Source organism: Providencia sp. PROV209, assembly GCF_028479485.1.
In the GTDB taxonomy this organism is placed as follows: domain Bacteria; phylum Pseudomonadota; class Gammaproteobacteria; order Enterobacterales; family Enterobacteriaceae; genus Providencia; species Providencia alcalifaciens.
In genome coordinates this window covers 345,116-460,458 of the sequence record NZ_JAMPNR010000001.1, presented here as the reverse complement: position 1 = coordinate 460,458, position 115,343 = coordinate 345,116, and the positions used below count along the sequence as shown (strand labels likewise).

Here is a 115,343-nt window from a genome sequence, read left to right as displayed (position 1 = left end):
GCTTGTTGATTCATACCATGGATAGTCGTAAAGCACCCATCACCAAAGGCGATAGCGCGATCGGTAATATCAATTTGCTGACAAGAAATGCCGTTAACCCAATAAGTCATGATTGTTTCTTATAATAAAGGCTGATAAATCAGACAGTAACATAGTGTTAATATCATAAACCAAAGCAAGGAGTACTGCAAAAAGAAGGCAAAAATAAAGCCCCAGTACCAAAGATACTGGAGCTTAGGAACTCAACGAATAATTGATTATTCTGCGTGATAGCGGCGGAAAATCAATGAACCGTTAGTACCACCGAAGCCAAATGAGTTACACAGAGCATATTCCATGTTCTCGACTTTACGTGCTTCGCCCGGTACGAAATCAAGATTACAACCTTCATCAGGATTGTCTAAGTTGATCGTTGGTGGAATGATCTGATCACATAAAGACAGAATAGTGAAGATAGATTCAACCGCGCCAGCAGCACCTAACAGGTGACCCGTCATCGATTTTGTCGAACTCACTAACACTTTAGTATCTTCACCAAAGACAGACATAACCGCTTGTGCTTCGGCTAAGTCTCCTGCAGGTGTTGATGTACCATGAGCATTAATATAACCAATATCAGTTGGTTCTATGCCTGCATCGTTTAGCGCATTTTTCATCGCTAATGCAGCGCCTTCACCATTTTCTGGTGGTGACGTCATATGGTAAGCATCGCTGCTCATACCAAAGCCTGCGATTTCCGCGTAAATTTTCGCGCCGCGTGCTTTAGCGTGCTCGTATTCTTCGAGAATAATGATGCCCGCACCATCACCCAGAACAAAACCATCACGGTCTTTATCCCAAGGACGACTTGCAGCTTGTGGGTTATCATTACGCGTTGACAATGCGCGCGCTGCACCAAAACCAGCCACACCTAATGGTGTCGTTGCTTTTTCAGTACCACCCGCTAGCATAACATCCGCATCACCATAGGCTATCATCCGTGCTGCATGTCCAATATTATGAACGCCTGATGTACAAGCTGTCGCAATTGAAATGCTTGGACCACGGAGACCATACATGATGCTTAAGTGACCAGCAGCCATGTTGATGATTGTTGATGGTACGAAGAATGGGCTAACTTTACGAGGACCACCGTGCATCATAGATTCACAGTTATCTTGAATTAATCCCAACCCGCCAATACCAGAACCAATCGCTAAACCGATACGAGTAGCATTGGCTTCTGTTACTTCCAATCCAGAATCTTTGATGGCTTGATAGCCAGCTGCGATACCATACTGAATAAATGGGTCCATCTTCTTCGCATCTTTGCGAGAGATGTCAAAATCTTCGTAATTGAAATCTTTTACTAAGCCTGCAAATTTAGTTGCGTGGTTAGTAGTATCAAAATGATCAATTAGGCTGATACCACTCTGTCCGCCACAAACAGCTTTCCATGATGAATCAACTGTATTGCCGACAGGAGATAACATGCCAAGTCCGGTTACGACTACACGACGCTTAGACACGTATGTCCTCCAAGGAGGGAATTAGTTACATAAGAAACATAGGCGATCGAATGATCGCCTAGATAAGTTTTACTGCTATTACTCAGATGCTTTGACGTAGTCAATTGCAGCCTGTACTGTAGTGATCTTTTCAGCTTCTTCGTCAGGGATTTCGCAATCGAACTCTTCTTCCAGAGCCATAACCAGTTCTACTGTGTCAAGAGAATCAGCGCCCAAGTCATCAACAAATGAAGCTGTATTTACAACTTCTTCCTCTTTAACACCCAGTTGTTCAACGATGATTTTCTTAACGCGTTCTTCGATAGTGCTCATACTATTAAAATTCCTATCAAAACTCGCTTTCGCGATGGTTTTCGTAGTTTATGAAATACAGGAAAAGATACAACCCAATCCCGGCTGTTGAAACCATTATTTTGCATTATTTTGCATTAGATAACACAAAAAAATGCAAATGGTTCCCTCATTTCTTTAGATCATGTACATGCCACCATTGACATGCAATGTTTCACCTGTGATGTAAGCAGCTTCGTCAGAAGCTAAAAATGCTACAGCACTGGCAATTTCTTGTGCATCACCCAGTCTATCCGCAGGAACCTGAGATAAAATGCCTGCACGTTGTTCGTCTGTCAATGCCTTAGTCATATCAGTTTCGATAAAACCAGGCGCTACAACGTTAACAGTGATACCACGAGAAGCGACTTCACGAGCTAATGATTTACTAAAACCGATCAGCCCAGCTTTCGCTGCCGCGTAGTTTGTTTGTCCCGCATTTCCCATCACACCCACAACAGATGCAATAGAAATAATACGCCCACAACGTTTTTTCATCATGGCACGCAAAACGGATTTAGACAAACGGTAAACGGATGAAAGATTAGTGTCAATAATATCTTGCCACTCATCATCTTTCATGCGCATCAATAAGTTATCACGCGTAATACCAGCATTATTAACTAAAATATCGATTTCGCCAAATTCCGCACGGATCTGGGTCAATGTTTCTTCAATTGATGCTGGATCTGTCACATTTAACGCTAAGCCTTTACCTTTACCTTCTAAATAGGCAGTAATCGCTTCCGCGCCTTTTTCGCTGGTTGCAGTACCGATAACAGTCGCGCCGCGTGACGCTAAGGTTAAAGCAATCGCTTTACCGATTCCACGGCTAGCACCAGTGACTAGTGCAATTTTTCCTTCAAAGCTCATTGTCGTCCTCAGATAGTTTCTAAAGCCGAGTCTAATGATACAGGATCATTGACTGCAACGGCAGTTAAATTAGAGACAATTCGCTTGGTTAGACCAGTCAGAACTTTGCCTGGACCCATTTCAACCAATTGCTCAATGCCTTGTTCTGCCATGAATTCGACTGTTTCAGTCCAGCGCACCGGATTATACAATTGGCGCACTAATGCATCACGGATATTTTTTGCAGACGTCTCCATTTTAACATCAACGTTATTAATAACTGGATAGGTCGGCTCACAAAATTCAATTTTGTCTAATGCATCAGCTAATTTATCTGCGGCTGGCTTCATTAATGCACAATGAGAAGGTACGCTAACAGATAATGGTAACGCACGTTTGGCACCCGCTTCTTTACATGCTGCACCCGCACGTTCAACAGCCGCTTTCTCACCCGCAATAACCACTTGTCCAGGAGAGTTAAAGTTGACAGGGGATACAACCTGCCCTTGCGCTGCGTCTTGGCATGCCTTCTCGATAGATTCGTTATCTAAACCGATAATTGCATACATTGCGCCAGTCCCTTCTGGAACAGCTTCTTGCATCAATCGACCACGCAGCTCTACCAATTTGATAGCCTGTTTGAAATCAATCACGCCAGCGCACACTAATGCAGAATATTCACCGAGGCTATGACCAGCCATTAAAGCGGGCATTTTGCCATTTTTTTCTTGCCAAACACGGAAGATAGCAACAGACGCTGCTAATAATGCAGGCTGAGTCTGCCATGTTTTATTTAATTCTTCTTCTGGTCCATTTTGGACTAATGCCCAGAGATCGTAACCCAATGCTTCAGAGGCTTCAGCAAATGTCTCTTTAACCAGCTTATTTTGTTCAGCTAAGCCAGCTAACATTCCTAAAGACTGGGAACCCTGTCCCGGGAATACCATAGCAAATTGTGTCATGTCTGTTTTCTCAGTAAATTAAAAACGAACGAGTGCAGAGCCCCAAGTAAAACCGCCGCCAAATGCTTCTAATAGCACTAATTGACCACGTTGGATGCGACCATCGCGCACCGCTTCATCTAATGCGGTAGGGACTGATGCTGCAGAAGTATTTCCGTGACGATCCAGCGTAACAACCACTTTATCCATGGTCATATCCAATTTTTTCGCTGTCGCAGAAATAATTCTTAAATTTGCTTGATGTGGCACTAACCAATCAAGTTCTTCTTTTGCAATGTCGTTATTTGCCAATGTTTCATCAACAATGTGGGCTAATTCACGCACTGCAACTTTGAATACTTCGTTACCTGTCATGGACAAGTATGCTTGATCATCTGAACAGCGACTGCGATTTGGTAAAGAGAGCAAATCACCATAACGACCGTCTGCATGTAAATGCGTAGAAATAATACCTGGCTCTTCAGATGCACCAATCACCACAGCACCCGCTGCATCACCAAACAGAATAATCGTCCCGCGATCATTCGGGTCTAAGGTTTTTGATAACGCATCAGCGCCAATCACCAGTGCTTTTTTGGTCATGCCCGTTTTAATAAACTGATCAGCAATACTAATAGCATAGGTGAAACCAGCACACGCTGCTGCAACGTCAAATGCCGCACAGTCATTAATTCCCAACATTTGCTGAATCTGGCAAGCCGCACTTGGAAATGCGTGTGTCGCGGAAGTGGTTGCAACGATAATTAAACCAATTTCACTGCTGTCGACTTGTGCCATTTCCAATGCATTTTTTGCAGCTTGGAAACCCATTGTAGACACATTCTCATCGTCAGCTGAAATTCGTCTCTCTTTAATACCAGTACGCGTTACAATCCATTCATCAGAAGTATCAACCATTTTTTCCAGATCAGCATTGGTACGAACTTGCGATGGCAAATAGCTGCCTGTTCCTAATATTTTACTGTACATAGGTTATTGATCACTCCTGGGTAAAACAATATTAAGTCGAGCTGTTATTCTTTCAGGAACTTGTCGCTCAATAGCCTGCACGGCACGATCAATTGCGGCTTTAAACGCGCTTTCATTCGCTGCACCATGACTTTTGATGACAATGCCTTTTAATCCTAACAGAGTCGCGCCGTTATACTGGTCGGGGTTCATATCCCCAAAACGCTTCATTAGCCGTTTTTTTAACCATTTCTTAGCGAGTTGCATAAACCAACTGCTTTTTTTGTTCTCTTCACCGGCTGATTTCAACAATGAAAGAATGACTCGAATAACACCTTCCATTGTTTTTAGTGAGACATTACCTGCGAAGCCGTCACACACTAATACATCCGTTTTTCCTGTCAGCAATTCATTGCCTTCAACATAACCAATGTAATTAATTGATGCCGTTTCTTTCAACAAAGCGGCGGCTTCGCGGATATTGTCCAGCCCTTTACTCTCTTCTTCGCCAATATTGAGTAAAGCGACTTTAGGTTGACTGATGTTGGCAACTTCTTCTGCCATCACTGAGCCCATTACTGCAAATTGCACAAGCATTTCACTACTGCAATTTACGTTAGCCCCTAAATCGAGGACAACGGTTTTACCTTTCTTTTGGTTTGGCAGAATAGTCATTAACGCAGGGCGTTCAATGCCTTCAATTGATTTTAACATCAATTTAGCCAATCCCATCAGCGCACCCGTATTACCTGCGCTCACGCAAGCTTGAGCTTGACCTGTCTTGACTAACTCCAACGCCACTCGCATTGACGTCCCTTTACTTTGGCGAATTGCGTGAGATGGCTTAGCATCGCTTGCAATAACGTTTTCAGCTGGGATGATTTCGATACGCGAAAGTTGCTCCGCACTTTGTTGTGCAAGCAAAGGATGAATGGCTTCGGGTTGACCGACAAGCAGTAATTTTAATGCTGGATTAGATGCCAGTGCCTGCAATGCAGCAGGCACCGTGACGCGGGGACCAACATCCCCGCCCATGGCATCTAACGCGATGGTTAGACTAGCCAAAGTATCAACAATTACTTGCTGATAACCTTACGGCCACGGTAGTAACCATCTGCAGTCACATGGTGACGCAGGTGAGTTTCACCGGAAGTTTTATCTACAGAAACTAGGGTAGCAGTCAGTGCATCATGTGAACGACGCATACCGCGTTTTGAACGAGTTGGTTTATTCTGTTGTACGGCCATTGACCTTACTCCTTAAGTACTTTTCTTTAAACTGGCTAATACGGCAAATGGATTTGGTTTCTCTACCTCAGGAGGTAGTTCACCATACACCATGTCCGCTTCGGACACTTCACAGTGTTCAGAATCATGAACCGGAACCACTGGTAGGGATAGAATTATTTCATCTTCTAACATTCCCAGCAAATTTATTTCACCAAATTCATCTACATAAACTGGTTCATACTGTTCCGGTAATGCTTCGGCCTTTTCGTCATTGACGACAGGACTAAAACAATACGATACGTAGACATGATGTTTGAAATTTTTTCCGCAACGTTGGCATTGTAGGGTGACATCCACTTCAGAATGTCCCTCTATGACCGTCAAGCGCTGATTATCAATTTTAAATGATAATTTGCTTTCAACATCACTATCTACACTGACTACTGATTCGGCAATTCGTGCTACTTGCTCAGGTGTATAACTCCCGACATAGTCGAGGTTTTTCTGAGCTGCACGCTGCGCATCGATAGTCAGGGGTAATTTTACCTTTTGCATAAGGCGCGCATATTAACTTTGTAATGAACTATAGTCAAAGAAAAAGGCGGGATAAACTCGCCTTTTCACCAAAAAATCGCCGGTTAAGCGGATATAGTTTAAAATGAGTTAACCCTTTTGGCTACGAGTTTCGAGAAAAATCATGAAATCGATTATTTTGGCATCAACCTCTGAATACCGACAAGCGTTGCTGAAAAAGCTAGGCATCCCTTTTCTAGCGGCGGCGCCCAATATTGATGAAACCCCTATACTACAGGAATCGGCTCAAGCTTTAGTGATACGTTTATCTCACGAAAAAGCCAAGGCGTTGTCTCAACAATACCCTCAACACCTGATTATCGGCTCTGACCAAGTTTGTGTCATTGACGATAAGATCGTCGGAAAACCGCACAATTTTGAGAATGCGTTTAAGCAGCTCAAAGCTGCGTCAGGTCATCGAGTCACTTTTTATACTGGGCTTTGCTTATTAGATAGCACAACGGGTACATTTAATGTTCAGTGTGAGCCCTTCGATGTCTATTTTAGACAGTTAACGGATGAAGAAATCACCCAGTATTTACATAAAGATGAACCGTACCAATGTGCAGGTAGTTTTAAATCGGAAGGGTTGGGTATTAGCCTATTTGATAAGTTATCAGGACGAGATCCAAACACATTAATTGGCTTGCCCACAATTTTATTGCTGGAAATGTTACGCCAGCATGATGTGAATCCACTCCTAGACTAGATGACAAGGTTAGCTGACATGTTGATGTCAGCTAACGCTTACACACCATTATTGTGCTTTTTTAGCTCTCAACACTTTGAGACACTGATTTAAATCATTATGCAGTGGCGCAACAACGCGCATTTCTTCCCCAGATTTTGGGTGAGTAAATTTTAGGGCATACGCATGCAGGAATAGACGTTTTAACCCTGTATCGGCAAGTTGACTATCAAACTGTTTATCACCATAACGATCATCAAAAGCAATTGGATGCCCCGCATGTAACGTATGGACACGAATTTGATGAGTACGACCAGTCACTGGACTCGCTTTTACCAACGTCGCGTTTTCAAAACGCTCTTCAACTTTAAAACGCGTTTCAGAAGGTTTACCTTCACTGCTTACACGAACAATACGCTCACCACTTTGCAAAATATTTTTTAATAATGGTGCTTGAACAACTTTCGTGTGAGACTGCCAGTTACCACGAACTAACGCTAAATAATCTTTCTGCATCTGTTTTAAACGCAGCTGCTCATGAAGTGCGCGTAATGCCGAGCGCTTTTTAGCCACCAATAAAATGCCTGATGTATCTCGGTCTAAGCGATGCACTAACTCCAGAAAACGTGCTTCTGGGCGCAACGCTCGCAATCCTTCAATAACACCAAAGCTTAATCCGCTGCCGCCATGCACTGCGGTTCCGGATGGCTTATTGATCACTAAAATGGATTCGTCTTCATAAAGAATACAATCAGCTAACGCCGCCACTTTATCTAATTTTGCTGAAACTGGTGCTGTTTCACGCTCAGCGACACGCACAGGCGGGACACGAACTTGATCCCCTTCCAGTAATTTGTATTCTGGCTTAATTCGCCCTTTGTTGACACGCACTTCACCTTTACGGATGATGCGATAAATCATGCTCTTAGGAACACCTTTTAACTTGCTCAGCAAGAAATTATCAATGCGCTGCCCTGCTTCGTCATCGCTAATATCAATAAATTGGACTCGGTTTTCTGTTTTCATTCGGGAATGCGTTAACTCTAATTGATGAATAAATAGTCTCACTTACGTGGGTATATCATACCGACTCCACGAATTTTTTTATGTTTTTTTTTAAATTGGTCAATTTCTAGATGATCGGCTCAATTTCTTAATAAAATTTCCATATAACTTACGTTGCGCTTGCTATAATGCACTTGGCAATGGAATAATAAGCGCTGCCAAGATGTTTAAAAACGAAAATTGGCTTTGCTATGTTAGCTTTAGGTGTTTTTGCACTTTCAGCTATAATTATTTTTAGCTAGTAGAATACAAGTTAGACGTAATACTGTAGGAATTTATTATTTGATGGCGTAACGATGCTGCAATGGCGTAAGACATCTAACAAGATCAAGTAAATTAGCGAGCAACGAATTTTAGCTTATTGGGTTGGGAGTCTCCGTTTTCTAAGAAATTTACGGCATCCTGATTAAGAACGCTGAATTTTTAATCTAAAAATCAGGTTCACCGAATACTGCGCGTCTCTATACGAACGACTGCCGAGAGGTAGACGGCTTTGTAAAAATCATGAGGCCATCGGTTTACAGTAGCTCTTTCTTTCGCTGCTCTTTATTATTTAAAAAATAATGAGTAAGTAACAACATGAAAAGAATGCTAATCAACGCAACTCAACAGGAAGAGTTGCGTGTTGCCCTTGTTGACGGGCAACGACTCTACGATTTGGATATTGAAAGCCCAGGTCATGAGCAAAAAAAAGCCAACATTTACAAAGGTAAAATTACCCGTATTGAACCAAGCCTTGAAGCTGCTTTTGTTGATTATGGCGCTGAAAGACACGGTTTCCTGCCTATCAAAGAGATCGCTCGCGAATACTTCCCAAGCAATTATCACTCTCAAGGTCGTCCGAACATCAAAGATGTTCTGAAAGAAGGCCAAGAAGTTATTGTTCAAGTTGATAAAGAAGAACGTGGTAACAAAGGTGCTGCCTTAACCACATTTATCAGCTTAGCGGGAAGTTATTTAGTTCTCATGCCTAATAACCCTCGTGCAGGTGGTATTTCCCGCCGCATCGAAGGTGAAGACCGCACAGAATTAAAAGAAGCACTATCTTGCTTAGAAATCCCAGATGGTATGGGATTAATCGTTCGTACCGCGGGCGTTGGCAAATCAGCAGAATCACTACAACAAGATTTACTGTATCGCTTACGCCATTGGGAAGCGATTCAAAAAGCAGCAGAAAACCGCCCTGCTCCATTCTTAATCCACCAAGAAAGCAACGTTATCGTTCGTGCTTTCCGCGATTACTTACGTCCTGATATCGGTGAAATTCTGATCGACAACCCGAAAGTGGTTGAAATGGCGCGTAACCATATCGAAGCAATTGGTCGTGGCGATTTTGCAAGTAAAATTAAACATTATAGCGGCGATGTTCCACTGTTTAGCCACTATCAAATTGAATCTCAAATCGAGTCAGCGTTCCAACGTGAAGTCCGTTTACCTTCAGGTGGTGCGTTAGTTATCGATACAACGGAAGCCTTAACGGCTATCGATATCAACTCCTCACGTTCAACCCGTGGTGGCGATATCGAAGAAACCGCATTCAATACTAACCTTGAAGCCGCTGATGAGATTGCACGTCAATTACGCTTACGTGACTTAGGTGGTCTAATTGTTATCGACTTTATCGATATGACCCCAGTTCGCCATCAGCGTGAAGTTGAAAACCGTCTACGCGAAGCAGTTCGTCAAGACCGTGCGCGTATTCAAATTGCTCGTATTTCACGTTTTGGTCTGTTAGAGATGTCTCGCCAGCGTCTTAGCCCATCTTTGGGTGAATCTAGCCATCACGTCTGCCCACGCTGTTCGGGTACCGGAACTATCCGTGATAATGAATCGCTGTCGCTGTCTGTACTGCGTTTAATTGAAGAAGAAGCACTGAAAGAAAATACCCATGAAGTGCATGCGATTGTTCCCGTACAAATCGCGTCGTATCTGTTAAACGAAAAACGCCAAGCTGTCACTGAGATTGAACGGCGCCAGCGCAACGTTCGTGTTGTGATAGTCCCTAACGATCAGATGCAAACACCGCATTTCCATGTCATCCGTATTCGTAAAGGTGAAGAAGTTCAGACTCTGAGCTACAACTTAGCGCAATACCATGAAACGGAAACGCTGAATCAAGGCGAAGAGCCAACAAGCGAGCGTAAAGCCCCTGAGCAACCTGCTATTTCAGCATTTGCACTACAAGAACCTGTTGAAGTGCCTGCACTGAAACAAAAAGAGCCTCCATCTAAAGCGCCAGCCCGTCCAAAAACAGACGAGCAACCTAACGTTGGTTTATTCAGTAAAATCGCAGCTTTCTTTAAAGGTCTATTTGCCGAAGAAGAAAAAGTGGTTGAACAACCAGCGCAAAAAGCGCGCCCAAACAATAATGATCGTCGCCGTAATAATGACCGTCGCCGTAATAACGATCGCCGTAATAACAATCGCCGTGACCGCGATGATAATTACGAAAATCGTGATAACCGCGAAAATCGTGATAACCGAGACAATCGTAATAATCGTAATGCGCAGTCTGAAGATGCAGCAAATCGCAATAAGGGTCGTAATAACAAAAATACGAACCAAGTTGATGAGCAAACGACAGACACTGCAAACCGCGATAATCAACAACGCCGTGAGCAACGTGCAGAACGTCGTCGCCGTCAAGATGAGAAACGCCAACAACAAACAGCGAAAACTCAACAAGATAGCCAACAAGCTGCTGTTGACAATACCGTTGTAGAAAAAGATGAAGAAGAGCAGCGTCCAGTAGCACCTCGTCGTCAACGCCGTCAGTTAACACAAAAAATCCGTGTGACTGATAATGAGCAAACGACAGAGACTGCAATTGTTGCAGAGATGCCAGCTACGCCAATGGCGGCACTTCCTTCAACCGTTAATGTTGAGAAAAAACACGATAATGTCACGTTGAACGCAGATGACAATTTGGCGGTTAACTCAGAGCAACAGGATGATGATGAGAAACAAGACACCATTATCCCACGTCGTTCTCGTCGTTCACCACGCCATCTGCGTGTGAGTGGTCAGCGTCGTCGTCGTTACCGTGATGAGCGTCATCTGAATAAATCACCAATGCCTTTAGCGGCGGCTGTAGCCTCCCCTGAATTAGCGTCTGGTAAAGTATTTATTCGTTACCCTGTTGTTCAGCCTCAACAAGAAAGCATGGCTATCATGACCAATGAAGAAATGCTAGAACAACAAAACACGGTTCAGGCTCCAGCTGCAATTCAAGCGCCGGTGGAACAGGTTGAAGTGAAATCAGAACACATTGAGACCCCAGTCGTTACTGAAACTGTCGTTGAGACACCAAAAGTAGAAACTGAGACTCATGTTGTCGCTGAATCTATTGAGACCATTGCCGTAGAAAGCAATACTGTCCTGGAAAGCGTCATTGCTGACGTTACTGAAACAGAAAAAACTGATGTCGTTCAAACGGTTGTTGATACAATTGTTGAAACACCTGTCGTTGAAGAAATCAAAGAGATTTCTGAACCTGCGGTGGCGGATGTCGTCGTTGAAACGAAGGTTGCTACGGCAACAGTAGTTGAAACAACAGTGGTCGATGCTGTTTCAACATCAAACGCGCTTAGCTTACACAAATGTCATGCATACTCACCAATGACGAAAGCCCCAGCCCCTGCGGTGATGGCTTCCGACTTTGAAATTAAAGAGTATCAACGTGAGCCATCAACCTTTGAATCTAAAGGTGCAGGTGGTCATGTGGCAGCGAATGTTGCCACATCAGAAATGGCAAAACCCGCTAGTGTCTAATGAGTTAGACATATAATAAATAGCCTCGATAGTATATCGGGGCTTTTTTTTGCCTCATATTCTTCAATGCGCGTTATAAGAATAAAAAAATGCCCCGCTGGGTTTAAAACATCACAACGAGGCATCTTAAAACTGAATTTTTTAGGGTTTATTTCACATCAATACGTGGTAAATCACCCATCTCTTTAAGCTTCTTAGAGATTTCACGGCGTTCTTTAGAAAGCTCCGCATTTTTAATGATGTAATCGTCTACGCGGTCATCATAGTCGCTACGCATATTGGCAATAATGGCTTGGATATCTTCAATAGACATGCCCGGCTTAATATATTCACTAAGGTTATCTAACAGCAAAACACGTTTTTGGTTATCACGAATTTTTTTTTCATTATCCGTGATTTCGCGACGAATTTTATTTTTACGACGAAACATACGCACAAATTCCAGCACATTTTGGAAAGTTGGTTTGTTAGCGTTTTCCATGTTTAAAATCCTCTATTCAATAATCAAAATGTATTGTCTATTAACACAATACCTTCTTCCATAGTCACCTTACAAGTTACATTCACAATTTTATTAATTTGAATTTAATGATTTGCATTACCAATGCGTCTTTAGCCCTTAATTTGCGAGCATACTCAGGGAAGACTGAATTTTATCATCATGAAGATGCTATTGAAGCGTGAATCGGTATCGCACAGTCATCACGCTGACGACGAGAAACGCGCTATCACACTCTATCCCTTGGGATCCAACGTTAAAAACGTGCCGCAGTATGATTCATGCAATAGGAATATCATTTTCTTCACGAGTAACTTCCACATAAGTTTAGATTTTCTGCCAGATGGTTTACCATAGCCTTCAAACGGTTATACGCTTGCATTACTCACCTAAATCGACGATGGACCTCATTTTGAAAAATAATCATAACCAGCCAACCTTCTTTATTCATGACTATGAAACATTTGGTAAGAATCCGGTTCTCGATCGCCCTGCTCAATTTGCTGGTGTGCGAACAGACTTAGATTTCAACATCATCGGTGAACCTGAAGTATTTTACTGTAAACCTACGGATGATTATCTTCCTCAGCCGGAAGCTGTAATGATAACGGGGATTACCCCGCAAACCGCTATGGCAAATGGTGTAAATGAAGCCGAGTTTGCCAAACGTATTCATCAGGCATTTAGCGTGCCGAACACCTGCATTATGGGCTACAACAACATTCGCTTTGATGATGAAGTCACTCGAAATATTTTTTACCGTAATTTTTATGACCCGTATGCCTATAGCTGGCAACAAGGTAATTCTCGCTGGGATTTATTGGATGCATTACGTGCGTGTTTCGCATTGCGCCCTGAAGGAATTAACTGGCCAGAAAACGATGATGGGTTACCTAGCTTACGTTTAGAGCATCTCACCAAAGCCAATGGCGTTTCCCATGAAAATGCTCATGATGCGATGTCCGACGTTTTAGCCACCATCAATATGGCAAAATTGTTGAAACAGGCACAGCCACGCATGTTTGACTATTTCTATCAGCTAAGAAATAAAAATAAAGTTAACCAGCTGATTGATATTGTGGATATGACCCCATTAGTGCATGTGTCGGGGATGTTTGGTGCCTTACGTTCATACGTAAGCTTAGTGACTCCACTAGCATGGCATCCTGAGAATAAAAATGCGGTGATTATGTGTGACCTCTCTGGCGATATGTCACCACTGCTAACATTAAGTGCTGATGAACTTCGTGAACGCTTGTACACCCCTAAAGCTGAACTCGGGGATGACCTGCCAGTTCCAATCAAATTAGTGCATATCAATAAGTGCCCAATCCTTGCGCCAATCAACACATTACGTACCGTTGATGCTGAACGTACTGGGCTGGATCGGGATCTGTGCATGCGTAATTTAGAACTGCTGCGCAAAAATCCGGATGTCCGAAATAAACTGATTGAACTATTTAGCGTAGGTCAACAATTTGAAGAATCAAATGACGTGGATAGCCAAATCTATAATGGCTTTTTCAGTCCTTCAGATCGCTCCACAATGGATATTATTCGCGAAACAGCACCGCAAAATTTACCTGCGTTAGATCTTAGTTTTGAAGATAAACGTATGAAAGAGTTATTCTTCCGCTATAAAGCACGAAACTACCCGTCCACGTTATCCTATGATGAGCAGCAACGTTGGTTGCAGCATCGCCGTGACTATTTTACCGAAGCGCGTTTAACCGACTATTTACAACAGATTCAATTGCTTATGGACGTGCATCATGAAGATGAGAAACGCTGCCAGCAATTAAAAGCATTAGTAAACTATGCCTATGAATTAGCAAGTTAATAACCAGCGATAAAAATAAAAATGGGCAGAAAACCTGCCCATTAAATTGCAATTATTTGATTAGTGGTCGCAACCACAATCCCCTTCCCAATGTTTGCGCTTGGTTGTCTTGCCCAACCCTGGATTCATGGTGTTCGTCGGGTCTGACTCTTTGTAGAACGATTTTAGTTGTTCTGGTGCCTTATACAGATGTCCAACATTGTGTTCTGCTGGATACTGAGCGCCACGCGCATCCAGTAATTCCAACATTTTTTGTTTTAACTCTTTTGGATCGACACCTTTTTTCAAGACATAGTCTTGGTGCATTACGTGGCACATAAAGTGTCCGCAATATAGCTTATGCACAATGAGGTTTTCTATCTCTGGCGGTAACTTTTCAAACCAATCACGGTCATTACGTCTCAATGCAATATCTAACGGTAAGACGTCTTCAACATCTTTATTATGTACAGCATGATAGCGTACCGCTGACCCCGCTGCGGCAAATCGATGCAAGAATGCTTTTGCGCCCTCTTCTGGCGTGCATTCAAAATAACCACCATCCGCGGTTGCAAAGAATGATTTCAGCCAAACTTTTGCTTCATCAATCCCATCGCCTGCCATTTTAAGCATCAAATGGTGCTCATATTTATCTCGGAATTGTTTCATTCTAGGCGGTAAATGAGAAGGCCAAAGCTTGCTTAACAGCTGCATAGTTCGGTCAATTAAGTTTGATGGGAGCAATGGAACTTTATTCAGCACAGCGTCCATACGTCCTTTAATTGTGAAGAACGTAGGCATTTTATCTGTGCCAAACTTATCTATCATTAAGAACGTATCTTTGCCGTATATTTCCGCAATATCAAAACAACCGCGATGCATGTATTCACCTGCAACAGGTAAATTTTCAAATTCACTGAGAATATGGCGACGGATATCTTCAAGCACATCGGGATTGTTCGAGCCAATATAGAAAACTTGTGTTGCTTTATCCGCAGGGAACGTGTCTAAACGTACGGCAAACACAGCTAATTTACCGGCGCAACCTGACGCTTCAAATAGTCGGCGCTCATCCGCATTAAAACGAGAAGGTGTATCGGCATCCACATCACGTACCCGCGTTGCGTATTCATGGTCAGATGCTAATTTTTCACTGTTTTCCACATCTTCGCTACTGTAGCGACGATTTTGTAAGTTGGTCAGGATCTCTTCTGGTGTATCACCCAATGCGATCCCTAAATGGTTGACCAATTCAACAGTACCATCTTCATTCACTCGCCCGTATAACGCAAGCTCAGTATAGGCGGGTCCTCGGCGTACTAATGAACCGCCTGAACTGTTGCAAATACCACCAACAACAGAGGCGCCAATGCAAGAAGAACCAATTAATGAATGGGGTTCACGACCCAGCGGTTTGAGAATTTTTTCGAGGTCATAGAGGGTACTACCTGGCATCGCAACCACTTGGTTAAATTCAGGCAGGACTTGTATTTGGTTCAAACGCAATGTGCTAATAATCACGATATCACGATCATAATCATAACCACTTGGCGTTGAACCTTCAGTTAACCCTGTATTTGCCGCTTGCATAATGACGACTTTATCGGCTTCGACACAGGCTTTAAACACATACCATTGCTCTAATAACGTGGTTGGAAAAACAACAGCAATGGCATCCCCTACACCGGAGCGAAAGCCTTTACGATAACGTTCTGTTTTATGGGGTTCGGTAAGGATATTTTTTTTGCCAACAATGTTCCTGAGTGTGAGTAATAGTCGTTGGTTCTCAGGATTTTTTACATCATTCATCTCATGCCTTCCTGTCAGGGTATTGCCATTAATATCCTTTCACAATATCACATAAGATTAATATGTTAAGAAATTATTAATCCCCTTCAGAAACAAAAACAGCACCCAATGGTGCTGTTTTTATTAGTCTTCAATTTCAGTTCGTAGTTTGCCGTTTGCCGTTTGCCGTTTGCCGTTTGCCGTTTGCCGTTTGCCGTTTGCCGTTAAATTATTTTGATACTTACATGCATTCAAAATAATTCGTGTTGTAGCTAGGCGGCAAGCAAGCTAGCCCCTAGGAGCATACATAAGTATGTGACTAGGGCTAGCGCGTGCAGCCAACAACGCTACAGCGCGAAGTATGAAGAATATATCTAAACGTCGCTCATCTGCGGCATAGGCCTACGGAACATCCGAGTCAACACCGCCATATACACCAAACCAACCGCCGTCCAAATCAAACCATAAACCATTGAATCTTCTTCGATATTCAACCACAGCACACAGACTGTGAGGGTACCGATGATCGGTAATATCAAATAGTTCATGATGTTCTTAAAGCCTTTAATACGGCGTTCACGAATAAAGAACTGGCTGATCACTGAGATGTTCACGAAAGTAAATGCAATCAGTGCACCAAAGTTAATTAACGCGGTGGCGAAATCCATCTCAAACCAGATAGCGCCGAGAGCTAAGAAACCAACTAACAGAACGTTATACGCTGGTGTACGCCATGTTGGGCTCACGTAACCAAAGATTTTCTCTGGGAATACGCCATCACGCCCCATAACATACATCAAACGCGCACTCCCCGCATGGGCAGCCATGCCCGATGCTAATACAGTAACGCAGGAGAACACGAGAATAATCGCTTGGAAGAACGATCCTGCGACAAACCGCATGATGTCTGGCTGTGTTTCGTTAATATTCGCAAAACGTGAAACATCTGGGAAAAATTGTTGTAAGAAGAATGAAACAGTAATAAAGATCACACCACCAATCAGCGCTGTTAGGAAAATAGCACGAGGGATGACTTTACCTGCGTTTGGCGTTTCTTCTGACAGTGAACTTAACCCATCAAAGCCTAAGAATGAGAAACAGAGTATCGTCGCCCCTGCAATCAGTGGGATCAATTCCGTTTTTTCATTCGCAAATGGATTAAATGTCCAGATCTCCCCTGAACCTTCACCATTTGAAACGCCGTGGATCACTAAACCAGTAAAGACGGCCATTACCCCTATTTGGATAATCGCAATAACCGTACTTAGGTTTGCAATTACGTTGATACCCCGTAAGTTAGCAGCCGTCATTAAAATAACTAAGCCAATCACAAAGAACGCAGGTTCAACATTCGGGAAAATATCTTGTAAATAGATTTTCGCCAATAAAATGTTAATCATTGGCATGAAAATGTAGGACAGCAAAGATGTCCAACCCACAAGGAAACCAATATGTGGACTCATTGATTTCTGGGCATAAGTATACGCTGAACCAGCGGATGGGAAGCGTTTTACCAGCTTACCGTAGCTCAGTGCAGTAAACAGTATCGCAGCCAGTGCAATAATGTATGAAGTCGGGACGTGACCACCAGTCTTATCTGATACCATTCCGAAAGTATCAAAAATAGTCATTGGCTGAATATACGCAATACCGATCATGACGACTTGCACAAGTGTTAATGTTTTCGCAAGTTGAACTCGGTTATTGGCGCCAGTTTGGTTGTGGCCGATATCTAAAGGTACGGAATTATTTTGCATGATAAAGCCCTCCCATAACTTTCGATTGAGTACTTCGACTCAATCGACAGTTACTGGGAAGACTTTGCATCTGTCTATAAGCAGAGAAGAACGATGAGAAGTGAAAAAGCGTCTGTGCGAAGCCGGTGTTTGCTCCGTAGTCATCAATGCGGCAACGACGACCGCTCGGCCCTGCTGCCAGTGCAAAAAAGTAAGCCATAAAAGCATTCCTCAAAGCTGTAGCATGAAATATTCGCTACACGTAAATATTTATTTATCTATCCGGCCTGATATCCGGCCCCGTTAAAATGAAAGAACCCTAAAAAGCAAAAAAACCGATGCCGGTTTTTATCAGGCATCAGTCATTTTTTAGTCCGCGCATTTTGCACGTCATACCTGTAAATAGCAAGCCAATTTGTTAACAAAGTGCCCTCTTTTTTATGAGAAATTTTGATAATTTTGGACTTTTTGTTCCACTAACTAATATGACAAGTTTTTATGGGGATTATCGCAATTTAAACCTCTCGGTTAGCCCATACAAAATACTAAACCGGTCTATCTAATTTTGCTGCACTCTTTTCCAAAAGCATATCTAAGCTTGAATGCAATAATTTACTTTTTACCGCCTTCGTTTCAGATTGAAGCTCGCTACCCACTTTATTGTCCATAGTATAAACAGTGACTTTGCCTTCTTGATGGTTATAAATCAGTAAACCATCCACGCCATAATCATACTGATCCTTAAAATTACCTAATACAAGCTGCATACTGTTTCTCGCAGCAACATCACCATTTACCGCTTTACGTAACGTTTCAATCGATAGCCCGACAGGAACCGAATAGACATACAACACTTCCACATCAGAATCACCATCATCACTGCCATTACACATAAAACAGGCTTCTCGCTGCACTGATGAGAGTCGTTCCATTTTGCGTAATTCGATTAATAACTTTTGACCATCTTGATACGGTGATTGTGATATATCGAGGAACACTAATCGGTATGGTCCGGGATCCCCTGCAAGCGCGTAAGAAACGCTACTAATGAATAATAAAACACTCAAACAGCAAGCACTAAAATAGCGGGTAAGTTTGGGCATAATCTGTTCCTACTAGACTCCATAACAGTATGGTAGATTCACTCTATTACGCTCGAATGACTATATCTTTATTTCTGAATTACTGATTTTCTTTTTGAATAATAGTACAAAAAAGCCCTTTGGCGACAAACCAAAGGGCTTACATTGATAAAAAATTAATTATCTAATTAGAAGTTGTAGTTGATACCGATATTATAACGACGACCTTCTAATTCAGCACCATATGTCCCTTTATCGACACGACGATCCAATACGTTATAAACACCACCAACTATATTGGCATTTTTACTCAATTTATAACTCGTACCAAGGTCAAACAGGGCATAAGATGGTGTACCTTTAGTCATTTGCTGGCCACGACCTTGATAGTCTGAAGTTTCACTACGGAAATTCATACGACCCCACGTTTGTAAATCTTCTGTTGTATCCCAAGTCAAGGTGGTATTTACCATGTGTTTAGGCTGTTTACTCAACGGTTTACCTTTATTCACCCCACTTTTTTGTTCTGTGTGGGTATAGGTATAGTTCGCTGCAAACTCGAGGTTATCAAGAATTCCCCAGTTGAAGGTCACTTCAACACCTTGCATTCTTGCTTTGTCGACGTTGGCTTTATCGCTAACAAAACGGTAAGGTTTGCCTGGAGTATCCCCTTCACCATCCGCTAAAGTACAATCTCTAATCGTGTCAATGCTGTTATCACAACGTCTGATTTCCGTAATCTTATCTTTGAAATCAGTATTATAAATAGTAACTCCAGCAGTTAGGTTATCTTGGTTATTCCAGATAACGCCAATTTCTTCTGTAATACTTTTTTCTGGTTTTAAGTCAGGATTACCATAAATAATCGCATTCCCTTTATTGCCACCAGTTGCTTGTCCCCAATTTGCAGATGATTCACGTAAGCTTGGTGCTTTATAGCCAGTAGAGACACCACCTTTAATTGTCCACTGCTCATCTGCATGCCAAACACCATATAAACGAGGAGTCCAATGCGCACCGTAGTTTTCATCATTATCCATTCGCAGACCACCAGTTAATGCAAAATCATTTGTCATTAACCATTCATCTTCTGCAAATAATGCCCAGCTGTATCTATCTAGCTCACTATTTCCCGGTAGTTTGTTACTCTGATCTTTTAGCTTTTCTTTACGGTACTGGCCACCAATACTGACACTGTGATCACCCAGTAAAAAAACACTTTGATTACGGAAGACTAAATCTTCTGCCGTCATTTTACGACCTGGGTTTTTCGCTTCATCGTACTGAACATACGTGTCCGTCGATGCAATATCATAAGTACCAGTGTGGGTTAAAGCCATATGAGTCATATCATACTTGCTAAATCCGCTACCATCACCACGAGCTGCGGTATAACCTTCACGATAGTCACGATGCTGATTATCTTTTTTAAAGTCTAAATCAAACGCATTTTGCTCATTTGGAGTCAGTGATAATGTACCGCCACCACTTGTCATAATTTGGCGACCAAATCCATCGATAATTTTATCTTCACTACGGTGTGAATATTGACCTTGTAACTTTACTCCCAATAAACCATCAACTAATGGTCCGGATGTATAGAAGCTACCTTGCCCGGTATTACCCGAATTTTTGCGCTCTGTAATTGTGGTATCGGCACGTAAACTCGTTGTCCACTCTTGTTGAACACGACGAGTAATAATATTGATAACCCCACCCATAGCATCAGAACCATACAGTGAGGACATAGGACCACGTACGACTTCAATACGCTCAATAGCAGGTAATGGTGGTAACCAGCCTTGTTCGATACCTGCACCATCACTATTTGGTCGAATGCTACGTGTATCCACACGTTTTCCATCGATAAGGATCATGGTGTACTTCGCATCCATCCCGCGGATACTAATATCGGAACTACTACCCCCTCCTGTGACTAATACACCTGGAACATCTTTCAGCGCATCCGTGACATCGCGGTAAGCTTTAGTCTCTAATTGCTCGCGCGTTACCACTGAAATTGATGCTGGGGCATCTTCAATTTTTTGCTGGTAACCTGATGCAGTCGTTACAAAAATTTTGTCGCTGCTATCATCCGCAAACGCAGGTACTGTAGTCATAGCCGCAATAATGCTAACTGCGATTTTTCTTTTAGTAAAAACAACCATTCCCGACTCTCCAAGAGATTTCTTTTCTTAACAATGAATTTTTATGCTCAGCACTAGGGTTATGCGCCCTATAGGATTATTATTTTTGTCATGATACTTTCTGAGGTTTACCACTTTTGAAGCAAAATCAAATAAGTAATTAGCTCTCATTCGCAGGCGGTAACAATAATGCAAATGGTAATACTTATCAATAGCATCATTAAATAATTAATGAGTTCCAATGACCGATTGTGTGACTTGATTCAAAACTTGAATCTTTTGAAGGGGAATTGGTGGATGTTCAAGCATCTGTAGATAAAAAAAAGGGTAATGCTGTCAGCGAATTAACTGACTCACATTACCCTATGACGATACTGTTCTTTTAATTATCTTTAGCGCAAAAATTACTTCTCTAAGTTTTCTCTATAAGACGGAAAACTCATCTCTTTATAACGCACAATCGACGTTTTTCTCACTATCTTGTACCCAAACCAGATAGCTAAAAACAGTGGAATACCGATATAGGTCGCAGTCACACCTACCCAGTCAATCTTATCTTCTAAGAAAGCTTGGTAGTTCTGTCCTAACGTGATGACTAAGCACAGAATAAAGGCAAAAATCGGTCCTACTGGGAAGAAGCCTGAACGATATGGCAGGTCATTTAAATCTTTACCTTGGGCGATATAGCCTCTTCTGAAACGATAATGGCTAATAGCGATCCCTAACCACGCAATGAAACCTGTCATCCCCGATGTATTTAATAACCACAGATAAACGGTTTGATTACCAAACATTGAGCTTAAGAAACATAAGCCAGCAATAACGGTTGTCGCTAATAATGCATAGCGCGGTACGCCACCTTTAGACAGCTGAGCAAAAATCTTCGGGGCTTTACCTTCGCGGGCTAAGGTATACAGCATACGGGTTGACGCATACATACCCGAGTTACCCGCCGAAAGTACTGCGGTTAAAATAACAGCGTTCATCACAGCAGCTGCTGATAATAACCCTGCGTTCTCAAACACTAGGGTAAATGGGCTTACGCTAATATCTTTGACATCATTACGTAATAAGCTGGGGTCAGTATAAGGAATGATCAGGCTAATAATTAAAATCGCGAAGATATAGAATAAGAGGATACGCCAGAATACTTTACGTACAGCACGAGGAATATTTTTCGCAGGATCTTTTGATTCACCTGCAGCAATACCAATTAGCTCAGTACCTTGGAATGAGAACCCAACAATCATTGCCACACCAATCATTGCAGAGAAACCACCTGCAAATGGCGCATCACCAATTTCCCAGTTATGCCAACCCGCATTTTCCGCCCCGTTCATGATGCCAAAAATCATCAATACGCCGACGATAATAAAAATAACCACCGTGGTGACTTTAATCAGGGAGAACCAGTATTCTGCTTCACCAAATCCTTTAACGGAGATGTAATTCAGTAAGAAAATGATCGCTAAGAAGATAGCACTCCAGATCCAGCCTGGGGTATCTGGGAACCAGTAAGTCATAACCAGTTGTGCCGCGACAAGGTCGACAGCAATAGTCACTGCCCAGTTGTACCAGTAGTTCCAACCTAATGCGAAACCAAAGCCTTCATCGACATACTTTGCACCGTAGGTTGCAAAAGAGCCGGAGACTGGCATATAAGCTGCCAATTCACCTAAACTGGTCATTAAGAAATACACCATTAATCCAATAATGGCATAAGAGAGGAGAGCTCCACCTGGTCCGGCTTGTGCTACCGTGGCACCGGATGCCACAAATAAACCTGTTCCGATGGAGCCGCCAATTGCGATCATTGCGAGGTGACGGGCTTTTAGCTCACGACGTAATTTTTGTCCGCCGCCCATAGATGTCGTGGTATGTTGTTCTGCCATCTGTTCCCTGTATTTTATTTTCAGTCAATAACGCGGGGATTCTAACAAACTCAAACGGCAGAACTAAGCAACTCTTTGCTGTTATAAGATACCTTCATAATCCAACGATAATTATTAGCAAAACACGTTATGATGGTTTCATTTAGTTACAGTAAGCCAGCAAATTAGTAATCGCATTAGAAAGATGCTTCTGACGGTGATAAATCAGATATAACGTACGCTCAAGTTGCAGTTCTTCAACTTCAAGCTCCACCAGCGTGCCATTTTCTAATTGTTCTGCAATCACTCGTCGAGATAAACAGCTAATCCCCATCCCAAAACGTACTGCGTGTTTGATCGCTTCTGAATTGCCAAGCTCCATTAAAATCTGGAAACCAGGAAGATGAGCAAATAGCAGTTGATCCAAGACATCTCGCGTACCCGAACCGCGTTCACGTAAAATCCATGGCGCGTCTTTCAGATCTCTCACGGTGACTTTTTTCTTCGCTAATGGGTTACTTGGCGCTGAAAACACCACTAATTCATCTTTTAACCACGGTTTTGATATTAATTCAGGGCTATGACATACCCCTTCAATCAATCCCACATCGGCTCTAAACTCCATGACGCCTTTAATGACTTCTTCAGTATTACCAATAAATAATTCCAGTGGAATTTCAGGATTATCATGGCGATATCCAGCTAAAATCTCTGGCAACATATAGTTCCCAATGGTAGTACTCGCCGCCAAGCGAACGGCGCCCATCTCTTTTTTAAACAGTTGCTCAACTTCAAACGCCTGTTCTAATAGCGCTAATGCTTTTGGATAAAGAAGACGCCCATGTTCATTCGTAACAAGCCGTTTACCTACTCGGTCAAAAAGTTGTACTCCTAATTGCCCTTCCAAATCAGTGAGTGATGCACTCACTGCGGACTGAGATAACGCCAATAATTGCGATGCTTGCGTCGTGGAGCCACTTTTTAATACTTCCGTGAAAACCTCAAGTTGCCTCAGTGTAATACGCATACAGAAAGCTCCAGCTTGATTATCTAGTTGTAATAATATTGTTAATATTAATCATTTATTAGCAATATACCAGAAGAAACTGTTAACCTGTTTATTAGATAAATAATACAAAAACAATCAATTTAGATTATTACATTTTTTGTTATATGCTTATTCCAACTTAATCTAAGTCGTCATTAAAGAGTGTAGTCATGGATAAAACAGGAACCAAAGCAATAACACAAAATCATTCGTTTCCTATTCTCAAACTTATCCCAGGGATCATTTTAGCGGGAATTTTAACTGCCGTTGCAATCTACCTTGGTGAACAGTCTTGGTTTATGGATATCGGATTAGGTGCACTCACCCTCGCTATCCTTCTTGGTATTTGCGTGGGCAATACCATTTACCCTGCGATCAGCACAAGTAGTGATGCTGGGATCAAATTCGCAAAACACTATTTTCTCCGTGCCGGTATTATCCTGTATGGGTTCCGTTTAACATTTCAGCAAATTACTGATGTAGGTGCCACAGGGCTAATTATTGATGCACTCACCTTAATCACCACTTTTTTATTGGCTTACTGGTTAGGTAAAAAAGTGTTTAAACTTGATGATGAAACAACAATGTTAATTGGTGCTGGTAGCAGCATTTGTGGTGCTGCCGCGGTCATGGCAACAGAACCTGTCGTGAAAGCATCCGCAAGTAAAGTCGCTGTGGCAGTATCAACGGTTGTTATCTTCGGTACCATTGGTATTTTCGTCTATCCGTGGTTATATCAGCTAAATGCTCACTTCGGATGGATCCCTGCGACTCAAGAAAGCTTTGGGATTTATATTGGTTCAACCGTTCATGAAGTCGCACAAGTGGTTGCCGCAGGGCACACAATTGGTCCCGATGCTGAAAATGCGTCAGTGATTGCAAAAATGTTACGTGTCATGATGTTAGCACCATTTTTAATCATTTTGTCTGCATTTATTAGCCGTAAAAGTGCTGCAAATACCCAAGATGGTGCACAAAAAAGTAAAATCACCATTCCTTGGTTTGCTGTGATTTTTATTCTGGTAGCTGCATTTAACTCATTCAATTTACTACCAGAGCAGCTGGTTAAACACATTATTACCTTAGATACCATTTTATTAGCGATGGCAATGGTGGCTTTAGGGTTAACGACCCACGTTAGTGCTATTCGCCAAGCCGGTATCAAACCATTGCTGATGGCCGCTATTTTGTTTGCTTGGTTAATTTTTGGTGGCATTGTGATTAACGTCGCTATTCAGTCTCTATTTTAACCCGCATTTTTTACTGGCTAAGTTTAGCGCCTTTGAGCACCTCCGATTGCCGCTTTTATGAGCGGCTTGAGGTTGCTGACAAAGAGGGATAAAACAGGGTTTTTCCCTCTTTGTGTTATCGGGCGAAAATCAATAAATTGATTTTCCTTGTCAATTTTACAACTCAAAAGCACCATTTTCAGGACCCTAGGGTTGAAAATGGTCTATTGCCGCTTTTATAAGCGGCTTTTTTATTGGTTTCATTTCTTTAGTTATTAATGGCATACTCCTGAAAAAAGGAGTCAATCATGAAATATGTTGGAGCACACGTCAGCGCCTCTGGCGGCGTTGACCAAGCAGTTATTCGCGCCCATGAAATTGGTGCCACCGCATTTGCTTTATTTACGAAAAATCAACGTCAATGGAAAGCCGCCCCACTTAGCGACGAAATGATCAAAAGCTTCAAGCAAAATTGCGTTAAGTATGGCTATGGTAAACACCAAATTTTGCCCCATGATAGCTACCTCATTAATTTAGGGCACCCAGAATTTGAAGCTTTGGAGAAATCCCGTACCGCTTTCATTGATGAAATGCAGCGCTGTATGCAATTAGGTATTGACTTGCTCAACTTTCACCCAGGTAGTCATCTCAAGCAAATTGAGGTGGATGACTGTTTAGCCCGTATTGCTGAATCTATTAATATCGCCTTAGCCGAAACCGAAGGTGTGATTGCTGTGATTGAAAATACCGCAGGTCAAGGCACTAATCTGGGCTTTGATTTTACGCATTTAGCCAAAATCATTGAACGCGTTAAAGACCAAAGCCGTGTCGGCGTATGTATTGATACTTGCCATGCTTTTGCTGCAGGCTATGATCTACGTACAGAAGAAGATTGCGAGAAAACCTTCCAGCAATTTTCCGATATCGTCGGCTTTGAGTTTTTGAAAGGTATGCATCTTAATGATGCAAAAAGTGAATTTGCTAGTCGTGTTGACCGCCACCATAGCTTAGGAGAAGGTAATATTGGTTACGCGCCTTTTCGCTATATCATGAAAGATGCACGCTTTGATGGTATTCCCCTGATTTTAGAAACGATTAACCCCGATATTTGGCCACAAGAAATTGCATGGTTAAAATCGCAACAAAATAGTTAACTGAGTGACGCAACAAAAAGGCAGCCTTCTCTGAGCTGCCTTTTTATGGAATACCTGCAATATTAATTCAATAATTACAGTGATTTCATCTCAATTTTCGCCATCATATCCGCCAGTTTATTTCGGTTTTTCAAGCCTACATCAGGCTGCGAAACAGACAATGCAGAAATTGCCGTTGCCATACGTAATGTATGTTCGCTAGTTTCACCATTCAATAAACCATAAGCGAGCCCAGCAACCATCGAGTCTCCAGCACCAACGGTGCTGACCACTTCACATTGAGGCGGTTTTGCTAACCAAGAACCTGATGCATTTACCCAAAGCGCCCCTTCTTCTCCAAGGGAAATCACCACGTGGGAAATGCCTTTATCACGCAGTTCATGAGCCGCCGCAATCACCTCTTTTAAGTCTGGTAATTTACGTCCGACCCATGTTTCTAACTCTTGGCGATTCGGTTTAACTAACCATGGGGATGCTTTAAGCCCTGCTTTTAAAGCTTCACGGCTACTGTCAAAGATAATGCAAGGACATAATTGGCGCAGACGGGTCATCCAACGAGTAAATTCTTCTGGCTCAATCCCGTTAGGTAGGCTGCCGCTTACCACGACCATGTCGAAATGACCTAACCAATTTAGAGATTCCGTTGAAAAACGGTTCCAATCTTCTTTGCTGACATCAAAACCGGAGAAATTGAAGTCTGTAGACTCACCGTTATTCTCTGTAAGTTTAACATTAATGCGCGTTCGACCAGGCACCATACTAAAACGGTTAGCCATGCCATTTTCGCTAAAGAAGTGTTGGAACTCTTCTTGGTTATCTTTACCCATAAAACCACTAACGGTGATATCAATACCAAGGTCACGCAGGACTTTTCCTACGTTGACGCCTTTGCCTCCGGCATTAAGACTAGCGGTCTTAACTAAATTGACTTCACCGACTTCGATTGAAGGGCATAACCCCACAAGGTCATAAGCAGGATTTAATGTAATTGTAGCAACCCGGCGAGTCATAACCACTTATCTCCCTTATCATTATTGTCTTATCACACGATTTTCAGGGCATAGTTATAACATTAATAACGCTTGATTTCAGTGATATTTGTATTTTTTGCTGATTGTAATTTAAACCCAACGTGGCAAAATTCTTTCCCATAAAAAGACAAGAAGAAGGAAAAATAATGTCGAATCCTCAATATGTTGTTGTTGGTGTCGGGGTGCTTATCACTAACAGGCAAGGACAAATCCTAGTCGGTAAACGTAGCAGCAAACATGCGCCTTATTGGTCCATTTTTGGTGGTCATGTTGATCCAGGGGAATCTTTTGAAGCTTGTGCAATCCGCGAAATAAAAGAAGAAATTGGGATCGATATCACATCCCCTACTGTATTTGGTATCAGTAATAACGTTGAAACTTTCCGACAAGAAGGCAAACACACCGTATCTATCTGTATGCATGTGGAATATAACGGAACTGTTGCACCGCAAATTATGGAAACCGATAAATGTGAAAACCTGTTATGGATTTCCCCTACAGACCCCTTACCTGAGCCCCATTTTGAAGCTAGCCGTAATGCAATTGACCTCTGGCTAACTCAACGCTTTTATCACCAACCTATATAAATCACGCCATATGCACAAATATCACCCCATTTGTGCATATAACAATCACATCAGATTATTTTTTATTTTATTATCTTTTATATGTTTACATTATTTCACGCCTAATGTATCGTTCAGCTAGTACAGTGAAACAATCATTCAGGAGTCATCATGGAAGCTGATGTTATAAAACCACCAAAACGCCCCTCTATTTTAGGCGGCTCAATGATCATCGCAGGTACCGCTGTTGGTGCCGGTATGTTTTCTATTCCAATGGTGACTTCAGGTGTGTGGTTTTCCGGCTCAGTCGTGTTATTAATCTACACATTTATCTGTATGTTATTGTCAGGATTAATGATTCTAGAAGCAAATATGAATTATCCGGCAGGTGCCAGTTTTCATACGATGGTCAAAGATCTATTAGGCTCAAGCTGGAATACCATTAACTCTTTATCTATTACCTTTGTTTTGTATATTTTAACGTATGCATACATTTCAGCAGGTAGCTCTATCATTACTGAAAACGTGTCGAAATATGCTCAAGTTCCACAAGCAATTTCAGGTCTCGTTTTTGCCTTAGTGATTGCATTTGTTGTTTGGTTATCAACTCGAGCGGTTGATAGGCTAAGCACCATTCTCATTGGTGGGATGGTTATCACATTTGTGATGTCAATTGGTGGAATGGTGACAACAGCATCACCGATGGTTCTCTTCGACCAATACGACAATAATAACAGTGAATATTTACCATATGCATTAGCGGCTCTCCCTTACTTACTCACCTCTTTTGGTTACCACGGTAACGTACCTGGGTTAGTGAAGTACTATAATAAAGACAGCCGCAGTGTCATGCTGAGTTTGGTATATGGCGCAGGGATCACTGTCACTATCTATATATTATGGCAGTATGCTATCCAAGGTAATATTCCTCGTTCATCCTTTATTGAAATCAGAGAAAACGGTAACAATATTGGTGCACTACTGAACCAAATGAATATTTCCGCCCAGAGCAGCTTTATTTCACAATTTTTAACACTGTTCTCGTATATGGCGCTAGCAAGTTCGTTTTTGGGTGTTTCCCTTGGCTTATTTGATTTTATTGCTGACTTCTTTAAGTTTAATGATAGCCATCAAGGGCGTTTCAAATCCGTTATTATCACCTTTTTACCACCCACAATTTTAGGTTTGGTGTTCCCTAACGGCTTTATTTATGCCATTGGATTTGCGGGTCTCGCAGCAACCATTTGGGCGGTGATTATTCCGGCCTTGATGGCAAGAGCAAGCCGTAAACGTTTTCCAAATAATAGCTATCGAACACCGGGTGGAAGCTTTGTCATTGGATTTGTGATCTTATTTGGTTTGATTAACGCAACCGCACATATTCTCTCTCTGTTAGGGCTTCTCCCCGTCTACTAAGTTACCCGCAAGCTAACATTGATTAAAAAGAGATCCCTAGTGTGAAAACTAGGGATTTTTTTGATGTTAACATCTTGCCTAATCCCTTATCTGCGAGTAATTTTGTCGAACTCTTTTTGACAATAACAAAGAAGGTTATTTATGGCCAAGGCCAACGAAATCAAACGTGGTTTTGCAATAAACTACAATGGGAAATTACTGCTGGTTAAAGACATTGATATCCAATCGCCAAGCGCTCGTGGAGCAAGCACACTCTACAAAATGCGTTTTACCGATGTCAAAACTGGCCAAAAAGTTGAAGAACGCTTTAAAGGCGACGATATTTTAGACACTATCTCATTAACACGTCGTGCGGTAAGTTTCTCTTATATCGATGGTGATGAGTATGTGTTCATGGATAATGAAGACTATACGCCTTATATCTTTAAAAAATCAGATATTGAAGAAGAATTGTTATTTATTCCTGAAGAAGGTTTACCAGGAATGCAGGTGTTAACAATGGATGGGCAAGTTCTTGCTCTCGAGTTACCGCAAACTGTTGATATGGTCATTGTTGAAACCACTCCTGCGATTAAGGGGGCTTCTGCAAGCGCACGAACCAAACCAGCAACAATGCCGACTGGATTAACAGTTCAAGTTCCTGAATATTTAACGACAGGCGAAAAAATCCGTATTCATATTCCAGAACGTCGTTATATGGGTCGTTGCGATTAATTATCCTGCACTATTTTCTTGTCTTGAAAATAAGCTTACATTACCTATGGGCACTTCGCCCATAGGCGTCATTATAAATAAACATTACTAATTCATCCTAGAAAAGCATTCCATTTAACATTCAAAAATTAATATAAAAATGACAATTTAGTTATTAATCATAGATAACCGTGTAAACCCCTATTTTATTTTCCTTATTAATCCATTTAAATGTTTGAGTTCCTTTGTGATTTGGAAGCACAGTCCCTTTTTCAGTCAATTTATTAAACTTTACTGACGTCGTGTTAACGGCTCCATCATCATTCCAACATTTTGTATCAATATTCTGCTCAATACTCGTGATAACGCAAGGTGATGCGACAATTGCGCCGACAAAGTGGATAGTACCTGATGCAACGGGTTTTGCCTCGCTATGTGTAGAGGCTTTAGCATGCATACCGAATGTTAATGCCATTAAAGAAAACACTGCTAATGTTATTTTTTTTACTGAGTGATCCATAAGAATTTCTCCGCTTAAAATTAAAATATCGTCAATTATCAAAATTTATTTACATCTATTTGATGAGTTATTTAATAAATTTCGGCAGAGAGCTTAATTTGCGGGGAAAAATAGTTATTTCACTTATAGTCGCTATTTTTTATTTTCATCAATCAAAACATATTTTCTTCTATTAGCACTTGAGATTTAACTTAAAACCAATAACTTCCTTTGGATTTTATTTCATCTATATAACAAATTGCCGCTTATTTTATTCATTTTAGCCATTATGCCTATTGATGAGATTTCATCTTATTCATTAGGCTTGAAGAATCAAGTCAGCCTTTCAAACTCATTTCTCGTGTATTTTTTTAATATCAAACCAATCTACGTCATTCAACTAACGCATATTTAGAGTAATATGAATTGATTTATAATACGTACGGTTATTTCATTACATTCAATTACGCACCAATGTGTAAAAAATACACGATAGAGAGTTCGATGAATTCACAACATATTCCACTCAAATACACACTATTTGTTTTTACATACACGTGACAAACAATATAAATTTAAACTTCTTTACAAACCATGTTGAAATTTAAAAAATCACTGCTGTTTTTATAAAGATATTGGATAGTAAATGTGACCATGATCATGTTTTTTATGCAAACGGTCTCAGTAAAAGCGTGAAAACACTGGATTATTCGTATTCTGAAGGCAAGTTAATGATGGATCTCTCGTTTTATATAATGTTTTGTAAATTATGTCCCCATTAACTCGCCATTTCAGCTTTGTTTATGTATATTCTTTATGTTTGGTTAAAGAATCAATATTTATCAGCCAAATATATAAAATAAGTACGATTTTTAGCAGCTTCTGATTATCTATTTATAATCACAGGTGTTAGAGCACATGCGAGCTGCTAATTTAGAGCATATTTTGTTCGATACATAAACACTTTCTGCGAAAAATACACTCAGTCGGCATAATGCGTTTTTCACAGGGATCAGTTTAAGTGTGTTGTGTAGTTTCCGCACAGCAATAAATAAATGGCAAGGGATATTCTATTAATGTTAACTTCTGAAAAATTTAAGCGCTATATCTGGCGCATTGTTCCGGCAGTGGCAATTGCCGTAACACTTTCAGCATGTACGGCACCGAAAACGTCAAAAAATGGTCAAACTACCGCAAGATCCTCTGATGCTCGTATGTTAAATGCAACATCAAATGACTCCCTTGCAATGGCTTCTCAAGATGAATTCGAAGATTTAGTCAGAAGTGTTGATACAAAATCCAAGATTATGGACCAATACGCAAGCTGGAAAGGTGTTAGCTACCGTTTAGGTGGAACCACTAAAAGTGGTATTGATTGTTCTAGCTTCGTGCAACGTACTTTCCTCGAACAGTTCGGCGTTCAACTACCCCGTACTACCTCTGAACAAGAATCTTCAGGTAAAAGTGTAAAACGTAATAATTTAAGAGCGGGTGACTTAGTATTATTCAAAACTGGTCGCACGATGAAACATGTAGGGATTTATATCGGTGACAATAAATTTGTCCACGCCTCTACAAGTAATGGCGTTATTGTTTCTGAAATGACTAACGATTATTGGAGTAAGCGTTATTACGCAAGTCGCCGTGTCGTGAATGGTTCATAAAATCCAGAAACATTAATGCAGTAAGTTATATAGATACCTTGCCAATAAAAAAAGCTTCCAGGCTCTAAACTGGAAGCTTTTTTTATTGGTCACAAATAATATGCCGACCTTAAAATGATATGACTGTTTATTGAATGTTTGTTTGCTGCACGTTCGTCAAAAGAGTCGAGACGTTACCTAACTCAATAACACTCACTCTCTTTATTTCAAACTTTACGTTTTACCACAAACTTCAAAGACCATCGCGGCTATGCATTAATGGTACTACGCACAATAAAAGCCAGATGCCATTTCTGCTATCGCAACACCGGATGCCTTCAAACGACACATTGCCGTTAATTCATCACTTGCTCGAATAAATAAACACATCTCTTTTTGCCATTCCAAAATAGCATTGTCGATTTGCATTTCTGATAGCGACTCGGACAGCTGCTTCATTGCAATACAATCTGTTGCACAGTCATGGCTGAGTAATTTTAGCCCCACCAGCTTATCGCTATTCAGATCATTCATAGGGACTACCTCAACATCGGTACCTACTTTTCCTGATAACCAGCGGTAGCTTTGCGGTAGCCTGTGCACCACCGAAAGACCTAATTTTTCCACAAAAATTTCCTATTAAAACATGTCATCATTTTGCCAAGTAAACCGACTAGCGAGTTTGCTGTTCAATTTACATTTCACGCCATGAATATCGATTCTTTTAGATACTGAAACTCCCCAAGAGACACCGTCCCCTTCCTTGTATCTCTCTCTACATTAGAGAGTGAATAGAGCTACATATGCCTTAAAGAAATCCTCGTTCAAACCGAACTTTTAACACATTAAAAAAGTAACGTGATTGTTAAAAGTAAGAACTTAAATATAACATTAAAAAAGTAGCATGTCGTTAAATTTTTGTGACACACATCATTGCATACGAATTTTTTGACAAAAAAGTTAATTTTTAAACAAATTTTGAGATAAACACTCAAAATAAAGCGCAATAAACCCATTTATTTTTTACTTCATTGTTTAAATAAATTAACAATTACCGTTTTTTTAAGCTCACGTTCGCCAATAAAGAATAAATAACAGGATCATTCCAGCCAATTCACAAAACAGAAATTTAACAAACATTCCACTTAAGATAATTGATATGGATCATTTTTTGATAAGAACCTTAGTTTCACTCAGAAACAAATCGGTTTTAACGAACTTTATTGCAGGTTAGTCTATAGGTATTATGAATGATATATTCGAGGTATAAATTAGAATGGTATAAATAAAGGAGAGGAACTAATTAGCTAAACAGTTTCATCCTTGAAACTGATATAAAATATGTGATGTTATTTTGCTCTTTTCGCTAATAATACAAATAACATTGAAAGCGCAACACATCCCACCATCGACCCCACCATCGGCCATGCATTTTTTGCAGGGACCATCGACAATACTGTTCCGACCAATGCCCCAATAGAGAAACGAATAGTCCCAGCTAAAGAGGAAACAGTTCCAGCAATATGTGGATAGTTATCTAGGATAACCGCCATGGAATTTGATGTGATCATTGCTATCCCACTGACATAAATCGCAACCCCGATGACTAGTGTCCAGAAATCCATATTCAAGGCTGTCGTCGTTAATAACCAAATTCCCATCACGAACTGAACAATGATCCCAAAATACAACATCCGCTCGGCACCGAACTGCCTCACAAACTTGCCATTAATCGTCGTCATAATAAATAAGAAGACAATATTAATGCCAAAATAATAACCAAAATGTTGTGGCGATACACCGTTAAGGTCAATATAAACAAATGAGCCCGCATTCAAGAAAGAGAACATACCGGAAAACGAAAATGAACTGGCCAAAATATAGAACAACACTTGACGCGCTCTAAACAGCGTCGCAAATTGGCGCAATGTAGTGCCAATGTGAAATTTTTGGCGTTTCTCAACAGGCAACGTTTCGCGAATAAATAAGCTGACCAGCACCACGGCAATCACCGCAGCGAGAGCAATACTCCAAAAGATGGCATGCCATGAGAACCAACGCATCATTTCGCCGCCCATGATAGGAGCCATCAAAGGCGCAATCGTCATGACTAACACGACGAAAGACATACTTCTGGAAAACTCGTCTTTCGTAAACATATCTCGCATTAACGCATTGATCACCACACTGGCAGCCGCAGCAGCAAATCCATGTAGGAAGCGCAGCCAAATAAAGGTATCGATAGATTCCGCAACCGCACAAGCCGCGGAGGCTAATGCGAAGACAATCACCCCCCCCAAAATGACAGGTTTGCGCCCTAAACTATCCGCCATTGGACCATAAAATAATTGACCAATTGCAAAACCAAAAATGTAGCTGTTTAGGGTCATTTGAATGCGCCCTTCATCTACATTGAAGTACCCTGTCATTGCAGGGAAACTCGGTAAATACATATCAATCGCTAATGGCATTAGCATTGATAGCAAACCTAAAATTAAAATCAGCCCCAGATAGGATGAACGCTGTTGTTGCACTTATTTACTCCTGTTATGACATCATTTTCGGGGGACAGTGATACTCTTAATCTCTGCTTCAGTCAGTGGACGGTATTCCCCAGGTTCTAACTGTTCATCTAAGTGGATCTCCCCCACTCTCTCACGGTGCAGACCACACACATGATTCCCAACAGCCGCAAACATGCGTTTAACTTGGTGATAACGCCCTTCACTGATGGTCAACAACACTTCTCGCGGAGAAATAATCTCCAATTGAGCAGGTTTTGTTGGTGATTTTTCACCGTTTAACATGACACCTTGCTCAAATTGAATCGTGACATCATCAGCAATATCTTCACTGAGTTGAACACGATACGTTTTTTCACAGTGGTGTTTAGGTGATGTGATTCGATGAGACCATTGACCATCATCAGTTAAGAGAACTAACCCAGTCGTATCAATATCTAAACGACCCGCTGCATGTAAATTTTGTGCTATAGGTTCATCAATAAAATAGAGGATTGTCGGATGCGTTGGATCATCAGTAGAACAGACATAACCTTCCGGTTTATTAAGCATAAAATAGCGCGGTCCCGTAACTTGCACTAATACATTACCGTCATAGGCGACTTCATTATCGAGACCAACTTGCATTGAACCTGATTTCACTACTTCGTCGTCAACCGTGACATTACCGGCACGCAGCTCACGCGCCACCAAACTCCGGCTTATCCCTAGTTGCTGGGACAAAAATTTATCCAGTCGCATAGATTCTCTTAACTTGATGGAATGTCAGCGAGAGGTACAATAGATCACGCTGTCATGGGTAGAAAGATGGATTGCTGTGATTACTATCACATAATTTATTATATCAATAACCCCTTGCAAGTGATAGCGCGGCAAAGGTAACTCTTAAATTTAGACCTAGCCACGGAATTAACTTAAATTTAACATTAATAATCTGACTTTTTAGAAAAAACTAACTCATATGCCTGCTGCCTCACCAACATTTACACTGCGTCCTTATCAACAAGAAGCCGTTGACGCTACCATTGCGCACTTTCGTCGCCACACTGAACCGGCAGTCATTGTATTGCCTACAGGAGCGGGAAAAAGCTTAGTTATCGCAGAACTCGCAAGATTGGCAAGAGGACGCGTACTCGTTTTAGCGCACGTAAAAGAGTTAGTCGAACAAAATCATGCTAAGTATCTGACTTATGGATTAGAGGCAGACATTTTTGCAGCCGGATTAAATCGTAAAGAGTCGCACAGTAAAGTCGTTTTTGGGAGTGTTCAGTCAGTCGCACGTAACCTGAATCACTTTGATGACAAATTTTCGCTCGTGATTATCGATGAGTGTCATCGCATCAGCCTAAACGAAAAAAGTCAGTATCATCAAATTATTCAAAATTTACAGAAGCATAACGCGGCATTACGCATTCTCGGTTTAACTGCCACCCCTTACCGCCTAGGGCATGGCTGGATTTACCAATATCACTACCACGGAATGGTGAAAGGTGATGAACACTGTTTCTTCCGAGACTGTATCTATGAACTCCCCTTGCATTACATGATTAAACACCAGTTTCTGGTTCCTCCTCAACGGTTAGACATGCCTGTTTTACAGTATGACTTTAGCCAAATTTCAGTCAATCAATCGGGGATTTTTAGCGAACAAGAACTGAATTTATCACTGAAAAAACAGCAGCGAATTACGCCTAAAATCGTTAATCAGATCATTGAATACGCATCGCCACTCCAAGGATGCATGATATTTGCTGCCACGGTAGAACATGCCAAAGAAATTTTGAGTTATTTACCTAAAAACACGGCTGCATTAGTCACCGCAGAAACGCCATCCTCTGAGCGACAAGCGATTATTCAACAATTTAAAAGCAAACAATTACATTATCTTGTCAACGTTTCCGTACTCACTACTGGCTTCGATGCCCCCCATGTTGATCTGATTGCAATCTTACGCCCAACAGAGTCCGTCAGTTTATATCAACAAATCGTTGGACGAGGTTTGCGTTTGAGCGAGGGAAAAAAACAGTGCCTAATTTTAGATTATGCGGGTAACCCCCATGACCTTTTCCGTCCAGAAGTCGGCAGCAGCAAACCCAATTCCACCAGCGTTCCTGTCCAAGTCTTCTGTCCGCTATGTCAATTTGCAAATATTTTTTGGGGAAAATGCACCTCTGATGGGCAAATCATCGAGCATTATGGACGTCGTTGCCAAGGCTGGGAAGAAAATGAACAAGGGCATAAACAGCAATGTGAATTCAGATTTCGATTTAAACAGTGCCCCCACTGCGGAGCGGAAAATGACATTGCAGCACGACGATGCCATAAATGCCAAGAAGTGCTTACTGATCCTGATGATATGCTCAAGGCAGCCCTACGCCTTAAAGACGCATTAATTTTACGCTGTGGAGGAATGGAACTCACTTCAGGAGCCGATCAAAAAGGTGAGTGGATAAAAATAGCCTATTATGATGAAGATGGTACGTCGGTATCTGAACGTTTTCGCTTGACCACGGCAGCCCAAAAACGCGCTTTTGAATTTCGATTTTTACGAGAACACTACCGAGCACCCGGAGTTCCTTTTCATTGGAAGAATGCCAATGATATCATTTCGCAGAAAATGTTATTACGTTACCCGCAATTTATTGTCGCTCGTAAAAAAGAAAGTTATTGGGAAATCAGAGAGAAAATCTTTGATTATCAGGGACGCTTTCGTCTTGCTGCCCCTTTAGCTTAATATAAAAATAAATGGTTATTGGCGGATAAACCATGCCCAATCAGAAAGATAATGATCTTAATGATTGCCCACCCACCGTTTTTTCGTTAAAATGCTGCCCGCCTTTGTATGTCTCGCGATAGCGAAATGATGTTACGAGGCCAAATCTCGAACCTGCTGCTGGGTCGCCTGTAGCAGGATTTTTATTTTTTCTTTTATAGAGAAATTGTAATGTTAACTATTAATGCAATTGAACGTAAAGAGCAGGGTAAGGGTGCGAGCCGCCGCCTGCGCAGAGCTAACCAACTGCCAGCTATCGTTTACGGTGGCAACCAAGAAGCTATCTCTGTAACTCTGAACCACGATGAAATCATTAACCAAGAAAGCAAAGCAGAATTTTACGAAGTTCTGACTCTGGTTATCGATGGTAAAGAAACTAAAGTAAAAGTTCAGGCTGTTCAACGTCACCCATTTAAGCCAAAAGTGACGCACATTGACTTCCTGCGCGCTTAATTAAGCCCATAGCCGAGCTTTAAAGTTTTTTCGGGACGCCGAGTAAATAACGCCGCAATTGCGGCGTTATTTATATCTAACGTAAAATTTCTAACACACGATTTTTACTGAAATTTAGCGTTCACTATTTATTGCCACGACGTTGCAACTGGTCACGTAAATTTGGTGGAGTACCACGGATAGTTAATGTGTCCGTCACCGGATCCCAAAAAATACGCTCCCCCATTAACATCGCATCGAAACTAATGGTGATTCCACCACCACTTCCTGAAAATTTCGTTAATTGTTTCAACGTCCCGCGATCTGCTGGGAAGCTCTCTTCCAGTTGGTAATCATTTTGGCGCGTAAAATCTTCAAAACTTTGCTCCTCTACCATCGGTAGCTCTTTTGAAAGCGCTTTTAGTTCAATTTCCTCGCCTGATTGTAATTGCTCACTACAATAGCTATGAACTTGCTGACGATAAGCCTGACGTGTGTTTTTATCCATTTGTGCATTATCGCAAAAATCGTCTAATGCTTGGACCAACCCTTTATTTTGCACTTTCGCATTCAGACCTTCAGACGCTGCTAAAAAGTCCATAAAGAAATCAGAAACTTTGCGCCCTACTCGCCCTTTCAGGAAAGTCAGGTAACGTTTAGATTCCGGATTAGTTTCCCACTCAGTCAAATCAATGCGCGCCACGATATCTGCATGAGGAATATCTAAGTAATGTGTCGTTCCTAAGTCGAGAGATTCCGTAACAAACATGCTATCGCAACTATTCAGGACCGCAATGAGAAGATATTCCACCGCCAAATAGCGATATTGGCAAAAAAGGACAATACCCCCTTCTGCAAAAGGATACTTTGCAAGCTCATCCTTCAAGCGAACGGTCATTGCACGGCTAAAACCTAAAAACTCTTCTTCACCTTTACGGAGTAATGTCAATGCTTCGGCAAGCTCACTTTCTTCATTAAACTCACCGAATGCTTTACTTTTCGCACTGTATACACGATGTAATTCTGCCATCATGTCTTGCACAACATTGTCTGTCGCTAATAACGAATCACGTAACATGACTTCTAGGGTCTGTTCATCTCGTTTAATCAACTGGTGTAACGCTATCTGGGTAATTTCCAGACTCATTGTTGGCTCCTTTCACTAGCAGAAATAATGTCGCGTATTCAAACACTGTTAGTATTTGTCTGCAACTGAAACTATCGTTTGCCATTTTTTTGTGACTTTTATGGCGAACTATTATCCACTTCGGCGATCTAAATAAACATTATTATCAATTAAACGAAAATTTGTTTAAAGAAAGAAGAAAAGTCACCCACAATGGGCTATCATATGGAGCTTTCATTAATTTAGGATGTCACAATTTATGCCACAATCATCTCGCTATAGTGATGAAAAAGTTGAAGGTTTACTGTCTGACCTTGTTAGTGTGTTAGAAAAAAACCATACTCCAGTTGATTTATCATTAATGGTACTCGGTAATATGGTTACCAATCTGCTCAATACGTCTGTCCCTCCGGCGCAACGTAAAATGATTGCAGAATCCTTTGCCAATGCATTACTTTCTTCTGTAAAAGAAGATAAATCACACTAATTTGGTTGATAAATAAACAGCATGGTCACCCATCAGCGCTACCGTGATAAAGTCTCCAACATGATTGGTTGGGGGCACTGGTTTGCACTTTTTAATATACTACTTTGCCTTTTGCTAAGTAGTAGCTATCTGTTTATTTTTGACTGGCCAGATACCCTAGCTGGTCGCGTTTATGCGTTTGTCAGTTGGTTAGGTCATTTCAGCTTTGTGGTCTTTGCCACCTACTTGCTAATCATCTTTCCGCTGACCTTTATTGTCATGTCTCAGCGATTGCTGAGGGTCATTTGCGTTGCACTCGCGACTGCGGGTCTCACCTTATTACTCTTTGATATACGTGTTTTTAGCCAATTCGGTCTGCACCTTACGCCACAAGTATGGGATTTAGTCATAAACCCTGCGAAGGGAGAAATGACGCGTGAATGGCAATTGATGTTTATCAGTATTCCCATCATATTCCTTGTTGAAATGCTATTTGCAACATGGAGTTGGCAAAAATTACGTAGCCTAAGCCGCCAAACCTTTGGTCGACCACTGGCAGCGGTATTCATTGCGGCTTTCGTGATGACACACCTAATGTATGCATGGGCAGACGCGAACTTTTATCGCCCAATCACCATGCAACGTTACAATTATCCTTTATCTCAGCCACTAACCGCTCGTAAGTTGTTGGATAAATATGGTTTGCTTGATCTCACGGCGCACCAAAATCGCGTGTTCCAGCAAGGCAGCCCAACCGCACTGAAACTTCAATATCCATTGAAACCCCTCAGTTACCAAGACCAAGGTACCGGTTATAATTTACTCTTATTGGTTGTCGATGATTTAGGTGATGTATCTCAGCAAAGCCAAATGAGTTCGTTGAAAGAATTCAAAGACATCAGCACGCAGTTTACCAATCACTATACATCTGGGTTGCGTAATGATACCGCCCTATTTGGGTTGTTCTACGGGATCTCATCCAGTTACATTGATAATATTCTTAATGGGCGCCACCCTTCTGTGCTGGTCGAAGCGTTGCAGCATCAAGGTTACCAATTTGGTCTGTTCTCAACTGATGGATTTAGTTCACCACTTTTCCGCCAAGCTATTTTGTCTGATTATTCATTGCCGACAAAAGCAGCAGACAGTGATAAGCAGACTATAGAGCAATGGCATTTATGGCTGGATAATGTGAAGCACGGTTCTCCTTGGTTCTCTTTCTTGAATATCAAAGGAAGCCCAGGCAGTCGCCAAACAGACAACCAAATTAACCAAGTGATTGAAACGCTGAAGAGCCAAAATAAGCTTAACAATACCATTGTCGTTATCACGGCTAACTACAATAGTCAGGGTGCTCAAGATACTGATTGGATCAATAAAAAACACTTTAACCGCGATAACATGCAGGTGCCGTTATTTATCTACTGGCCAAATACGCCAGCACAACAAATTGATAAACTAACCAGTCATCAAGACGTGATGACCACCATCATGCAACGTGTACTACATGTCAATAATCAGCCTGATGATTACAGCCAAGGTGAAGACTTATTTAGTGCTCAACGAACCTACCCATGGATTATCACTGGCGATAAAAGCGATGTGGTGATTACCACCAACAATGCAACCATGTATATGGATCATAACGGACAATTTAATATCTATGATCTTCAAGGTCGTGAACAAACAGATGACAAGCCAGATCTTGCTGAACTGCTAAAAATATTTACTGAACTTAAACGCTTCAATGAAAATTAGTGTTTAAATTTCAATCAGTCATCAAGTGTGCCTCTTGATTTCATCTCTGTTTTAGGTAGTATATTTTTGGCATTTTTCCTTACAGTAACAGGAATGCATCAAATATATCGGCACGTAGCGCAGCTTGGTAGCGCACGGTCATGGGGTGTCCGGGGTCGGAGGTTCAAATCCTCTCGTGCCGACCAAATCCTCACAGAAACCAACCTATTATGGTTGGTTTTTTGTTCTATCAACCTCATGTTATTTAACCATTCTCTGATAGCCAAATTGTGTTTTTAACGAAATAATAACTGCCACTCTTTCATCTTTTGCTGAGATATATCATGCCTCTCTCTGTCACCATTGAACTCACTCGTCAAGAATTTATGGCTTATAGCCGCTATTGCTACAAAAATAATTACTTCTTCCCTGCAAGCCGCAACCTAATCACCTACATTCTGCTTTATCTGGTTTTTTTTATCCTCATGGCAGGTGCATTCACTCTACTTCAACAGTGGAATATTAACTTTAACCCTGAGCAGTTTGCCATCTCTCTCCTAATGGCTATATTGCTTTACGCGATCTTTGCAGTCCGTCTTTTTAAGAAATTGAGCAACGCAACTCCTGACACAGATAGTGCAACTTTCTGTGAGAAAACATTTATGGCTGATGAAAATGGATTACACATAAAAAGCGTTTATGGGGTAGTGCACTTTAATTGGAATTCGATGCGATTTATAAAACAAAATGGTGATGCTCATTATCTATTTATTGATAGAACCAGCGCCTTAATTTTCCCCAAACGCGCTTTTGATTCAAAAGAAAATTATCTGAATTTTATACAATACCTAGAACTGAAAATATAATTTTTAAATTTTTACGAAATAAATTTCAAGAAACAATATTAATTTAGGATAATTATCCATTATGCTTAAATTAAACTCTGAGCGTATTTATATTCAATACACACTTTTTTACACTTTATTTTTAGCTTTAATTAACAGTTTATATTAAAAAATAGAAATAACTCCATAAGTAGCATTTCATCTATATTACCCACCCACACCACTCCCTATATGTGTAGAAATATTAATATATTCTATTTTTCTTAATAATCATCCTTGTTTTCACCTACCAAATATTCATGTCCCCCTACCACCCACAACGATGGAAATATTTAACATCGTTGATTTTTAATGTTTTTTTATTATTTCAATAGAAAAAAACAAGTAAAAACACCTACCCAAAAATACAGAAACAAAAAACATCCATTAGAATCCTTGATCTATTACCAATAAGGTATATAAAATAGCGATCTGATTTAAGCCAAATTATCAAAAAACAATATTTTTCATTTACCAATAATTCGAATTTAAAGCGAGTAATACCACTAAAGGACCCCTAAAATGTCAGATAGCTTCCAAAATGAAGTGCCTAAGGCACGGGTTAATATCAAATTAGACTTGCACACGGGTGGTGCACAAAAAAAAGTGGAGTTGCCACTTAAGTTACTAGCCGTTGGTGATTACAGTAATGGACAAGACAACCGCGCATTATCTGAACGTGAAAAAGTGAATATCAATAAAAATAACTTTGATAGCGTCCTCAGTGAATTCACACCGACAATCAACTTAACCGTAAAAAATACCCTTGCTGGGGATGGAAGCGAAGAAAGTGTCAATCTCTCTTTCAAAAATATGAAGGATTTTGAACCTGAGCAAGTCGCCCGCCAAATCCCACAACTGCGCGCAATGTTAGCGATGCGTAATCTGCTGCGCGACCTGAAATCTAATCTCCTCGATAACGCAACGTTCCGCCGTGAATTGGAAAACATCCTTAAGGATCCAGAACTCAGTGATGAACTTCGCGAAGAGCTAGCTCAACTGGCACCGAAGAAAGATTAATTTGGATTACTAAAGGATTATGCTGATGTCTGTAAAAACTGAATCAACCCAAGGTGCAACCACTGTACTTGACGACACCTCTAATCACGGTGTTTATGCTTCATTATTTGAAAAAATCAATTTAACGCCAGTCGCATCAATCAGTGATATTAATGCGTTTCAAGATAACGCTGCGCTAGCGGATGCAACAGCTGATGAGCGTGTCACCGTCGCTGTTCAAGTCTTTTTAGACCGCTTAAAATCATCCGGTCAAAAAGTCGAGCGCTTAGACCGCAACCTGCTTGATCATCATATTGCTGAACTTGATAAGCAAATCAGCCAACAACTTGACGAAGTGATGCACCATCAAGACTTCCAAAAAGTCGAATCCACTTGGCGTGGTTTAAAATTCCTCGTTGATCGCACCGATTTTCGTCAAAACGTCAAAATTGAGTTACTTGATATCGCCAAAGATGATTTGCGACAAGATTTCGAAGATAGTCCTGAAATCATCCAAAGTGGTCTTTACCATCATACCTACATTGCGGAATATGACACCCCAGGCGGTGAACCTATTGCAGCGATGATCTCTAACTATGAATTTGACCGTAGCCCACAAGATATCGCCTTATTACGCAGTATCTCTAAAGTCTCTGCATCCGCTCATATGCCATTTATTGGCTCCGTGGGACCTAAATTCTTCGGCAAAGAAACCATGGAAGAAGTCGCGGCAATCAAAGATATTGGTAACTATTTTGACCGCGCTGAGTACATTAAGTGGAAATCTTTCCGTGACTCTGATGATGCGCGTTATATTGGCTTAACCATGCCTCGTGTGCTTGGTCGTCTGCCATACGGTCCAGATACAATCCCTGTTCGTAGCTTCAATTACGTTGAAGAAGTGAAAGGTCCAGATCACGAAAAATACCTGTGGACGAATGCCACATTTGCCTTTGCTGCCAACATGGTAAAAAGCTTTATCAACAATGGCTGGTGTGTCCAAATTCGCGGACCTCAAGCAGGTGGTGCCGTCAAGGATTTACCAATCCATTTATTCGATTTAGGGACTGGCAGTCAGGTGAAAATCCCATCTGAAGTCATGATCCCAGAAACACGTGAATTTGAATTCGCGAATCTTGGTTTTATCCCACTGTCTTACTACAAAAACCGCGATTATTCCTGTTTCTTCTCCGCTAACTCAGCGCAAAAGCCTGCGTTATATGACACAGCAGATGCAACGGCTAACAGCCGCATCAACGCCCGTTTGCCTTACATTTTCTTGCTGTCTCGCATCGCCCATTACTTGAAACTGATTCAACGCGAAAACATTGGTACCACCAAAGACAGACGCTTACTTGAATTAGAACTCAACAACTGGGTTCGTGGCTTAGTGACTGAAATGACCGATCCAGGTGATGATTTACAAGCCTCTCACCCACTTCGCGATGCAAAAGTGGTTGTTGAAGATATCGAAGATAACCCTGGCTTCTTCCGTGTGAAACTGTATGCCGTTCCACACTTCCAAGTCGAAGGTATGGATGTGGATTTATCGTTAGTTTCACAAATGCCTAAAGCCAAAGCCTAACGGTTAGTAAAGGTCATTCAGGATGAAAATCTACCGTCCCCTATGGACAGACGGGGCCTTTTTGGCCCCCCAACAATTTCAACAACAAGCCCGTTGGGATAGTCATGTTGCTGAAGTCGTTGCTCAAATGGGCATTGCCTCAACGTGGGGTGTGATTAGCACTGAGTTTGATGCCAGTGCTTTAACTCTCTCTCGAGTCAGCGCACAAAAAATGATTGTGCGCTTTCACGACGGCACACTTATTGACACGACGCTGGCTGATGCGCTTCCTCCGGTGCTATCCCTTAATGACTACGCAGATCGCCAGTCATTAGATATCGTTTTAGCACTACCTCTCATGTTAGCCAACGGCGGCAACTTGGTTCCTGAAACGGGAACCGATCGTCCACGTCGATTTAGCCAAGAGTGGGTCAAAGTGCAAGACTTACTCGGGCATGAGCAAACGGATATTGCGGTATTACGCCATGCTGCAACGCTACGTTTTGCCCACGATGAGAACGAAGCATTTATGACATGCCCGGTTGCGCGACTGATCCGCAATGCGCAAGGTGCATGGGAATTCGATAGCCGTTTTATTCCCCCTTTGCTCGCCTGTCAAGGCAGTCTGGAATTACGCTCTTTACTATCTGAATTCATGCATCGTTTAGTCGCTAAACGCCGTCGACTAATGGCTCTACGCCGCGAAAGTAATGAAAAAATGGCCGATTTTGTGGTTGCTGATGTTTCATTATTTTGGCTATTAAACTCACTTAATAGCGCGGAGCCTGTATTAAACGAGCTCAGTCAAGCATTGCATCGGCATCCTGAATTACTCTATCGGGAACTTGCTCGTTTAGCAGGGAGCTTATTAACCTTCTCTTTAGAAAGTAAACTGGAAGATATTCCGCTCTACAAACATGAGCTCCCTGAGCAGGTTTTCCCACCACTCTTTGCTTTACTAAATACGTTGCTTGAAGCCAGCTTACCTTCACGTGTTATCAGTATTGAATTAGCCAAAGAGGGTCCTTTCTGGAAAGGTCAGCTTCATGATGGTCGTTTACGTGAAGAAGCGGATTTCTATCTCTCCGTTCGCTCATCTTTGCCAGCACACTTGCTGATTGCTCAATTTCCTCTTCTATGTAAAGCGGGCAGTAGTGATGATGTTGCCGATGTGGTCAATGTGGCACTCAATGGTATTCCATTGAAACCGCTCAGCCATGTTCCAACCGCAGTCCCACTTCGCTTAGAAAATCAATATTTTGCGCTAGATATTGAAACACCTGCGGGTCAAGCCATGCTCTCTTCAGGGCAATGTGCCTTTTACGTCCCGAGTACATTAGGTGATATTCAATTAGAGCTGTTTGCGGTACTTCGCTCATGAACAATACAACGTCACACCACACGATTGACATGATTTTTGCTCAAACTTGGCTGATGGTTTGTCAACTTCATCAAGGTACAGCCATCACCCATGGTGAGAGTTTTTACCGCCGCGTTTGCCAGTTGATCGATGAAACACGCCAAAAACTCCTTGAGCATGGCTATCCAGAAGCCGCCATTGAACACATGCAATATGCCCAATGTGCGTTAATTGATGAAAGCGTCATGAATCGCCAGCATCAAGATGATGGATATAACACATGGATACAGTCACCTCTGCAAGCCCGCTACTTCAATACATTAGAAGCGGGAGATAAACTTTGGGATCGCCTACGCAGTATTTTAAATGAAACCGCTCCGAATCCTGATGTTTTACTCTGTTTCCACCGCGTTCTCACTCTCGGGTTTGTCGGAAAGTTTCGCCAGAAAGACGCGCCTGAACGTGAACGCATTGTGGCTCAGCTCAATGTTCAACTTCCTGATTATCTGATCTCGTCAGACTTACCTCTTGTCGTAAAACCTAAATTGCGTTTTAGCCGCCGTCGACTTTACTGGTTTGGTTGGATTGGTGGCGTTCTTCTATTGGCAGCAATGTGGTGGGGCTTCAGTGCATCATTAGAACACTTACTACAACAGTGGATGACTCAAGGATAGGCATGCAAAATCCAATCAAACAGTGTCTGACACTTTTTGCTACAGGTCTTTTTCTGTGGCTACTCTGGGGATTTTGGTCTCTAGGGCAGACTGTCACTATCTTTGTATCGGTCTTAGTGTTGACGCTCACTGGTGGGATGCTATTTTGGCAATATAAACAGCGCCGACAAACGCTTTCCACTGAGCATGATTATACGGGTGCATTGCCTGCCGATAACTATCAAGGTCCTGTTATTCTGGTTTGCGGTCAATCCCACGCACTGTTTCTCAATGACCAATTACACCGAGAAACAAATCAAGGTTGGTATATTCGTGTATCCGCGCCCACGGATCTCGTTAAACTGATTGCCGCATTGGTGGAATATGCCCCTTCGCTATCTGGGCACTTATCCTTACTTTACGTTGTATTGCCCGAGCAACTTACCCAGCAAGAAACCCTGACACAAGCACTACTCAATTGGCGTCGAGCTATTGGGGAAGGCCGTCAAAAAATCGGTGCTAAATTGCCATTTTGGGTAACGGTATACCTTTCTAAACCTCATCATGCTGATACTGCTATGCATGTTGATGATGAACATACCCCTTGGATGACGTTACTCAGCCACCAAACTGAATTTCAGGTAGAGCAAGAAGGCTCCATGTCAGCGCCCTATTCTGCTTGGCTGCCAGCACAGATTGGACAGTCAGAACAGAGCCTGCAATTTTCTCTGTGGCTAGATACCTTACAAAGCTGGCTAAACCAAGTTTTAGTGCCTCAATTCACAATGCCTCAAGCGGGAGCGCCAAAGCAAATCCCTTCAGCATGGGCCATTCAATGGATAGATATCACAAGCCAACCCAACAACTTATGGCAGCAATTTATCCAAGAAAAAACCACATTGCCATCACTCCCATCCATACAAACAGCCGACTTGCTGCCATTGCCGGATGTGATGTTACGTCGTTTACGTCATGATATTAGCTTAAGTCGTACAGAAAAACTCTTCGGCGCTATTGGTCTCATTTTTGGTGTATTCCTGATGGGCGCATTGGTCGGAAGCTACCACCATAATCAGCAACTAATTCGTCATATTGGCGAAGATGTCACCCGCTTCTTGCATCTCTCTGATACCCCGCTTACGCCAAAATTGACGGCATATCAGCAATTGCAAACTGATGCTTCTGAGCTGGCGCGCTGGGAACGAGAAGGCATTCCAACGTCTCATTCCTTAGCGTTATATCAGGGAAACAGAATTTTACCTTACTTGCACACGCTGCTCGGTAGCTGGGCACCACCGCAACCTGACGTCGCGCCTGAGGTTCCTGCACTTACTCCCGCAGCCCCTCAGATGGTCACGCTAGACAGCTTATCGCTATTCGACGTAGGTCAATACACACTCAAAGCAGGTGCAACGAAAGTATTAGTCGATGCCTTGCTCAACATTAAAGCTAAACCCGGCTGGTTAATTATGGTTTCTGGTTATACCGATAACACCGGAAATCCTGAATTAAATCAAACACTGTCTTTAAAACGCGCAGAGTCTGTCCGTGATTGGATGATCCAAACCAGTGATATCTCGCCAACCTGCTTTGCAGTGCAGGGATACGGGCAAAATAACCCCGTTGCCGACAACCACACCGCTGACGGACGCACTCGAAATCGGCGCGTAGAAATTCGTTTGATACCTCAAGCTGAAGCTTGTCAGGTCTCAGACGTCAACACCGTACCATCGATGGATGGTGGTACACATTCCACACAAAAGGAGAAGTAGTTATGGCTATTCCAGTTTATTTATGGCTGAAAGATGATGGCGGTGCTGAAATTAAAGGTTCTGTCGACGTACAAGACCGTGAAGGCAGCATCGAAGTGGTTGCTCAAGACCATAACCTGTACATCCCAACGGATAACAATACCGGTAAATTAACAGGTACTCGTATCCATACGCCATTCATTTTCGTTAAAGAAATTGATGCTTCAAGCCCTTATCTTTACAAGGCTGTGACCACGGGTCAAACCTTGAAAGAAGCGGAATTCAAATGGTATCGCATTGATGACGCAGGACAAGAAGTCGAATATTTCAACACCAAACTTGAAAACGTCAAAGTCGTGAAAGTGGCTCCAAAAATGCACGACATCAAAGATCCAGGTAAAGAGAAGCACAACCATCTCGAAGAGATTGAGCTGCGCTATGAAAAAATCACTTGGACATATAAAGACGGCAACATTATCCATTCCGATTCTTGGAATGAGCGTGCTACCGCTTAATTAAGATAAGCAGGCGTTTCGGCGTCTGCTTTTTTCTTGCGCCTCTTGCGCAATCTCACTCACACACAACACATTTTGCCATTAAACAAGCTATACGCGCTTTCAACTGCGCATTCCCATCGCGAATATCACCTTATGAACCTCGGTTAACGGTTAGGGGCGGTAGCGTGCCTAAACACATTGATATCCACCAGATTATCTAGGGAGAGAACATGGAAAATTCTTCAGTTATGTTATTGCGTCGCCTAAACCCTTTCTGTGCTAATGCACTAGAGGCAGCAGCTTCCTTGTGCCAAACACGCGCCCATGCTGAAGTCACCATCGAACATTGGTTACTCAAGCTACTTGAGCTAGGAGAGAGTGATATCACTGTGTTAGCGCGTCGCTATGAATGGGATATTTCTGCACTATGGCAAAGTCTGTTAACAGAAATCGACAACCTGCCCCGCTCTATCCATAGCCGCCCTTCGCTATCAAAATCACTCCTAAACTTAATTCAACACGCATGGGTGATAGCCTCATTGGATGAAGATATCGAGCATATCCGCAGTGTGCATATTCTTGCCGCGATGGTGAAGCAGCCCTCTTTAGTTCCGAACGATGCCCTTTGGCCATTAATGACCTTAGGCCTCACGCAATTACAACGCTTAAGACCGATGCTTGATGCGCAATCCGATGAGCGCCCTGAAGTTCAGCAACTTGCGGCGCATAATCAATCTTTACCGGCGGAAGCGCCGCTTGAAACGCAATCAACAAACGAAACCCCTGCACCGAATGTCATCGGTAACACACTGAATGATGCCTTATTGGCCGTGCTGAATAAATTTACGGTGGATGTGACCGAAAAAGCGCGCGAAGGTGCGATTGACCCCGTCTTTGGACGTGATGACGAAATCCGTCAAATGGTGGATATTCTGTCTCGTCGCCGCAAAAATAACCCCATTCTCGTGGGTGAACCGGGTGTCGGGAAAACGGCGTTAGTGGAAGGCTTAGCCCTGCGTATCGTTGAAGGTAACGTTCCTGTCAGTCTGCAAACCACATCATTAAGAACCTTAGATTTGGGGCTACTACAAGCGGGGGCTGGCGTCAAAGGCGAATTTGAGCAGCGCTTAAAAAACGTGATTGAAGCCGTACAACAATCTCCAACCCCTATTCTATTATTTATCGATGAAGCCCATACCATCATCGGCGCAGGCAACCAAACAGGTGGCGCGGATGCCGCTAACTTACTCAAACCCGCCCTTGCCCGTGGTGAATTACGCACGATTGCCGCAACCACTTGGTCTGAATATAAGCAATATTTCGAGCGTGATGCCGCCTTAGAGCGCCGCTTCCAAGTGGTCAAAGTGGATGAACCGGACGATGAAAAAGCCTGCTTGATGCTACGTGGACTAAAACCGCGCTACGCAAAATATCATGGCGTTCACATTACCGATGATGCAGTCAAAGCCGCCGTCACCTTATCTCGCCGTTACTTAACCGGTCGTCAGCTCCCCGATAAAGCCGTGGATTTGCTCGATACGGCCAGCGCCCGAATTCGCATGAGCCTCGATACGCTCCCTGAAGAACTGACTCGTTTAAAAGCCAAGCGCAATGCATTAGAACTTGAACAGCAAGCGATTCTTGATGACTTGGCGATTGGCAACACCACCAACCAATCCCTGCTGAGCGAATTAGTCACTCAAGATGCGCAATTAGCCCTACAAATGGCGGAACTGGAACAGCGTTTTGAGCAAGAAAAAAACCTTATCAGCGAGCTCTTAGAACAGCGACGTCAATCCCAAGATGTCAGCAATATCCAATCACAGTTAGAACTCGTTCAACAAAATGAGCCGCTGATCACCCCCGATGTGGATGTCAGAACCGTGGCTACTGTCATCGCCGACTGGACCGGTGTGCCATTATCCAGTCTATTAAAAGATGAACAAACCGAACTGCTGGAGTTAGAAGACTCGCTAGGTAAACGCGTAGTCGGTCAAGAAAGCCCATTACTGGGACTTGGACAACGGTTACGTGCTGCACGTACAGGTCTGGCGTCAGAAAACGGTCCTCAAGGGGTATTTTTATTAGTGGGACCAAGCGGAATCGGTAAAACTGAAACCGCTCTCGCCTTGGCTGATGTCCTGTTTGGTGGCGAAAAATCCTTAATCACCATCAACATGTCCGAATATCAAGAAGCCCACACCGTCAGCCAATTAAAAGGCTCCCCTCCAGGTTATGTGGGGTATGGTCAAGGCGGGATTTTGACGGAAGCCGTTCGCAAGCGCCCATACAGCGTCGTGTTACTCGATGAAGTGGAAAAAGCCCATCGCGATGTGCTCAACCTGTTTTATCAAGTTTTCGACCGTGGATTTATGCGCGATGGCGAAGGTCGTGAGATTGATTTTCGCAATACCGTGATCTTAATGACGGCAAACTTGGGCAGTCACTTGCTTATGCAGCAACTCGAGGAGTTCCCTGAGTCTACCGACGGCGAGCTGCAAGAACTGCTGCGCCCAACCTTGCGCGAACACTTCCAACCAGCCTTACTCGCACGTTTCCAAACCCTAATTTATCGCCCATTAGGTCCTGTCGCTCTGCGCCAAATTGTTGAAATGAAACTGGGTAGCGTCATTAAGCGTCTTTACACACACTACAAGCTTGAAGGCATTATAGAAGAAGCGCTGTATGACACTCTTGTGAGCGCCTGTTTATTACCCGACACTGGTGCCCGCAATATAGACAGCCTGCTGAACCAGCAGATTTTACCGGTACTGAGCCAGCAACTACTGATGCGCCAAGCTAATCACCAGCAAGCGCAAAGCCTGACGTTGGGGTATAGCGAAGAAGACGGGATCACCCTGAGTTTCAGTGATATTGAGGAGATAAATCCATGAGCCTACTCGATACAGCCAAAAATCTCCTTCAAGGTCAAAACCGCTATCGCTTAGAAGTGCAAGGCTGCTCAGATTTACTGGACGTTGAACATTTTACTGGGCGTGAGGCAGCTAGCGATACCTATCGCTACCAAATTACGTTTACCTGTTCCGCCCAAGATCTTTCTGCTCAACAATTATTACGCCGTAATGCCAGCCTGACCTTTTGTGCGCCGATAAGTAACTTAATGGGGCTTGCCACTCAGCCGAGCGTTGCCAAGCGCGTTCATGGCGTAGTGACGGATTTCCGTCGTCTCTCTGGCTCTGCGGATGAAGCTCGCTACCAGCTAGTTATCGAGCCTTTTTTTGCGCTACTCCGCCATCAAATTCGCAGCCACCGTTTCTTTATCAACCAATCCATCCCTGATGTGGTTGAACAAATTCTGCGTGAACATAATTTCAAAGGCTGGGAGTTCGAATTTCATCTCGACAAAGCGTACCCAAAGCGCGAACAAATCAACCAAATTAACGAAAGTGACCGCCAATTTATTGAGCGTTTACTCAGTGAAGTGGGTATTTTTTATCGCTTTGGTTTACAAGATGATACCCAAACCGAGGTACTCCACTTTACAGACAGCCAACGAGGCTATGTGTATGACAAAACGCTGCCACTCAATAGCCCGTCTGGGCTGAGCGATAACCATGTTGACAGTGTTTGGGGATTATCTTTACGTCATCAAGTGGTTGAAAGCACTGTTTTTGCCAAAGACTATAACCACCGACTGGCGGAAGATACGTTGATTTCCGCTGTCGCGGATATGACGCGCGGTGACGGCGAAAAAATCAACTACGGCGATGTTTATCACTATAAAGGTCGCCAGCTGACCCGCGGGGATAAAATTCGCCCTGAAACTGAAACCGCAAACTTTTGGGCAAGACTCGACCACGAACGCTTTTTAGCTCGACAAACTTTACTACGCGGAGAAAGTAGCGCAGCGGACCTGACGCCATTATTAGTATTAAGCATTCAAGATAACCCGCTCAGTTCGACGTTACCCAGCGTATTCAAATCGCCAATTCTAATTACTCGCCTACGCTTTACCGCCAGCCGAGATAAAGCGCTAACCGTCCGCTTTGACGCCGTACCTTACACTGAATCACTGTGCTGGCGCCCTGCTCTAAAACCACGCCCTGTCATTGCAGGAACATTAATGGCACGCGTCACCAGCGCAAAAGACCACGATATTTATGCCCACCAAAATGAACACGGCTTTTATTGGATCAAATTCGATGCGGATCGTGATGAAAAAACCAAGGGCTATGAAAGTATGCCCGTGCGTTTGGCAAAACCTTACGCCGGCGATACTTATGGGATGCACTTCCCGCTGATTCAAGGGACTGAAGTCGCTATCGCCTTCCATGAGGGTGACCCAGACCGACCGTACATCGCCCACGCACTGCATGATTCCCGCCACCCCGACCACGTGACGGATAAAAATAACACCCGCAATGTGATCCGCACGCCTGCGAATAACAAACTGCGCATGGAGGATAAACGCGGGCAAGAGCATATTAAGCTCAGCACCGAATATGGTGGAAAAACCCAGTTAAACCTGGGGCATTTAGTCAACGCGGAGCGCGAACAACGCGGTGACGGTTTTGAGCTACGTACTGACAGCTGGGGCGCGATTCGTGCAGGGAAAGGGTTGTTTATTACCACCGATAAGCAGGATAAAGCCGGTGGTGATGTGTTGGCGATGGAAGAAGCTGTTGCCCAGTTAAAACAAGCCCAGCAGTTAACCGAATCTCTCAAAGAAGCGGCTAATGTTGCAAAAGCTGAGCTGGCTGATTTACAAACTCAAAAAGATCTCCTCTCTGACACTCTTCACGAACTTAAACAATCTGCGTTGCTTGTTTCTTCTCCAGACGGTATCGCACATACCTCACCTAAAAGTATTCAACTTTCATCTGGTGAAAACATTATTGCAACCGCACAGAAAAGTACCGATTTTAGTATTGCAAAAAAATTCACGGTTGCGGCAGGTGAAATTATTAGCTTGTTCGCTCAAAAATTAGGCATAAAAATCTTTGCTAACCAAGGTAAAATTTCCATAGAAGCTCAGCACGACGAAATGTCATTAGATGCATTAAAAGATTTAAGCATCAGTAGTCATGATGGCAAAGTCATCATCAAGGCTAAAAAGGAAATTATCTTAACCAGTGGCGGTGGTTATATTCGTATTGCCGACGGTACGGTGGAATGTGCCGCACCGGATAAGATTATTGAACGCGGGGCTGTGTGGCAAAAATTTGGCGGGCAGAGTATCAATGAAGCGATGCAATCATGGGAAAGCTCTGAATTTGCAGTTAAGCCTCAATTGGTACATTTAGACGATTTGGGCAGTCCTCATCTACCAAAACCTGTTGGTATTTATGCCGAAGGCACAAAGAGTACCAGTGCGAGTGATGCCCAAGGAAATTTATCTGAACGTAAGGGCTTAGGGTTAGATCAGCTCGACATTAAACTTAACGATAAGTAGTGGCTATCTAACGGTCAGCGAATTCATTTTTAGGAGATTTTATGACAGATAAATCAGACAAGTCAGCAATAACTAGTGAATGCCAGCATATTTCGTATTACTTACCACAATGGGATAAAAACGGGAAATGCCGTTGGGTTGATATTCAACTTCAACATAAATCACTCAATGCAGATGCGAAATGTATTGTTCCGCCAACGAAGGTAATACCTATTATTTTTATCCCTGGGGTCATGGGAACAAATCTTAAAAGTAGTGTTGGTGAAGATTCTTGGAAAGCGGAATCGATTAAGGGGGCTGATACTCTTTGGTTTGTCCCTAAAGACGGTCATGAACGTAGAAAAACTTTAAACCCAGACACTACTACTGTTGAAAACAGGAAAACAAGTATTAGCTCTCGAGTTCATTCTCTCTTCCCTGATAATGGAAATCTACTCCCTACTAGACAGGAGCGGCATTGGGGTGAAGCGTTATATTTAAGTTATGGAAAATTTTTAGAATTTTTTCAATATGCTTTGTTGGATGATTGGCAGACTGATGTTTATCGTATGTATTCTGACGCTAAACTAAAACAATTCAAACGTTCAGGTGTATTAGCTAACTTAGTTAACCGAAAATTAGGGGATACTCATGACTCTCCGCTAACCGATCCTGAGCTAACGCACTTTAAACGCTTCCTCTTTTCTGTTCATGTTTTTGGCTATAATTGGCTGAAGGATAATGCTATATCCGCTGAAGAACTGACTAAATATATTGATGATGTTTTAGATATCTACAAAAATAAGCATGGGTATGGTTTAGCAGTAGAAAAAGTCATTTTAGTCACGCATTCTATGGGGGGATTAGTCGCTCGTTACGCAATGAATCCCCCTGAAGGGGTTGAATTTAAAGGTTGTCAAGATAAGGTTTTAGGCGTTGTTCACGGGGTTATCCCTGATTTAGGGTCTCCAGCAGCATATCGCCGAATGAAAACCGGAGCAGGTAAAGAAGATATTCCAGGGCAAGTTTTAGGAGGAAACGCAGAAAAATTAATGCCTGTTTTAGCTAGAGCGCCAGCGCCATTACAATTACTGCCGTATCCGTCATACCCATCAAGATGGTTAAAAATTGATGGTGAGAGTGAATATCCTAAAGTAGACCCTTTTGACGAAATTTACTTACGTAATGATGTGTGGTGGAAACTGTATCAATCCGACATTATTGATTCTGATAATGCGAAGGTTAGAAAAAATTGGACTGAATATACGGAATTGATGAAAGGTGAAGTTAAAAAATTCATGTTACATCAAGAAAAAGGTTTTTATCATCCCAATACGTACGTATTTTATGGTGATGAAAAAGAATCCGATAATTATCTTTCATGGCGTCGTGTTTCATATAAACGAGAAATACAACTGAGTGAAGATGCATTGCGACGTTTACCGGCCGTTAAAAATGTTCGATTTGAAAAACAATCAGATGGTAAAATGTACGTTATTCCTACAGGAGCTGTTCCGCATTATTATTTCAAAATAGATGACGATAATGTTTATGAGTTAGTTTCGTCGTTAGGAAAAGGTGATAGTACTGTTCCCATTGAGTCACTCAATAAAATAAAAATACATGCATCAATTAAAAGTGTCTTAGCGACAAATGTTGATCATCAAAATGCTTATGAGTTAGATGATACAGCTTATTCTGAATTTAGTGATGCCATTAAATTTACATTAAGGTCGATTATTAAAATTGTACAAGAGGTTGATGCCCGTGCAGCTGACTAAATTACAAGCATGCTTCATGATAATTTTGGTTATACTAATAATTTCATTTTTATGGCTCATTCGTGAAGTTGCTCCAGCTCCGTTAAGTGACAAGGAAAAGATTGTGATAGAAACTCTGTTTGATAAAGCAAAACCTCAATGTATTGGTCGTTATGTTATTAATGTTCCTGCTTCATTTAATAACAAATTGCAGGATAAGATATTTATTGATGATTTTAAAATTGAGAGCAAATTTATTTACCCTCCTGCATTTCAGCAACGAATTGAGTTACGAGAAAAGGAGTTAATAGAAAGAACTACGAGTAAAGAAAACGCACCTGTATTGAAAGAAGTTATTCAGTTACCTGATGGAAAAGGCGTTATTTTTGATAGTAATAGGTCAGGTACAGATGACGCTTATAGAACATTAGAAGCTCATGTATATGATAATCACATTGCCTTTATTATCACAACAAATATCTTAGATTTATCAGCACCAAAATATGCCGATGAAAAAAAATCATATATTGAAGTATCAGGTTTTAGTGAAATAGAAACAAATACTCGGCCAACTAAACTTGCGGCTATGCAATCTTTGATCTCACGATTAAGTGGGCGGTTAGATCATGTCGTTCCCACAGAAAACGGGGTTTGCATTCCTAATGGTTTTATTTTAGATGATAATAGTAAACAACAAGAAGATATCTATTTTTTATATGAAAATAGTGATTTTAGTTTAGCCATAAACATGGATCATCATGAGACGCCTCAAGATGAAATATTATTAAATAAATCTTTTGAAATAAAAAAAGCGATGGCGTTAAATAATATGCACACGTTTAAAAAAGGTGAAATAAAACCCAATGGCGTTCCCGCTCAAGAATGGCTAATGTATGGGAGACAAAAAGTTTATAACAAAGAAAATAACGAAGAATCAGGCTTTCCTTATTATTCTTTTCTTTTGAAGGTAAATCAAGGTACATCCTCTTTCGCTAAACCATTTTTAAGTATAACTTTATTTAACAATGATAAAGAAACAACATACAGTGATGCCGAAATGGTCGAAATATGGGATCGAATTGTCGGTTCTCTCCGCTATAAGCCCAATGCGTTTTAATCTATACAAGAGGGATAATAAATATCTAAACAGTAAGCCACATTTCTGATACGAACCCGAAAGGGAACGATAAAATAACAGTAAAAAAATACTGAGTATTTTGGTGGTTCAGATAAAAATGGTCTTCCATTATCAATGACTGAACTTTCGCATAAAGATAATAACGTTATTTCCAAAAAATAGGTTCACAATGAAAGGATTTGTCTGTCTTGGTGACAAAAATACCCATGGAGGCCATGTGCTCTCGGCTTCATCCACAATGTACATTGATAGTAAACACGTTGCACTCGTTGGGGATCTTGTTTCCTGTCCCAAACACGGAAATAACACCATTATAGAAGGAGCTGATTCCGCTTTTGATAATGGTATTGCCATTGCAGTGGATCAGTGCCTATGTGCATGTGGATGTAGAGTGATCAGCTCGGAGCCCACAAACCATACAAAATAAGCAGATAAGGATATTGAATCAATGTATTGGAAGATCCCCTCTATTCCGAATAAAACACCGATAGAAAAACCCAATTATAAGGTGATACTCTTCTTTTTCGTAACGATAATGGCTGCCGTTTATGCCTATAGTGTCACATTAGCGGTAGAGCAAAAAACACGGTTATTATTTATTGGATTCCCCATTATCGCTCTCCTCTTTTTTGCATGTATCAGTTTTTTATATGTTCGTTATCAACATTCTGTGATCACTTGCCACAACTGGGAAAAAGAGAAAGAAATCACAAAAAGGGAATGGCAAGCATGGTGCCAATCTTCAGTGACCTCTATCGCAAACGTTATCTATACTCCCGATAAAGACGGTACTGACGTATTTTTGCAAGAAGCAGAAGCTGTTCCGATGTTCCCAAATAAACCTCGTCGTTTATTCAATCTTTTGCAATTTGATAATAACTTCATTGCAACCCTTGATGCACAACTCGAAAAACAGTCTCCTCTTTATCGGTCTTATCTGTCAAAAATTTACCTCTTCGACAGTAATGATAGCATCAGTAATGAAAATTTAATTTATGAACATTGGCAGCTCAAACCTATTCGATCACCTCGCTACCAAGATATTTTTTCAGCGTATGATGATGCAGAACAAAACAAGATGTTTTTAATTGTGACGATCCAGTCGCAAGCAAAATACAGCGAATTTATTTCAGCTCAACTATTTTCAACAAACCAACAATACATGAATTCAAATAATACCAACGTAAAAGTCGAACGCGTCATGGAAATAGACACTAAAGATATCAATAATGAAATAGTGAAATACATGGATTACAGTGGGATATCGAGAAAGAATACATTCCAAACATGGATAACAGAAAGTCAGCAAGATATCGTAGATAACGTTCTCATCACCTACACTGAAAAAAATATTGAATTTGATAAAACTATTCCAATTCGTTCTTTAGCATTATCTTATTCAACACCTCATCCTAATGCATTTTTAACATACCTTTCACTCGTAACCGAAATATCATTAAAAACAGAATTAGACCAAGTCCTCATTCACCCAAATCCTCATGGTGCCAGTTACGCGGTTTACATTCGTAGGTCTTAATATGAAAAATAAAATATCCGCGAGTTTTCCTCGTGGGAAGCTATTTGCGATTTTTTTAGTCTTACTCCTAAGTTTATCAATCGTTTTATTTGTCACTTATCAATATCAACCGTTTGACTTAACACCCTACTATATCGGAATATCGACATTCAGTATCATTGCTTTATGCGGTATTTATTTTTATCCGATAAAAAATAAATTTTCACAAAAGCAAGAGCAGAAGGCGTTTAAGCCACAGAATACCCCAATCAATTTAAATGCGCCGATTAAAAAAATAATCTTATTGCATGATGAAATTATTCAAGCACTACGCAACCAATACGGCACTTTCTGGCATTCCAAAGTCTCCATCCAGCTCCTCCTCGGCTCCCACTCCGCCGTCGAAAAACTGGCCCCTAGCCTGACTCAAGAAATCTGGCAAGAGTGCGATGGCACCCTACTTGTCTACGGTGGCGATATCGGGAGTTCCATTGACTCTGAGCGACTAGAGACCCTCAAACAACTGCGCCGACGTCGTCCGCTCGATGGCGTGATTTGGGTGACAGAAAACAGCATTTCCTCCCAGCTTTTAGACAACAGCGTCACGTTCACTAACCTCAATACCGCAACAGCCCACAATGCAGGGCGTGCCATCCAAAACCTCTTCCAAGAATTAGGTTGGCGTGCACCAGTTTGGGTATGGAGTGTCAGTGACCAACAGTCCCTCAGTGCGGTTGAAACGCCCTCTATTCTCTGCATGACAGAGCAAAATATGCCTGCCGAAGCGCTATCCCCTAGCTTATTAAGCCTGATCCCTGCTCTTGTGATCAACGGAACCCAAGCGTTACTGCGTGAACAGAAACACACCTATCTACTCGCCTTAGCCCAATTTTTACAAAACGGGGGAAGCCAGCAGCTTGCGACCGCATTGGCCCCACTCAATACCCAATTACGTACACTGCCTTTTTCCGGCATCGCATTTAGCCCTTCTATCAATCCGTTAAATCAGCAACGCTTGCCCAATAGTTGGCACCCTGACACCCGCTGGACAAGCTGGTTGAATGTACAATCTGAACTGGCATCCGGTTTACAGCCAGCCTCTTTAGGCTTTGACAAAAAACGTCTCGTTCAATATGGCGCTGCCACCGCCATGACCTTGTGGGGCGCGGGCATGATCGTCTCTTACCTTGCCAATCGCCAGCTCATCGAAGAGAGCTACCAAAGTGCGAGCGTCGCCGCTAACAGCCAATTACCGGAAACTGAACGCCTCAAAGCCCAGTATGATTTTCAGCAAACCTTAGGTTTACTCAATCATCGCGAACAAAGCTCAGTGCCTTTCTGGCTTCATTTTGGTTTGGACAGTAATGAAGCGCTATTAACACGTTTGTGGCCACTGTACCAACAAACGGTATTACCGCCTTTGCGTGATACCCTCGCTCAACAATTGGCTCAACAATTACAAGCCTATGCCCAGTTATCCCCTAACAGTGATGACCGTCGTCAAGCCACCCAAGGGGCGTATCAAAGCCTAAAAACCTACTTAATGATGAGTACCCCTGAGCGCATGGATCCGGCATTTTTTACTAATAGCGTGCTCACGACCCTCCCCGTCCCACAAGGAATGAACGAAGGCGAATGGCAAACCCTCGGCAAAGAATTACTCATGTTCTATGCCCAGCAGCTACCGAAGCACCCTGAATGGCAATTAACTGCGAACAATAACCTGATTAATCAAAGCCGTACCTTACTTATTCGACAAATTGGTCAACGCAGCGAAAGTGCTACGCTATATCAAGAAGTGTTACTACAAGCGCAGCATCAGTTCCCTGATATGACCTTAGATGATATGACGGGCGATACCGATGCCAGCTTTTTATTCACTACCGATGAGTTTGTGTCGGGTATTTTTACCCGCAAAGCGTGGGAAGAAGCGATTGAACCCGCCATTAAGAAAGTGGTGGAATCACGTCGCAATGAAATTGATTGGGTATTGAGTGATAGCCAGCATGAACTTAGCCAAGATATTTCGCCTGATGCACTTAAGCAGCAGCTTACTGAACATTATTTTGCTGATTTTTCAGATAGCTGGTTAAATTTCTTAAACAGTTTGCAATGGCGCCATACTGAAAGCTTATCCGATACTATCGACCAATTATCTTTAATGAGCGATGTCCGCCAATCGCCTGTAATTGCACTAATGAATACCGTGGCTTATCAAGGGAAAACCGGACGTCAACAAGAAAAGCTCGCCGACTCCTTTATGAACTCCGCGAAAGACCTGCTTAATAAAGAACAGAAACCGGTCATTAGTCAGAAAGCCGATTTTACAGGTCCCCTTGAAGATACCTTTGCGCCTATCCTGAATTTTGTCGATCCACAAACCAACACTCAAGCCAGCGATAACCTCAGCTTGCAAGCTTATTTAACCCGCATTACTCGAGTGAGATTGAAACTTCAGCAAGTGGTCAATGCGCCCGACCCACAAGCCATGTCCCAAGACTTTGCCCAAAGTATTTTAGAAGGCAAAAATGTTGATTTTGCCCAAACAAAAGACATGGGAAGCCTGATTGCCGCAAGCTTTGGGCAAGAGTGGCAAAGCTTTGGTGACTCGCTACTCGTTGAGCCAATGACACAAGCTTGGCAACAATTGCTCACGCCAACGGCTCAAGGGATCAATAGTGAGTGGCAAAATGCCATTGTCAATGAGTGGAACAGCGCCTTTGGCGGGCGCTACCCTTTGAAAGAGACTCAAAGTGACATTTCCTTACCGCTGATGGCGCAATATCTTCGCCCTGATAACGGGCGTATTCAACGTTTCTTAGAAACCCGTCTACAAGGCGTGTTACGCAAAGAAGGGAATCACTGGGTACCGAATAGTACGAATGCTCAAGGATTGCGTTTTAATCCTGCGTTTTTAAACGCATTAGATACCCTGACCGAATTAGGTGACGTCGCCTTCGCTAATGGTGAGGCTCGACTTTATTTCGAAATGCGCCCAGGAACCAGTAAACATGTTATGCAGACGATATTGGTGATCGATAAACAAAATCTCACTTACGATAACCAATTCCCTGAATGGCAGCGGTTTGTTTGGCCCGCGGATACGGTCGCGTCAGGGGCATCATTGACTTGGATGACGACATCATCAGGCACGCGACTCTATGCTGACCACCGTGGTGTTTGGGGATTAATCCGCTTACTTGAAGCCGCCCATGTTGCTCCTTATGCCGGAAGTACCAGCAGCTACACCGTCACATGGACTGCACCGGATGGTAATACCCTCAATTATCAGCTTCGTACCGAGATGGGACAAGGTCCGCTAGCATTATTGAAGCTACGCAACTTTGTCCTGCCTGAAAAAATCTTTTTGGATTAGCCATCGATAGGACATCACCTATGCCTTTATTAACTGCTTTGCGTACAGCCTGCTTTACTGGAAATCCGCTTGCCGCTAATCAATTAGTGGAGCAACAAGTCGTGTTATGGGAGCGCTGGTTATTACCCATTACGGCTGAAAACCCAGTTGGCGATGATCCCGGCTACGACGATGACTTCGAACGCATGAAAGAAGAAGTCAACAAGCTCTCAGGCTCAGATACTGCGCTGATCTGCGCTCTTGCCGAAAATTTGTTAACTAACGTATGTAAAGACGTACGTGTCATAACCTACTACATTTGGGCGCGCTTACATCGCGAAGGCGAAACAGGCTTAGCCGATGGGCTAGGGTTACTGGTTGGATTACTTCACCGTTACCACGACGAGCTGTTACCAAATCGTCCAAATAGCCGAAAATCTGCCATTGAATGGTTGGCGGGTCAACGGATCATCGACAGCTTATCCCTTTATCCTGAAGTCGATAGCAATGAATTTGCACGCATCGTGGCACTACTTAGTGCCATTGTGGATGAATTTAGTGCATGGGATGAGCCAAACCGCCCAAATCTTGCGCCGTTACTGCGTGCATTAGAAAATCGCCTTGCACAATCTGGTGGTGCAGACAGTGTTGTTCCCCAAAATATTAAATCAGCCGAACATACATCCACGAAACAAACGTCATCTGGCATCAGTCCTATCGCACCGATTCAGTCGGGTCGAGAATTGCTTGACCAAGCCAAGGTACTCGCCAATTACTTACGTAATCAACCCAACGGCTGGTTATCGGGTCACAGGCTGATGACCTCCGTACGCTGGGATACGCTGCACCAATCCCCGCCACAAAATCAGCATGGATGCACTCGGTTAGCCCCTCCACGCTCAGATGCCAAAGCCCAACTCAAACGTTTATATCTGCAACAAAATTGGCTCGAACTCACCGAACAAGCGGATAGATTATTTGCAGAAGGCGTTAACCATTTTTGGCTTGATGTACAGTGGTATTTGCACCAAGCATTGAGTAAATCCCCAGCCCCATGGGATGGTTGGGCGGATGTGATTGCTTCTGATTTAAAACAGTTCTTACTCCGCTTACCGGGTTTAGAACATCTTGCTTGGGAAGATGGCACACCTTTCGCTGATGAAGTCACGTTAGCGTGGATTAAACAGCATATTCTGGAAGACAATATTCAGTCCCTCCATCACATGCCCGTTCAAGGTGCTGATGACGATGATAACAGTTCGATATTCGCATTAGAGCAAGAAGCGTTAACCCAAGCTGACACTGAAGGCGTTGAAACAGCATTGGCTTGGTTAATGTCACGACCGAATATCCAAACATCCCGTCAAAAATGGTTGCTGCAATTAGTGATGGCAAGAGTGGCTGAACAATTTTCTCGTCATGATTTGGCACTCAATTTACTTCGCGAATTAGACCGTAGCGCTGAACAGATGCGCCTTGCTGATTGGGAGCCGCATTCCCTATTTGAAGTTAAAGCTCGCCAGCTGCAACTGTTACGCGGCAAAGCACAGCGTAATACCCCTGATAAAGCTGATTTACATCACCAAATGTCTGAGTTACTGGCTCAGCTAACACGATTAGACCCTGTGCGAGCGTTAGTGCTCTATCCCTAAATTAATCAAAGAGAACCACACTAATGGATGATTTAACCCTTCGCTATTATGATGCGGAGATGCGATATCTGCGTGAAGCAGCAAAAGAGTTCGCTCAAGCTCACCCCGAACGTGCGGCATTATTAGATTTAGATAAAGCGGGCATCCCCGACCCTTTTGTTGAACGATTATTTGAAGGTTTTGCCTTCTCTATGGGGCAATTGCGCCAAAAAATTGATGATGATTTACCGGAATTAACGGAAGGCCTCGTTAGCCTCCTTTGGCCTCATTACTTACAAACCATTCCGTCACTGTCTGTGGTCGAGCTCGCACCGGATATTCACGACATGAAACTTTCATCCGTGCTCCCCGCTAATTTTGAAGTGCTTTCGCGTCCGGTTGGTCCTAAAAAAACCGTTTGCCGCTATCGAACAACACGAGATTTAACACTCAATCCCATTTCATTATCCTCGGTTAATTTAGCCACTGAGCCCGATGGGCGTTCCGTGATCCGCTTACGCTTCGATTGTGCGAAGCTCGCTGATTGGAAACAAACCGCGCTAGATACCCTCTCCTTTTATCTGGCTGGCGATGTCCCAACGACCTATGCATTGCACTTAGCACTGACTAAGCAAGTGGCTGCTACCTACATTCGCCTACCATCATCACCAGACCGAATTCGCTTACCTCTGTGGTTTTCTCCTGGTGGATTTGCCGAGGAAGATCAACTGTGGCCCAAAGGCGACAGTACCTTTAGTGGCTACCAGTTACTGCTCGAGTATTTTTCTTTTCGTGAAAAGTTTCTCTTCGTCAATTTACAAGGACTTGGAGAAATCAATTTACCTGAAGGGTTAAGTCATTTTGAACTGGAAATTGTGCTTGATACGCTTTGGGACAGTGACATTCCGTTAAGCGCTGACAATGTAAAGCTGCACAGTGTTCCCGTCATTAATTTATTTAATATTGAGGCGGATCCGCTCACTGTTAACGGGTTAGAAAGTGAGTATCTGCTGCGCCCTCGGCGCCTACAAGACGGGCATACCGAAATCTATGCAGTTGACACAGTTCATGGCACACGCCGCGGTGAACATATTCACTATGTTCCCTTTAGCAGTTTTCGCCATCGCGGCGGTATGTTGCGCCGCAGTGCACCAGAACACTACTACCACACTCGCGTTAAGCGTGGTGTCAGCGGGTTGCATGATACGTGGCTAATTTTGGGCGGAGAACGCGAACAGCCGGCCGCCACTCTGGAAAGTGAAACCTTATCGTTGCAATTAACCGGCACGAACGGGCAACTTCCGCGCAAAGCGCTACAAAGCACTTTGCTGGACAGAACGGAAGAAACCTTGCAGACACAACTGCGGGTTCGTAATTTATGTAAACCGACTCTGCCTTGCTACCCTCCCGCTGAAGACAGATTTCATTGGCGCGTACTCAGTCATCTTGGCGCCAGCTTCCTCAATATGATGGACAACGTAGAGGTATTACGCGGCACATTAGCGCTCTATGACTGGCGAGAAGATGATTTAAACAGCCGCAAACTCGATGCCATGATCCACGTTGAACAGCATCTTATCGAACGCTTCGAAAAAGGCTTTTTACAGCGCGGTATTGCCATCGATATCACCCTTGATAGCAGCGGATTTAACGGTGAAGGCGACATCCACTTATTTGGTGAAATGCTCAACCGCTTTTTTGCCCTCTATACCGACGTGCATCTATTTAACCAATTGACTCTCCATATTTTACCAACAGGAAATAGCCTCACATGGACAGAGAATCATCCTCAGTAAATCAGCTTTTTGATGCGCTAGGGGAGCGTCTACCACGGGTTAACTTCTATCGGTTTTGCCAACTAATAGAACAGAGTAATAAACAGCGCCCACCCCTTGGCAGCACCCAAGACCCGAAAACAGATGTTATCCGGTTTCGTCCCCATCGAGGGATGGGTTTTCCTGTCACCGAAATTAAAGGCATCGACATTGAAGACCGCTACCGAGATAGCAATACGCCCAGTATTCGAACGACCTTTTTAGGGCTATATGGCGTCACGTCACCACTACCGACAAGCTATCTCGATGATATCGCTCAACGACGTGAAGGTACCGAATCTCTGACGGATTTTTTAGATATTTTTAATCATCGGCTCACGACACAGTTTTACCGTATTTGGCGAAAATACTCCTACCCAGCGACCTTTTCCGCGGGTGGTGAAGATGAAACTTCCCAGTATTTATATGGATTAATTGGCTTAGGGATCCCCGGCACAGCTCAACATGTACAAGCCCCCTTGTCCCGATTTTTAGCGTTATTGGGCACACTACGTTTTCCGACTCGTACCGCCGAAGGCGTTATCTCATTAGTCAAATTACTCGCACCTGATACCCACGTTAAAATCAAACCCCATGATCCAAGGCGCATCGAACAAACGCGCCAAACCGGATTATCCTGCAAAACGCCCATCACCTTAATGAATAAACCCGTTTTAGGTCAGTATGCGACTGATGTTAATAGCCAAATTTTGATTGTCTTACAAACCAATAACCTTGAGGAAGCCCGCAACTGGTTACCGGATGGATTGCTGTATCAAGATTTAATGGCGCTGTTGCATGTTTACCTAGGCTCAAGAGTCAATGCCCGTCTTTGTCTCAAATTACCCAGAAAATTACTCCCTAACGCAACGTTAAGCACGCAATCTCACCAAGGTGTTCAACTGGGGCGTACCGCCGCGATGGGCGCATTAACCCCTAATGCCCCTCACCGAGAACACATTATTACCTTAAATTTAGGGCGCTATCAGCGATTATCGGCAACATCACACTCTATGCCGCCCTCACATTATGCTAATTATCGATTCTAATTCTGGGACTCTCCGATGAAACACATCCCTTTATTGCCATTTTGCGGCAAAACATTGGTGCTTCTAGCAACATTAAACCTCACAGGATGCGGGCTCACTCAAATGGTCAGCGATGGCACTCGCAGTGCAGCAAACGCGATATTTTATAAACAGGTGAAAGTCGTCCACCTTGATTTTGTCGCGCGTGAAGCATTAAACACCGATGATACAGGCGCATCCTTATCCACCATCATTCGCGTCTACCAATTAAAGGACAGTGAAAGCTTTGATGAGAGCGATTACGCTTCTTTATTTGCAAAAGATAGCCAAGTGCTTAAGCCTTCCATCGTGACACAGAAAGATTTACGCATTCGTCCAGGAGAATCTATTTCGCTTGATATGCCTCTTGAAGAAGGCGCAGAATTCGTTGCTATCGCTGTAATGTTCCATCATCCCGACCTTATCACTGATGACTGGCGTGTTGTGATCCCCAAAAAACGGTTATTACCGGATGACCCTCGCTTGCTCACTCTCGCAGATAACTCCATGACCTTAAAACCACTTGGAGAAAAATAGCATGTCCCAACCTTCGTTATATGAAATGTTGACGGGGTATTTTGCGGAAGGATTGGATATCGATGCTATCCCTGAACATGACCAAGTGATGGTGTCAGTGATGGACAATATTCGCCGTATTCTTAATGCCAGAGCAGGTAGCATCGAACACCTTCCCGATTATGGACTACCTGATATGAGTAAAATGATCCAAGGGCTTCCTGGCACCGCTCACAATATGATGACCATTTTATCGGCAACATTGCTCAAGTATGAGCCCCGCATCAAATCACTCTCTTTAGTGTTGTTACCGCAAAACAGCTTTGGAGCACTCCATTACGCCCTTGAAGTTGAGTTGCACGAACAAGGTTTGATTCGTTATGGCACAGAGTTTATGCCAGATGGGCGCATTCTCGTACATCATCTAAAAAAACAATTCGATACGATTTAAACCGACGATAGCGTGAGACGACTATGAATCCAGATTTAAATACATTACGCCTTGGTGGCGACCCGAGAACACTCGCTGATTTTGCCATACTCAAAGAAGAATTAAACAAACGCTTTCACCCCGCCCGCCCTGATGTAGACTGGGCGCGTGCCCATGGGCTTTGTTTGTCTTTATTCAACCAAAATGGGGCAGATTTGCAAACTTGCGCATGGTTTACTCTGATCCGCCAACATCAAAATGGCATCATGGGATTAAACGAAGGCTTGTCTTTGCTCCAACATTTACTGAGCCGCCACTGGCAAGGACTTTGGCCACAACAGACTCACGCTCGCGTCGAAATTCTCGCCACATTGAGCCAACAATTAATGACGGGATTACGTGCTCACGCGCCCGTTTATGCTGACCTTCCAGCACTTTACCAAACTGAAACCACGCTGAGCCAAATTGGTCAACAGTTGCAAACATTAGAACTCAAGCACCTGACACAGCTAGAGCGCTTACAAAATTTACTCGCCTCTCAGGCAAGGCAATTAGAAAGCATAGATGTGCCAGATAGCGGTTTTATCCCACCGACTCCGCTACAACTTCCGAAAACATCACCATCGACGTTTCGGGCGCATACCGCAGCAACCCCAATATCCATAAAAGCCAATGCCACGATCAGTGCACCTCCCTCATCCAAACCGTCTTATCGTAAAGGGCTTTGTGTGGGATTAGCTTGGGGGATTGTTCTCACCGGTGCACTTTGCGCAGGCACCTTATATGTGCTTCATCCACAAATCAATAACCATGTTTTAGCGCAAGCACTGCCACAATTACCTGAATTTACACCCAATATTGCCTCGATTATTGAGCAACAATTACAACCCAATTCCGCCCAACCGAGTAGTTTTTCGCCCGAAAAACTCAATATGATCGATAATTACCTTGTGGAATTGGAATCAGTTTCCCCGATTTGGTCTCAGCAATATGGGCTTAGCATGGTAGGTTACCTCACCAAGCAATATGGTGAACGGCAAGAAGTCAGCGCATTTAACGATAAATGGCAGCAAAATATGCAAATTAACGCGTTATCTAACGATAAATTGCAACAATGGTCTGAAGGAATGGCAGAGTTAAATAATCTCAGTACGCGCTTAGACAGTCTCGATGGTAAACCTCGCAGCTATATCACGGGGTCTGAATTAAAAACCATTATTTTCAATGCCCGCCAGCATTTCCACCAAAGTGTGCCACTAGAAGAAGAATTACGTCGACTCGAACAACTTCAAGCCAAAGGAACGGTGGCTGAATCCGAATATCAGCGCATTGACAACCATTTTAAGCAATTACTTAATCGCTATGCGCTGATAAAGCAAAGTCAAAAATAGAATTAATTATTTTTATTCACTAAATTATGGAGCACCTTATTCGTGCTCCATTTTTTTTCGGTGATATACTCGTTTTTAATTAACGTGATGATTATTTTTCAAGGAATATCCCATGCTTCGCTATGCTGCTCGTATCACCCATCTGCTACGTCATGCATTTCATTCTCGACCGCGCTTTTTGGTCTCGCTTATTGTTGCTTTTATCACCTTCTTTGCCCTATTTAATACACAAAATCTGATTATTAATTTAATTATCAGTTGGAACGCATTTGCATGGTGCTATTTACTGTTCCTATTCCAGCGGATTATTAGCAATAATGTTAAAGACATTCGTAAGCTCACGAAAATTGAAGATGAAAGCGCTCGTATGGTGATATTTTTCTTGATGTCGGGTTGCTGTGTGAGTTTATTAGCGCTGTTTTTTGCCTTGGGAGGGCATAGTGATATCCCGAAATCCGATAAAATCTACTCTTACATTTTAACGGCTTCCACACTGATATCCTCATGGTTGTTATTACCGACAGGCTTTACCATGCACTATGCTCATTTGTATTACAGCAATAATGAAAATGAAAAACCGTGGTTAATTTTTCCTGATAAGATTACCCAGCCAAGCTATTCAGATTTTATGTATTTTTCATTTACGATTGCCGTCGCTTCGCAAACCGCAGATGTAGAAGTTGCCTCGACACCTATGCGTCGCGCTGTATTATTGCAATCGATCATTTCATTTATCTTTAATATGGCGATTTTAGGGTTATGCATTAATATTTCTGCTAGCTTTTTTTAGGCGGCAGATTCACTGCCTCGAAATAAAAACATTTAGCCGACAGTCAGAATAAAAAAATATTCATGGAGGATATTGACAAGGTCTCCATATAGATCTAAAAATACTGTATATTAATACAGTCTTTAGTAGAGGCTATTATGTTACGCATCGAAGTGTTATTTGATAAAAATTCACCACAAAAACCAAGTGGCTTAGTGCTACAGGCATTAGAATCTGAGATTCTACGCAAGCTGCAGTCACAATACCCTGATATGGTCACTCGTGTAGGCTTTAGCTCTCAGCAAGCCATTAATATTTCAGGCACAAAAATTGCGGATGATAAATTACGCATTGAAGAAATTTTAGAAGAAATTTGGATGGATGACGGCTGGCTACCGGAAACAAATACCGATGATTAGCTAAACAGAAAGAAATGGAAGAAGGTCCAGTGATAGCTCTTCCATTTCTCAATTTGTTATTTTTTGATTTAATCTGAATCACTTTCTGTATTGTAAAAAACGATCAAGCCCCCCACTCACACTATTTTCTGTCTACTCTAGAATAGTGCGAAGTACTTGAAATATCCCCATCCCCCATCTACTCACCGGTAGAATCATTAATAGAGTTTTTGTCGAAGATAGGATTTAATCTTGGTGACAGGGTTACGCTTCGCTTTACTTATTTCAAGCACCCGCGCTTCCACTAAACAGGTCTTAGTCTCAGTGCATAATGAAACTTCATTTAACTTTGTATGGTTAAATGTCATTTTTGGCTTATTAAAACTTTCCCCCATAAACACCATGGCGATAAAAATAATCACGATAAATAGAGGCACTTCAATATAAACTTGTTTCATGGTAAAGGCTCTTGTTATGGTTGTTGATGCTATATTATTCGTTTTACGTTTTCATACCTTAAAATTTGGTTAAACCAACCTTAAGGGATACTTAAGGCGACAAATATCCGAGTTGCTGGGTGGAAGCAGTCTGCTTATACTCCGCACCAGAGGGAGTAAATATGAATGTTTTATTGGTAGAAGATGATCTTCAGTTGGGAAAAGCGTTATGTCGAGGGCTAGAACTAGCGGGTTTTAATCCTTGCTGGGTTAGATTATTAGCTGATGCTAAACAACAATTACAGTCTCGTAATTTTGATGTCATGTTATTAGACCTCGGTTTACCCGATGGAGACGGTCAAGACGAGCTCATTGCATGGCGCCAATCAGGGGAATCAATACCTATTATTATTCTTACTGCTCGCAACAAAATGGATAACTTAGTAACGAGTTTAGATTCAGGTGCTGATGACTTTTTAACAAAACCATTTGAAATGCCAGAGCTAATTTCTCGGGTCAAAGCTATCAGCCGTCGTATGGCTGGCTTTTCATCTGAAATTTGGCAATTAGATAATCTGCAACTAAATCCGTTAAACCACCAAGTCACTTTAGATGGTCAATTATTATTACTTTCCGGTAAAGAATATTTGCTCCTGTATGAATTAATTAAAAATGCGGATAATGTCGTCCGAAAAACAGATTTAGAGCAACGTTTATTTGGTTTAGACGATGTGGAGAGTAATTCCCTTGAAGTCCACATTCATAATTTACGCCGCAAAATTGGTAAAGACCGAATTATTACTATCCGCGGTATTGGTTATTTATTAAAAAAAGAAGCGCAATCTAGTGAAGATTAAATCCTTTCTTGTTTACACATTTGGTATTCAGGTTGGCGCAGTCATCTTTTTATGGCTGCTGTTAGTCGGCTGGTTGCAATTTTTTTACCTGCCTGATTTAGTCAATGATGATGAATTTAACCAACAACAGCAAATTGTCACGCAAGGTATCGCCCGTACATTAGGCACGGTTTCAGACACGCCTGAATATTTCGATAAACTCGCCGTTATTTTGCAAAAAATGTATACCGATGCGATGGAAAACGGCATTGATACCAGCTATAAGCCCTACATGGTCGTCAGAGATCCCAAGGGACATGTGTTATATCGAAATAGTGAAAAAATATCTGACCCTTCATTAAAATCCGTAGAACAACTCACAAATCAATATAAGGATTGGCATTTTACTTCCGCATGGGATGACGACCACTCCCTCGAAGTTGTCATTGCGGAATCCTACCTTGAACGTCGAAAATTAATTGGAAACCCCGCCGAAGAAACCGCAATTCCCCTCGCCTTTATTCTGGGAATAATGCTAATCGCTATCTTAATTACTGCCTATTTTAGTATTCGTCCAATCAAACAAGTCGCCAAAGTTATTTCTTCACGTCAGCCTGGAAATTTAACGGCGATAGAGATGAAAGACGTACATAAAGAAACACGACCTATTATTTCCGCTATAAACCAATTAATGGCACGAGTCGATGCGGCGAATTTGCGGGAAAAGCGCTTTATGGCAGATGCGGCTCATGAACTGCGCACCCCCATAGCGGCAGTGACTGCACAATTACACCTGTTAATGAATATTGATAACCCCAAAGAGAAAGCTGAAATTATTAATGATATGAGGGAAACACTCACGCGTGCAGCGTCCTTATCTCATCAATTAATTGACCTTGCTCGCTTAGAAGCGGAAGATTTTTCAATACGTAAAGAACAAGTTGATTTACCGATGTTGATCAGTAATTTGATTTCATCCCATATCCCGTACGCACTCAATAAACATATTGATGTTGAATTATCGAGCCCAGAATCTTTTTATGTCGACACCGATAAATTAGCGCTCAGTAATGTGTTTACTAATTTACTTGAAAATGCGATTAAATATTCGCCTGAAAAAGCGAAAATAAAAGTAACACTGAAAGATATCACGCCTTTTGGTGCCACAATTACAATTCAAGATAATGGTCGCGGCATTCCAAAAGAGAGTCATGAACATCTATTTTCTCGTTTTTATCGCGTTCCTGGAACATTAGAAACAGGCAGCGGCTTAGGATTATCTATTGCCTATAATTTAGCATCAAAAATTGGTGCAACATTAAAAGTGACCGAGGGATTAGAAAATAAAGGAATTGGATTTATTATTGATTTACCTTAATTGAATAAATGGGCTTAAATAATATCCTTATTTAAAATAATGTTATTTAGTTAACATCCCTTACCCAGAATAAATATTACAATCCCCTTATTACGTTAAATTACTTAGCCGCAAAAAGGGGCGATAATGTCACACGCACTCATCATCATTGATCTTATTAACGATATTGTTGGCAAAAATGGATTATCCAACAGTAGTTACCCGCAAGTTACTTCACGAAAAATAGTAGAAAAAGCCAATCAAGTCGCGAGCTACGCGCGCAACCAGCGTATTCCTGTAATTTGGATTAAGGTCGGATTTAGCGATAATTATCAAGATATTCCTTTAGGCTCTCCGTTATTTCAACATGCAAAGCAAGTCGGTGCCTTGAAATTAAGTGGACACGGATGTAGCTGGGTCGATGAATTAGAAGTTCACATGCATGACCGCGTCATGATTAAAAAAGGTGTTTCCGCTTTTGCTGGGAATAAACTACACCAATGGCTGTATGACAATAGCATTACCCACCTTCATTTTGGCGGCGTCAGTTCCATGATGGCAATTCAAAGTAGCGTGAGACAAGCCCATGACTTAGGGTATTTTTGCCATGTACTGGAAGATTTATGTGCCGCAGCAACGCTGGAATTACACGAACAGAGTATGCAAGCCTTAACAAATTTAGCGACGATTTCATCAAGTAAAACGTTCATGCAAACCAAATAGTCAAACTGATGAACATGGATGTAAACAATAATTTACAATCACTGCATTAAAAATTAGTTTAATATTTAAAATATCTTTTGGTTGATTATTGACTTTGATCAATAAAAAACTAGAATGCTCCTACGTGATCAAGATCACACATTAATATTCGGAGCGAACATGAAAAGCATCAAAGAATTTTTCGTTAACCTGCAAGAAGTTGTTGAATTACTGTCTAAACGTTTTATGTAATTTGCTTTAAACCATAGTCAATCAAACCTTTCATTTACCTCATTCAAGTATTTGCAAATTTTTTGCTAACGGCCTTTTTTAAGGCCGTTTTTTTATTCAAAAACATTTTCAATAATTTCCGCCACTATCGCGGTTTTCATCGCAACAAGCAGCAAATCCTTTCCACTCATCCGCCACTCATAGCCTGAATATTTTGGTAAACAAGCGCTAAATGAGGCTGGTAATGCTTTTTTAGCAATTCCCGGTGGTAATGGCTTACCTCTGCGAATTTGTTTTTCAATTCCAGGCGGAAGCCCTTGATATCCCACCAGCCCATAGTTGATGGCAACGGGACGAACATCGCCAAAATTGATATTAATACTCACCAGCGAGTTATCGTAACGACTGGCGTATTTTGCCGTATCACAGTGATATTTTTTACCTTTGTGTTTATGCTTCTTATGATGCTTATGGTGATGATCATCATGTTCATAATAATAACCGCCTCTGTGATGACCATTCCCTTCGTCCCCTTGATGATTCGAAGCATGAGACAATAACGGTACACACATCAGTGCTGGCAGTAAGAAAAACTGCAAAATAAACGATTTTTTAGCGCTTTTATCAGGATACATTTTATTGTGAATTCCTAACCATGTAGAGTCATCAAACCATATGTCTTCCCTTCTAGCCCAACAATAAGAAATAACTCATTCACAGTAATGTTATGTAAATGTTAGTAATTTCAGCCAAACTTAAGTCCTATTTGCTTATACTGGGGCGTCATTTATGGATAACGCAATAAAGGAGAATTTATGCAGCAGCAACTGCTCGACTGGGCTCGCCAGTTTAATCAAGACTATGCCACTCTCGCCTCTCTCTTAATGGTCCTTGGGTTGATACTGATTGTCGCCCTTATTTTGCACTTGTTCCTCCACAAGATACTGCTGCCTAGCATTGAAAAACGGGGGCTAAAAGCGGGTTCTGGTTGGCAACATCAACTCACGCAATACAATTTATTTAACCGCATTGCCTTTATTATTCAGGGTATTGTGGTCAATATACAATCCACCTTGTGGCTATCTTCTGGTTCCACGCCACAGATGGTGTTAAATGTGGCCTCTCAAGCATGGTGTTTACTCTTTGGCTTGTTAACCATTTATTCCATCTTAGATATCACATTAGGCATATTACAAAGAGCGGCGAAAACAGCGCATCTTCCTCTGCGTGGCATTTTTCAAAGTATCAAATTAATCGCTACCGTCTTAATTTCTATTATGATCATCGCACTACTGATCGGAAAATCTCCGTTGATTATCCTCAGTGGTTTAGGGGCAATGACCGCTGTGATGATGTTAGTGTTTAAAGATCCTATCATGGGGTTAGTTGCAGGTATCCAGCTTTCTGCGAACAACATGGTCAACATTGGTGACTGGCTAGAAATGCCTAAATATGGGGCCGATGGTGCAGTCATTGATATTGGGCTCACTACCGTTAAGGTCCGTAATTGGGATAATACTGTCACAACTATCCCAACGTATGCATTAATTTCAGATTCATTCAAAAACTGGAAAGGGATGACAGAATCTGGAGGACGAAGAATTAAACGTAGTCTGCGTATCGATGCCAATAGCATTCATTTCTTACAGCCTGAAGAGATAAAAAACCTTGAAAAGGCAAACTTGCTTGAGCCTTATCTCGATCAGAAAGTCTCTGAAATTCAGGTCTATAACTCTGCATTACCTGAAGATAAAGCGACTCCACTTAACCAACGCCGTCTAACGAATATCGGGACATTCCGAGCTTACGTTGAGGCGTATTTACGTGCGCACCCACAGATTCACAAAAATATGACCATCATGGTTCGTCAACTTGAATCAGACTCAAATGGTATTCCTATTGAAATCTACGCATTCACAAATACCACGGTTTGGTTGGAATATGAGCGTATTCAATCGGATATTTTTGACCATATTTTTTCGATTCTTCCTCAGTTCAATCTACACATACATCAATCACCTACCGGTAATGATGTTCGATTCCTCAGTCATTCAACAATTAAATAACTCATCATAGGTAACTTATAAATACTACTTAATGATTAGTGAACTTAGTCAGCATACCCAGAGGGGGAAACCCCTCTAATTCTAGCCAATCCTACTCTATCATTATATATTTTAGAATATAACGATTGATAATAAAAACAAAACAAAATGGACCTTATCATCAAAAAAATCCCTTATAAATTATATAAATAAAAATATTTACCCTGATTTTTTCAAGGATATTGTTGATGCATATCATGTTAGTAAGTAGAGATTTTTCCTAACATATTGAACATACCTAATACGTTATTTACATATAGGCAATGTCAATGCATAAAAATAAAACAAATACTCAATTCGCAGAACTGAGCAGGAGGGAGTTTCTTCAGACCTCCGCAACCGTAGCGGGTGCAGCCGCTATTGCAGGCTCAATCACTCTGCCTTTTGCTGCTCAAGCAAAAACACCAGCCATCATGCCAGATGAAGTCAGTGAAAAAATCAGCTATAGCGCTTGCTTAGTGAACTGTGGGAGCCGTTGTCCTCTTAAAGTTCATGTTAAAGATGGCGTCATCAGCCGCATATCCAATGAAACCATGTATGACGATTCAACACTGGGAGAGCACCAAATTCGCCCTTGTTTACGGGGTCGTTCTGTTCGCTGGAAAACGTATAATCCAGACCGCTTAAAATACCCAATGGTGCGTGTAGGTAAACGTGGCGAAGGTAAATTCAAAAAAATCAGCTGGGATGAGGCGACCACCATCATTGCTGAAAAACTGAAATACACCATCGATAAATACGGTAGCGATGCGATTTACTATCAATATGGTTCCGGTTCAACGGGCGCCAATTTACACGGTCGTGCTGCCTGCAAACGCCTACTCAGCTTAACTGGCGGGTTTTTAGGCGACTACGGCACTTACTCCTACGCACAATTAATGGAAATTACCCCTTATGTGTACGGTAGTGTCGAAGAGTCTTATTTATCTGAAATTCAAAACTCTGATCTTGTTGTCATGTTTGGCCACAACTTGGCTGAAACCCGTATGTCCGGTGGCGGTCAGTTTTATGAAACCTTGAATGCACTAGATAAGAGTAAAGCGAAAGTCATTATCATCGACCCACGTCGTACCGACAGCGTCACGACACTGGGTGCTGAGTGGATCCCTATTTATCCAGGTACTGATGCCGCATTAGTGGCAGCACTGGGTTATGTGATGATCCAAGAAGGTTTAACTGACGAAGAGTTCCTGAAAAATTATTGTGTGGGCTGGGATGAATCAACCCTACCTGCTTCGGCGCCACGTAATGCTTCGTACAAAGATTATATTTTAGGTCATGGTCCAGATGGCATTGCCAAAACCCCTGAGTGGGCAAGTAAATTAACGGGTATCTCTGTTTCTCGCATTATTCAGTTAGCCCGTGAAATTGGTAACGCTCAACATGCGTGGATTTCTCAAGGTTGGGGTTTACAACGTACTGAAAATGGTGAGCAAGCGTGTCGTTCAATCATGATGCTGCCAATTATGTCTGGTAATATTGGGCGTTCCGGTACTAACACTGGTTTATGGGGAAACAGTTATGCTTACCCTGTCGCTGGATTCGGTTTACCAAATCCAGTAAAAGCCCTGATCCCAACCTACATGTGGTCTGAAGCGATTGTTCGCGGAAAAGAGTTAACGGCGGAAAATGCCGGAATTAAAGGCGTTGATAAACTGAATAATGACATCAAATTTATGTGGTGTTATTCCAGTAACGTCATTGGTAACCAACATGGTGACCTGAATAAAACCCATGAAATTCTGTCCGACGAATCTAAATGTGAGTTTATTCTTGTTTGGGATAACCATGATACCCCATCGGCAAAATATGCTGATTTACTCTTACCTGATGTGACCACTGTCGAAACTAACGATTTAATCAATAACTCCTACGCGAGTGGGGCTTACCACTATCTGGTTCGCCTACAAAATGCCATTGAACCACTGTGGGAAAACCGTCCAAACTACGATGTATTAGTCGAAATCGCCGAGAAAATGGGCGTTAAAGACCAATTCACTGAAGGACGTACTTACGAAGAATGGATTGAGTTTTGCTACAACAAAACTCGCGAAAAAATGCCTCATCTGCCAGAATTTAGTGAAACTGATGGTGCGGGAATTATTGATCGTAAATTCCTTAATAGTGCCGAAAACATTGCACTGAAAAACTTCCGTGATGACCCAGTGAATAACCCACTGAAAACACCATCTGGAAAAATTGAAATTTACTCCGAAAAACTAGCTGAACGTGTGAAAAACTGGGAATTACCAGAAGGTCAGCGTATTCCAGCGATTCCTGAATATTGTGTGAATAGAGAAGGCGTTGAGGCTCAAGCTGCGCAGAAGAAACACTCATTATTAATGACCGGTTTCCATGACAAAGGGCATGTCCACTCAACCTATTACAATGTGGCTATGCTACGCGAAGCCATTCCACATCAATTCTGGCTCAACCCAATTGATGCACAAGAACGCGGCTTGAAAAACGGCGATTTAGCTGAAATTTTCAATGATCGTGGGCGTATTCAGATTAAAGTCAAAGTGACTGAGCGCGTCTTACCCGGTGTGATTGCGGTTCCTCAAGGTGCATGGCGCACATTGAATACCGAAGGTTTAGATGTTGGTGGTTGTATCAACACCCTAACCTCCCATGTTCCTTCTCCACTGGCGAAAGGCACACCACAACATACTAACCTTGTTGAAGTCAAACGCGCTTAAGGAGTTAATTGATGAAACAGTATGGCTTTTATTTTGACTCCACAAAATGCACTGGCTGTAAAACTTGTCAGGTCAGCTGTAAGGATGAAAAAGATTTAGATTTAGGTCCTAAATTCCGTCGAGTGTACGAATTTGGGGGAGGTAGCTGGCAGAAACAAGATGGTATTTGGCAACAAAACGTCTATAGCTACTATTTGTCTATATCTTGTAATCACTGCTCCAATCCAACCTGTGTAGAGGGCTGCCCAACAGGTGCTATGCACAAACGTGCTGAAGATGGTTTAGTGGTTGTTGACCAATCTATCTGTGTAGGTTGTCGATATTGTGAACTGCGCTGCCCATACGGTGCACCACAGTTTGACGAAAAGAAAAAATTGATGAGCAAATGCGACGGCTGTTATGAGCGTGTCGCCAAAGGAATGAAACCTGTTTGTGTAGAGTCTTGCCCGCAGCGTGCTTTAGACTTCGATGACATTACAGTTTTACGCGAGTTACATGGTAGCGAATGTGGTATTGCACCTATGCCAGATCCAAGCCTGACTAACCCGAATATCGTCATCAAGCCACACAAAGATGCGAAGCCATCTGGTGATAAAAGTGGCGAATTGAAAAACCCTGCGGAGGTCTAATATGCATGAGTTACCACTGGTTTTCTTTACCGTTTTAGGGCAATCCGCAGCAGGTTTATTTCTGTTAGCGTATATTGCGAAAAAAATGGGTTCAATCGATGATAACCAACTGAAAACTGCCAATATTATTGGATTTATCATTGTTATGATTGGTTTGGGTATTGGTGCATTGCACGTTGGTCAACCACTACGTTTCTTCAATATGTTGTTAGGCGTCGGTCGTTCGCCAATGAGCAATGAAGCTTTCTTAAGTGGTGTCTTTGTTGGTTGTGCGGCTGCAACACTGTTTTTCACTCACTTTGTCAAACAAGCGGCACTGCGTGAGCTATCAAACATTGCGGCAGTAATTTCTGGTTTAGCCTTCGTGTGGTCAATTCCGCAGGTGTATAACATTGCAACCATTGCCAATTGGGATACCCAATTTACTACACTGCAAATGTGGACCACTCTGTTTGTTGGTGGTGGCGCATTGGCAATGGCGATTGGAGCTCGAGGCTTAGGGCTGACCTCTTTCTTAGTGGGAACCTTTGCTATCTTTGCCAGCCGTGCAAGCTACCAAGCATTTCTAGGGGAAACGGCTCCAGCGTTAAGTGCTGAACAAACGGGTTTTTGGGGCTTCCAAGTCATTGTACTGGCCATTGCATTAGCCGCATTTGTTGGATTTGCGATTAAACAGCGTTCACCGAAAGTGCCATTACTGACCTGTGCTGCTGCCGTCTTACTTGCAGAACTTTCTGGTCGTATTGCCTTTTATAACCTGTGGCAAATCACCATGTAAGGTACTATAACCCCAAATTATCATTAATAACTTAAGAGCCTGAATTCAGGCTCTTTATTTTCAATAGAGCATTGTTTACAGGTACACCATGCACACTATCGATACCACTCTTTTTCGTATTTTAGGGGCCATGTTTTACTACTCCCCTGAAACACCTACGTTCCAGACTTTACAGCCTGTATTAAGAGGGATCCCTGCTCTTGATTCGTGGGATGAGCCGGAACAACTCACAGCGATTTGTGAAGCATTAAGCGCCATTCCAGCCACCTATCTCACCTACGACTTTTCGATTCTTTTTGAAGGTCAAGGCGCGATGCCAGCACCACCTTGGGGATCAGTTTATCTGTCTCATGACAATACCGTTATGGGCGATTCCACCCGTGCCTACCGTCAATTTTTAATGGCTCATGGTTTAGTGACCGATACCGGGCTGCGGGAACCGGAAGATCAATTTGGACTGATGTTAATGGCAATTTCAGCCCTTGCGGAACAAGGGCAAGATGATGCGATAGTGGAATTATTAGAGCAACATTTATTACCTTGGGCGGGGCGCTATTTAACGTTGGTCCAACAAACCCAAACCGAGCATGACTTTTACCCTCAACTGGCAAGAATTGCCGAGGCGTATTTAACTCGCTTACAGATACAGTTGGGCTTACACCCAGCAGCCGCAGAGCTCTTTCGTTAATACACACAGTATTCGGGCGTCGTCGTCATCAAATGAGTTTGCTTAATTAATAGCAAACTCATTGATAGTAAAGAAAATTAGAATGATGAGTTTGGCTGTTGTAAAAAAGCAATCTCTTCCGCTGTTGAAGGACGACCAAGTATCTCATTACGATGTGGATAACGCCCAAATTTATCGATAATCGCCTTATGCCGCATTTCATAATCCAAGGTATTATCATCACCCAGCATGCGGAATAACTCGACGGCTTGTAGGTGGATAAAGCTCGATTCTGAATGCATAAACGGCATAAGAATAAATTTTCGCTGGGTTAACGTCAGCAGGTGATAATCTGGCTGCTTAATCGCCTCTTGAGCTAATGCAAGCGCCATCGGGTCTTGGGCAAATGCCCTTGGGGTATCACGCCATAAATTACGCGAAAATTGGTCAAGAATAATAATTTCCGCTAAGCGCCCACGAATAGACACGCGCCAATAAGCCAGTTCCCCTTTCGCCGCCTGTTCACTGAGCACAGTAAACCGCTTTGCGATAGTTAAATCGAATTTCTCATTTTTCTCAAACCACTGTTTTGGGGTCGATTCTTCGAACCAAAATGAAAGCACTTCTTCCATGGCATTCATAAGTTACCTATTTATATTATTCTTGCGATTATTATTACGTTGTCTGGTTCATCGTAGATAAAAATCGTAAAAATTGACAGGATGGAGATCTGAAAACACAAATTTGCAGATAAAAATTTTGTTATTTGCGAGCTAGCCCAAAAATAACCCTCACATCCCGCGCTTTTTTCTCATTTTCCCACGGCTAAGATGAATATTCTTTTTTTGATGGCTTTAAACTTCCCTTCATAATCATTGTTTGTTGTTTAATGTGAATTTAAATTTATCTATCGTATGAATACATACATTTATCTAATCCAATGTTAGAATTTGACTTATATTTTGTAGACAAAACGAACGTTCTTTCATGTAGAACGTGTTGATTTTGCATCTTGGGTGTACTTCATTGTGTGGGAAGGCAAGATAAATGGCAGGACATATGGTACTTATTGGTTGGGCTTTGTGGGTCAGTCCTTGTGGCTCTGATTCATGTGATGCATTACCTGTGACCGAAACCATTTTTACCCAAGAACAATGCATGAGCCGAAAATCTTATTTAGAGGCTAAGCGCCCTAATTTGTTTTTCTTGTGTGGTGAGGTCTACCGCGATAGCGATGAAATTGCGAAAGAAGAAAAAAGCGTGATCCCCGCACCAAATCCACCACTGCGAGGCTTACCGGAACGTAAGCCACGCTGAGGTTAAGGTGGCTTTTGCCACCTACCGTTACTGACTAATTAATCTCCGCAATTTTACTCTCTGCGTTGATAAAATCCCCTTGATTAGCTGCATATTTTAGCTGTCCTGAACGATGAGCGACCACTTGAACTTCCATCTTCATGGCTTCCATCACACCAATCACATCACCTTCTGTCACCTTATTTCCTTGAGGAACTAACCAATTGAACAATACCCCCGAAATAGGTGCATTCACATGGTTTGGGTTGCTTTCAATAGCGTGTAATGTTTGATGGGTAGCGTTTTGATTCACTGCCATTCCTGCAAACAGTTGTGCGGGTAACCCCAATTCACACCGTTTTCCATCAATCTCTATAAATGTTCGAGTTAATTCCTGCTCAGATTGAGGTAGCTGGCGTTTCGCCGGTGGGATAGCTACGCTAAACTCTGTTTCAATCCAACGCGTATGCACGTTAAATTGTTCGCAAAAATCAGCTTGTTCCATAACCGCACGATGGAAAGGCAACACCGAGGCAACGCCTTCTATCTTAAATTCTGCTAATGCACGGCGGGCACGTGAAATAGCCTGTTCACGGGTTTGCCCAACGACGATTAATTTAGCCATTAAAGAGTCAAAAGTACCGGGAATGGTTTTACCTGCGGCAACACCACTGTCAACACGGATACCCGGTCCTGATGGCGCATCAAATCGTAACAGAGTACCTGGGGTCGGTAAGAAACCGTTACCTGCATCTTCTGCGTTGATACGAAACTCAAAAGCATGCCCTCGCGGTTTCGGTGTTTCTTGGATACTCAACGGCAAACCTTCGGCAATACGTAATTGTTCAACCACCAAATCAATGCCAGCGGTCTCTTCCGTAACCGGATGCTCAACTTGTAAACGCGTGTTGACCTCTAAAAATGACAGCGTCCCTTCTTGGCTTAATAAGAATTCCACAGTCCCTGCGCCCACATACCCAGCTTTTTGACAAATGTCTGTTGAAGCGCGGATAATTTGTTGTTCGATATCGCGGGATAAAAACGGTGCAGGAGACTCCTCCACCAGCTTTTGGTTCCGACGCTGTAACGAGCAATCTCGAGTTCCCACCACCACTACATTGCCGTGAGTGTCTGCAATAACTTGCGCTTCAATATGACGAGGATTGTGCAAAAATTGCTCAATAAAACATTCACCACGCCCAAATGCAGCCGTCGCTTCGCGCACCGCTGAGTGGTATAACTCTTCAACTTCATGCATGTGCCATGCGACTTTTAACCCACGCCCACCGCCGCCAAAGGCGGCTTTAATGGCAATCGGTAATCCATGCTGATCCGCAAATTGCACCACTTCTTGGGCGGTCTCAACGGGGTCCGGAGTCCCAACAACTAACGGTGCGCCAACCTGTAAAGCAATATGGCGAGCTTGGACCTTATCCCCCAAAATATCGATACTTTCAGGGCTTGGACCAATCCAAATGAGACCCGCGTTCTGCACTGCGCGGGCAAACTCAGCCCGCTCAGACAGAAAACCATACCCCGGGTGCACCATTGTAGCCCCTGATTCTTTCGCAACCTCAATCAGTTTTTCAATATTTAAGTAGCTCTGAGCGGGTGAATTTCCCCCCAGCCCATAGGCTTCATCGGCCATGCTGACATGCAATGCATCAATGTCGCTATCGGCATACACCGCGACAGATGTAAACCCGTAATCACGGCACGCGCGAATAATACGCACCGCTATCTCGCCACGATTGGCAATCAATACCTTATGTTGGTTTTTTTTATTGTTGGTATTCATAAGCTTCATGACTCCCTTCAAGTTGATAAAATTCACGTAATGGATTAAAGCGGATTTTGCCGTTCACTGGAATTTGCCCAGCTAAATCCAAATGATAGTCACACACTGAGCCAATCACCGGATACCCCCCAGTGAGTGGATGGTCATTTAAAAATAAAACTGGCTGTCCATTGGCGGGAACTTGGATAGCGCCAATGCAAGTGCCTTCGCTAGGTAACTCTTGCAATTGTTGACGGCTTAATGGCGTTTCCCCCATAAGGCGTAATCCAATGCGATTCGATGCTGCAGTCACCTGCCAAACTTGTTGACGCAATAATGCCGCTGCCTGCTCCGTAAACCAGTCGGTTCTTGGTCCCATGATAACGTCGAGTACAACCTCATCATCTGCAGTGGGATATTCAAACGCGGGTGTTTCCGTAAGAGATATCGCGCGATGATTATTTTTTTGATGAATCGAGAGAGATTGCCCAACCATGATGGGCGCCGGCCCGACTTGCGCTAACGTATCAAATGAGCAGCTTTCTAAAACTGGTGTAACAGCGAAACCGCCGCGCACTGAAAAATAACTCCGGACACCTTTAGTAGGAGCGCCTAATTGAATTACATCCCCTTTGGCAAGGTGAATAGGACAATACGTTGCTGAGACATAAACGTGTCCTTCTTCGGTTGTCACCGTGATTGGACATTCTGCGCCCGTGATGCCGACAAGCACATCGCTATTCGCTCGCACTTTTAATCCGCCTTGGGTGACCTCAAGCACTGTCGATTGCGTATCGTTTCCAACAAGTCGATTGGCACTGTATAACGCCGACTTATCCATCGCACCTGATTCCGAAATACCTAACGCTGATTGCCCAATGCGCCCACGATCTTGAAACAATGTCTGTAACCCTGTGGCAAGCACCGTGAGATCATAAGTCTGCGTATTTTCTCTCGGTTTGATTTGAGGCTGCTCAGGTAAGCTATAACTCACTGCATGCTTACTTTGATCGATAAAATTCACTCGATAACCCGCTTGTAAAAGGGCAGGCTCAGAACGATTGATATCCCACACAGCCAAATCTGTTCTACCAATCAGCTGCCAGCCCCCTGGGCTTGCCTGCGGATAAACACTGCTGAATTCCCCCGCCAATGCTACCGATCCCGCGGGAATACGCACACGAGGAGATTGACGACGCGGCACATGCAGTTGTGTTTGCGTCGAAACCATATAACCAAAACCTGGAGCAAAACCACTGAATGCAACGAGATATTCGCTTTCCGTATGGCGACGGATCACTTCCTCAATGGTGATCCCCAAGTACTCAGCAACTTCGGGTAAATCCTCTCCCGTATAATGCACAGGAATAGTGACCAATTTCCCTGCTTGAGACGCTATACAATCAATATTACGCTGAGAGATTTGCTGAACTATGGCAGTGATATTTTCGCGCGCGGGGTTATAGCGCACTAATACCGTACGTGCTGCAGGGGTAATTTCCTCAATGCCTTTAATTGGCTGACGAGTTAATGAATCGGTCAGTGCCATGGTCTGTTCAAGGCTTTGCAGCTCAACCATAAAGGCGCTTAAATTAACAGGTAGAAAACGCATAAGCACCTCTATACGTGATAAGCATTGTTAGGAATATCCGTGATGAACATATACCCCGGAGCATGACTTAATGCAAAAGGCACCCCTGATTTCATCACTGCGGCTTGGGGAGTCACGCCACACGCCCAAAATACGGGAATTTCCCCCGCCTCAATACGCACCGCATCCCCAAAATCTGGACGCATAATGTCCTTAATACCTAGCAATTCCGGTGCTCCAATATGTACAGGAGCCCCATGTACCGCAGGAAAACGCCCTGAAATGGTCACCGCATCCGCAACGCGATCCGCAGGAATTGGGCGCATTGAAACCACCAGCTCCCCCTGTAAACGCCCTGCGGGTCTGCATAATTGGTTTGTTTTATACATCGGGACATTAGAACCATCCGTAATATGACGAATATCGATACCTGCTTCGATCATCGGTGTTTCAAAGGTAAAGCTGCACCCAATCAAAAAAGTCACTAAGTCAGGATGTTGCTGATAAATTGCCGTTGCATCGGTAATTTCATCCACCAACTTGCCCTGTTCCCAAACGCGATAACGCGGAATGTCGGTACGTAAATCCGCATCGTCGGCTAATACGGTTTGCCAGCGACCGGATTCACACACATCCAAAACAGGACAACTTTTGGGATTTCGCTGAGCATAGAGTAGAAAATCAAACGCCCAGTCTCGAGGTAGTGCAATCATGTTGGCTTGCGTCATTCCCGGCGCCATGCCCGCCGTCGGTTTGTCATATCCCTGACGAATGAACTCTCGAGCGGCTTTTGCCGCTTGAATCGCCTCTTTCGAGGCTTTCATTAATGTTGTCATATTTAGCCCCTCGCCCCAGCAAACCCGCAGATGTTGATGCCTTGTTGCTCAAATATTTCCCGAACTTTCGCCGCCATCTCGAGCGCCCCTGGACTGTCACCATGCACACAAATGGAACCCGCTTCAATTGGCGTAAATTGTCCATCAATGGCGATAACTCCGCCATCATTGACCAACTGCAACATCCGTTTTGCGACCAATTCAGGATCATGTAGAACGGCGCCAGCAAGCTTTCTTGAAACCAACGTACCATCACTGTTGTAAGCTCTATCTGCAAACGCTTCAGCCACCACATTGAGACCTGCTTCCTGCGCCCAGCTGATAAGCGGAGCCCCTGCCAAAGCAACCAAGGTTAAATGGCTATCAATTGCGAGGATCCCTTCAATGACTGCCATAGCTTGGCGCTTATCATGAGCAATCGTGTTATACAGCGCACCGTGAGGTTTGACATACTGCACCTCAGTGCCCGCCGCTTTGGCGAGCCCCTGTAATGCACCAATTTGATAAATCACATCTGCGGTTAATTCGTTAGATGCAATATCCATATTGCGGCGACCAAATCCGACTAAATCCGGATACCCCACATGAGCGCCCACCGTGACACCGTGTTTTTTCGCGGCAATTAAGGTTTTTAAAATCCCATCTGGAGAACCCGCGTGAAATCCACAAGCAATGTTAGCGCTGCTGACAAGACCCAGTATTGCCTCATCATTGCCCATCTGCCATTGACCGAAACTTTCACCAAGGTCGCTATTTAGGTCGATTTTTTTGTTCATTATTGTCCCTCAATCCCTGATAACGTCTTATTTTAAGTAGTTGAAAATGGCAGTTACAGACATCGCACCCATGTACCAAGTGAGAGCACAGGTCACAACACCTGACCACAATAACCAACGTGGGTAGTGATAACCTTCCATTAAATCAGCGCGTTTCCAGCCAATGTAAACAAACAACGTTAAACCAATCGGTAAAATAAGACCGTTAAAGCCACCCGCAAAAACTAACAGTGCTGCTGGCGCAGTTCCCATTAAAAGATAAACAGCGAGTGAAACCGCGATAAATAAGATAGTGGCAATATTGCGTTGTCTTTCTGTAATGGAAGACTTAAACGCTTTTAAGAAACTCATAGAGGTATAGGCTGCACCAATCACACTGGTCAATGCGGCCGCCCATAAGATTAAACCAAAGATACGTAAACCGTAGTTACCCGCTGCCGCTTGGAAAGCTTGTGAGGCTGGGTTAGCTGCTTTTCCAGAAATATCAATCGTCACCCCACTGGCAACGACACCTAAAATGGCTAAAAACAGGATGTAACGCATTAACCCAACCACAATAATCCCTTTGGTTGCCGCACTGGAAACGGCTTTGATGTTCTCAACACCAACTTCGCCTTTATCCAGTAAACGGTGCGCCCCTGCATAACAGATGTAGCCTCCCACGGTACCGCCAACAATAGTGGTGATCATGGCAAAATCCACCGTATCTGGCAGCACGCTCTGGCGTAGAGCTTCACCAATTGGCGGATTAGACGCAATCATGACAAATAACGTCAAGCCAATCATCACCAACCCTAACACAATGATTAATCTATCAATAAATGTGCTGGCTTTACGCGATGAGAAGATATAGATCGCTAATAAGGCACTGAGTAAACCGCCCCATTTCGGATCTAATCCAACAAGTGCATTCAGACCCAACCCTGCCCCTGCAATATTTCCGATGTTAAATATCAATCCACCAAAAATAACGAGTACCGCCAACAAATAGCCGCTGCCCGGAATGGTGGCATTCGCAATTTCAGACGAATGCATTTTTGTGAGTGTGACGACTCGCCAAATATTTTGTTGGACAACGAAATCAATCACAATAGAGGCCAAAATACCAAACGCGAATGCGGCCCCTAAGGTGACCGTAAATGTCGCAGTTTGAGTGATAAATCCGGGACCAATCGCGGATGTTGCCATTAAGAAAATCGCGCCGATAAGCGAGGAACGACGCTTTTTCACATATTCTGCTGTTGAGATATTTTCCTGAGTTGCCATATGCATACCCCTCTGTGGTTTTTGTTGTTATCTGTATTTTGATGTTATTTGTATTTGTTGATGTTGTGCTGAGTTATAAAGGCAATTTTCGTGCCATTGTTCTATCAATAGGAAGAATTGTTAATTTATTGAACATAGATTGTTGAACAATTAATACGGAGCGATGAATAATTAAGCAATTAAAATCGTTTCTGAGGAGTCAAAAATCAAATCTTGATCACTTTTTTAACATTTGATTCTTATTTGTAACATTCAAGATGGGATAGGAAACATGCAAAAGCACCAATCTAGTGCTCTTTATATGAAAATGCCCTAATTAAGTGCAGAAAGGAGTCTTGCTGCCCTACAACGAATATGTGAAGATAGCGCTCGAATAGCAATTTCACTGAATTTTTTATCTCATTTTTCTTCAACTAGGCTCGCCTTTTTATGAAAAAACCGTCCGTCACGCAAACCTTGTCAGTCACCATTGCAGAAACTATTCGCCAAAAAATTACCGTGGGTGAGCTAACGCCAGGGCAGCGCTTATCGGAAGCCGCATTGAGTGAAGAATTGGATATTTCCCGCAATACTCTCAGGGAAGTGTTCCGTGTATTAACCCAAGAAGGTCTGCTCACCTATGCGCCCAACAAAGGCGTTTATGTTTCCGTCCCTGATATGGCTGCAATTATTGATATTTACCAAGTGCGCAGGCTGATTGAATGTAATTCATTGACCCATGCTTACGCGCTCCATCCTGCGGTCCAAAAAATGAAACACGCGGTGGCTGAAGCCCGAGAACACGAAAAAACAGAAAATTGGGTTGGAGTGGGAACCGCTAATATGAAATTCCATACGGCGATTGTGGAACTTTCAGACAGCGAAAGGCTGATTAAGCTGTACCATAATATTGCAGCAGAATTGCGTTTAGCTTTTGGTCATTTGAATGATGCAAAGTTGCTATATGCACCCTATATTGATAAAAACCAAGCTATTTTAGAGTTATTGGATGCAGGTCGAAATCAAGATGCAGCCTCTACGCTATTAAATTACCTCGATGTCTCTGAGCGCACCTTACTCGCAGCCTATAAACGCAGCCACTCAATATTGTAAATCGTGAATGCGGTGATGAGTGTATTTTTCCTATGGCATTCCCCTATGCCATCCCTCTATTTGTAATCCTATCTCCATTCAAATAATACCGTATAAACATTCGCAGAATTAATCACGCCATAAAAAATCAAACTTACACAAGTTGTATTTAACAATTTTTATAGATTGAATTTATCACTTTTTATTATCGATTTAATTACATTAATGGAAACAACTTGAAACATTGATTAACAAAATAGTTAATTTCAGTAACTTAATTTACATTTTGTTATAAGTAACTATTGTAAATAACTCTACTTTCTCGAATAAACGATTGTGGTTTTTCCGAATATTAGTTATAAAACTGAGCATAATAAAAATACAATGTTAAATATTATTAATATAAACGAGAATTATTTATGACATTAAACAACATCGTTCAAAAAAAACCGTTTAAATTTGGTTTAGGCTGGCAGATTCTAGTCGCCCTCATTTTAGGGGTTATCCTCGGTGCTTTATTGCATGAAAGCGTAGAGTACAAAGATTGGTTGATCCTGAATGTGCTTTCCCCCGCAGGTAAAATTTTCATCCAGTTAATCAAAATGATTGTTGTACCTATCGTCATTTCAACCCTGATTGTCGGGATTGCAGGCGTTGGAAATACAAAGCAATTAGGTACACTCGGCTTCAAAACTATTCTCTATTTTGAGATCATTACCACCATTGCCATCATTGTCGGAATTTCGTTTGCGAATATATTCCAACCCGGTGTGGGCATTGATATGTCTCAACTTACTCAAGTGGATATTTCTCAGTATCAAAAAACGACCCAAGAGGTTGCTAGTCATCCTTCAGGGATCGTGAATACCTTGCTCTCTTTGGTACCGAGCAATATTTTTGCTGCTATGGCTAGCGGCGATATGCTTCCTGTTATTTTCTTTGCTGTGTTATTTGGTTTGGGATTATCTTCCCTTCCTGTAGCCAAAAAACAACCTCTGTTAGATGTTCTGCAAACTTTCTCTGAGACCATGTTCCGTGTGACCAATATGATCATGCTGTATGCGCCAATCGGTGTATTTGCCTTGATTTCTGTCACTGTTGCCAATTTTGGTTTCACCTCACTCGTCCCACTGCTGAAACTCGTTATTTTGGTTCACTGTGCCATTATTTTCTTCGCAGTTGTCGTACTCGGAATTGTTGCACGCTATTGCAAAATTAATATTTTTACTCTGATGAGAATATTAAAGGATGAGCTGCTGCTCGCCTATTCAACAGCCAGTTCAGAAACTGTACTGCCGCGCATTATGGATAAAATGGAGAAATATGGTGCACCAAAATCTGTCACCAGTTTCGTGATCCCAATTGGCTATTCATTTAACTTAGATGGCTCAACCCTTTACCAAAGTATCGCCGCAATTTTCATTGCTCAGTTATATGGGATCGAGCTGTCATTAGGACAAGAATTAATTTTAGTGTTCACTCTCATGATCACATCAAAAGGAATTGCTGGAGTGCCTGGTGTTTCATTCGTGGTGTTGCTAGCAACCTTAGGTTCTGTGGGTATCCCATTAGAAGGCTTAGCCTTTATTGCCGGTGTTGACCGTATTCTTGATATGGCAAGAACCGCGCTAAACGTGGTTGGTAATGCGTTAGCTGCATTAGTCATCGCAAAATGGGAACATAATTATGATGAGAAAAAAGCCCGTGAATATGAGGACAGTTTTTGATTAGGGGTTAGATTTTTACTTCTATTTATTATGCCAGAATAAGCCATCTTTAATCTTTTAAAGATGGCTTTTCAAATCAAAGATATCTCAGCATACGCATTTATACGTAATTTGAATTTTTTCACCACTTATCTAATATTTTTCAGCGAAATTTTATTTCCTTGCTACGCTGAATATACGTTTATAACTTAGATTATTTTTATTTGGGCTCATATCAATGAATCAAGTCAGGCGTTTTCTTTTATTCTTAAAAGTTCTACAACATCTCATGACGATCTTTGTATTCACCCTGTCATACTTTATGTTTCAAAATTGGATATAACCCCCTACTAGTCATCATTAATCAGCTCGTTAGAGGGATGTAAGCAAGGAATCTAGATTAAATATCCAATGCCGGTTTTATTTTAAAATGCAGCATCCATCAGAATAAATCGAGGCTCTGCTTTTTGATGACGATTAATCATTGGAACTAATCGTTGAAAATGTTCCGATGCACAATGCGCATCTAATGCCGCTTGATTCGGCCACTCTTCAATAAACACAAAATGTCCAGGGTCCTTTTCATCAATATAAAGGTCATAGGCAATACATAAAGGTTCTTTTTTGGTTGCATCTACAAGTTCTTTATAGAGTGGCAGAACAATTTCTATCGCTTCTGGTTTGATAAAATCTTCAGCAATCACTTTTAACATTACAATACCCCCCGACTCAGTTTAATCACTTTCAAAAACTACGGATGCCTCAAAGCACAATACGTTGATATATCCGCATTCAAAAGACTGCTCCTATCTTACCATCCACACTTTTCATTATCTGAGCTAATTGGGTCTTATCTTTCTCATAAAAAGCAACGTAGCACTTATCCACTAAATGATAAATTCGTTATGCTTTCGTCATCGTCGTTCGAACCGCTTTATTGAGAGTACCGTGATTAATTTATCACCTAATAGCGCGATCACCTCTTTCCAAAAAGAAAATATGGATGCATTAATGAAAAATAAAAACACAGAAAATACAAATAAGTAAGCGATTCGCACATTATTTTTCGCTATATGTGATTGTCTTTTTTTTACCATTGCAGCGCCTTTTCATTAACGTTATGATAATAAAAGATAATTACTTAATGAGATAAGTTAAATGCGTTTTGCATTACATAATTTAAAGAAAAATAGCATTCTAATGCTTTGTATTTTATTGTTTTTTGTTTGTTTCTCACATTTTGCCCTCGGGTATGAATTTAAAGCTATTTATGCACTCGCAGTGTTTTTATTATTACTCGCCGTAAACGCCAATAAATTTATATACTTAACATCCATAATCTTGTTGGCATTTATTGCTGCAATTTATTACCCAACAGCGATGTTATACGGCGAGCCTAGCTTCAATATTGCGACGGCAATGTTATATACCGATAGAAAAGAATCATTCGAGTTTCTTTCTAATATTCCCTATTTCTATTACGTTGTATCAATTCTCATATTACTGCTTGGTTATACTGCAACCCGTTTAAAATTTGAAATTTCAAACAAATTTCGATTATCTTTCGTTTCAATTTTTGCTGTTATTTTCCTTCAAGCGCCTATAAAAACAGCCATTAGTGAGCATCATTTTTCCTTATTAAATACTGGCATTCCAGAAGTTAAATTTTTAAAGCAATCAGTAGCAGCCATCTCATCAACAATTGAAGAGCATAAACGTATTAATGAAATGCTATCTAAAAATGATGATTATCCAAAATTAATTAGCGCTGGAGAGTATGATACTTATGTTATTGTTATAGGCGAAAGTGTTAGAAAAGACTTACTACATTCCTATGGATTTGCATTAGAGAACACTCCGTTTCTAGATAAAATAAATGGAAAAATTTTCACTAATTATATATCAGCTGCACCATCCACAGTTCCGTCATTAACACACACTATTTCAGAGCATGTAAAAATTCAAAACAACATCATTACTCTTGCTAAAAAGGCAGATTTTTATACCTATTGGATCTCGAATCAAGGTTCTATCAGTGGCGCAGATACCCCTATTGCAAGTATTGGAAAACGAGCTGATACACCAACATTCATTAAAAAAGGCTCATTCACATCTATAGAGAATGATGACGAACTCATTCCTTATATTAATGCTGCGATTAAGCAAAAAGTAAAAAATAAGAAGTTGGTTGTTGTTCACTTAATGGGAAGTCATACCCCTGCCTGTGAAAGAACAAATAATGAGTATGATCAGTTCTATCTTAGTAACCGAGTTTCTTGCTATGTCCAATCAGTAAAGAATACAGATCGATTACTAGGCACCATTTACGATAGCTTAAAGTTGAGCAATGAACGATGGTCTATGATGTATCTTGCAGATCACGGCGTCTCTTTCTCAAATAGAGATATGCCATCTAAACTCGATTTAATTCACGGAGATGAATATAAAGAAAACTATTCTGTTCCTTTTTTTATTACATCTTATAACGACGTAAATAGAGAATTCATTACCGCACGAGTCAGTGGGATGAACTTCCTTTCACTCTATTCTGAATGGCTTGGCATAAATATATATCAAAAACCGAACTGCCAATTTATCTCAAATCAAGACTGCAAATTTAGCAATAGTGTTTTAAATTTTAAAAATAATATTGTCAGTTTTGATAAATTACCTAATGATATTATTCCTATCCATTGATCTCAGGTGGGGCTTTTGCCCCACTAACATCTATATTAATTAATTCTATACTCATTCATTAGCATAATGTATGTATTAGTTATGCTAATGGCTAACCCACCGTCAGTATTACCGATAGTGCCCATTATACAGAGTTAGTTTTTATTGAGAAAAGAAAAAACCCACTATCTCTTTCGAGATAGTGGGTTCTTATTTGGTGCCGGCTACCGGAGTCGAACTGGTGACCTACTGATTACAAGTCAGTTGCTCTACCAACTGAGCTAAGCCGGCTAATTTGGCGGAGAGATAGAGATTCGAACTCTAGGATGGTTACCCATCGGCGGTTTTCAAGACCGCTGCCTTCGACCGCTCGGCCATCTCTCCATGGGGCGCGATTATGGAGGAATCCCGAGGGCTTGTCTACCCCTGATAGTAAAATAATTGCATTTTTTTGTTCGTTTGACTAATCTTCACTCAATTGTTCTCTATTCCCCTCAAAAAATGCTAATATCTGTGCAAAATCGGTGTCTATAATGAGTCTAGGCGTATGATTTTTAATCTGATTAATCTAATTTGCCAGTGTGGCAGCGTGGGACTGTATGTACAAACAATCATTATTAAAACCGAATATTCTTTCTCGCATTTTTATTGCCTTTATTGTGCTACTCGTCACAATGCTTTCGCTGTCTCTCTATAATTATTACCACGCTTGGATGCTAGCCCATCAAACTGCGATAAATACCCTTGCTAATCGACTTGCTTACCAAATTGAAGATTATCGCTATCAAGCTACTCATATTTATAAGCTAGCCAATGATAAAGCCACGCCAGATTCGATGAGCGATATTTCAGTCACCGAAATGCGCCATGATGTTTATTGGTTAAGTAGCGCCAATCAAACAATTGATTCCGTTGTCTTTGGCCTCAACAAACCCAGTAGTAAAGTGTTGGCAACTAAATTAGCCAATTACATGGAGATCGTGTGGGGTGCACGAAATGAATTTAACTCTATGTACTATCTGAACGGTCAAGATAATACTTTAATACTGGTGACTACCCATTCCATCTTAAAGCCTGAGCTACGCTATAAAGAAAGCTATTTGACGCTGACCGCAGAGGATAAGCGTTCTGATATGATAGCCCAGTCGACCTTATTGGATCGCCGAGAAGTGCTCTCCAATATGCAGAAAAATGCACAAGATAATGTCTACTTCTATACTTACCGCTTAGTTTTTAACTCCCCTGGTCGTCTAAGCAGCGTCATCTCTTTTGATATCTCCATTAATTCAATTCTTCCATTTACCTTGAAGGGAGATGATATTTCCATTTCACAAAGATCAAACAATCAAGATATGAGTCAGTCTGGCAGTGAGTTGACGGGGACTAACCTCATGCTATCGCAACCTATCGAGGGCACGAGTTATCAGATTAACTATAACCTCTCATTAAAAAGTATTATTTTCGGCGTGCTCAGTTACAACTTTTGGCTAATCACCTGCATGTTTGCAGTCAGTATTCTGGCGTTGCTCACCACCATGTTTATTCGCAAACGGATTATTTCACCCAATGCATCCATGCTTGATGAGCTCCAATTCAAGGATGCACTGAATAATGACATTCTCAACCATATCGCTTATGGCATCCTAGTCTTCGATTTCAATAGTAATAAAAAACTATTGAGCAACAGCATTTCTAACCAGTTATTGCCATCGATGGATCTTATTCATATCAAAGAGATGGCAACCGATCATAATGATGTCATTCAGGTCTCCATCGAGAATAATGTCTATGAAATCATTTTGGTAAATAGTCAAATTAAAGAAAATACGGTCTTGTTTATCATCATTGATAAAGATAAAGAAGTTCTTACCCAAAAACGTCAAGAAATGGCTACTCGCGAATACCAGCGAAATATTCAGCTTAGAAAAGTGGTCTTCAAAAATATTTGCCAAGAAATTCTGCCCGCTATTGATAAAGTAAACGCTGAGTTTAGCCAATTGGCGATGACGCTCAATGAGCGTAATAACCCATTACTCACTGAAATCCAGAATCACCTATTTTATATCAATAATTGGTTTAAAAATATTGCGTTAATTAGCCAATTAGAAACTCAACAAATTGATTTTAAGACAGAAAAATTTGCAATTAGTCAAGTAATTAGCCAATTCCTTAAATACAATTTATCTCATTTAAATTGCAAAGGACTCTCATTTTATTTCTATAATAATATCAATCCTGATTCATTAATCGAAAATAACCCTGCTTATTTCCAGACTTTATTCCAATTAATTTGGGAATATTCAATAGAAACTACAGCCTTTGGTAAAATTATCATTTCTATTGACTACATTGAAGACAAAAATGAAATATCCATTGATATAAAAGATACAGGAATTGGATTAACGAATATTGAATTAAGTAACTTACAAAACCCATTTACGGGAAAAACTCAAGATTCAAATAAATTTAAGCGTTCTGGCATGACATTTTATCTCTGCAAGTTATTGACTAATAAAATGAAAGGCTCATTTACGATTAAATCTAGTGACGCTATTGGTTGCCACTATCAAATCCGGCTTCCGGCACTCATTCAGCAGCATGAATACCCTGCATTGCTTGAGGATGTTTTTATTCGTTTAAATATTCAGAATATTGATGCTCGTCGAATTGTTAAACAAACTTTATCCCATTATGGTGCTGAATTTCTTGATATAGATGAAAGTTCACCGCATAACCATTGGGATCTTTTGATCGCTGACAATGATGATATTCCATTTAGTAATATTATTAAAATTAACGGTAATATATCTTCACTAAATTGTATTAAGTCAAATTACATTGAAGTTAACTACAATTTTGCAGATGAACTTATTGATGCTATCTCATTATTGATAGAACAAGCCGATAATGTAGAAGATAATAACGAATCAAGCCAACACTCATCGCAAAATCTCCGCGAAAATAGTCAAAAATCAAATGAATCTACCGATAACATTCTTTCTGAGTATCATTTAATTCTGGCAAATAGCGATTATAAAGATTTGTTTATCTCAACAGTACCGATAGATATTAATAAACTGTATAATAGTGAAAGTGTTGCGAATTTAGCCGAATTAAAAGACACTGCACATCGTTTAAAAGGAGTTTTTGCTATGCTTGAATTCCATTATCTTCATAAACTTTGTGAAGATTTGGAGCATTTCATAGCAGATGAAAACGGATTTGAAATAAAAAATTGCATTAGAGAACTGGATGTCTCAGTGAAAAGACTAATGCCAGAAGGTAACCAATAATATGAATAACCTAAATGTCATTGTTGCCGATGATCATCCTATTGTTCTTTTCGGTATAAGAAAGTCTCTTGAACAGATTGAATGGGTAAACATCGTCGGTGAATTTGAAGATTCTACTTCTTTAATTAATAACTTAGCACGCCTTAATGCAGACGTTCTGGTTACTGATTTGTCTATGCCTGGCGATAAATACGGTGATGGTATTACGTTAATCAAATACATTAAACGTCACTACCCTGACTTATCGATTATTGTCCTAACCATGAACAATAATCCTGCGATCTTAAGTGCTATTCTTGAGCTTGATATTGAAGGTATCGTGCTAAAACAAGGCGCACCAGCAGACTTACCAAAAGCACTCGCCGCTTTACAAAAAGGGAAAAAATTCACCCCTGAAAGCGTCAGTAAATTGCTTGAGAAAGTTAATGCCAGTGGCTATGGTGACAAACGTTTATCACCAAAAGAAAGTGAAGTTCTTCGCTTATTTGCTGAAGGCTTCTTAGTCACTGAGATTGCTAAAAAATTGAATCGCAGCATCAAAACCATCAGTAGCCAGAAAAAATCAGCAATGTTAAAACTGGGTGTTGAAAATGATATTGCCTTACTGAACTATCTTTCATCAGTCAGTATTGATAATACCCCGACAGAATAATCCTTATTCTGACACCAAAATAAAAGCCCGTTATAGGGCTTTTATTTTTTCTATTCAATGTGTTATTGATTCGCTCGGCTTCACGTATTTTACCAACGATTCACGCAATATGCTGATAGACGTTGGTTTCGATAAGCAATCATTCATGCCAGCATCCAGACAGCGCTGTTTCTCTTCTGCCATCGCATTGGCAGTTAATGCCACAATTGGCTGTCTAAAGCCTTGTTCACGTAATGCTCTCGCTAATTGATAGCCATCCATATTTGGCATATTCACGTCTGAAAGCACAATATCGGCATGACAATGTTCAAGGTGTTTTAGTGCATCTAATCCATCTACAGCCGTGCTTGTCATGAATCCTATGCTTGCTAATTGTTCTGTCAGGAGCATACGGTTAATCGGATGGTCATCAACAATTAAGACTTTAAATTCATTCAGATCTGCATCCGTCCCTTCAAGCTCATTATTTTCTAAGCTTTCTTTTGTCTCTTGAGTCAATTTAACGATAAATTTATCAATCAGCATCGGCAACTTATCGAGCTGATAAGTGTTATACAGCCATTCGTTAGATTGCGTTTCAAATAACTCACCTGAATATAAACTACTGAGTCGAAGTAGATTTTTACCCTGTGCGACAAGGTATTCTGAATTATCCGTAATCATCAAATCATACGTTTCATTCTCACTCGCCTTTACCACATTAAAATCATGGTGTTCCAGCAACCTTGTGATGAAATCAAGCAAAAATGAATTCAATCCGGTCACAGCAATACGATAACTTTTGCGATATTCAGGGATATTGGACTCAATATATTGCTGACCATAAAGTGGAATGCGGATCGTAAATCGACTTCCTAATCCCGCTTGAGAATCCACGGCAATATCACCATCCATTAAGTTAATGAGTTTTTCGCAAATAGCTAATCCAAGTCCTGTCCCTTTATGCCCATTATTTTGATCATAAACTTGGAAGAATGGGTCAAAGAGTTGCATCACCACCGCTGGTGTCATACCTATTCCTGAATCTTTGACCTCTATTTTTAGGTAGTTTTCATCTTTCCACACATGCAGCATGACAAACCCAGAATCGGTGAATTTAATACTGTTATTCACAATATTAGAGATAACTTGTTGTAAACGTACCGGATCGCTGAGCATTAAATCAGGAATATTAGGCTCAATATACGAATAGAGTGAGACTTGTTTTTTCGTTGCCAACGGTACATAGTTAGCAAGTACATAAGCAAACACGTTACGACAATTGAATAATTTATTTTCTATTTTCAGTTGTTTAGATTCAATTTTGGAAAAATCTAAAATATCACTAATGATTTGCAGCAGTAGCGACGAAGAGTTATCCATTGTCGAGACTAATCGAACCGCTTTATCTGATAATTCATAGCGTTGTAGCAATTCAATATTACCGATGATCCCATACAGCGGTGTTCTTAATTCATGGCTAACGGTCGCCAAGAACATGGATTTTGCTTGGTTCGCTTGTTCTGCGGCATCCGCGACATCCTGTAATGATTTCTCCATCTGAACGCGGATGCTGATATCAATCAGTACACAAATCGCTACATCTTCATTTTGATAACGTGAATTCACGAAACTAATCTGTAAATGGGTACCATTCGTCGCCACAACATCAATGTAGTTGCTGGATTTCTGGCGAATAATTGTCAAAATGCGCTGCTTATCATCATCATTGAGCAAACGAAAATAGTTATGAGCAAGCTCATTACTCAGAATATTTCCGCCATCACTTAGTCTTAAGATAATGATCCCAACAGGTGCTGATGCCACAATTTTGTGGTTAAATTGCTCATGCTCCTCCAAGCGAATCGCCGTATTTGCCGCTGGCTCTAACATACGCCGTTCTAATAACCAAATTAAAAAGAAAATCAACGCACCTGATAAAATATTGATCAACAGTGCATAAATGATTGAAGTTTTAAGATTATCGATTAAATACGACGTTGAAATAGAATAAATAACAGTAAGCTGTGAAGGTGCTAAACGTTTCTTGAAAAAAAGTTTTGTGTAATCAGAGTTAAAACCAAAGTAGTTTATTTCCCCTGACGTCAGTAAGGGTGAGTTTTTAATGTTCACATCTGACGAGGTATAAAGGACTGGTTGATTTAAGTTGTTAATTAACGTGATTTCAACCGCTGCATTATTACGCAAATTGAATTGGTTTAAATTAATAGTACGCTCTATACCAATAAATCCAACAATTATGCCTTTCTCATAAATAGGGATCATCAAATAAAGTTGACCATTTGATGGCTGAGAATTGTGAGTGATGGTATATAAATTTCGCTCTTGACCCTGCTGCTTTAATTGCTTGTAGAGACGCGTGTTGTCATAAACGACTTTCTTTAACACGTCGATATCAGAAACCGCAGCACGAATAGAGTAATCCATCATGCAATAACTACCTGTACCAAAGACAAATACGTGATTTACCCCTTGAGGGATCGCAATACTGTCTTTCCAAAACATATTGAGTTGTTCAAAGGCAGAAAGATAGTTTCGCGTTCTTTGCTTAAAGACTTCACAGTCGGCTGTTGGGCTCAAGGGATATAAAGCATATGAGGCAGATGTCGGTAGCGTAATTTCTTCCTGTTGAATACCCATTTTTTGTTGATATTCTTGGTCTTTAAGTTTCTGTTGCCTCGTCATCGAGTGAATTAGACGCAACGTAGCATTGGACTGTTGAATGTAAACTTGCAGATTTTCATAACCGGAATGGAATTGTTGGCGTAGGTCCGATTTATGCTCATTGAATTGCGTATAGAGGAAAAATAGCGTGATGAAAAGCCCCATTCCCCATAGCATAATGCCTAGGACACGAAAAAGATCTCTAGATAATCTGAGGGATGTCTTAAACGAGGGTAAATATCTCAATCCGTTACCTACAAGTACATTATCACTAACCCTGAGTATACTCGATTAACTCAATGAAAAGCGACAACCAATAACTTCCATGTATATTGCCAGTGTAAACATATAAAAACGGGCGGATAATCCGCCCGTTTAATTTGTGTTTTATACTTACTCTTCAGTGTCTACGCTGGTATCAACATCACCGTCAACATCAATACCATCTTCATCGGTATTTTCATCGTCTTCAGTTTCAGCAACACGTTGCAAACCAACCACTTTTTCATCTTCAGCAGTTCGGATCAGAGTAACACCTTGGGTATTACGCCCTACCACACTCACTTCGGAAACACGAGTACGAACCAAAGTACCTGCATCCGTAATCATCATGATTTGGTCTGTGTCTTCCACTTGGATTGCACCCACCACATGACCATTACGCTCGCTCACTTTAATGGAGATAACCCCTTGAGTTGCACGAGATTTCGTTGGGTATTCAGCCTCTTCTGTACGCTTACCGAAACCATTTTCAGTGACCGTCAGAATATGCCCTTCACCACGTGGGATAATTAAAGAAACAACTTTGTCGTTGTCCATTAATTTAATACCGCGAACACCTGTCGCTGTACGTCCCATCGCACGAACCGCATCCTCTGCGAAACGAACGACTTTACCTTGCGCAGAGAACAGCATGACTTCGTTACTGCCATTGGTTAAATCAACACCAATGAGTTCATCGCCTTCATTCAAGTTTACCGCGATAATACCCGCGCTTCTTGGACGACTGAAATCTTGCAGAGGCGTTTTCTTCACAGTACCGCTCGCGGTAGCCATAAAGACATAATAGCCTTCTTCGTACTCACGCACAGGCAATATAGCCGTAATGCGCTCATCTTGTTCCAATGGTAGTAAGTTAACAATTGGGCGTCCACGAGCACCACGGCTAGCTTCAGGCAATTGATACACTTTCATCCAATATAAGCGACCACGACTTGAGAAACACAAGATAGTATCGTGGGTATTGGCAACCAGCAGACGCTCAATAAAGTCTTCTTCTTTAATACGTGCTGCGGACTTACCTTTACCACCACGACGCTGTGCTTCGTAGTCAGACAATGGCTGATACTTCACATAACCTTGGTGAGATAGCGTTACCACCACATCTTCTTGGTTGATCAAATCTTCAATATTGATATCTGCGGTATTTTCTGTGATCTCAGTACGACGCGGGTCATTATAAGCATCACGAATTGCTTCTAACTCTTCACGAATGACTTCCATCAAACGCTCTGGGCTACGCAGAATAAACAGTAACTCTTCGATTTGTTTCAGAAGTTCGCGGTACTCTTCCAGCAGTTTTTCATGCTCAAGACCAGTTAATTTCTGTAAACGCAGATCCAAAATAGCTTGAGCCTGTTGTTCAGTCAGGAAATATTGACCTTCATGAACACCATATTGTGGCTCTAACCACTCAGGACGCGCAGCATCATCACCCGCACGTTCCAGCATTGCAGCAACATTACCCAGAGCCCAGGAACGGGCAATCAGCCCAGCTTTTGCTTCTGCTGGTGTTGGTGCTTTACGGATCAATTCGATAATTGGGTCGATATTCGCCAGTGCAACCGCCAATGCTTCAAGGATATGGGCACGGTCACGGGCTTTACGCAGTTCGAAAATAGTACGACGTGTAACAACTTCACGGCGGTGGCGAACAAACGCAGCAATAATATCTTTCAGGTTCAGAATTTTAGGTTGGCCCTGATGCAGTGCCACCATGTTGATACCGAAAGAAACTTGCAGTTGAGTCAGTGAATACAGGTTATTGAGCACCACTTCGCCAACAGCATCGCGTTTAATTTCAATAACAATGCGCATACCGTCTTTGTCAGACTCATCACGCAGTGCACTGATGCCTTCAACACGTTTTTCTTTAACTAATTCTGCAATCTTTTCAATCAAGCGCGCTTTGTTCACTTGATATGGAATTTCGTTGACAATAATGGTTTCGCGACCATTTTTCTCATCAACTTCGACCTCGGCACGTGCACGAATGTACACCTTACCGCGACCTGTACGATATGCATCGATGATACCACGACGACCGTTGATAATTGCAGCTGTCGGGAAATCAGGTCCCGGAATGTGCTCCATCAGGCCTTCAATGCTAATATCTTCATCTTCTATATAAGCTAAGCAACCGTTAATCACTTCCCCTAAGTTGTGAGGAGGAATATTGGTTGCCATCCCGACAGCAATACCGGAAGAACCATTCACCAATAGGTTAGGTATTTTGGTTGGCATCACTTCAGGGATTTGCTCTGTACCATCATAGTTAGGAACAAAGTCTACGGTTTCTTTTTCTAAATCAGCCAGCATTTCATGGGCAATTTTTGCCATACGGATTTCCGTATAACGCATTGCAGCGGCGGAGTCTCCGTCAACTGAACCAAAGTTCCCCTGACCATCTACCAGCATGTAACGCATAGAGAAAGGCTGCGCGAGACGGACGATTGTCTCATAAACGGCACTATCCCCATGTGGATGGTATTTACCGATGACGTCCCCGACGATACGGGCAGACTTTTTATAGGGTTTATTCCAATCATTTCCCAGTACATTCATCGCAAATAAGACTCGGCGATGTACTGGCTTCAGCCCATCTCGAACATCTGGAAGTGCACGACCGACGATAACGGACATTGCATAATCCAAATAGGAACTTTTCAGTTCTTCTTCGATATTGACTGGGGTGATTTCTCTGGCAATCTCGCTCATGGAACCACTGTCCCTCATAACTTCAGATTCAAAGAGTAAACTATACCACAACTCCCTTATTTAATTAAGAGATAAGAGAAGTGAGTATTTGTCTTTCAAGCTATGTATAATAGCGGAAAAATGAGCTTATGTGTCCGAATCTTGTAGAATTTCAAGCAATAGTCTCTCAAGGATTTTCATATTTGGTCCATAATCCCAATAAATTAACTCACGGGCGGCTATCGTCCCATTACTGATTTAAGCCTATATCTGCATTTTGCAAATTAAATATAGTTCAATAGGTAAAAATAAGTAATGCGCGGATAGAAATAGATATAGGAGTTCCTCAGATGAATGATACCCAAGACCAAACGTATTTAAATGTCGATAAACACGAAATTGAAAAGTTTGAATCGATAGCGTCGCGTTGGTGGGATCTTGAAGGCGAATTTGCCCCACTGCACCGAATTAACCCTCTCCGTTTGGGTTATATCATGCAACGCGTAGACGGTATTTTTGGTAAAAAAATTCTCGATGTGGGCTGTGGTGGTGGAATTTTATCTGAAAGCATGGCGCGTGAAGGTGCAGATGTCACGGGGTTAGACATGGGCGCAGACCCTTTAATGGTCGCTCGGCTACATTCTCTGGAATCAGGGATCCCTGTCGAATATGTTCAAGAAACAGTGGAACAACACGCTGATAAACATCCACAGAGCTACGATATTGTCACCTGTATGGAAATGCTTGAGCACGTTCCTGACCCTGAATCTGTCGTTCGTGCCTGTGCGAAGTTAGTCAAACCGGGTGGGCATGTCATATTCTCCACCATTAACCGTAATAGAAAAGCATGGTTAATGGCTGTCGTGGCAGCAGAATATGTGATGAAAATGGTTCCGAAAGGCACCCACGATGTCAATAAATTTATCCGTCCATCTGAATTAATCAGTTGGGTCGATAAAACGCAGTTAAAAGAACAACATATGATGGGATTACATTATAATCCAATCACCGATAAATTTTGGTTAGGACCTAACGTTGATGTGAATTATATGCTTCACACGGTCAGCGAATAAATAGCAAGCGGTACGTTTAAGAAAACAGCAAACGGTCTCAACTTTACAAAATAATTTTTAGGTTAATGTCGGTAAGTCAATTTTTAGCAACTCCACTTCTCATGCAGCTTACCGACATGATCAATTTTTCTTATCCAGTTGTTATCCACAAAAACTATCAGATTTGTACACTTGATAAAATCACACATTAACATTATCTTGTTATTAGATTCTTAACAAACTACTACATATAGTGGTACTCACAAATTTAATATACAAGTCTCATGATCATCCATCATGAGCTTTTTTACGTTTGGGACCCTCTATTTGTAACCCAACCAAGGTGTACTTGCTCATGAACCAGAGTCTGTTAGTCACAAAACGTGATGGACATAAAGAACGCATTGACCTAGACAAAATCCATAAAGTTATTACATGGGCAGCGGAAGGTCTTAGTAACGTATCAGTTTCACAGGTGGAGTTACGTTCTCAGATTCAGTTTTATGATGGGATCAGAACTTCTGATATTCACGAAACGATGATTAAAGCTGCTGCTGACTTAATCACCGGTGAAACACCAGATTACCAATACCTTGCTGCGCGTTTAGCGATTTTTAACCTGCGCAAAAAAGCCTACGGCCAGTTTGAGCCACCAAAATTATATGCCCACGTAAAACATCTGGTTGAAATGGGTAAATATGACAAGCATTTGCTGGAAGACTACACCGAAGCAGATTTCGAGCAAATGGATGGTTTTATTGACCATTGGCGTGATATGAATTTCTCCTACGCAGCGGTTAAACAGTTAGAAGGGAAATATTTAGTTCAAAACCGAGTCACCGGTGAAATCTACGAAAGCGCCCAGTTTTTATATATTCTGGTTGCTGCATGCTTGTTCTCTCATTACCCACAAGCAACCCGTTTAGATTACATCCGCCGCTTCTATGATGCGGTATCAACATTTAAAATTTCTTTACCTACGCCAATTATGGCGGGGGTACGTACACCGACACGTCAATTCAGCTCTTGTGTTCTGATTGAGTGTGGTGACAGCCTTGATTCTATCAATGCAACCTCAAGTGCTATCGTAAAATATGTGTCTCAGCGTGCGGGTATCGGTATCAACGCGGGTCGCATTCGTGCACTGGGAAGCCCAATCCGTGGTGGTGAAGCTTTCCATACGGGTTGTATTCCATTCTATAAACACTTCCAAACTGCCGTAAAATCTTGTTCACAAGGTGGCGTACGTGGGGGTGCAGCAACTCTATTCTACCCAATTTGGCACTTAGAGGTGGAAAGCTTACTGGTTCTGAAAAACAACCGTGGTGTTGAAGGTAACCGTGTTCGCCATATGGACTACGGTGTTCAGCTCAACAAATTAATGTATGAACGCCTGATCAAGAACCAAAACATCACTTTGTTTAGCCCTTCTGATGTCCCAGGCTTGTATGACGCATTCTTCGCAGATCAAGACGAATTTGAACGTTTATATGTGCAATATGAACAAGATGAGACAATCCGAAAATCCAGCGTGAAAGCGGTTGAGTTGTTCTCATTAATGATGCAAGAACGTGCGTCAACAGGTCGTATCTATATTCAAAACGTTGACCACTGCAATACCCACAGCCCATTTGACCCACAGATTGCTCCTGTCCGTCAATCCAACCTGTGTCTGGAAATTGCGCTGCCAACAAAACCATTAAATAACGTCAATGACGAGAATGGTGAAATCGCACTGTGTACGCTGTCTGCCTTTAACTTAGGTGCGATTGAAAGCCTTGATGAATTAGAAGAATTAGCAATCTTAGCCGTTCGTGCGTTAGATGCACTGTTAGACTACCAAGATTACCCAATCCCAGCCGCGAAAAAAGGCTCAATGGGGCGCCGTACTCTGGGTATTGGTGTGATTAACTACGCTTACTACTTAGCGAAACACGGTGTGCGCTACTCTGACGGAAGTGCCAATAACCTCACTCACAAAACATTTGAAGCTATTCAATATTACTTGCTGAAAGCGTCGAATGAATTGGCTAAAGAGCAAGGCGCTTGCCCATGGTTCAATGAAACCACTTATGCACAAGGCGTGTTACCTATCGACACTTACAAACGTGAACTCGACAAGTTAACCAACGAACCACTGCATTATGACTGGGAAGCACTACGTGCAGAGATCAAACAGTATGGTCTGCGCAACTCGACGTTGTCAGCATTAATGCCATCAGAGACCTCGTCTCAGATTTCGAACGCGACCAATGGTATCGAACCACCACGCGGTTATATCAGTATTAAAGCATCAAAAGACGGTATCCTACGCCAAGTGGTGCCAGATTATGAAAACCTAAAAGGTGCTTACGAGCTATTATGGCAAATGCCTTCTAATAGCGGCTATTTGCAGCTAGTTGGGATCATGCAGAAGTTTATCGACCAGTCGATTTCTTCCAATACAAACTATGACCCAACCCGCTTCCCAAATGGCAAAGTACCAATGAATCAGCTGTTAAAAGATTTATTGTTAGCCTATAAGTTTGGTGTGAAAACACTTTACTATCACAACACCCGCGATGGTGCTGAAGATGTTCAGGGGGATCTGGAAGAAGTTGTAGAAAGCGCAGATTCTGATTGTGAAGGCGGGGCTTGTAAAATTTAATAGGGATGGTTATGTCACATTCATACACGATTTTTTCTCAGAAAAAGAATAACCAGTTGCTGGAACCGATGTTTTTCGGTCAGCCTGTAAACGTTGCTCGATTTGATCAGCAAAAATACCCTATTTTTGAGAAACTGATTGAAAAGCAACTCTCATTTTTCTGGCGTCCAGAAGAAGTTGACGTGGCTCGCGACCGTATTGACTACAACGCGTTGCCTGATCATGAGAAACACATTTTTATCAGTAACCTGAAATACCAAACGCTGCTTGACTCTATTCAGGGTCGCAGCCCTAACGTGGCATTTTTGCCACTGATTTCAATCCCAGAGTTAGAAACTTGGGTTGAGACTTGGTCATTCTCAGAAACTATCCACTCACGTTCATACACGCATATTATCCGTAATATCGTGAATGACCCGGCGATCATCTTCGACGATATCGTTGAAAACGAAGAGATCCTCAAACGTGCCCGTGATATCTCTGCGTATTACGATACGCTTATCGAGATGACCAACTATTACCATATGTTTGGTGAAGGAACGCATACCTTTGAAGGTAAGGAAATCACTGTTTCACTGCGTGCACTCAAGAAACAGCTGTATTTATGCTTAATGAGCGTAAACGCTCTCGAAGCTATCCGCTTCTACGTCAGCTTTGCGTGCTCTTTCGCTTTTGCAGAACGTGAACTCATGGAAGGTAACGCGAAAATCATCAAACTGATTGCTCGCGATGAAGCTCTGCACTTAACGGGTACTCAGCATATGCTAAACCTGCTACGTTCAGGACAAGATGATCCTGAAATGGCCGAGATTGCTGCTGAGTGTGAAGAGGAATGTTATCGACTGTTTGTGGATGCCGCAGAACAAGAAAAAGAGTGGGCTGAATATTTATTCAGCGAAGGCTCTATGATTGGTCTGAACAAAGATATTCTGTGCCAATATGTGGAATATATCACCAACATTCGTATGCAAGCAGTAGGTCTGAAATTACCATTTGAAGCGCGCTCCAATCCGATTCCGTGGATCAACGCATGGTTAGTGTCTGACAACGTTCAAGTGGCACCACAAGAAGTCGAAGTCAGCTCTTATTTAGTCGGTCAGATTGACGCTGAAGTTAATACCGATGATTTGAGTGATTTCGAACTGTAATTATGGCAAGTCATAAAATCACCCTGCGTCTTACGCAGGGTGTGCAAGTTCCCTACCATACCGATGTTCACTCAAGTTTATTGGAAGCACTTGAAGACAGCCGAGTCCCCGTTGAATACCAATGTCGAGAAGGCTATTGTGGCTCGTGTCGCGTAACATTACTCAAAGGTAAAGTCGGCTATAAACGTAAACCCATTGCGTTTATTCAAGAAGGTGAAATTCTACCTTGTTGTTGCCACCCACTTTCCGATATTGAAATCGAGTAGCGATGCTAGTAATACTGTGTATTTAGCCATAACATAATAAAAAGCGACTGCTTTGATAACTCGAGCAATCGCTTTTTGCTTATAAAATAATACCCAAAATAATTCGAGTTACAGGTCGGCTGCAAACGAAGCTAGACGGGAAGCACCCGACTAGCTAAGTGAAGCTAACACCCCTGCGGCTTTAAGTATGATGGGGATTTTTATAAATAACCGTACATCGCGGCAAAAATCCATCCAAACACACAGGATACACCTACCCCAATTAAGCCTGGCAGGATAAAGCTATGGTTGATAACAAATTTACCAATGCGTGTTGTACCCGAACGGTCAAACTGGATAGCAGCAAGGTCACTTGGGTAAGTCGGTAGGATGTAATAACCATAACACGCTGGCGAAGATGCAATAATATACGCAGGATCAACACCGATACCCAATGCAATTGGTACTACTGCGGCTAATGCTGCAGCTTGTGAGTTAACAAACTTAGAGACTAACAATAAGATAACCGCATAAGCCCATGGGAAATCTTTCACTAATGAACCTAAAGTGCCTTTTATTTCATCCATATGGGCACCGAACATGGTTTCAGCCATCCATGCGATACCATACACGGCAACAATCGCTATCATCCCTGAACGGAACACTTCGTTCTTAGAAATCTGCCCTGGATTGGTTTTACAAATGATAATAATCAGTGCACCCGCCAGCAGCATAAACATCTGAATGACCAGAACCATGGATAATGGTTTACCGTTAATCAATGGTCTTAATTCCGAGAATGCCCCTAGCAATGCCACGACGACGATAGACGCTAAGAAAATCCACATAGCTACCCAGTTGATTTTCGGTAACTTTTTATCTAGTAGCGTGACGCTATCGCCATAAACGTAATCATGGTTTTCGGGAACAGAAATAAACTCTTGGAAAACAGGGTCTTTATCTAAATCCTTCCCACGGAACCAACTAAAGATACCAATGGCTAAAATACCAATTAACGTTGATGGGATGGTAATCGCGAGTAAATCTAAGAATTCTAAAGATTTACCATTGATAGAAACGCCATTTAGCATCGCAACTAATGAAACAACTGCCACAGAAACAGGGCTGGCAATGATCCCCATCTGCGCACCGATACTACTCGCCGCCATCGGTCTTTCAGGGCGAATATTATTTTTGATCGCTGCATCATAAATGATGGGCAAAATGGTATACACCACATGCCCTGTACCACACAAAATGGTTAAGATGCAGGTGACAAAAGGTGCAACAATGGAAATGTATTTTGGATTTTTACGCAGTAAACGTTCTGCTATTTGTAGCATAACGTCCAAACCGCCTGAGGCTTGTAAGGTTGCTGATGCGGCAACAACAGCAATAATAACTAACATGACGTCTACAGGCGGTTTTCCTGGCGGTAAACCAAAGCCAAAGACGAGAATAACTAGGCCCACACCACCTAGCAGTCCGAGCGCCATCCCCCCTTTTCTTGCTCCGTAGAACAAGCAGACAAGAATAATGGCAAGTTGAATCATAAAGTCCATAGGTCCATCCTTTATTTATAGGTTTCCACTATTATCCAGATGGTCTTAACTTATTAATTTGATTTATATTAATTTAAAAAACAATATTGTTTTATTTTCATTCGCAATATTTTGCCTCCATCACAATATTTGCCTTTAGTTGCTGCCATAATACTCAGTTAAATAACATAATGAGTAAAATCAATCTAATACACTCTTATTTTTAACATTTAAAATCTATAAATTTCACATAAATTCCGCTTCATTAACCCGCTTTTACACTTCACGATCAACACACTTTCCGACGCAATCATTAAGGAATCTTGTCTCTTATTTTTAATGTAAATAATACATTACACTAGCTGTAATTCAGATTTGACAGGATAAACGCAATCGCATAATCTGCTTAAATTATTAATAACCCGAATTCAATCAGAGGAATTTGTGAAGAATCGTACCCTTGGCAGTATTTTGATCGTAGCAGGAACAACAATTGGTGCAGGAATGCTAGCAATGCCGCTAGCGGCAGCAGGTGTTGGCTTCACTGGAATAGTCTGTTTATTAATTGGTTTATGGATGCTGATGAGTTACACCTCATTGCTGCTCGTCGAGGTTTATCAACACAATCCTGCCAATATGGGTCTCGGTAGTGTCGCGAAAAAATACCTCGGTCCTGTCGGTCAAATTGTCACTGGCTTGAGTATGCTGTTGCTGATGTACGCTCTGACGACTGCCTATATTGGCGGTGCGGGCGTGCTGATCGCTGATAGCCTATCTTCTTGGTGGGGAATTACTGTTTCGACTCAAAGTGCCATTATTATGTTTACTGTTGTGGGTGGTGCAATAGTCTGTGTGGGTACGCATTCTGTTGATTTCATTAACCGCATTCTGTTTACAGCCAAAACGATTTTCTTAGTGATTATGCTTGCCGTCATGATGCCCCATGCAGAGGCGATTAACTTAAGCACTATGCCGCTAGAAAAAGGTCTTGTATTAGCCGCGGTGCCAGTCATTTTTACCTCTTTTGGATTCCACGGAAGCGTACCAAGTTTAGTCAATTATATGAATGGTGATGTACGTAAGCTGCGTATCATTTTTATTACAGGGAGTGCGATCCCGCTCGTCGCCTACATTTTATGGCAAATTGCAACCCTTGGTGCTATCCCATCCGATACTTTTATGGGTATCTTGGCACAATCTTCCGGATTAAATGGGCTATTAACGGCAATCCGTGATGTCGTCGCGACTCCTCGAGTGAACATGGCTGTTGCACTGTTTATGGACTTAGCATTAGCGACTTCATTCTTAGGCGTTGCGTTGGGCTTATTTGATTACCTTGCAGATTTGTTTAAGCGTAGTAATAACTTTGCTGGTCGCGCGCAAACGACGCTATTAACATTTGTACCGCCGTTACTCGCAGCACTATTCTTCAGCAGCTTTGTACAGGCATTAACTTACGCCGCAGTCGCATTATCTGTCCTCGCATTAATCATCCCAGCACTGTTAACGATACGAGTTCGTAAATTAGAGGCCAAAGGAGTTTATCGCGCCAAAGGTGGCACACCAATTTTAGGTTTAGTTCTGCTCTGCGGTATTGCGGTCATCGCTATCCAATTCGCCATCGTGGCCGGCTTCCTACCGAATGTTGGTTAATCCCCACAAAATTTCACTCATAAAAAAACACCCCAATATGGGGTGTTTTGCTTTTTAAGCTTTTAAAAAAATGTCTCAATCTATTTTTCAAAATAGTTCATGTTGTAGCTAGGCGGCAAACGAGGATATCTTGGGGAGCATACATGAGTATGTGACCCGAGTAGCCGAGTGCGACCAACAACGCCACAAATCAAAATATGACGAGAATATTAGAAGGACAGGCCGGCGCCTACATACCATCCATCTGCTAACTTCTCATTACGATCATCATGTGCACCTTTCATTTCAATCAGGCGGTAACCTGCATCCACTGAAAGTGGTTTAAATACGGTGTAACGAGCACCAGCTTTCGCTTCCATGTAGGATTTGCTACCTGAAGTCAGTGATTCTGGTGCGCCGTACGCTTCACCATAGAAACTTAAAGATGGCAGAGCTTGCCAGCTTAAACCACCGCCTAACGCTGCAGCCGCACCATTGGAACCATCTTCAGGAGATAAATAGAGTGCTTTACCACCGACATAGGCATTGAATGGTCCTAATGGCAGACCGAAAGTTGCCCCTAGGCTACCTAACTCACCATTGTGGTCACTGCGTGCCCAAGAGCCATTAAAGGCTAAACCTGAACCTTGAGTTCCTAAACCAGCACTTAATTCTGTAAAATGTTCACCCGCGCTGAAATCAGCAGAAATGGCTTGAGCAGCACCCATGTAAAATGCAGAGGTCGCTGCAACAGCTAAAAGAACTTTGCGCATCATTATTTCCTTTATTATTAAAAATTGAAGTATCGTGACGATGTTACGTGATTTACTGCACACACTCAGTCTTTTTTGCTTAAATTTACGTTAGAACACCTTGTAACGCACAATAAGTGAAATTGATCAGTAGTTTACTTCAATCTCGCCCGCCTTTTTCTGATAAAACCTCGGACTATGCTTACAGTGATTGGTCAGAGCGATTAGCTAATTAATTCTTTGCTTATTATACTCTTCATCAAGTTTATTATAGAGATGAAGTGATATTCTACAAATATTCATCCAGTTAGTTACTTTTGTGTAGTCTATAAATCTAATAGCTTGGGAGTATTGTGATGAAAAAAAGAGGTCTAACTACCGCTTCAGGTGCACCTGTTGTGGATAACAATAACGTGATGACTGCAGGTAAGCGTGGTCCGATGTTATTGCAAGATGTGTGGTTTTTGGAAAAGCTCGCCCACTTTGACCGTGAAGTGATCCCTGAGCGTCGTATGCACGCCAAAGGTTCAGGTGCATTCGGTACTTTTACGGTAACCCATGATATTACTCGCTATACTCGTGCTAAATTATTTAGTGAGATCGGTAAGAAAACGGATCTGTTTATTCGTTTCTCTACCGTTGCTGGTGAGCGCGGTGCTGCCGATGCAGAGCGTGATATTCGTGGCTTCGCGATGAAGTTTTATACCGAAGAAGGTAACTGGGATATGGTCGGTAACAACACCCCAGTCTTCTACTTACGCGATCCACTAAAATTCCCTGATTTAAACCATGTGGTAAAACGCTGCCCTTATACCAACATGCGCAGTATGGCGTACAAATGGGACTTTTTCTCTCATTTACCCGAGTCTCTTCATCAGTTAACCATTGATGTCAGTGACCGTGGACTGCCAAGAAGCTATCGCTTCATGCATGGCTTTGGTAGCCACACCTATAGCTTTATTAACGCTAACAATGAACGCTTCTGGGTAAAATTCCATTTCCGCAGCCAACAAGGCATCGAAAACCTGATGGACGACGAAGCTGAAGCATTAATTGGTAAAGATCGCGAAAGTTCTCAGCGTGACCTATTTGAATCAATCCAACGTGGTGACTACCCTCGCTGGAACTTACAAATTCAGATCATGCCGGAAAAAGAGGCATCTACCGTACCTTATAATCCATTCGATTTAACCAAAGTTTGGCCACATAAAGATTACCCATTAATTGATGTGGGTTATTTTGAATTGAACCGCAACCCAGACAACTATTTCTCTGATGTAGAACAAGCGGCATTTAGCCCAGCAAACATCGTTCCGGGGATCGGTTTCTCCCCAGATAAAATGTTGCAAGGTCGTCTATTCTCTTACGGGGATACTCAGCGTTACCGTTTAGGTATCAACCACTATCAGATCCCAGTTAACGCACCACGTTGCCCATTCCACAATTATCATCGTGATGGTGCAATGCGTGTGGATGGAAATAGCGGTAATACCGTCACTTACGAGCCAAACAGCGCAGGAATGTTCCAAGAGCAGCCAGATTACAGCGAACCCCCATTATCCATTGAAGGGGCAGCCGATCATTGGAATCATCGCGAAGACGAAGATTACTTCAGCCAACCGCGTGCTCTGTATGAATTACTGGATGATGCGGAACATCAGCGTATGTTCCAACGTTTAGCTGGTGAGTTGATTGAAGCATCAGAAGAGACACAAAAACGTCAAATTGACCTGTTTAAGAAAGTGCACCCTGAATATGGTGCTGGGGTTGAAAAAGCGTTGAATGCACTGAAATAATCTTGTGTTTTAAACATACCAAGCGCTAGAATTCTCTAGCGCTTTATTTTTTCATACGGTACGTTGAGCCAAAACCCACCGCTTAACTTGCTGGCGAGAGATTTTAATTCCCCCCGCTTTCAAGTCAGGGTCTAAACGATAAAATGCCATAGGAAACTGGTAGGGTGCTAATTTATCTTTTAGCCAATCCGCCAGCATGTTTAAGTCAGTTGATTCCTCAGCTTCAATCACCGCAACAGGTCGTTGTCCAAATTGCACATCATCAACCGGAATAATAAAGCTTTGGTGTACATCAGGATACCCATTAATGACTGCCTCAATATCTTCAGGCTGGACACATTCTCCACCACTGATAAACAGATTATCTAGACGCCCTAAAATCTGATATTCACCTTCTATGAATGCGCCTTTGTCATTCGTTTTAAACCAGCCATCAACCCATTTTAGGGGATGCAGTTGCCCGTCAAACCAATATCCTAATGATTGACTATCTGACTGGATTTGGATTTCCTCATCCACAAGGCGAACTTGCTTACCTTTGAGTGGTAAACCAACCCCTTTTTTACCATCCGCGCGTTTCGCACAAACCGTTGACGCCATTTCTGTCATGCCATAGCCACTCCAGCAGACAATGCCATGCGAAGCAGCCAGTTCAGTTAATGTCGTTGGGATCATTGCCCCACCAAGTAGAACTTCTTTTAATGCGACTTGCTCAGGCATTGTATCATTCAGCAATCGCCATAATTGTGTCGGCACTAATGATGCATGACTCACACCTTGTAACGCTTCGGATAATGGTGTTGAACGTACGGCAATTTTTGCCCCTCTGAATAACCAGCGCCACACAATGCCTTGACCAGAAACATGAAATAATGGCAATGAAAGTAACCAACAATCATCTTGTTGATAATTCATGGCATCAAGGACACCTGCTGCGCTATTGAGATGAGCTGAAACACTGTGAACGGCCGCTTTAGGTAACCCTGTCGAGCCAGAGGTTAAAATTAACGTTGCAGGTTGTTTATAGGTATTCTGAAAACAAATAGAAGGAAAATCATCATACTCAGTAAAATGAGCATGCAGTTGATAATCCAAGTGACGATAATCCGATAACACATTGTGCTCATTCGTAAAATCAATCACTGCGCTAATATCAAGATGCGGAAGTAAGTCATTTAACAACCGCTCAGGAAGACGGGGATTAAGTGGTAACACCCTCACCCCGCAAGCGATCAGTGCTAGCTGGCTGAGTAACAAATCTACCGAATTTTTACCACGTAACGCCACACATTGCCCTTCGCTCACCCCTTGCATGACAAAGTAAGTCACTAAATCAGCAATATGTTGGTTTAACTCATGCCACGAGACTGATTCAGTGTCAGTCAGTAATGCCGTTGCATTTGGCTGAAGACTGGCCCAGT

General features: G+C 42.0%; 92 protein-coding genes and 3 tRNA genes (2 of these 95 running past the window's edge). 56 read left to right on the top strand and 39 right to left on the bottom strand.

What is annotated here, in order from left to right:
* From pabC to yceD, 9 genes are all read right to left on the bottom strand, one after another.
* Positions 1-110: the 5' end (the start) of an aminodeoxychorismate lyase gene (pabC, locus tag PR795_RS02170; RefSeq protein WP_006661432.1), read on the bottom strand. The gene continues 718 nt to the left of window position 1, outside the view; the window shows 110 of its 828 coding nt (coding positions 1-110); it begins with the start codon at positions 108-110; the stop codon falls past the left edge of the window.
* A gap of 147 nt (positions 111-257) precedes the next feature.
* The gene (gene fabF / locus PR795_RS02165) at positions 258-1,508 is read right to left on the bottom strand and encodes a beta-ketoacyl-ACP synthase II (RefSeq protein WP_006661431.1); all 1,251 of its coding nucleotides are present in this window, start codon (positions 1,506-1,508) and stop codon (positions 258-260) included.
* A 78-nt stretch (positions 1,509-1,586) separates the two neighbouring features.
* On the bottom strand, positions 1,587-1,820 hold the full coding sequence (gene acpP, locus PR795_RS02160) for an acyl carrier protein (RefSeq protein ID WP_006660807.1): 234 nt from the start codon (positions 1,818-1,820) through the stop codon (positions 1,587-1,589).
* 156 nt (positions 1,821-1,976) lie between these two features.
* Positions 1,977-2,711: a 3-oxoacyl-ACP reductase FabG gene (gene fabG, locus PR795_RS02155; protein ID WP_006660806.1), complete on the bottom strand. Its 735-nt coding sequence runs from the start codon at positions 2,709-2,711 to the stop codon at positions 1,977-1,979.
* Positions 2,712-2,719: 8 nt separating this feature from the next.
* The gene (gene fabD / locus PR795_RS02150) at positions 2,720-3,652 is read right to left on the bottom strand and encodes an ACP S-malonyltransferase (protein ID WP_181480030.1); all 933 of its coding nucleotides are present in this window, start codon (positions 3,650-3,652) and stop codon (positions 2,720-2,722) included.
* Between the two features lie 18 nt (positions 3,653-3,670).
* Complete coding sequence (locus tag PR795_RS02145; protein ID WP_036966030.1) at positions 3,671-4,621, bottom strand: beta-ketoacyl-ACP synthase III; 951 nt, start codon at positions 4,619-4,621, stop codon at positions 3,671-3,673.
* 3 nt (positions 4,622-4,624) lie between these two features.
* The gene (plsX, locus tag PR795_RS02140; RefSeq protein ID WP_006661428.1) at positions 4,625-5,665 is read right to left on the bottom strand and encodes a phosphate acyltransferase PlsX; all 1,041 of its coding nucleotides are present in this window, start codon (positions 5,663-5,665) and stop codon (positions 4,625-4,627) included.
* Positions 5,666-5,676: 11 nt separating this feature from the next.
* The gene (rpmF, locus tag PR795_RS02135; RefSeq protein ID WP_006660802.1) at positions 5,677-5,847 is read right to left on the bottom strand and encodes a 50S ribosomal protein L32; all 171 of its coding nucleotides are present in this window, start codon (positions 5,845-5,847) and stop codon (positions 5,677-5,679) included.
* Between the two features lie 12 nt (positions 5,848-5,859).
* Positions 5,860-6,384, bottom strand: a complete 525-nt coding sequence (yceD, locus tag PR795_RS02130) for a 23S rRNA accumulation protein YceD (RefSeq protein ID WP_006660801.1) — start codon at positions 6,382-6,384, stop codon at positions 5,860-5,862.
* Positions 6,385-6,526: 142 nt separating this feature from the next.
* On the opposite strand from yceD, the gene PR795_RS02125 reads away from it, so the two are divergent.
* The gene (locus PR795_RS02125; RefSeq protein ID WP_006660800.1) at positions 6,527-7,111 is read left to right on the top strand and encodes a Maf family protein; all 585 of its coding nucleotides are present in this window, start codon (positions 6,527-6,529) and stop codon (positions 7,109-7,111) included.
* A 48-nt stretch (positions 7,112-7,159) separates the two neighbouring features.
* On the opposite strand, the gene rluC is transcribed toward PR795_RS02125, so the two are convergent.
* Positions 7,160-8,116, bottom strand: coding sequence for a 23S rRNA pseudouridine(955/2504/2580) synthase RluC (rluC, locus tag PR795_RS02120; RefSeq protein WP_272516599.1), 957 nt, complete (start codon positions 8,114-8,116; stop codon positions 7,160-7,162).
* Positions 8,117-8,734: 618 nt separating this feature from the next.
* Between rluC and rne the strand changes: the two genes are divergently transcribed.
* Complete coding sequence (gene rne, locus PR795_RS02115) at positions 8,735-11,926, top strand: ribonuclease E (RefSeq protein ID WP_272516598.1); 3,192 nt, start codon at positions 8,735-8,737, stop codon at positions 11,924-11,926.
* A gap of 148 nt (positions 11,927-12,074) precedes the next feature.
* On the opposite strand, the gene tmaR is transcribed toward rne, so the two are convergent.
* The gene (tmaR, locus tag PR795_RS02110) at positions 12,075-12,407 is read right to left on the bottom strand and encodes a PTS system regulator TmaR (protein WP_006660797.1); all 333 of its coding nucleotides are present in this window, start codon (positions 12,405-12,407) and stop codon (positions 12,075-12,077) included.
* Between the two features lie 418 nt (positions 12,408-12,825).
* On the opposite strand from tmaR, the gene sbcB reads away from it, so the two are divergent.
* Positions 12,826-14,265 carry an exodeoxyribonuclease I gene (gene sbcB / locus PR795_RS02105; protein ID WP_181480919.1) on the top strand — a complete coding sequence of 480 codons (1,440 nt, stop codon included), beginning with the start codon at positions 12,826-12,828 and terminating at the stop codon, positions 14,263-14,265.
* A gap of 60 nt (positions 14,266-14,325) precedes the next feature.
* On the opposite strand, the gene dld is transcribed toward sbcB, so the two are convergent.
* The 6 genes from dld to yieE form a co-directional block, all read right to left on the bottom strand.
* Positions 14,326-16,053, bottom strand: a complete 1,728-nt coding sequence (gene dld, locus PR795_RS02100; RefSeq protein WP_181480033.1) for a D-lactate dehydrogenase — start codon at positions 16,051-16,053, stop codon at positions 14,326-14,328.
* 353 nt (positions 16,054-16,406) lie between these two features.
* Positions 16,407-17,789, bottom strand: coding sequence for an APC family permease (locus PR795_RS02095; protein ID WP_006660794.1), 1,383 nt, complete (start codon positions 17,787-17,789; stop codon positions 16,407-16,409).
* 524 nt (positions 17,790-18,313) lie between these two features.
* Entirely contained in the window at positions 18,314-18,871 is a 558-nt protein-coding gene (locus PR795_RS02085; RefSeq protein ID WP_006661424.1) for a hypothetical protein, read from the bottom strand.
* Positions 18,872-19,038: 167 nt separating this feature from the next.
* A complete protein-coding gene (locus tag PR795_RS02080) occupies positions 19,039-21,018 on the bottom strand; it encodes a ligand-gated channel protein (protein ID WP_036961279.1) in 1,980 nt (659 codons plus the stop codon).
* Between the two features lie 383 nt (positions 21,019-21,401).
* On the bottom strand, positions 21,402-22,889 hold the full coding sequence (locus PR795_RS02075) for an amino acid permease (RefSeq protein WP_036961276.1): 1,488 nt from the start codon (positions 22,887-22,889) through the stop codon (positions 21,402-21,404).
* Between the two features lie 142 nt (positions 22,890-23,031).
* Positions 23,032-23,895 (bottom strand): DNA-binding transcriptional regulator YeiE, encoded by an 864-nt coding sequence (gene yieE, locus PR795_RS02070; RefSeq protein ID WP_006660789.1) that lies wholly within the window; start codon positions 23,893-23,895, stop codon positions 23,032-23,034.
* A gap of 191 nt (positions 23,896-24,086) precedes the next feature.
* Here yieE and PR795_RS02065 point away from each other — a divergent pair, with 191 nt between their 5' ends.
* Positions 24,087-25,166: a YeiH family protein gene (locus PR795_RS02065; RefSeq protein ID WP_006660788.1), complete on the top strand. Its 1,080-nt coding sequence runs from the start codon at positions 24,087-24,089 to the stop codon at positions 25,164-25,166.
* Positions 25,167-25,453: 287 nt separating this feature from the next.
* Complete coding sequence (gene nfo, locus PR795_RS02060) at positions 25,454-26,299, top strand: deoxyribonuclease IV (protein ID WP_006660786.1); 846 nt, start codon at positions 25,454-25,456, stop codon at positions 26,297-26,299.
* A 74-nt stretch (positions 26,300-26,373) separates the two neighbouring features.
* Here nfo and fruK read toward each other — a convergent pair whose 3' ends face one another.
* Positions 26,374-27,309, bottom strand: coding sequence for a 1-phosphofructokinase (gene fruK / locus PR795_RS02055; RefSeq protein ID WP_006660785.1), 936 nt, complete (start codon positions 27,307-27,309; stop codon positions 26,374-26,376).
* A gap of 167 nt (positions 27,310-27,476) precedes the next feature.
* Here fruK and PR795_RS02050 point away from each other — a divergent pair, with 167 nt between their 5' ends.
* From PR795_RS02050 to yeiP, 3 genes are all read left to right on the top strand, one after another.
* On the top strand, positions 27,477-27,917 hold the full coding sequence (locus tag PR795_RS02050; protein ID WP_006661421.1) for a nucleotide triphosphate diphosphatase NUDT15: 441 nt from the start codon (positions 27,477-27,479) through the stop codon (positions 27,915-27,917).
* A 150-nt stretch (positions 27,918-28,067) separates the two neighbouring features.
* Positions 28,068-29,312: a tryptophan permease gene (gene mtr / locus PR795_RS02045; RefSeq protein ID WP_181480034.1), complete on the top strand. Its 1,245-nt coding sequence runs from the start codon at positions 28,068-28,070 to the stop codon at positions 29,310-29,312.
* A gap of 141 nt (positions 29,313-29,453) precedes the next feature.
* On the top strand, positions 29,454-30,026 hold the full coding sequence (gene yeiP / locus PR795_RS02040) for an elongation factor P-like protein YeiP (protein WP_006661420.1): 573 nt from the start codon (positions 29,454-29,456) through the stop codon (positions 30,024-30,026).
* Positions 30,027-30,180: 154 nt separating this feature from the next.
* Here yeiP and PR795_RS02035 read toward each other — a convergent pair whose 3' ends face one another.
* Positions 30,181-30,525, bottom strand: coding sequence for a hypothetical protein (locus PR795_RS02035; protein WP_006661419.1), 345 nt, complete (start codon positions 30,523-30,525; stop codon positions 30,181-30,183).
* 1,055 nt (positions 30,526-31,580) lie between these two features.
* Between PR795_RS02035 and mepS the strand changes: the two genes are divergently transcribed.
* Entirely contained in the window at positions 31,581-32,168 is a 588-nt protein-coding gene (mepS, locus tag PR795_RS02030; RefSeq protein ID WP_006661418.1) for a bifunctional murein DD-endopeptidase/murein LD-carboxypeptidase, read from the top strand.
* Positions 32,169-32,432: 264 nt separating this feature from the next.
* Here mepS and PR795_RS02025 read toward each other — a convergent pair whose 3' ends face one another.
* The 3 genes from PR795_RS02025 to rsuA form a co-directional block, all read right to left on the bottom strand.
* A complete protein-coding gene (locus PR795_RS02025) occupies positions 32,433-32,774 on the bottom strand; it encodes a hypothetical protein (protein WP_006660424.1) in 342 nt (113 codons plus the stop codon).
* A gap of 722 nt (positions 32,775-33,496) precedes the next feature.
* Positions 33,497-34,681 carry a Bcr/CflA family multidrug efflux MFS transporter gene (locus PR795_RS02020; protein WP_181480035.1) on the bottom strand — a complete coding sequence of 395 codons (1,185 nt, stop codon included), beginning with the start codon at positions 34,679-34,681 and terminating at the stop codon, positions 33,497-33,499.
* A 21-nt stretch (positions 34,682-34,702) separates the two neighbouring features.
* Positions 34,703-35,410: a 16S rRNA pseudouridine(516) synthase RsuA gene (gene rsuA / locus PR795_RS02015; RefSeq protein ID WP_006660422.1), complete on the bottom strand. Its 708-nt coding sequence runs from the start codon at positions 35,408-35,410 to the stop codon at positions 34,703-34,705.
* 220 nt (positions 35,411-35,630) lie between these two features.
* On the opposite strand from rsuA, the gene PR795_RS02010 reads away from it, so the two are divergent.
* A complete protein-coding gene (locus PR795_RS02010) occupies positions 35,631-37,403 on the top strand; it encodes a DEAD/DEAH box helicase (protein ID WP_272516597.1) in 1,773 nt (590 codons plus the stop codon).
* 210 nt (positions 37,404-37,613) lie between these two features.
* A complete protein-coding gene (gene rplY / locus PR795_RS02005; protein WP_006660420.1) occupies positions 37,614-37,895 on the top strand; it encodes a 50S ribosomal protein L25 in 282 nt (93 codons plus the stop codon).
* 124 nt (positions 37,896-38,019) lie between these two features.
* Here rplY and yejK read toward each other — a convergent pair whose 3' ends face one another.
* On the bottom strand, positions 38,020-39,021 hold the full coding sequence (gene yejK / locus PR795_RS02000; protein WP_006661416.1) for a nucleoid-associated protein YejK: 1,002 nt from the start codon (positions 39,019-39,021) through the stop codon (positions 38,020-38,022).
* A gap of 238 nt (positions 39,022-39,259) precedes the next feature.
* Here yejK and PR795_RS01995 point away from each other — a divergent pair, with 238 nt between their 5' ends.
* From PR795_RS01995 to PR795_RS01875, 25 genes are all read left to right on the top strand, one after another.
* Entirely contained in the window at positions 39,260-39,487 is a 228-nt protein-coding gene (locus tag PR795_RS01995) for a YejL family protein (protein ID WP_006661415.1), read from the top strand.
* 21 nt (positions 39,488-39,508) lie between these two features.
* Entirely contained in the window at positions 39,509-41,224 is a 1,716-nt protein-coding gene (gene yejM / locus PR795_RS01990; protein ID WP_036966059.1) for an LPS biosynthesis-modulating metalloenzyme YejM, read from the top strand.
* A 108-nt stretch (positions 41,225-41,332) separates the two neighbouring features.
* Positions 41,333-41,409: transfer RNA gene (locus PR795_RS01985), tRNA-Pro, on the top strand.
* Positions 41,410-41,547: 138 nt separating this feature from the next.
* Positions 41,548-42,069 carry a YcxB family protein gene (locus PR795_RS01980; RefSeq protein WP_181480037.1) on the top strand — a complete coding sequence of 174 codons (522 nt, stop codon included), beginning with the start codon at positions 41,548-41,550 and terminating at the stop codon, positions 42,067-42,069.
* 540 nt (positions 42,070-42,609) lie between these two features.
* Complete coding sequence (gene tssB / locus PR795_RS01975; RefSeq protein WP_006660414.1) at positions 42,610-43,107, top strand: type VI secretion system contractile sheath small subunit; 498 nt, start codon at positions 42,610-42,612, stop codon at positions 43,105-43,107.
* Between the two features lie 19 nt (positions 43,108-43,126).
* The gene (gene tssC, locus PR795_RS01970; protein WP_006660413.1) at positions 43,127-44,671 is read left to right on the top strand and encodes a type VI secretion system contractile sheath large subunit; all 1,545 of its coding nucleotides are present in this window, start codon (positions 43,127-43,129) and stop codon (positions 44,669-44,671) included.
* Positions 44,672-44,693: 22 nt separating this feature from the next.
* Complete coding sequence (tssK, locus tag PR795_RS01965; RefSeq protein ID WP_036978937.1) at positions 44,694-46,031, top strand: type VI secretion system baseplate subunit TssK; 1,338 nt, start codon at positions 44,694-44,696, stop codon at positions 46,029-46,031.
* Positions 46,028-46,684, top strand: a complete 657-nt coding sequence (tssL, locus tag PR795_RS01960; protein ID WP_036961253.1) for a type VI secretion system protein TssL, short form — start codon at positions 46,028-46,030, stop codon at positions 46,682-46,684. Before tssK ends, tssL begins: the two co-directional genes overlap by 4 nt.
* Before the next feature lie 2 nt (positions 46,685-46,686).
* Complete coding sequence (locus PR795_RS01955; protein WP_272516596.1) at positions 46,687-48,435, top strand: OmpA family protein; 1,749 nt, start codon at positions 46,687-46,689, stop codon at positions 48,433-48,435.
* 2 nt (positions 48,436-48,437) lie between these two features.
* Positions 48,438-48,929, top strand: a complete 492-nt coding sequence (locus PR795_RS01950) for an Hcp family type VI secretion system effector (RefSeq protein WP_006660409.1) — start codon at positions 48,438-48,440, stop codon at positions 48,927-48,929.
* 212 nt (positions 48,930-49,141) lie between these two features.
* A complete protein-coding gene (gene tssH, locus PR795_RS01945) occupies positions 49,142-51,805 on the top strand; it encodes a type VI secretion system ATPase TssH (protein WP_272516595.1) in 2,664 nt (887 codons plus the stop codon).
* Positions 51,802-54,324: a type VI secretion system Vgr family protein gene (locus tag PR795_RS01940; protein WP_272516594.1), complete on the top strand. Its 2,523-nt coding sequence runs from the start codon at positions 51,802-51,804 to the stop codon at positions 54,322-54,324. Before tssH ends, PR795_RS01940 begins: the two co-directional genes overlap by 4 nt.
* 41 nt (positions 54,325-54,365) lie before the next feature.
* On the top strand, positions 54,366-56,084 hold the full coding sequence (locus PR795_RS01935; RefSeq protein ID WP_006660406.1) for a lipase family alpha/beta hydrolase: 1,719 nt from the start codon (positions 54,366-54,368) through the stop codon (positions 56,082-56,084).
* Positions 56,065-57,180 carry a T6SS immunity protein Tli4 family protein gene (locus PR795_RS01930; RefSeq protein WP_006660405.1) on the top strand — a complete coding sequence of 372 codons (1,116 nt, stop codon included), beginning with the start codon at positions 56,065-56,067 and terminating at the stop codon, positions 57,178-57,180. The genes PR795_RS01935 and PR795_RS01930 overlap by 20 nt, the downstream gene beginning before the upstream one ends.
* A gap of 190 nt (positions 57,181-57,370) precedes the next feature.
* Positions 57,371-57,628, top strand: a complete 258-nt coding sequence (locus PR795_RS01925) for a PAAR domain-containing protein (RefSeq protein WP_181480041.1) — start codon at positions 57,371-57,373, stop codon at positions 57,626-57,628.
* A gap of 21 nt (positions 57,629-57,649) precedes the next feature.
* Positions 57,650-58,738 carry a hypothetical protein gene (locus PR795_RS01920; protein WP_181480042.1) on the top strand — a complete coding sequence of 363 codons (1,089 nt, stop codon included), beginning with the start codon at positions 57,650-57,652 and terminating at the stop codon, positions 58,736-58,738.
* Between the two features lies 1 nt (position 58,739).
* Positions 58,740-62,093, top strand: a complete 3,354-nt coding sequence (locus PR795_RS01915; RefSeq protein WP_181480043.1) for an ImcF-related family protein — start codon at positions 58,740-58,742, stop codon at positions 62,091-62,093.
* Positions 62,094-62,113: 20 nt separating this feature from the next.
* Positions 62,114-63,724, top strand: a complete 1,611-nt coding sequence (gene tssA, locus PR795_RS01910; protein ID WP_272516593.1) for a type VI secretion system protein TssA — start codon at positions 62,114-62,116, stop codon at positions 63,722-63,724.
* A 23-nt stretch (positions 63,725-63,747) separates the two neighbouring features.
* Positions 63,748-65,499, top strand: coding sequence for a type VI secretion system baseplate subunit TssF (gene tssF / locus PR795_RS01905; protein ID WP_181480045.1), 1,752 nt, complete (start codon positions 63,748-63,750; stop codon positions 65,497-65,499).
* Positions 65,475-66,566 (top strand): type VI secretion system baseplate subunit TssG, encoded by a 1,092-nt coding sequence (gene tssG / locus PR795_RS01900; RefSeq protein WP_006661400.1) that lies wholly within the window; start codon positions 65,475-65,477, stop codon positions 66,564-66,566. Before tssF ends, tssG begins: the two co-directional genes overlap by 25 nt.
* Positions 66,567-66,581: 15 nt before the next feature.
* On the top strand, positions 66,582-67,121 hold the full coding sequence (gene tssJ, locus PR795_RS01895; protein WP_181480046.1) for a type VI secretion system lipoprotein TssJ: 540 nt from the start codon (positions 66,582-66,584) through the stop codon (positions 67,119-67,121).
* 1 nt (position 67,122) lies between these two features.
* On the top strand, positions 67,123-67,551 hold the full coding sequence (tssE, locus tag PR795_RS01890) for a type VI secretion system baseplate subunit TssE (protein ID WP_272516592.1): 429 nt from the start codon (positions 67,123-67,125) through the stop codon (positions 67,549-67,551).
* A 23-nt stretch (positions 67,552-67,574) separates the two neighbouring features.
* The gene (locus tag PR795_RS01885) at positions 67,575-68,921 is read left to right on the top strand and encodes a VasL domain-containing protein (protein ID WP_181480047.1); all 1,347 of its coding nucleotides are present in this window, start codon (positions 67,575-67,577) and stop codon (positions 68,919-68,921) included.
* A 112-nt stretch (positions 68,922-69,033) separates the two neighbouring features.
* The gene (locus tag PR795_RS01880) at positions 69,034-69,711 is read left to right on the top strand and encodes a DUF1345 domain-containing protein (RefSeq protein WP_006660395.1); all 678 of its coding nucleotides are present in this window, start codon (positions 69,034-69,036) and stop codon (positions 69,709-69,711) included.
* Between the two features lie 137 nt (positions 69,712-69,848).
* A complete protein-coding gene (locus PR795_RS01875) occupies positions 69,849-70,109 on the top strand; it encodes a DinI-like family protein (protein WP_006660394.1) in 261 nt (86 codons plus the stop codon).
* A gap of 197 nt (positions 70,110-70,306) precedes the next feature.
* On the opposite strand, the gene PR795_RS01870 is transcribed toward PR795_RS01875, so the two are convergent.
* Positions 70,307-70,546, bottom strand: coding sequence for a hypothetical protein (locus PR795_RS01870; RefSeq protein ID WP_006660393.1), 240 nt, complete (start codon positions 70,544-70,546; stop codon positions 70,307-70,309).
* A gap of 161 nt (positions 70,547-70,707) precedes the next feature.
* Here PR795_RS01870 and PR795_RS01865 point away from each other — a divergent pair, with 161 nt between their 5' ends.
* The 3 genes from PR795_RS01865 (at position 70,708) to PR795_RS01855 (ending at position 73,441) form a co-directional block, all read left to right on the top strand.
* Positions 70,708-71,382, top strand: coding sequence for a response regulator (locus tag PR795_RS01865; protein WP_006660392.1), 675 nt, complete (start codon positions 70,708-70,710; stop codon positions 71,380-71,382).
* Positions 71,372-72,739: a sensor histidine kinase gene (locus PR795_RS01860; RefSeq protein WP_036961216.1), complete on the top strand. Its 1,368-nt coding sequence runs from the start codon at positions 71,372-71,374 to the stop codon at positions 72,737-72,739. Before PR795_RS01865 ends, PR795_RS01860 begins: the two co-directional genes overlap by 11 nt.
* A 126-nt stretch (positions 72,740-72,865) precedes the next feature.
* Complete coding sequence (locus PR795_RS01855) at positions 72,866-73,441, top strand: cysteine hydrolase family protein (protein WP_036978926.1); 576 nt, start codon at positions 72,866-72,868, stop codon at positions 73,439-73,441.
* A 323-nt stretch (positions 73,442-73,764) separates the two neighbouring features.
* On the opposite strand, the gene PR795_RS01850 is transcribed toward PR795_RS01855, so the two are convergent.
* The gene (locus tag PR795_RS01850; RefSeq protein WP_006660389.1) at positions 73,765-74,286 is read right to left on the bottom strand and encodes an anti-virulence regulator CigR family protein; all 522 of its coding nucleotides are present in this window, start codon (positions 74,284-74,286) and stop codon (positions 73,765-73,767) included.
* A gap of 180 nt (positions 74,287-74,466) precedes the next feature.
* Between PR795_RS01850 and PR795_RS01845 the strand changes: the two genes are divergently transcribed.
* The 5 genes from PR795_RS01845 (at position 74,467) to PR795_RS01825 (ending at position 80,550) form a co-directional block, all read left to right on the top strand.
* Positions 74,467-75,717: a mechanosensitive ion channel family protein gene (locus PR795_RS01845; protein ID WP_006660388.1), complete on the top strand. Its 1,251-nt coding sequence runs from the start codon at positions 74,467-74,469 to the stop codon at positions 75,715-75,717.
* A 308-nt stretch (positions 75,718-76,025) separates the two neighbouring features.
* On the top strand, positions 76,026-78,455 hold the full coding sequence (locus tag PR795_RS01840; RefSeq protein ID WP_006660387.1) for a DMSO/selenate family reductase complex A subunit: 2,430 nt from the start codon (positions 76,026-76,028) through the stop codon (positions 78,453-78,455).
* Between the two features lie 11 nt (positions 78,456-78,466).
* Positions 78,467-79,084: a DMSO/selenate family reductase complex B subunit gene (locus PR795_RS01835; RefSeq protein ID WP_006660386.1), complete on the top strand. Its 618-nt coding sequence runs from the start codon at positions 78,467-78,469 to the stop codon at positions 79,082-79,084.
* 1 nt (position 79,085) lies between these two features.
* Positions 79,086-79,862, top strand: a complete 777-nt coding sequence (locus PR795_RS01830) for a dimethyl sulfoxide reductase anchor subunit family protein (protein ID WP_006661395.1) — start codon at positions 79,086-79,088, stop codon at positions 79,860-79,862.
* Between the two features lie 88 nt (positions 79,863-79,950).
* Positions 79,951-80,550, top strand: coding sequence for a TorD/DmsD family molecular chaperone (locus tag PR795_RS01825; RefSeq protein ID WP_181480049.1), 600 nt, complete (start codon positions 79,951-79,953; stop codon positions 80,548-80,550).
* A gap of 77 nt (positions 80,551-80,627) precedes the next feature.
* Here PR795_RS01825 and PR795_RS01820 read toward each other — a convergent pair whose 3' ends face one another.
* Positions 80,628-81,170 (bottom strand): DUF924 family protein, encoded by a 543-nt coding sequence (locus PR795_RS01820; RefSeq protein ID WP_006661393.1) that lies wholly within the window; start codon positions 81,168-81,170, stop codon positions 80,628-80,630.
* A 406-nt stretch (positions 81,171-81,576) separates the two neighbouring features.
* Between PR795_RS01820 and PR795_RS01815 the strand changes: the two genes are divergently transcribed.
* Positions 81,577-81,846 (top strand): hypothetical protein, encoded by a 270-nt coding sequence (locus PR795_RS01815; protein WP_006660382.1) that lies wholly within the window; start codon positions 81,577-81,579, stop codon positions 81,844-81,846.
* A gap of 34 nt (positions 81,847-81,880) precedes the next feature.
* Here PR795_RS01815 and PR795_RS01810 read toward each other — a convergent pair whose 3' ends face one another.
* The 5 genes from PR795_RS01810 to PR795_RS01790 are packed head-to-tail and all read right to left on the bottom strand — an operon-like array spanning position 81,881 to position 88,071.
* Complete coding sequence (locus PR795_RS01810; RefSeq protein WP_036975880.1) at positions 81,881-83,623, bottom strand: acetyl/propionyl/methylcrotonyl-CoA carboxylase subunit alpha; 1,743 nt, start codon at positions 83,621-83,623, stop codon at positions 81,881-81,883.
* Positions 83,607-85,214 (bottom strand): 5-oxoprolinase subunit PxpB, encoded by a 1,608-nt coding sequence (gene pxpB / locus PR795_RS01805; protein WP_181480050.1) that lies wholly within the window; start codon positions 85,212-85,214, stop codon positions 83,607-83,609. The genes PR795_RS01810 and pxpB overlap by 17 nt, the downstream gene beginning before the upstream one ends.
* Positions 85,215-85,222: 8 nt before the next feature.
* A complete protein-coding gene (locus PR795_RS01800) occupies positions 85,223-86,029 on the bottom strand; it encodes a putative hydro-lyase (protein ID WP_181480051.1) in 807 nt (268 codons plus the stop codon).
* A 2-nt stretch (positions 86,030-86,031) separates the two neighbouring features.
* Complete coding sequence (locus PR795_RS01795; RefSeq protein WP_036975423.1) at positions 86,032-86,805, bottom strand: LamB/YcsF family protein; 774 nt, start codon at positions 86,803-86,805, stop codon at positions 86,032-86,034.
* Between the two features lie 27 nt (positions 86,806-86,832).
* A complete protein-coding gene (locus PR795_RS01790; RefSeq protein WP_006661388.1) occupies positions 86,833-88,071 on the bottom strand; it encodes an NRAMP family divalent metal transporter in 1,239 nt (412 codons plus the stop codon).
* A 429-nt stretch (positions 88,072-88,500) separates the two neighbouring features.
* Between PR795_RS01790 and PR795_RS01785 the strand changes: the two genes are divergently transcribed.
* Together PR795_RS01785 and gltP are read left to right on the top strand one after the other, a co-directional pair.
* Entirely contained in the window at positions 88,501-89,163 is a 663-nt protein-coding gene (locus PR795_RS01785; protein WP_181480052.1) for a GntR family transcriptional regulator, read from the top strand.
* A 398-nt stretch (positions 89,164-89,561) separates the two neighbouring features.
* Complete coding sequence (gltP, locus tag PR795_RS01780) at positions 89,562-90,869, top strand: glutamate/aspartate:proton symporter GltP (RefSeq protein ID WP_006661386.1); 1,308 nt, start codon at positions 89,562-89,564, stop codon at positions 90,867-90,869.
* A 404-nt stretch (positions 90,870-91,273) separates the two neighbouring features.
* Here gltP and PR795_RS01775 read toward each other — a convergent pair whose 3' ends face one another.
* Entirely contained in the window at positions 91,274-91,561 is a 288-nt protein-coding gene (locus PR795_RS01775) for a putative quinol monooxygenase (RefSeq protein WP_036975418.1), read from the bottom strand.
* A 445-nt stretch (positions 91,562-92,006) separates the two neighbouring features.
* Here PR795_RS01775 and PR795_RS01770 point away from each other — a divergent pair, with 445 nt between their 5' ends.
* Positions 92,007-93,545 (top strand): sulfatase-like hydrolase/transferase, encoded by a 1,539-nt coding sequence (locus PR795_RS01770; protein WP_181480053.1) that lies wholly within the window; start codon positions 92,007-92,009, stop codon positions 93,543-93,545.
* 194 nt (positions 93,546-93,739) lie between these two features.
* Here PR795_RS01770 and PR795_RS01765 read toward each other — a convergent pair.
* Together PR795_RS01765 and PR795_RS01760 are read right to left on the bottom strand one after the other, a co-directional pair.
* Positions 93,740-93,815: transfer RNA gene (locus tag PR795_RS01765), tRNA-Thr, on the bottom strand.
* A gap of 5 nt (positions 93,816-93,820) precedes the next feature.
* Positions 93,821-93,908: transfer RNA gene (locus tag PR795_RS01760), tRNA-Ser, on the bottom strand.
* 215 nt (positions 93,909-94,123) lie between these two features.
* Here PR795_RS01760 and rcsD point away from each other — a divergent pair.
* On the top strand, positions 94,124-96,817 hold the full coding sequence (gene rcsD, locus PR795_RS01755) for a phosphotransferase RcsD (RefSeq protein WP_272516591.1): 2,694 nt from the start codon (positions 94,124-94,126) through the stop codon (positions 96,815-96,817).
* 1 nt (position 96,818) lies between these two features.
* The gene (gene rcsB, locus PR795_RS01750; protein WP_006660314.1) at positions 96,819-97,469 is read left to right on the top strand and encodes a response regulator transcription factor RcsB; all 651 of its coding nucleotides are present in this window, start codon (positions 96,819-96,821) and stop codon (positions 97,467-97,469) included.
* A 54-nt stretch (positions 97,470-97,523) separates the two neighbouring features.
* On the opposite strand, the gene rcsC is transcribed toward rcsB, so the two are convergent.
* Positions 97,524-100,379 carry a two-component system sensor histidine kinase RcsC gene (gene rcsC / locus PR795_RS01745; RefSeq protein WP_181480054.1) on the bottom strand — a complete coding sequence of 952 codons (2,856 nt, stop codon included), beginning with the start codon at positions 100,377-100,379 and terminating at the stop codon, positions 97,524-97,526.
* 147 nt (positions 100,380-100,526) lie between these two features.
* Positions 100,527-103,130, bottom strand: a complete 2,604-nt coding sequence (gyrA, locus tag PR795_RS01740; protein WP_006661380.1) for a DNA topoisomerase (ATP-hydrolyzing) subunit A — start codon at positions 103,128-103,130, stop codon at positions 100,527-100,529.
* A 329-nt stretch (positions 103,131-103,459) separates the two neighbouring features.
* Between gyrA and ubiG the strand changes: the two genes are divergently transcribed.
* The 4 genes from ubiG to yfaE all read left to right on the top strand — a co-directional run bounded on the left by ubiG (position 103,460) and on the right by yfaE (position 108,222).
* Positions 103,460-104,182, top strand: coding sequence for a bifunctional 2-polyprenyl-6-hydroxyphenol methylase/3-demethylubiquinol 3-O-methyltransferase UbiG (ubiG, locus tag PR795_RS01735; RefSeq protein ID WP_006660311.1), 723 nt, complete (start codon positions 103,460-103,462; stop codon positions 104,180-104,182).
* 334 nt (positions 104,183-104,516) lie between these two features.
* Entirely contained in the window at positions 104,517-106,808 is a 2,292-nt protein-coding gene (gene nrdA / locus PR795_RS01730) for a class 1a ribonucleoside-diphosphate reductase subunit alpha (RefSeq protein WP_006660310.1), read from the top strand.
* An 11-nt stretch (positions 106,809-106,819) separates the two neighbouring features.
* On the top strand, positions 106,820-107,956 hold the full coding sequence (gene nrdB / locus PR795_RS01725; RefSeq protein WP_006661379.1) for a class Ia ribonucleoside-diphosphate reductase subunit beta: 1,137 nt from the start codon (positions 106,820-106,822) through the stop codon (positions 107,954-107,956).
* Positions 107,957-107,958: 2 nt separating this feature from the next.
* Positions 107,959-108,222, top strand: coding sequence for a class I ribonucleotide reductase maintenance protein YfaE (gene yfaE / locus PR795_RS01720; RefSeq protein WP_036961183.1), 264 nt, complete (start codon positions 107,959-107,961; stop codon positions 108,220-108,222).
* Between the two features lie 200 nt (positions 108,223-108,422).
* Here the strand turns inward: yfaE and PR795_RS01715 are convergent, their stop codons facing one another.
* The gene (locus PR795_RS01715) at positions 108,423-109,763 is read right to left on the bottom strand and encodes an anaerobic C4-dicarboxylate transporter (protein WP_272516590.1); all 1,341 of its coding nucleotides are present in this window, start codon (positions 109,761-109,763) and stop codon (positions 108,423-108,425) included.
* Positions 109,764-110,246: 483 nt separating this feature from the next.
* On the opposite strand from PR795_RS01715, the gene tyrP reads away from it, so the two are divergent.
* Positions 110,247-111,395, top strand: a complete 1,149-nt coding sequence (gene tyrP / locus PR795_RS01710; RefSeq protein WP_442959992.1) for a tyrosine transporter TyrP — start codon at positions 110,247-110,249, stop codon at positions 111,393-111,395.
* Between the two features lie 209 nt (positions 111,396-111,604).
* On the opposite strand, the gene PR795_RS01705 is transcribed toward tyrP, so the two are convergent.
* Entirely contained in the window at positions 111,605-112,147 is a 543-nt protein-coding gene (locus tag PR795_RS01705) for a YfaZ family outer membrane protein (RefSeq protein WP_006661376.1), read from the bottom strand.
* 335 nt (positions 112,148-112,482) lie between these two features.
* On the opposite strand from PR795_RS01705, the gene PR795_RS01700 reads away from it, so the two are divergent.
* On the top strand, positions 112,483-113,922 hold the full coding sequence (locus tag PR795_RS01700; RefSeq protein ID WP_006661375.1) for a catalase: 1,440 nt from the start codon (positions 112,483-112,485) through the stop codon (positions 113,920-113,922).
* Between the two features lie 51 nt (positions 113,923-113,973).
* Here PR795_RS01700 and menE read toward each other — a convergent pair whose 3' ends face one another.
* Positions 113,974-115,343, bottom strand: the 3' portion of a protein-coding gene (menE, locus tag PR795_RS01695) for an o-succinylbenzoate--CoA ligase (protein WP_036966133.1). 70 nt of this gene lie beyond the right edge of the window; 1,370 of the gene's 1,440 nt are visible here — the last part of the coding sequence; its start codon lies off the right edge, out of view; its stop codon occupies positions 113,974-113,976.

Bases quoted from the DNA above. Each gene is read 5' to 3' on its own strand.
- PR795_RS01835 (WP_006660386.1), top strand. From the start codon at position 78,467: ATGAAACAGTATGGCTTTTATTTTGACTCCACAAAATGCACTGGCTGT.
- mtr (WP_181480034.1), top strand. From the start codon at position 28,068: ATGGAAGCTGATGTTATAAAACCACCAAAACGCCCCTCTATTTTAGGC.
- dld (WP_181480033.1), bottom strand. From the start codon at position 16,053: ATGAATGATGTAAAAAATCCTGAGAACCAACGACTATTACTCACACTC.
- PR795_RS01855 (WP_036978926.1), top strand. From the start codon at position 72,866: ATGTCACACGCACTCATCATCATTGATCTTATTAACGATATTGTTGGC.
- rluC (WP_272516599.1), bottom strand. From the start codon at position 8,116: ATGAAAACAGAAAACCGAGTCCAATTTATTGATATTAGCGATGACGAA.
- PR795_RS01980 (WP_181480037.1), top strand. From the start codon at position 41,548: ATGCCTCTCTCTGTCACCATTGAACTCACTCGTCAAGAATTTATGGCT.
- gyrA (WP_006661380.1), bottom strand. From the start codon at position 103,130: ATGAGCGAGATTGCCAGAGAAATCACCCCAGTCAATATCGAAGAAGAA.
- tssA (WP_272516593.1), top strand. From the start codon at position 62,114: ATGCCTTTATTAACTGCTTTGCGTACAGCCTGCTTTACTGGAAATCCG.
- tssE (WP_272516592.1), top strand. From the start codon at position 67,123: ATGTCCCAACCTTCGTTATATGAAATGTTGACGGGGTATTTTGCGGAA.
- PR795_RS01885 (WP_181480047.1), top strand. From the start codon at position 67,575: ATGAATCCAGATTTAAATACATTACGCCTTGGTGGCGACCCGAGAACA.
- tssK (WP_036978937.1), top strand. From the start codon at position 44,694: ATGAAAATCTACCGTCCCCTATGGACAGACGGGGCCTTTTTGGCCCCC.
- tssC (WP_006660413.1), top strand. From the start codon at position 43,127: ATGCTGATGTCTGTAAAAACTGAATCAACCCAAGGTGCAACCACTGTA.
- PR795_RS01825 (WP_181480049.1), top strand. From the start codon at position 79,951: ATGCACACTATCGATACCACTCTTTTTCGTATTTTAGGGGCCATGTTT.
- acpP (WP_006660807.1), bottom strand. From the start codon at position 1,820: ATGAGCACTATCGAAGAACGCGTTAAGAAAATCATCGTTGAACAACTG.
- nrdB (WP_006661379.1), top strand. From the start codon at position 106,820: ATGTCACATTCATACACGATTTTTTCTCAGAAAAAGAATAACCAGTTG.
- PR795_RS01715 (WP_272516590.1), bottom strand. From the start codon at position 109,763: ATGGACTTTATGATTCAACTTGCCATTATTCTTGTCTGCTTGTTCTAC.
- PR795_RS02065 (WP_006660788.1), top strand. From the start codon at position 24,087: ATGGATAAAACAGGAACCAAAGCAATAACACAAAATCATTCGTTTCCT.
- PR795_RS01820 (WP_006661393.1), bottom strand. From the start codon at position 81,170: ATGAATGCCATGGAAGAAGTGCTTTCATTTTGGTTCGAAGAATCGACC.
- yeiP (WP_006661420.1), top strand. From the start codon at position 29,454: ATGGCCAAGGCCAACGAAATCAAACGTGGTTTTGCAATAAACTACAAT.
- PR795_RS01830 (WP_006661395.1), top strand. From the start codon at position 79,086: ATGCATGAGTTACCACTGGTTTTCTTTACCGTTTTAGGGCAATCCGCA.
- nrdA (WP_006660310.1), top strand. From the start codon at position 104,517: ATGAACCAGAGTCTGTTAGTCACAAAACGTGATGGACATAAAGAACGC.
- nfo (WP_006660786.1), top strand. From the start codon at position 25,454: ATGAAATATGTTGGAGCACACGTCAGCGCCTCTGGCGGCGTTGACCAA.
- PR795_RS01865 (WP_006660392.1), top strand. From the start codon at position 70,708: ATGAATGTTTTATTGGTAGAAGATGATCTTCAGTTGGGAAAAGCGTTA.
- PR795_RS02145 (WP_036966030.1), bottom strand. From the start codon at position 4,621: ATGTACAGTAAAATATTAGGAACAGGCAGCTATTTGCCATCGCAAGTT.
- PR795_RS01795 (WP_036975423.1), bottom strand. From the start codon at position 86,805: ATGAACAAAAAAATCGACCTAAATAGCGACCTTGGTGAAAGTTTCGGT.
- rsuA (WP_006660422.1), bottom strand. From the start codon at position 35,410: ATGCGACTGGATAAATTTTTGTCCCAGCAACTAGGGATAAGCCGGAGT.
- PR795_RS02095 (WP_006660794.1), bottom strand. From the start codon at position 17,789: ATGCAAAATAATTCCGTACCTTTAGATATCGGCCACAACCAAACTGGC.
- PR795_RS02085 (WP_006661424.1), bottom strand. From the start codon at position 18,871: ATGCCCAAACTTACCCGCTATTTTAGTGCTTGCTGTTTGAGTGTTTTA.
- PR795_RS01950 (WP_006660409.1), top strand. From the start codon at position 48,438: ATGGCTATTCCAGTTTATTTATGGCTGAAAGATGATGGCGGTGCTGAA.
- PR795_RS01850 (WP_006660389.1), bottom strand. From the start codon at position 74,286: ATGTATCCTGATAAAAGCGCTAAAAAATCGTTTATTTTGCAGTTTTTC.
- PR795_RS01880 (WP_006660395.1), top strand. From the start codon at position 69,034: ATGCTTCGCTATGCTGCTCGTATCACCCATCTGCTACGTCATGCATTT.
- tyrP (WP_442959992.1), top strand. From the start codon at position 110,247: ATGCTAGCAATGCCGCTAGCGGCAGCAGGTGTTGGCTTCACTGGAATA.
- rcsB (WP_006660314.1), top strand. From the start codon at position 96,819: ATGAATAACCTAAATGTCATTGTTGCCGATGATCATCCTATTGTTCTT.
- gltP (WP_006661386.1), top strand. From the start codon at position 89,562: ATGACATTAAACAACATCGTTCAAAAAAAACCGTTTAAATTTGGTTTA.
- tssJ (WP_181480046.1), top strand. From the start codon at position 66,582: ATGAAACACATCCCTTTATTGCCATTTTGCGGCAAAACATTGGTGCTT.
- PR795_RS01700 (WP_006661375.1), top strand. From the start codon at position 112,483: ATGAAAAAAAGAGGTCTAACTACCGCTTCAGGTGCACCTGTTGTGGAT.
- rplY (WP_006660420.1), top strand. From the start codon at position 37,614: ATGTTAACTATTAATGCAATTGAACGTAAAGAGCAGGGTAAGGGTGCG.
- PR795_RS01940 (WP_272516594.1), top strand. From the start codon at position 51,802: ATGAGCCTACTCGATACAGCCAAAAATCTCCTTCAAGGTCAAAACCGC.
- PR795_RS01995 (WP_006661415.1), top strand. From the start codon at position 39,260: ATGCCACAATCATCTCGCTATAGTGATGAAAAAGTTGAAGGTTTACTG.
- tmaR (WP_006660797.1), bottom strand. From the start codon at position 12,407: ATGGAAAACGCTAACAAACCAACTTTCCAAAATGTGCTGGAATTTGTG.
- PR795_RS01955 (WP_272516596.1), top strand. From the start codon at position 46,687: ATGCAAAATCCAATCAAACAGTGTCTGACACTTTTTGCTACAGGTCTT.
- PR795_RS01920 (WP_181480042.1), top strand. From the start codon at position 57,650: ATGTATTGGAAGATCCCCTCTATTCCGAATAAAACACCGATAGAAAAA.
- fruK (WP_006660785.1), bottom strand. From the start codon at position 27,309: ATGACTCGCCGGGTTGCTACAATTACATTAAATCCTGCTTATGACCTT.
- PR795_RS01785 (WP_181480052.1), top strand. From the start codon at position 88,501: ATGAAAAAACCGTCCGTCACGCAAACCTTGTCAGTCACCATTGCAGAA.
- yejK (WP_006661416.1), bottom strand. From the start codon at position 39,021: ATGAGTCTGGAAATTACCCAGATAGCGTTACACCAGTTGATTAAACGA.
- PR795_RS01800 (WP_181480051.1), bottom strand. From the start codon at position 86,029: ATGACAACATTAATGAAAGCCTCGAAAGAGGCGATTCAAGCGGCAAAA.
- PR795_RS02050 (WP_006661421.1), top strand. From the start codon at position 27,477: ATGTCGAATCCTCAATATGTTGTTGTTGGTGTCGGGGTGCTTATCACT.
- fabD (WP_181480030.1), bottom strand. From the start codon at position 3,652: ATGACACAATTTGCTATGGTATTCCCGGGACAGGGTTCCCAGTCTTTA.
- PR795_RS01705 (WP_006661376.1), bottom strand. From the start codon at position 112,147: ATGCGCAAAGTTCTTTTAGCTGTTGCAGCGACCTCTGCATTTTACATG.
- PR795_RS02080 (WP_036961279.1), bottom strand. From the start codon at position 21,018: ATGGTTGTTTTTACTAAAAGAAAAATCGCAGTTAGCATTATTGCGGCT.
- rne (WP_272516598.1), top strand. From the start codon at position 8,735: ATGAAAAGAATGCTAATCAACGCAACTCAACAGGAAGAGTTGCGTGTT.
- PR795_RS02035 (WP_006661419.1), bottom strand. From the start codon at position 30,525: ATGGATCACTCAGTAAAAAAAATAACATTAGCAGTGTTTTCTTTAATG.
- tssH (WP_272516595.1), top strand. From the start codon at position 49,142: ATGGAAAATTCTTCAGTTATGTTATTGCGTCGCCTAAACCCTTTCTGT.
- PR795_RS01840 (WP_006660387.1), top strand. From the start codon at position 76,026: ATGCATAAAAATAAAACAAATACTCAATTCGCAGAACTGAGCAGGAGG.
- PR795_RS02010 (WP_272516597.1), top strand. From the start codon at position 35,631: ATGCCTGCTGCCTCACCAACATTTACACTGCGTCCTTATCAACAAGAA.
- PR795_RS01925 (WP_181480041.1), top strand. From the start codon at position 57,371: ATGAAAGGATTTGTCTGTCTTGGTGACAAAAATACCCATGGAGGCCAT.
- PR795_RS02075 (WP_036961276.1), bottom strand. From the start codon at position 22,889: ATGGCAGAACAACATACCACGACATCTATGGGCGGCGGACAAAAATTA.
- PR795_RS02125 (WP_006660800.1), top strand. From the start codon at position 6,527: ATGAAATCGATTATTTTGGCATCAACCTCTGAATACCGACAAGCGTTG.
- yieE (WP_006660789.1), bottom strand. From the start codon at position 23,895: ATGCGTATTACACTGAGGCAACTTGAGGTTTTCACGGAAGTATTAAAA.
- PR795_RS01935 (WP_006660406.1), top strand. From the start codon at position 54,366: ATGACAGATAAATCAGACAAGTCAGCAATAACTAGTGAATGCCAGCAT.
- PR795_RS01930 (WP_006660405.1), top strand. From the start codon at position 56,065: ATGCCCGTGCAGCTGACTAAATTACAAGCATGCTTCATGATAATTTTG.
- fabG (WP_006660806.1), bottom strand. From the start codon at position 2,711: ATGAGCTTTGAAGGAAAAATTGCACTAGTCACTGGTGCTAGCCGTGGA.
- rpmF (WP_006660802.1), bottom strand. From the start codon at position 5,847: ATGGCCGTACAACAGAATAAACCAACTCGTTCAAAACGCGGTATGCGT.
- pxpB (WP_181480050.1), bottom strand. From the start codon at position 85,214: ATGCGTTTTCTACCTGTTAATTTAAGCGCCTTTATGGTTGAGCTGCAA.
- yfaE (WP_036961183.1), top strand. From the start codon at position 107,959: ATGGCAAGTCATAAAATCACCCTGCGTCTTACGCAGGGTGTGCAAGTT.
- PR795_RS01770 (WP_181480053.1), top strand. From the start codon at position 92,007: ATGCGTTTTGCATTACATAATTTAAAGAAAAATAGCATTCTAATGCTT.
- tssL (WP_036961253.1), top strand. From the start codon at position 46,028: ATGAACAATACAACGTCACACCACACGATTGACATGATTTTTGCTCAA.
- PR795_RS01875 (WP_006660394.1), top strand. From the start codon at position 69,849: ATGTTACGCATCGAAGTGTTATTTGATAAAAATTCACCACAAAAACCA.
- PR795_RS01870 (WP_006660393.1), bottom strand. From the start codon at position 70,546: ATGAAACAAGTTTATATTGAAGTGCCTCTATTTATCGTGATTATTTTT.
- PR795_RS01815 (WP_006660382.1), top strand. From the start codon at position 81,577: ATGGCAGGACATATGGTACTTATTGGTTGGGCTTTGTGGGTCAGTCCT.
- PR795_RS01790 (WP_006661388.1), bottom strand. From the start codon at position 88,071: ATGGCAACTCAGGAAAATATCTCAACAGCAGAATATGTGAAAAAGCGT.
- PR795_RS01775 (WP_036975418.1), bottom strand. From the start codon at position 91,561: ATGTTAAAAGTGATTGCTGAAGATTTTATCAAACCAGAAGCGATAGAA.
- tssB (WP_006660414.1), top strand. From the start codon at position 42,610: ATGTCAGATAGCTTCCAAAATGAAGTGCCTAAGGCACGGGTTAATATC.
- PR795_RS01845 (WP_006660388.1), top strand. From the start codon at position 74,467: ATGCAGCAGCAACTGCTCGACTGGGCTCGCCAGTTTAATCAAGACTAT.
- ubiG (WP_006660311.1), top strand. From the start codon at position 103,460: ATGAATGATACCCAAGACCAAACGTATTTAAATGTCGATAAACACGAA.
- tssG (WP_006661400.1), top strand. From the start codon at position 65,475: ATGGACAGAGAATCATCCTCAGTAAATCAGCTTTTTGATGCGCTAGGG.
- PR795_RS01810 (WP_036975880.1), bottom strand. From the start codon at position 83,623: ATGAATACCAACAATAAAAAAAACCAACATAAGGTATTGATTGCCAAT.
- sbcB (WP_181480919.1), top strand. From the start codon at position 12,826: ATGGACCTCATTTTGAAAAATAATCATAACCAGCCAACCTTCTTTATT.
- yejM (WP_036966059.1), top strand. From the start codon at position 39,509: ATGGTCACCCATCAGCGCTACCGTGATAAAGTCTCCAACATGATTGGT.
- tssF (WP_181480045.1), top strand. From the start codon at position 63,748: ATGGATGATTTAACCCTTCGCTATTATGATGCGGAGATGCGATATCTG.
- yceD (WP_006660801.1), bottom strand. From the start codon at position 6,384: ATGCAAAAGGTAAAATTACCCCTGACTATCGATGCGCAGCGTGCAGCT.
- PR795_RS01915 (WP_181480043.1), top strand. From the start codon at position 58,740: ATGAAAAATAAAATATCCGCGAGTTTTCCTCGTGGGAAGCTATTTGCG.
- mepS (WP_006661418.1), top strand. From the start codon at position 31,581: ATGTTAACTTCTGAAAAATTTAAGCGCTATATCTGGCGCATTGTTCCG.
- rcsD (WP_272516591.1), top strand. From the start codon at position 94,124: ATGTACAAACAATCATTATTAAAACCGAATATTCTTTCTCGCATTTTT.